Raw genomic sequence first — 115343 nt, 5'->3', positions numbered from 1 at the left:
ATACCGTCCCACCACACGACCATCGAGGCGAGATCGGTCAGCGGGTCACCGATCGTGGCCATTTCCCAGTCCAGGACACCGGCCACCCGGCCGCCGGCCGGATCGACCACCACATTGTCGAGGCGATAGTCACCGTGCACGATCGCCGGCGCCTGCCCGGTGGGCAGTATGCGACCCAGCCGCTCCCCCAGACTCGTGAGATCCGGCAGATCACGACTGTGCGACGCGTCCAACTGAGCCGCCCAGCGGCGCAGTTGGCGTTCGAGATACCCGGCCGGCCGCCCCAGGTCACCCAGGCCCACGGATTCGGGGGCGAGCCGGTGCAAGCGGCCCAGGGTGGTGACCAGTTCGGCGGCGAGTTGTTCGGCCGCGGCGCCGAACGCGTCCAGTTGCGCGCGGTCACGGAGCACGACCCCCGACGCGAACTCCATGACGTAGAAGGGCGCGCCGATGATCTCCGCTCCGGCGATCACCAGTGGCTTCGGGACGGGGACGTCGGTCGGATGCAGTGCCCGCAGCACCCGGTACTCGCGGTCCATATCGTGCGCGGTGGCGAGCACGTGCCCGAGCGGTGGCCGGCGCAGCACCCAGCGACCGGTTCCGTCCGTGAGCAGATAGGTCAGATTGGACCGGCCGCCGGCGAGCAATTCGACCCGCAACGGGCCGTTCAGCAATCCGGGCGCCGCGGTGCGCAGAAATTCCTCGAGCAGCGGCACCGAGATCCCCGGTAGAGCCGTATCCGACATGACCAATCTCCTGAACCGAGCGATCGAACGGTAGGTTTGAACAGAACTGGAAGCTAGCCCATGGCCCGCAGCGATGTCAACGGCGACTACGCTCATCCCACCGCGAAAGGAGCACGGAGTGGCCGGAGAGCAGAACGCGCACGACGGAGCCGCGGGCCGCGAAGCCCTCGGCCGGCGACTTCGCGCGGCCAGGCAGCGCAAAGGCCTCACGATCCGCGAGGTCGTCCCCGAAATCGGGGTCAGCATCGGCACCTGGAGCGCGATCGAGAACGGCCGCGCAAGGATCGGCGATGATCGGCTCGCCACCGCCGCCCGGCTGTTCGAGACCGATCCCGCGAGCCTGCGTACCGATGCGCCGGTGCAGGTCGAGACCGATGGGCAGTGGCGGGACTTCCCGCCACTGAACCTCGCCCCACCCGTCGCGGGCGCACTCAACGCCTTCGTCGAACTCGGCTACCACGGGTCGTCGATCCGCGATATCGCCGACCGGGCGGGTTTGTCGGTCGCGGGCGTCTACCACCACTGGCCGACCAAACAGCATCTACTGGTCGCGCTCCTGGATATGACCATGGACGATCTCCAGGGACGCTGCCGCGCGGCGCGGACAGAGGGCGACGGGCCGGTCGAACGCCTGGAGCGGCTGGTCGAATGCCTCGCCCTCTACCATGCCCACCGCCGGGAACTGGGGTTCATCGGCGCGAGCGAGATGCGCAGCCTGGAGGAACCGCATCGCGCCCGGATCGTAGCGGCCCGGCGGAACGTGCAGCATATGGTCGAAGACGAGGTCAACGAGGGATGCCGGCGCGGCGCGATGCGGACACCACTGCCCCGGGAAGCCGCCCGCGCGGTGGTGACGCTGTGCACCTCGTTGCCGCAGTGGTGGTCACCGACCGGAGGACTCACCCCCGAGGCGGTCGCCCGGCAGTACATCGACTTCGCGCTCGATCTCGTCCGCGTCCCCCGTTGACGGCCCCTCCGGAGCAGGAATACAGTTCATCACCGATCAATCGATCGGTGATGTTCAGAAGGTGTTCATGCCCGGGTACGAACTTCCTGCCCACCCACCGCAGGCGCTGGAACTGCACGAGCGCACGGCGCGTTCAGGGGTGAACGGGTGTTTCCGGCCGAGGCCGATCACCTCGCCCACCGCCGCGACGCCGGGCCCGGCGATCATGTCGTCCCGCCGATCGTGGAGGACCTGAAGCGGCAGGCCCGGGCCGCCGGGCTGTGGAACCTCAGCGATGCGTCTCTTCGACGACCCCGACGAGGTGCACATCCAGTCCATCGCCACGAGCGAACTCCGTCGCGTCCCGCTGTTCGATCACCGGCCGCGCTCCTCGGAGACCACCACACCGACCGCGGTTTCGGGTCGGAATCGACCAGCCGCCGCGGCCGACCGATCACGAATTCGACTGCCCCGCCCTATCATCGGTCACAGGTTACGATCGAACCCCTCCCCCACCTGCCTATTATTCAGGCAGCCGGAAGCAATCCGGCCCCTGTGTTACGCCCTCGCCTGTTCCGAGGGTCGGAGAGGCTGGCAAGACAATGATGCGAAATAGCCTGGCCAAGGCGATAGGCGTGGTGGCCTTCAGTGCGCTGCCGTTGGCCGCGACGGTTGCCGTCGCGGGCCCGTCCTCCGCTGACGCCGTAACCCGGCAGGCCACACCCGTGGCCGGTATTCCACTGCAGAAAAGCGAGGACATCGCCACCAACCCGCACGCCCTGATTCCCGATCCAGTCCTGAACGGCTCGTCCGCGGGCGGCTCGGTCGGTTCCGCCGTCGGGTCTGCCACCGGGTCCGGCGGCTCGCTCCTCGGCTCCGTGATCGGTGCCCTGGTCGGCTATTTCCACCCCGAGGTGATCCCGCAGGTTCTGCCCTGACCCTCCGCCGGGCCGGTGGCGTAGATCTGCGAATCGCTACAGCCCGGTCCGGGCGCCACAGGTGATGACCGCGGACCGCAACGCCGACAGTCCCGGCACTCGCCGGGACTGTCGGACGCTCTGACCCGCTCCGATATCCCTAGGAGATCTTGCGGCGATAGGTGGTCATGGCGAAGAGGTAAGCCACGATGAGGATGCCGACGCACCAGCCGAGGGCGATCCAGATATCGGTGCCGACCGGTTGCTGGGCGAACAGGTCACGGATGGCGTTGATGATGGATGTCACCGGCTGGTTTTCGGCGAAGGCGCGGAGCGGGCCGGGCATGGTGTCGGTCGGCACGAAGGCCGAGCTGATGAACGGCAGGAAGATCAGCGGATAGGAGAAGGCGCTCGCGCCGTCCGGGGTCTTCGCGGACAAGCCGGGGATGACCGCGATCCAGGTCAGCGCGAGGGTGAACAGGATCAGGATGCCGGCGACCGCGAACCAGGCGAGTATTCCGGCGCCGGACCGGAAGCCCATCAGCAGGGCGACCAGCACCACCACTACGAGCGAGATCAGGTTGGCGACCAGCGAGGTCAGGACATGGGCCCACAGGACCGACGACCGTGCGATGGGCATGGATTGGAACCGCTCGAAGATACCGCTTTTCATGTCCAGGAAGAGCCGGAACGCGGTGTAGGAGATGCCCGAGGCGATGGTGATCAGCAGGATGCCGGGCAGTAGGTACTGCACGTAGGAATCCGACCCCGAGTCGATCGCGCCGCCGAATACGTAGACGAACAGCAGCATGAACGCGATCGGCATGATCGTGGTCGTGATGATCGTGTCCACGCTGCGCGTGATGTGGCGCAGGGATCGTCCCAGCAGCAGGCCGGTGTCGGCGAAGAAATGCGTGGTCATCATGTTTCCTTATTTCGTCCGTACCGCGCTGCGGTCATCAGCGGAAATGCCCTCGCCGCCTTCGTCACCGACGAGGGCGAAGAAGACGTCTTCCAAACTCGGCTGCTTCTCGACGTATTCGACCTTCGCGGGCGGGAGCAGTTGTTTGAGCTCGGCGAGGGTGCCGTTGACGATGATGCGGCCCTTGTGCAGGATCGCGATCCGGTCCGCCAGGTGTTCCGCCTCGTCCAGGTATTGGGTCGTGAGCAGCACCGTGGTGCCGTGCTCGGCGAGGTCCTTGACCGCCTGCCACACCTCGATGCGCGCCTGGGGGTCGAGGCCGGTGGTCGGCTCGTCGAGGAAGATGACCGGCGGATTGCCGATGAGGCTCATGGCGATATCGAGGCGTCGACGCATACCCCCCGAATACGTCGAGACCTTCCGTGCGGCCGCGTCGGTGAGCGAGAATCGCTCGAGTAGGTCGTCGGCGATCGTGTCGGCGTCCTTCAGGTGCCGCAGCTTGGCGATCAACACGAGATTTTCCCGGCCGCTGAGGATTTCGTCGACGGCGGCGAACTGCCCGGTGAGGCTGATGGATTCCCGTACGTCGCCCGGCTGGGCGCCGACGTCGAAGCCGTTCACGCCGGCTGTGCCCGCGTCGGCTTTGAGCAGCGTCGACAGAATCCTGACGATCGTGGTTTTGCCGGCGCCGTTCGAGCCGAGCAGGGCGAAAATGCTGCCCCGCTCGACCTCGAAGTCCACGCCGCGCAGCACCTCGAGCTTGTTGTAGGACTTCTCCAGACCCTGCACTCGGATCGCCGGAGCTTGCTGTGTCGTCATCGAAAGGTCCTACTTTCCTTCTCCGGCGGCACGTTCGACGGCGCTGGTCAGCCGTGTTCGTTCCCGGTTGAGCCAGGACTCGTCCTGGTAGTTCCGCGCGAACGTCTCGATGAACTCCACGGGGTCATCTCCGACGATCTTGCGTATCGGGGTCTCGTCGGCCGCGCTCTGCTCGAACAGATCGACGAGGTCTTCGAACATCGCCACGCCGCCGCCGCCCGCGCCCCCGTACATCAGAAACCGCTCGAAAGCCTCGACCACGGTGCGATAAGCCGGGGGAAGCTGCTTCGCGCGCGCCTTGTACTGCCGCCACCGCTTCTTGTCCCCGAGGTCCCCGATCACCTTCGAGGTGAGATCCGATATATCCATGACTATCTGCCTCCTTTTTCACGGAGCTGTTCGAGCCGTTCAGCGAGGAAGCTCCAGGTCCTCCAGAACTCGTCGAGATTTTCCTGTCCCGCAGCGTTGAGGGAGTACACCTTGCGCGGGGGCCCCTTCTCCGAAGGAACCTTTTCCACGTCGACGAAACCGCGTTTCTCGATCCTGACCAGCAAGGCGTAGATGGTGCCCTCGGCAATATCGGAAAAGCCCTGCTCCCGCAGCCATGCGGTGATCTCGTAGCCGTACGCGGGGCGGCCGGACAGGATCGCCAGGACGATTCCCTCCAGCGTTCCCTTGAGCATCTCGGTCTCCTGCTTGCCCATGAACACTCCCTTCAGCTACTCAGTGAAACTGACTACTAGTAGATAGTAACACTGAGTAGTGGTACCGCAAGCCCGCCGATCACTCGATATCTAGCTAAATATGAGTAGATGTATACGTACAGGCCGTGAGCTAACTATAAGTAGACATATACGTACACGCAACCCCCGGGTGCGAGAGGGCCCGAACGCGACCCGCGGCCGCCCAGCGAGAGGAGGGACCCCGGCGCGCCGCGGAGGCGGAACACCGGAAGTCCGTCGGGAGTGGTGGTGCCGAAGGCCTCGCCCAGGGCTCCTACAGCCAACCGTTGCGGCGGAACATCACAACCAACCCGCTGCAGGTCAGCACCATCACCGCGAGAACTGTGGGGTATGCCCAAACCTGCTTCAGTTCGGGCATGTGCTCGAAATTCATGCCGTAGATCCCGGCGATCATGGTGGGGACCGCGGCCAGGGCTACCAGTGCGGATATCTTGCGCATATCGGTGTTCTGCCGCACGGCGATACGAGCCAGGGTCGCGTTGATCAGTGCCGAGAGCGCGTCGTCGAAGTCGTGGACGCGTTCGGCGGCGGTGGTGTGATGGTCGGTGACATCACGCAGGTAGCGACGCACTTCCTTACTCAGACCGGAATCGGGCCGGGTGAGCATCTGCAACGGCAGGGCCAGCGGGATCACCGAGCGACGCAGTTCCACGATTTCGCGTTTGAGCTGATAGATCGACTCGATGCCGAGCCGTGAGCGGGGGGTGAACACCTCCTGCTCCATCTCCTCGACGTCGGTTTCGATCTCCTGCACGACGTCGAGGTAGGCGTCGACGACGTGGTCGGCGATCGCGTGCAGCACCGCGCCGGGACCCAACCGCAACCGTTCGGGGTCGGCTTCCAATTCCGCACGAACCGCCCGCAGGCCGGAGTGCTCGCCGTGGCGGACCGCGAGCACGAAATCGGGGCCGAGGAAGATCAATATCTCGCCGGTCAGCACGATCTCGCTGACACTGTGCATATCGTGCTCGACATATGCCACGGTCCGCATCCCGAACACCACAGTGTGGTCGTAGCGTTCCAGCTTCGGGCGCTGGTTGCCGGCCACGGCGGCTTCCACGGCCAGCCGGTGCAGCCCGAACACTGCCGCAACCTCACTCATCTGGTCGATATCGGGCTCGTGCAGGCCCAGCCACACGAATCCGCCCGCATCGCTGTCGTTCTCGCGGACCCGAGCCAGAGCCTCGGCCACTCCGAACCGGCCGTCCAACCGCTTCCCGTCGCGGTAGATGCCGCAGTCCACAACCGCCCGCGCCACCGGCACCGGAATCCGCTTCGACGCCACCGTCGACCCGCTGCTGCCACGATTCGGTTCAACCAACACCCCGCAAGCCTAGAAGCTTGCCCCGCCCGCCAGCCACCGACGAATTCGATCCCCGGCCGACCGGTGCGAGGGTGGTGGTCGTCCACTGCGATCGGCGGGATGTCCCGCCGCACTCGGCGGGTGGTTCAGAGCAGGTCGGCCGGACCGCGTGCGGTGACAGCGAAGTCGACCATCGCCGCCACCAGCTCCGCACCCGTGCCGGCACCGGAGCTGGAGACCGAGCTCATGCCCCACATCATCGGAAACAGATTCGGATCGACCACCGCCGATACGATCCCGATCCCGAACGTCCGACGGCTTCCAGCTCGGCCGGCAGTTCCGGAGCGCCCTCGGATCGCCTGCACATCGACGGCCTCATCGCGAGCGGTAGTCGGCGACGAGCCATTCGTCGCCGGCACGCTGCACATTCACGGTGAGCAGCGTGGGGGCGCCGACCGGTTCCGGATGCCGGGCATTACGGGTCTGCTGGGTCGCGAAGACGGTGACGACGTAGTTGTCACCGTCGACGGCCTCGACCGCGGTGCTCACCACGTCGCCCCGAGCGACGGACCGGGCCTCGATCATGACCTCTGTGAGTTCGTCGCGGGCGGTGTCGTAGCGATGGGACAACCCCGCGGTGGTTCCGTCCCGGACACCGGCGAAGAAGGCGTCGAGGCTACGGAAGTCGTAGGTCAGCGAGCGTTTCGCGTAATCGGCCGCGACGGCGGCCACACGGTCTCGATCGGCGATGCGGTCGCGCAGGGTGTCCAGCTCGTGTTCGGCGGAGTACCAGCGCCAGGCGAGAAGTCCCGACAAGGCGACGAGCGCGAGCGCGGCGAGTCCCCACGCCAATACGCTGGTGGGCGACGCGGACGCACGCTGTTCGCCGCGGCCGCGCGGTCCGCCGGCCACCGCGGCGGAGTCGGCGGCGTGGTGATCGGGGTCGGTTTCGGAGGTGTCGCTCACAGTGGGTCCTCGCTCAGAACGGAAGAATGACGATGATGTGGGCGGATCCGCCCATGAGGAAGGCCGCGCAGACGAATTCGATTCGCCGCGGTCGGGTGTGCTCATCGACACACGGCCCGATACTGCGTACCGAGAATCGCTTCGGTGAGTTCTGGCGAAGCCGAGCAGGCGGAAGCGGGCGCCAGGCCCGCGGCGGGGTAGTTCGCGTTCGATCCGTTGATCAGTTCCGGCATCAGCGAGAGCATCTCCACCAGTCGCCCGGGGTGGGCAGCGAGGACTCCCGACAACTCGTGCAGAGAGGGGTCGGCGTCCTCGAAGACAGACTCCGGGTCGGCGAGGATTCTGCCCTCGGGCTCGGTTGCCGGTTCCTCCGTGAACAGCGAGTTCACCAGATCGACGGCGTCGTCGAACAACCCGACGAGCGCGGCGATCCCCTCGATCAGCACGCCGACCTGTTCGGCGATGCCGCCGAGTTCGGCGGCGATCGTCCCCAGATTGTGGATCAGCACAGCGACCACCGCGTGCTCGCTCGTAGCGTATTGCAGCAGGTCGACCAGACCCTCCAGCACCGGTTCGATACCCGCGCCGTCGCCCTGGAGAACACAGACCAGGTTCTCCGCCAAACGACCCAGCTGCTCGATGTCCAGCGCAGTGAACAATGGTTTGAATCCATCGAACAGCCGCGATACGTCGAAACTCGGCGCGGTCCGCTCGCGCGGGATCGTCGCGCCGGCCGCGAGCCGCACCCCTCCGGGCTCGGACTCGAACAGCTCCAGATAGCGCTGCCCGAGCAGGTTCTGATATCGGATCGCGGCGTGGGTGGTGTCCAGGACCGCCCCGTCGTGTTCGACGGTGAACCCCACCCGGGTCGTGGTGTCATCGGTGACCTCGACTGCCGTGACGGTTCCGATCCGGGCTCCGGCCAGCTGAACACCGGCTCCGGCGGTGAGCCCGGAGGCATCGGTGAAGACCGCGGTGTACTCGGCGTCGACCTCGGCGCCGGTAACCGGTCCACGCACGGTGGTCAGCACCAGGCCGAGGCAACAGACGACGAGGACACCGAAGACGGACAACCCGATCGCAGGGCCACGCACGGATGACATCGAACTCCTTCCGGGGCGTCGGCCGACCGCGCGAGGAGCGGCACGGTACCGGCGACGATTTCGAACTTCGACTGCACCCGTCCGTCCACGACCGGGACGCCACGAAGAGACGGTCCGTCACAGCCGGTGACAGGCAGGGCGACCGAACCGTACGGCATGCCCGGTGGGCGACCCAGGTCCAGAATCACGGCGAGTATTTTCGGCGAAGCGAGCCCGGTTGCGGCCGAGCCGTCTTCGACGCCCGGGGCGGTGGCAGCCAGCCGCTGAACGGTCGCGTATCCGGCGAGGTCGATGCAGCCACCACCGGCGGCGCCACGAGCAATCGTCAGCAAGACCGGCCCGGGTTCGTCTCGAATCAGCAGCAGGTCGTCTCAATCTTGTGACGTAACACAACGACCGAGCCCCGGTCACGTAATCTGAGCCCCTGGCCCCGTGTGACAGGGCATTTCGGTTCACGAGACCCGCACTCCGCGGTGCCAGCTGTATCGACATCGCACCCAGGGACGTGTGCCATGAGATGTTTGCGTGCCGGCATTCTCGCGTTGTTCGTCATCGTGCCGTTGCTCACCGGGCAGGCTGCGGCCCAACCGCCCGCCCTCCCGTTCCCCGGACTGCCGGTAATTCCGCTGCCCGCGGACGCGAGCGGCGCTATCCTGCCCGGTATCCAGCAGTGGATCGACCAGGTGATTCCGCCGCCGCCGATCGCGCCGGCGCCCCAACCAGCGCCGACGGATCAGACGAACGATTCGGCGCCGGGGCCGGCGGCGCTGCGGCAGGCGGTGTTGCCCGCACCGGTCGGCGACCCGATATTCGATGCGTGGCCGGCCGACCTCGCCGACTTCGCCCCGGGTGCGGTGCTCGAGGTCCGCGATATCACCGCCTCGGCCGCGCCGCTGGTCGTTGTGCCGATCCGGGAGGCGCTGCTGTTCAAATACCGGACCACCGACGCGCACGATCGCCCTTCGTACGCCACGGCCACACTGGTGATTCCGGCGACCCCCTCACCGGTTCCCGGAGCGCGGCCGGTGCTGGTCAACAACCTGCCGATCGATGCTCTCGGCCGTCGCTGCACTCCGAGTTACACACTGGCACACGGATTCTCGTCCGAGAGCGCGATCACCGACTTCGTGCCGCCCACCACCCACCTTGCCGCGCTGCGTGGCTATGCCGTGCTCATTCCGGATCACGAGGGCCCACTGATGGCCTACGCCGAGCCCTACGTCGCGGGTCACGCGGTATTGGACGCGGTGCGTGCGGTACGCGGCCGGCTGGCGAACGAGTTCGGTGCGAGCCGTTTCGCGATGGCGGGCTACTCCGGTGGCGCGATAGCCACGCACGGCGCGGTGAAACTGATCGAGAGTTATGCGCCCGAGCTCGCACCGTCACTCGCCGGTGCGGCACTCGGCGGGGTGCCCGCCGATTTCGAGATCCTGGCACGCAGCATGAACGGCAATCTGGCTTCCGCCGTGTTCATGGCCGCCGTCTTCGGTATCGCACGCGAGCGGCCCGAGATTCTGGCCCGGATGAACCACCTCGCCCAGTGGGTGACCACCTCGCCGATGAAAGACCAGTGCGTGAGCATTTTCGCGCTGCCCGGTGTGCTGCAGCTGCCGATCGACATCGCCGCGAATATCGCCGACCCACTGCACTCGACGCTGGCACGCGAGATCTACGAGGTGACCCGGATGGCAGGGGTCGCGTCGGCGACTCCGCTCTACATCTACAACGGTGAACAGGAGTTCTGGATCCCGGCCGAGGGCGCGCGCAACCTCTATCGCGAGCAATGCTCGCTCGGCGTCACCGCGGTCTACCGCAGTGTGCTCGGCGAGCACATCATCGCGGCGGGCCTCGGTTATCCAGAGGCCATGATCTGGCTGGACGAGCGCCTGCGCGGCATCCCGGCGGAGAATGAATGCTGAAGGCGCGCCACACCAGAAACACGCCGTGCCGATTGCCGCATAATTGCCGTGGCGGGAGCTCAGGCGACACTCGGCGTGTTCTTCGCCCCGCCGCGTACCTGGAACGCGCCGACGACCTCCACAATGCCCATGAAGATCAGCCACCAACCGGCCACCACCGTCAACACGGCGACGGAGTTGAACGGCCAGACGATCAACATACCGCCGCCGATCAGCAGCACGATGCCGAAAAAGACATTCCAGGCGCGCCCGGGGGTGCCCGAAGGCGCGTCTGCAGCAGCGACCAGAACCGCGACGCCGCGGAACATCCAGCCGATTCCGATCCACAGGGCCATCAGCAGAACAGCGTCGCCGAGATGACGCAAGGCGAAGAAGGCCAGGATGAACGACAGTACCGCGCTGACGATCAGCATGACCCGCCAGCCGCTCGAGACGTGACCGCCGAACGCCGCGACCAGCTGGAAGATGCCCGAAACCAGCAGATAGATACCGAACAGGACAGCCAGGACCACGATTGTCGGACCCGGCCAGATCAGCACCACGACACCGACGACCACCGACACCAGGCCGATGATCAACATCGCCTGCCACGCGCGCCGGGCCAGCTGATGCAACGGCCCCTCGTAGTGAACATCGCTGGATATCATGCAGGCATGATATGACGCTCCCGGCCAATTGCTGATGATTCGCCAGCCGAGAAACGCTGTCGGTATCGGTGACCATTCGTGGCGGCCGGACGCGCGAGCGATCGCGCACTGCACGCCGGCACTTCGTCCGGCCACCGCGACCACCGGCAGCGCGACCACCCGCTCACCGAGCGCCGTCTGCGACGCTAGGCCGGTTTCGACTCGCCCCGCGACGAGATCTGCTGCACACCCCAGCTGTTGCCGTCCGGATCCTCGAAGAAGATGAACCCGACGTTGTCGAGGGGATCCGGCGTGGGCGAGGGATTTCGGCCCAGCACCTGGACATCGGTGACCGCCACACCGCGCGTCATCAGTTCCTTGTGCGCCTGCCCGATATCGGGCACGACAAGTTGAAGGCCCTTCACCGAACCCGGTTCCATCTTCGGGACCGCGCCTTCGCCGATGACTATGGAGCACCCGGAGCCCGGCGGCGTCAGCTGCACGATGCGCATGCCGTCGCCGATCTTCGTATCGTGGTCGACCGTGAATCCCAATCGCTCGCTGTAGAAGTCCTTCGCCCGATCGATATCGGATACGGGGACGATGACGACTTCGAGGGTCCAGTTCACAGCACTTCCTCTCGGATGGGTACAGACCTCACCGGTAGAGACGGCCCTGGCACGGGGAATTCATCGTCCCTCGATGTGACCTCGTGACTTTCGTCGAAGGCGATGGACAGACCGGTGTCGAAGTCGGCCATGATCCCAAGAACGACGAACCTTTCACCGATGTGGTCGCCAGTCTTTGGTTCTGCACACGCGCAGGAATCCCCGGTAGTTGGACGAAGCTCGCGTGATCTCTCGATCCTGCCGACACGTCGATACCCACCGCGAACGCGATCAACACGTCCACCTCAACTCTCCGACGGCCGATCCGAACCGATCGCGGGCTTGACCTCAACAATGATCGAGCTTCTAGCGTCGATGGCATGACGACACAGCCCATGCAACCTCCTGCCCGCCAGCCGATCGGATTCTGGACAGTCCGCGCCGGTGCGGCCATCGGAGCCCGTACCCGCGCCGCGCTCGAAGCGATCGGTGTGACCCAGGCCGAATGGTGGGTCCTGCATCAGCTCTCGCTGCACCCGGAGGGTCTGTCACGAGCCGCGATCATCCGGACGATCGGTCCGAACGGCTCGGTTGCCGCGATAGACGCAGCCCTGGCCTCGGCGATCCGGAAAGGGTGGGTGCGGGAAGCCGGCGCGAGCCTCGAATCCACCGAGGTCGGGACCGAGCGATTCGAGCGCGCCGCGCACGTGCAGAAAGCCCTGCACGACGAACGGATGCAGGGCATCAGCGAGGAAGAGTACGTCACGACCATCACTGTCCTGCAGCGAACCATCGCGAACGTCGGTGGCGACGCCTGGCACTGGTAGAGGGCCCGTGGCGGCGACCTGATCAGCTGTTCCGGTTTCCCTCGGGCGAGCCGCGCGGTAGCGTTCGGATGGTGTCGAAGGTCAAGGTTCTGCTCTGGCTGGGACACGTCGCACTCCCTGCGCTCGGGTTGTGGCTGCTGGTATCCCGTCCCGAACTCGACACCGACTACGAGCACCACGGGACGCATTTCTGGTTGGTGCTCACCACCGCCGCCCTCGCGATGGCGCTGGGCGTGATGTTGTTCCGGGCCGCCCGGATGCGCCGGGACGCCCGGTTGATCCTGGTATCGCTGGTGTTCCAGTTCAGTGCGGGTTTCCTCGGGTTGCACGCCTTGGCGACTCCCGGCGTGATCCTGTTGACGCCGAACGCCGGCTTCGTCTATTCGGTACCCGTCGGGCTGGGACTCGGCGGTGCTGCCGCCCTGGCGTCGTCGGTGGAATTCGGTCCCGCGGCGGCCGCCCGATTGCATCGGTCGGCGTGGATGTTGTCCGCACTCCCCACGCTGCTGCTCGTGACGTGGGCCGTGGTATCGATGGCACAGTTACCGCCACTGCACCACGCGCCCGACCCGACGGAGGCCAGAGGACCGCTGGTCGGGGTGGCCTTCGTCGGGTCCGCGTGTTATCTCGCCGCGGCATTTCGCTATGGCCGCCAGTACGCGCGACGACGGGGCGTGGTGCTGCTGAGCGTGCTCACCGCCTTCGTGCTACTGGCCGAGGCACTTTTCGCCGTGGGTTTCAGTCGCAGTTGGCACACCTCGTGGTGGGAATGGCATGTGCTGATGCTGGCTGCCTTCGTGCTCATCTCCAGTAGCGCCCACCTGCAATTCCGGCGGGAGGGCTCGGCTCTCGGACTCTTCGACAGCGTCACCCTGCACCAGACCATGGCGGGGCTGGAGCGCGACTACACACGGGCCCTCAACGAGATGGTCGACGCGCTGCAGGCGCGCGCCGAGGGCGGCGTCGCCTCGACCGAGCCGCTGGGAGCGGTCGGGGCCCGGTTGTCCAAACGATTCGGGCTCACCGAACGTCAGGTCGCGGTACTGCAGCAGGGCGCCTACGCGCTGGGTAGCGAGCGGGAGCAGGTCCGCCGCCTGGGGCTGCTGGCGGTGATCGGTGAGCGGTCGAACGTCATTCGCGGCGAAAAGGATCTGCTCGACGACGTGCTGCACCTCGTTTCGCAGGCGTTCGAACGGGATCGATTCCGGTTGGGGTTGGTTCGAGGCCACGAACTGGTCTTCTCCGACGGTGGGCCTGCCGACCCGCGGTCGCTGGGGTTTCCGCTGGTCGTCAAGGGAAGCCGGGCCGGAATGCTCGAGGCGCACCGGGTGGGAGGCCGCTTCAGCGATACCGAGCTGGCGATGTTGCGATCGTTCGCCGATCGGACGTCGGTCATGGTGGAGAACGCCCGCCTGTATCAGCAGATCGACGGACTGTTCCGGTCCTATATGTCGCCTACGGTAGCGACCGCGCTGATCGCCGACCCGTCCCAGGCCGGACTCGGCGGCCGGATCGCCGAGGTCAGCGTGCTCATGGCCGACCTGTCGGGATTCACGCCGTTCTCCGAGTCCGCGACCCCGGAAGCGGTGGTGCACATGCTGAACACGTATTACGGCGTGATCGTGCCGGCGATTCTGGACTGCGGTGGGACGGTGGTCCAGTTCGTCGGCGACGCGGTGATGGCCCTGTTCAACGCGCCGACGCACCAGCCGGATCATGCGCTGCGGGCGGCCGCCGCGGGACTCGCGCTCCAGCGGGTGGTCGCCGAAACAGCGGTTCCGCACCCCGGTTGGCCGCGTTTCCGGGTCGGGGTCAATACCGGTCCGGCGCTGGTCGGCAATATCGGCGCGCAGCAGATGCGCAACTACACCGCGATCGGTGATACGACCAACCTCGCCGCCCGGCTGGAGAGTCTGGCGGAGCCGGGGACCGTGGTCATCGGCTCGCCGACCTACGCGCACCTCGGCTCGCGCGCACAGGTGCGCAGCCGTGGCACAGTCACTGTCCGAGGCCGGAGTGAACCGGTGACCTGCTATGTGCTGGATGGATTGCGGTGACCACCGATTTCGAGATACTCCGTGGATTGCGCGAATCGGAGCGGCGCGAAATCCTCGCCTCGTGCACACCGCGCCGGTACAAACGCCGGGAAATCCTCTGCCACGAAGGCGATCCCGGTGACTGTCTGCATCTGATCAAGTCCGGCCGGCTCATCGTCCGGGTCGCCACCCCGTTCGGGGACAGCGCGACGCTGACCATGCTCGGCCCCGGCTACTCGTTCGGCGAACTGGCGGTGCTCGACAGCAGCGCCCGCCGTACCGCGACTGTCGAGGCGGTCGAGAATGTCGAAACGTTGACGTTCAGCCGCGCACAGTTGACGGCGCTGCGGCAGAGTTACCCGGAGATCGACCGGGTCATGATCGCCACCTTGGCCGCTCAGGTGCGGCGGCTCTCTGCTCAGGTGCTCGAGGCGTTGTATCTACCGGTGGAAACCCGGGTCGTCCGGCGTCTGATCGATCTTGCCTCGATCTATGGCGGATCGAATTCCGTTGCCGAGATCCGGCTCAATCAGCAAGATCTGGCGTCCATGGCCGGAACGACCAGGGCCACGGCGAACAAGGTGCTGCGCGATCTGCAACAACGCAACATTCTCGCGCTGACCCGTGGTCGCATCACCGTGATCGACCGGGCGGCGCTGGTCGGCTCCGCCCGTTGAAGGTCTAGTGTGCGAGCGCCTTGCCGCCGGTGGGCGCGACCGCGAACCAGGTACCACCGACACCCTGACCCCGCAGGTCACCCGGCCGCTCGTCCTTCGCGAAGTGGTACACCGGCCAGCCACCGACGGTGATCTGGCACGTTCCGTCCGCGCGCTCGACGAATCCGACCCGCCCCGGGTCGATCCCCACGATGTAGAGCCCTTGTCCCCGGCTCACCAGCAGTGGCGGCCACGTGACGGCACAGTCGCCGTGGCAGTTCGACTGCGACGGGTTGGCGGTGTCCTTGTCGAACCGGTAGAGCGAGCGACCGTCGCCGTCGGTGACGCGCAGCCCGACCGCCGGGTCGGTGACCGCGGTGAGCTCGACAGCATCGGCGCCGAACGGCGCCTGCCCGGCGTAGATATTCAGCCATCCTTGCGTTTTCACCGGCACCTGCGCCGACGCGGCCGGAGCCGGCGCCGGGTCCGCCGTCGCGGCAGGGGCCGCGGACAGGCCCACCACAGCGGCAGCGGCAATCGCGGCGGCGGTCGTATTGATCATGGTTGTGAATCTCGACATGGGATCCTCCGAATGGCGTTCGTTTTCCAGTGACCGCAATTCTTCGGCCCCGGACCCGAACGGTCTGTTCGCGCACCGACATCCACTGTGTGTCCGAGCCGACACAAGAACTCGCCGAGACCCCTCGCGCGACCGCGGTCAGCGCCAATTTCTCCCGTCGGCCGACGGGTCGCTCTCGTTCGGTGGCAGATGGCGGGTCATCGGTGGGGACGGCTGCGCGGCACCTACCGACCGGCCCACCGGCCCGAGCCGAAATCCACGCGGACGATCGTTCCGCCGCAACGAGTTCCGATCTGGACAGGTGCGGCTGGAGTACTGGACAACGAATTCCCAGCGTTGGACACTAGAGCGAACGGCTATTGAAGGGGTGGATTCGAATGGTCAGAACACACACGGTGGCCGCCGGGGAAACGCTGCCGGCATTGGCACTTCGTTTCTACGGCGACGCGGACCTATCTCCACTGATCGCCACCGCCAGCGGAATCACCGGTCCCGACGCCATCGATATCGTCGAACCCGGTGCAGTCGGCGTGGGGCAACAGCTGATCATTCCCGATTTCACCGGACACGAGGTTCTCCCGGGGGACACGCTGCCGGAATTGGCATTGCGCTGCTACGGCGACGCGGGACTGTCTCCGCTGATCGCCACCGCCAGCGGAATCACCGAATCCGACGTCGATGTGGGGCGACGGCTGATCATTCCCGAGCTCGTGAGATACAAGGTTGTCGCAGGGGACACGCTGCCGGAATTGGCATTGCGCTACTACGGCGACGCCTCGTATTCTCCGCTGATCGCCACTGTCAATGGCATTGCCGAACCCGACGTCATCGATATCGGGCAGATACTGGTCCTATTCGCCGGTCGCAGTAACGGATTCGGACTGTCGATCGTGGACCGCAACGAGAACGACCCTCGGATGTGGTATTACCGGTTCCAGACCAGTGCGATCGGCTGGAACCCCGGAGTCAATGTCCTGCTTCCCGACGACTATCGCACCAGCGGACGCGCGTATCCCGTCCTCTACCTGTTCCACGGCGGCGACCAGGACTTCCGCGCATTCGACTTTCTGGGCATCCGCGAACTCACCGCCGGAAAGCCGATCATCGTCGTGATGCCCGACGGCGGACACGCGGGCTGGTACTCCAATCCGGTCAGCTCATTCGTCGGCCCCCGGAACTGGGAGACATTCCACATCGCCCAGCTGCTCCCCTGGATCGACGCTAATTTCCGGACGTACGCCGAATACGACGGCCGTGCGGTAGCCGGGTTTTCGATGGGCGGCTTCGGTGCGCTGAAATACATGGCCAAGTACTACGGCCACTTCGCCTCGGTCAGCAGCCATTCCGGCCCGGCGAGTCTGCGTCGCGACTTCGGACTGGTCGTGCATTGGGCGAACGTGTCCTCGGCCGCGGCGGACCTGGCCGGCGGCACGATCTACGGCGCGCCGTTCTGGAACCAGGCCAGAGTCACCGCAGACAACCCCGTCGAGCGTATCGACAGGTACCGGAACAAGCGGATCTTCTTCGTCGCCGGCACCAGTCCGGATCCGATCAACTGGTTCGACAGCGTGAACGAGACCCAGGTGCTCGCCGGCCAACGGGAGTTCCGTGAACGCCTCACGGCGGTCGGCATCCCACATGAAGGGCACGAGGCGCCCGGCGGTCACGTCTTCCGGCCCGACATGTTCGCCGTCGACCTCGACGGCATCATCGCCCGGCTGCGACCTGCGGCTCTCGTGTGATCGTCGAGTTCGGTTCAGCTCTGGCCGGACAGCCGACCCACGCAGTTCAGGCGGCGCCCCGCGTACTACGAGAACGTGATCATCGACCCGGAGACCACGCCCCTGCTGGCGCAGGCCGCCGCCAAGGGCTACCACTCGGGCGCGCCCGACGACCGGAACTTCGAGCACGGGCTCGATTCCATCCTCGACCACTCTTCCCGGCTGCTCCCGGGAGCGGGTTCGACGGATGCGAAGCCCACGCCGGCACGACGCGCGACCCGATCATCGGCCACGAAAGCCGGTAAGCCTCGTACGCGCGCTGCGGCGACATAGCGATCGGACGGACACACCGTCACGCGTTCCGGATCAGGCGTCCTCAACGCTTTCGGAGCACCGCGTCCGGATGGGGCGGCGTGTGCACTCGGGCAGCGAGGGAGGCGGCGGCCAGGCAGGCAGCCGCGCCGACGAGGAGAGCGGCACGAGGACCGGCGAGGTTGATGATCCACCCGGTGACCAGGCTGCCGATCGGGGTGGTGCCGAGAAAGACGAACACCCAGAGCGCCATGACCCGGCCTCGGTACGCGGGGTCCGAATGTAGTTGCAGTGCAGTAGATGCCAGCGTGACGAAGCAGAATGCCGCGCCGCCGGTAGCTGATAGCGCCGCGCACGCGGTGATCAGATTCGGTGCCACGGCGGTCGCGGCCAGAGCGATACCGAAGGAACACGGCACGGTGCCTACGGATGCGATCAGCAGGCCGGCCAGCACCGGACCGACGACACGAGCGCTGTTCATGACGACACCGTTGACGCTGGCCGCACTGGCCAGGTCCGCGGCCGGAACCAGCTGCGCGACGAAGGTCTGGCGCGCGGGCGCGTCGAGTATCTGCACCAGGCCGCCCGCCACTGAGATGGCGACGATCGACGGCACCCCCGCATGTCCGGTTACCGCCGTCAGCCAGAGCGCGGCTGCCAGCAGCCCGTTCCCGATCTGGGTGCCGATCAGGAGGCGGCGTAGATCCACCCGGTCGGCGATCATCCCGCCCCACGGGCCGAACAGCAATTGCGGGAGGCCGCCTGCGGCCAGGACCGTGCCCAGCGACGCCGGTGACCCGGTCAGCTGCAGTACCAGCCGGCCGATCGCTGTCGCCTGCAAGAATGTGCCGCTGGCGGAGGCGATCTGGCCCGCGAAGTACCAGCGGAACGGCCGCGACCGCAGCGCGCGGAAGGCGTTCGCCGACCCGGGCGCCCGACGGTGTCGCGGCCCAGCGGCTTCGGGGATCACCGGCACGCCGCGTGATCCATGGACAATTCTCGGTTGGTGCGCATCGTATTTCGCTCGGTGGCTCGCGAGTCGATCAGGGGCGCGCAATGTTGCACAGGTTCGATCGCGCGATATTCGCGACCTCGCCGACACCACCGGACATCATGACCTTCCCGAGGCCCAGGCCGAAACCTTTCGCCGCCGCGACCGTGAGATGTGAGGCAACCTCCAGCGCGTCCGGAGTCGTCACCACATCCACCAAGGCGGGGCCGGGGTAGGCGAGCGCCGCGCGCAGGGCTTCGCGCAGGCCATCGGGGTCTGTGTCACCGGGCAGCACCAGAACGGCGGCGCCTCTGTCGAGGATCGCGCTCTGTATCGCGCTGTGCGCCAGCCGCACCAGCTGATTCGGGTGCGCGACCGTCTCGCGAAGGCCGCCGCCGCCTCGTTGTGGACGTGGATCCATGTGATTCGGCCGTCGCCGCGGACCGCGTCACTGAACGCGTTCACACTGTCCCCGACCAGACCGTAGATCCTATTCACTCCGGCCCGGACCAGCACCTCGACCAGATCATCGGCCACCGTTCGACGCAGCATGCCGCCACCGCTGCTCGTCGGCAACGGTGCGCCGCAGCAGATAGCCGTGACGGCCCGACAGGACGAGCTCCCCACGCTGGTTGTGGACCGATACCGCGGTGGTGACCAGACCGTTGTCGCCGCTGGGTGTGAGCTCGATGATCTCCAGCTGCGAATACAGTGTGTCCCCGGCGTGCACCTCGACGTGGAATTCACAGGAGAGGCTGCTGAACGCGACGAATACCTCACCGATGACATGCGGGAACAGCGTCGCACCCGGCGCGGTGAAGGCCAGGACCTGCAGGCCGTGCACCACTGGTGCGGAGTGTCCGTGCGCACGCGCCCACTCCGCGTCGTAGTGGACAGGATGGTTGTCCGCCGACACCACCTGGAACGCGGAGGCATGGGCATCGGTGAGCGTGCGGCTCGGCGCCCGGAAAACCTCGCCGATCCGCAAGTCCTCGAACGTGCGAGGCGCAACGATCTCGAATCGGCTCCGATCGAACGCTGTTTCGGTCTCCATGCGGTCTGCTCCTTCAGAAGTGTTGTTGTGCAAAGCAATCCGCCGACGCCGAACGGAAGGCGGAACCGGGGAGCACGCGTTCCAGTCTGCCCCGAGCGGGCGGGCGCTCACCCCGCCGTACAGGCCGGGAACCCCTCGAAATCAGACACCGCCGATCATGTGCCGAATTCCGAGCGCCTACGCTCGCGCGTCGTCCATCCGACGCCCGGAATCGACGTGGCGGATGCCCCGGCCAACGACAGGGCACCATTCGCGATCTGTCACCGGCGGCGCACCCGCCAGGGCAGCGCCGTGGACCGAGCAGTGTGGTGTTCCGGTACCGCGCAGCCCGGCGGACGAGCACTGAGAAGCCCGGCGGAGGACCGGTGGGGGCGAGACAATGATCACCGCGCGGGACATCATCCACCGAAGATGATCTGCCGGTCCACCTCGATGTTTACCATGGCCGGATGAAAACCCTGCCGGTTGTCGCCCACCGGACCCTTGCGGTACTCGACGGTCTGGACGACGCACTCGTCACCGCCGTGGTAGGACCGGCCGGCAGCGGGAAAACCACCGCGGTGCGCCACTGGTTGCGGACGCGGGCACTGCCGCACCGCTGGCTGACGATCACCGACGACGACGCGGCAGCGGATTTCCTGCACGTTCTCAGCACGCCCGAGTCCGGTCCGATCGTCGTCGACGACAGTCATCGTCTTCCCCGCACCCCCGATTACCAGCGCGTACTCGACCGGGGGCTCGAACTGGGCCGGCGATTCGTCTTCCTCGGCCGGACCGAACCGCAGGCCAGTTTCTGGCGATCGGTCGGGCGCGGCGAGGGCGTGCTGATCGGCTTCGAAGATCTACTCCTCACCCCCGCCGACACCGCCGCGGCGGCCACCGCACGCGGCCTCGACCTCCCCGACGCCGTCCTCGACGAGCTGTACCGGGTCACCCGTGGCTGGCCCGCACCGGTCGAGATCATCCTCGATGTGCTGGCCCGCGCCGGCGACCCCGCCACGGCGGGACAGCTACCGCTCGCCGAAGCCGCGCAGTATGTGCGAGCCGAGGCCGTCGAACCCCTGCCCGATGAGCTGCGCACCGGTTGCGCGCACCTGGCTCACCTGGGCGTGTTCTCGGCGGATCTCGTCCAGGAAGCCCTGGGCACAGACGGCAGCGAAGCATTCGACCGGGCCCGGCGGGCACAGATGATGCTCGTCCGGGCCGAGGTGTCGCCGGGGCCCGGACGCCCGGCCGACGCCCCGGGCACCGATGCGCTGATGTTTCCACCGATCGTGGACCAGGTGCTCCGGCGCGATCGGACCGCGCCCGGCCCCGCCGAGGCTGTGCTGTTGCACCGGCGGGCGGCCCGCTGGCACGAAGCGCGCGGGGAATGGGATCGCGCACTGACCCATATGCTCCAGGCGAATCCCGCCGACGCCGTCCGTCAACTCGGTCGGCTGATCTCGGCGATGGAGCCGCTGGGCCGGACCGAAGAAGCACTGCAGCGCTTCCGGCAGCTACCACGGAAGCTGCGGATGCAACCGGATTCCGTCATCGGGCTGACGCTGGCCCTGGTACAGGCCGGTCTGGCGTCCGAGGCCCGGCAACTGCTCGACCAGACCGATACCGCGCAGTGGACCGGAGCAGATCAGATCGCCGAACTGGCCATGACCGAGGCCATGGTCGACCGGGTACTGGTCCGGCACGCTACCGCGACGGCCGCCGCCGAACGCGCCCTGGCTCTGCTCGACCAGATCCCCGACGGATCGCTGTCGGCCGGCCGGCTGGCGTATCTGCGGGTGATGACACTCGAACAGCTGCGCGAAATCCGGCTCTGGGAGGGTGATATCCCGGCGGTTCGCGACCTGATGTCGCGAATGCAGGGCGATGTGGTCCGGTCCGAACTCCAGCTTTCGCTGGTGCATTCGACGGCGGTGACCGCACTCGCCGCATTCGACGCGGGCGATCTGCCGTTGGCGGTGGAGAAAGCCCAGGTCGCGCTCCGGCTTGCCGAGCGACGACAATTCCACGACACCCATATCGTGGCCGAAGCCCATCTCGTGCTCGCGGGGGTGGCGGCCGAACACGACGACATCGAGGCGGCGGCGCAACTGCTGATCCGGACGCGGGCGCTGGCCGAGCAGGGCCTGTTCCCCACCACCGTCTACCGCGTCGAACTCCTGCTGGCTCCGCTGCTGGCCCGGCTGGGTCGCGCCGAGGAGGCGTGGCCGGTTCTCGAATCGCTCGGTGTCGCGGTCCGGCGGACCGAGGACTCGCACCTCCAGGCGCGGATACTCGCGGCGAGCGCCCTCGTCCAGCTGTATTCCGGCGATACGGCGGCCGCCCGGACCTCCTATCGGCGGCTGCATCGCACCACCACCCCTCCCGACGTCCTCCGGATCCGGCTGCAGCTGGCCGCCGCCCTGGGCGCCCCAGCCGATCGCACCGAGCTGGCCCGATGCCTTCCGGAAGCCGGTGAGCCGATCGACCGGGTACTCGCGCTCCTGCTCACCTGTCACGCCCGGGCCCACACCGATCCCGGACAGGCGGTGGCCGACCTCACCGCGGCCCTGCGTTCGGCGGAGCAACTCGACCTGTGGCGCACCGTGCTGGACCTCACCACCGGGGTCGGACCGCTCGTGGCCGGTGTGCGCGCCGCGGCGGATATCGTGCACGGCCCCAGTCCCGCCTATGTGCGCCGGATCGGCGCCGTTGTGCTGCGGTCCTCCCGCGAGGTGTCCGTACTCAGCGAGCGGGAGATCGAAATCGCCCAGTTCCTCCCCACCCGCAGGACCAATGTCCAGATCGCGGCGGAACTGTACATCTCCGAGAACACGGTCAAAACCCACGTGCGGCACATCTATCAGAAGCTGGGTGTCGAACAACGCGACGCCGCGGTGGACCGGTTGTCGGAACTGGGCCTGATCGCCGGAGACCGGCGCAACTGATCACGAGGCGATCCGGTGCGCCGGTCGGCGGGTCAGTCCCGGCCGCCGCCCCACTGCGGCGCCCGCTTCTCACCGAATGCGCGCAGCGCCTCACGATGGTCCGCGCCGTGGAAACTCAGACCCTCCATGGCGATCGAGGCCGTCAGCACCTGTTCGATCGATTGGCGCAGCAGCAGATTCACCGATGCCTTGGTCATCTCCACGGCCAGTCGCGGCCCGGCCGCCAGCCGCCGCGCCATGGCCTGCACCTCGTCCGCGAGGTCCGCCGCGCGGACTGCGTGGTTCACCAGGCCCATTTCCGCGGCGCGCCGACCGGTGAGCCGATCACCTGTCATCAGCATTTCCTTCGCCCGATGCGGGCCGATCAGCAACGGCCACAGGGCCGCGCCGCCGTCGCCCGCCACCACACCGATACCCACGTGCGGGTCGGCGAATACCGCGTCCTCGGCGACGTAGACGATGTCGGCGAGTAGCGCCAGCGTCGCACCGAGACCGATCGCGGACCCGTTGACCTGCGCGATCACGGGTTGCCGCACCGCGAGCATCGCCCGCACCAGTTCGATGCCGCCGCGCAGGATCACCTCGTAACCTTCGCCGGTGGGCGCCTGCTCCCGCAACCAGTCCAGATTGCCGCCGGCGCAGAACGCGCCACCTGCCGGATCGCCGGTGAGGATCACCGCGCGCACGACCGGCTCCCGATGGATCGCGGTGAACACATCCGCGATCTCGTCGTGCATGTACCCGTCGACGGCGTTGCGGTGATCCGGGCTGCTGAGCGCGACGGTGGCAACGGTACCGTCCAATCGGACCTGCAAGCGACGGTAGTGGCCCGGTTCGAGCCGCCGCGCGAACGCGTTGGTCAGGGCCGGGGTGCCGGTGGTCGCCGTAGTCATCTACGAGCTCCTTGTTGTCGAGGCGAGATGCCGGGCGCGTAGCTCCCGCTTGAGCACCTTGCCGCTGGGATTGCGGGGTAGTTCGTCGACGATCTCGACCGAGCGTGGACGTTTGAAGCCCGCGATCCGATCGCGGCACCACTGGAGGAAGTCGTCGGTATCGAAGCCGCCGGGTGTTCGCGGGACCACCACGGCGTGCACTCGTTCGCCCCACTGCTCGTCGGGTACGCCGATCACCGAGAGCTCCTGCACCTGCGGGTATCCGCTCAATACCCGTTCGACCTCGGCGGGATAGATGTTCTCGCCGCCGCTGATCACCATGTCCTTCACGCGATCGACCACGGTGAGATATCCGTCGGAGTCCAGGATCGCGACGTCACCGGTGCGGTACCAGCCCTCCGCGTCGATGCCGTTTCCCCCGGCCCCGGCCGGACTCCAGTATCCCGAGAACAGCGGCCGGCCACGCACCACGAGTTCACCGGGTTCTCCGGCCGGCACCTCGCTGCCGTCGGGGGCCTGGAAACGAACCTCCCATTCGGGCAGGATCCGGCCCGCGGTGCCGATGCCGCGCGATCCCGGCCGATGATCGTCGGCGCCGAGGAGCGCCACCGGACTCTGCGCCTCGGTCATCCCGTAGACCTGCCGCAGATCGCAGCCCAGGGCCGCCAGCGCCGCCGTCACCAGCTCCCGGCTCGCGGGAGCGGTCCCGTACCAGACCTCGCGAAGGGTCGACAGATCTGGTTTGCGTTCGCGGGCTTCGTATGCCGCCACCACCCGACGCATGGTCGCCGGGGGGAGATGCCCGTACGCGACTCCGTGCAGGGCCACCGCGTCCAGCCAGATATCCGGATCGAAGGCGGTCTGCAGATGGGTGGTGCCACCACTGAGCACACTCGATCCGATCTCCTGCAGACCGGCCAGGTGGAACAACGGCGTGAAGCGCAGATGTACCGCGCGCTCGGTCATCCCGGCCGCGGTCACCAGTCGCCGGCATCCCCAGAGATATGCCTGCTGGGTCAGCGCGATCACTTTCGGCAGACCGGTGGTTCCGCTGGTGTGCAGTAATGCCAGCACCGCACCGGCGGCGGGGCCGTCGGCAGCATCGGGGACCGCGCTCCGGCGCTCCACCGCCGTGGTGGGGGCGCCGCCGGCCGATCCGCCCAGCATGACCACCCGGTGTCCGGCCGGTAGAACCGCCGCGGCGCCCGCGGCGAAGTCGGCGTCGTAGGCGATGGCGCGGGGGGCGCACAGGCGCCCCAGCTCGGCGAGCTCACCGGGCGCCAGCCGCCAGTTCAACAGCACCGGGGCGGCGCCCAGCCAGGTCAGTCCGAGAACATTCACCACGAGTTCGACGCTGTTGCGCCCCAGAACGGCCACCCGATCTCCGGAGCCCACGCCGGCGGCCCGCCAATAGCCTGCCGCGCGACGCATCTCATCGGCCAACCCCCGATAGTCGAGCCGGCCACCGTGTTCGTCGGTGAGTGCGACAACGTCGGGGAACCGGCGTGCCTGCCCGAGCACGATCTCGCCCCAGCTGTGATCCCCGGGGTCGCCCGCTTCGGTGGACAACTCCGCGCTCATCGACCGAGCTCCGCTACGACGACGGACGCACTGTCGCTGCCCGCCCAGCCGTGCCGGTGCAACCAGTCCCCGATACAGTTCACGGCGTCGGCCAGGGGTGCCCGCTGCTCCGGGCCCGAGTAGTAGTGGGTGGCGCCCTGCACGTCGTAGCGCTCCGCGGTGGTGTTGACGAAGGCTTCGTGCAACCGACGGGTGTGGTCGGGTGTGCACGCGTCATCGGCGGTATTGCCGACGACCAGCACCGGCACACTGACCCCGGCCGCCGCCCGCACTCCGTCGGCGTGGGCGTCGTCGAGACTCCACTGCGACAACCAGCTCCGGAGCGTGGTGAACCGGGCCAGACCGACCGGACTCATGTTCACCACCCGCGGGTCACCGAGATAGCAGGTACCGGGTATCCGATCGTTGGAATCCAGGGCCGGATCGAGCCAGCGCGGATCCGCCATCGTGCCGTGCACGACGAAACCGTATTCGTCGGCGTCGCGGCCGGACCGGCGCAGCTGAGCGAGCCGAGCCTTGACCCAGGCGGTGATCCGCCGGTTCCGGGCGATCTGCGCGGACCGATACCGGCGCACGAATTCCTCGGTATACGGCGGCTGATTCGGATTGGCCGGATCGTAGAGGTCCAGTTCCGGGTCGCGCACCGTCGGGTCGTTCTCGTCCAGAATCGACGCGTCGAGCCATTCGGTGAGAGTGCCGTGCCGGGATACATGCGCCGCCAGCAGCATCAGCCCATCGGCCGGCGGCATGTCCAGCGCGGTGAGATCCGGACCGTCACCCGAGGGCGCGGAGGTGACAGTCGCCCGCTCGGCCTGCTCCTGATAGAAGACCGACAGCGAACCGCCGCCGCTCCAGCCTGCGAGAACGACGTTGCGGTAACCGAATTCCGTACGGGCGTGGCGCATACATGCCGCGAGGTCCTCGGCGACCTTCTCCATCAACAGCGCCGAATCGGTGCCCCGGTACCGGCTGTTGCAGTAGATGACGTGGTGACCGGCCCGCGCCAGCGCGTTGGTCATCGGCAGATAAGCACCGCCACCGATGGGGTGCATGAAGACCAGGACGGTATCGCGGTCTTCGGCGCCGCGGAGCAGATGCCCTTCCAGCGCCACGTTCTCCCCGGTTCCGCCGTAGGTGTCGCGGGCCGCCGACGTGTCCGGAAACACGACGAGAAAGGGAGTTCTGGTGTAGTTGCTCATTGCTGCTCCTCGCTGAGCCGGCGGACCTCGGAATTCACGACCAGCGGCCGGCGGGTGTCGATCGACATCATCGACCAGTTCACCCGGTCGTAATCGGCGAATTTGCGGCGCGCCCGGGCCCGCGCCTTTTCCGGTGGCCCGTGATGAATACCCTGCGGCGAGTGCATCAGCAGCCCGGGTGGCAACTGCACTCCGTAAAGATCACCGCTGTGGAATAAACCGACCTCGTCGTAGTCGGCATTGCGATGGAACCACGGCAATCGTTCGACGCCGGTGCGGCTTTCGGCCGGCCTGGGCAGAAAGTTCAGTACCACGACCCCCTCCGATTGCAGGAATATCTGCGCCGTCGGCGGCAGATGCACCGTTTCGGACAGAATCGGGTTGTAGTCGCGGATATTGAATTTGAACGGAAAGTAATCGCCCTTCCAGCCCGCGACATCGCAGGGGTTGTGCTCGTAGATCAGTTCGCCGTGTTCCTCCCGGCGAGTCAGTCGGACCCGCCACTCCGGGCCGCCGTCGGTGAACACCTCAGGTTCGGGAACCACCATCACTGTGGGGTCGAAAGGATGATGCCTGCCCAGGACACCGGGATCGGGAACACGGAACTCCTCCACGGATTCGATGATCAGCAAGGCCTGCTCCCCCGCATCCGGAACCTGCCGGTAGGTCACCGCCTTCGGGATCAGCACCCAATCGCCGGGCTCGTAGTCCAGCGTGCCGAATTCGGTCTGGAACCGACCGGTGCCGCGGTGCACGAAGAACAACTCGTCACCGCCGATATTGCGGGCGTGGAAGGGCATCGGCGCCTGCCGGCGACTCAGCAGAAAACGCACATCCGCATTGTGGAACAGTGGTAGCGGCCAGCCCTCCGGATAGCGCAGATCGCTGGGCTCGAGATCGTCGACCAGCACTTCGGTCAGTCCGATCGGACCCGAGGAGGTGTATTTGGTCGGGTCGTTGCGCCGATAGAGCTGCGCCTGGCGCCCGACGAATCCGGATCGGCCGAGTTCCTCGTCTTTGAGCCCGTTCAGGTCGCGATGGACGTGGTGCGGAGTCTCGCCTTTGCGGAACTGCACAAACGATTCCATAGGTGGTCCTTCTCCTAGTGGCCGGGGATCCGGGCTCGAAGAGGCTGTACCGCAAGGGCCCTCATCCGGTTCGGGATCATGGTGTCCCTCCATCGAACAGCCGCCGCGCGCCCAGCGGATCACCCTCTTCGGGCGACGCCTACGCCGGCATGCCGGTCTTCAATGGAGCGATCACATCCGCCTGAGGAGGTACCGATGCCGGTATTCGCGCCAGTGCTACCCGCCCGGGTCAGCATCCGCGAGGTAGGTCCGCGCGACGGATTGCAGATCGAGGAACCGATCGCGCTCGGGCACAAACTCGAGCTGATCGAGGCGATCGCGGCCACCGGTGTCCGACGGGTGGAGGCGACGAGTTTCGTCTCCCCGCGCGCAGTACCCGCACTCGCCGATGCCGCCGACGTGGCGGCCGTTCTGGGCCGATGGCCCGAGATCAGATGGTCTGCGCTGGTGGCGAGTGTGCGGGGGGCACAGCGGGCGCTGGCCGCGGGCGTGCGGCATCTGGAGTACGTCATCTCGGCCTCGGATCTGCACAGCCGCGCCAATGTGGGTCGCGGCACCGCGGATTCGTCCGGACTGGTCGCCGAGATCGCCCATCTCGTCCACGCGGCGGACGGGAGTCTGGAGGTCATCGTGGGTACGGCCTGGGACTGTCCGTTCGCCGGACCGACCCCGGAGGAGCGGGTGGTCGCTGTCACCGCCGCCGCGATCCGGCACGGCGCCGACGCGATCTGCCTCGGCGATACGATCGGCACCACCACTCCGCGGCGAGTCTGGGAGTTGGTGGACGCGGTGCGCCGAGCGAGTCCGGATATCGATGTCGGCGCCCATTTCCACAACACCCGGGGAACAGGTATCGCCAACGCGCTCGCAGCCGTCCAGGCCGGAGTCACCTCCCTGGACGCGTCGGTGGGTGGTCTGGGCGGCTGCCCCTTCGCGCCGGGAGCGAGCGGCAATATCGCCACCGAGGAGCTGGTCTATCTACTCGACGGGTGCGGTGTGGTCACCGATGTGGATCCGGATCGGGTCCTCGCGGCGGCCGCGGTCGCCGAACGGGTGATCGGCCATCCGCTGCCGAGTTCGCTGTATCGCGCCGGCGGCGCCGCCGTACCGCTCGATCCGGCCCGGCCTGTCGACAGCACACACAAGGAGATGTAATGGGACCGCTGGACGGAATCGTCGTTGTCGAGCTGGGCGGTTTCATCGCCGGCCCGTTCGCCGGCCAACTACTCGGTGATCTGGGCGCGCGGATCATCAAGATCGAGCCACCGGCCGGTGACCCGATGCGGCACTGGGGAGTGGAACAGAATGGGCGGAGTCTGTGGTGGCCCGCTATCGCCCGCAACAAGGAATCGGTGGTACTGGATTTCCATGATCCCGATCAGCGGACCGCCGCGGTGTCGATCATCGCGGGCGCCGATGTCGTGGTCGAGAATTTCGCACCCGGGCGGATCGCCTCCTGGGGTCTGGATTACGCGACGCTCAGCGCCGGCAATCCCGGCCTGGTCATGGCACATGTCTCGGGATTCGGCCAGGACGGCCCCCGGGCCGCCGCACGCGGTTTCGGCAGCGTCGCCGAGGCAATGGGTGGGTTGCGCGCGCTCGCCGGCTATCCGGATCGGCCGCCGGTGCGTTACGGCGTCAGTCTGGGCGACTCCACCGCGGCCCTGTTCGCGGTGAACGGGGTGCTGGCCGCGCTACACGAACGGCATCGCAGCGGTCGGGGCCAAGAGATCGATATCGCCCTCTACGAAAGTGTGTTCGCCCTGACCGAATCACTGCTGGCCGATTGGGAAGTAGGCGGGGTGACGCGTTCGCGGACCGGTAGCACCCTGCCGGGCGTGGCGCCGTCGAATGTCTACCCCGCCGCCGACGGCGTGGAGATCCTGATCGCGGCCAATGGGGACAGCCTCTTCACCCGGCTCTGCGCGGCGATGGGCTGTCCCGAATTGGCCGAGGACCCCCGATTCGCCGACCATCGGTCCCGCGGGAGCCATCTGGCCGAGCTGGACGACCTCATCGGTGCATGGACGGCCGGGCGGCCCGCCGCCGAGATCGAGGCGGCACTAGACGAACACGGAATTCCGCGGGGCCGCATCTACACTCCGGCCGATATCGTGGCCGACGAGCAATACCAGGCGCGCGAGATGGTGCAGCGCCTCCCGGCCGCCGACTATCCGGATCCCATCCCGATGCCGAATGTGGTTCCGAAGTTCTCCCGCACCCCGGGGAGTATCCGGCACACCGGGGTCCCGCTGGGCGCGGACACCGGGAAGATCCTCGCCGATTTCGGCGTACACCGCACCTGGTGACCTGCCCCGCGGATCCCCACTCGAACGCTAGGACGGATTCGGTGCGGTCCCCGGTGCCGAGGCGGCATAGGCGGCATAGGCGGCATAGGCGGCAGCCGACTCGCCGGCCGTCCGACCGAGCGTTCCGGCCGTGCCCAGGCCGGAACCGCTGCCGACGTACAGGTCACCGAGGACACCGCCGGTGACCTCGCCGGCCGCGAACAGCCCGGGCACCGGGCCGCCGAGTTCGTCCAGCAGGCAGGCATTTTCGTCGATCTGTGGGCCGTAGGCGGTGTATACCAGGGAGGCCGGGCGCACCTCGACGGCCAGGTACGGCGCAGTGTCGACGGCCCGGAGACAGTCGGCTCTCTTACCGAATCTGTCCCGGCCGGCCTGTGCCCCCTCGTTGTACTGCCCGATGGTGGCCACCAGCTGAGCGGCCGGCAACCCCACCGCGGCGGCCAGTTCGGTGAGCGTATCGGCCGTCGGGATACGACCCGCCGCGCAGTGCTCGCGTAGGACCGCCGGGGCGAAGTTGACGCTGCGCCGCTGCGCGATTCCGGGAATCTCCTGGAGATAATCGGTAGTGCGGTCGTCGACCGGCCGGTCCAGCGCGCGCGCGTCGAGTACTGCCCACGCCCGCTCGCCCACCGCGCCCGTACGGTGGGCGACCATGCCGTACTGGGAAGTTTCGTCCACGAAGCGGCGGCCGTCCCCGTCCACCAGCACCACCCATCCGGGGATGGTGGCCTCGAGGGTGCGGACGAAATCGGCGTGCAGCACTCGCAGCCCCCGGTCGTGTCCCACCGCGGGGGCCCCGATCTCGCGGGCCATGACCAGCCCGTCGCCGCGATTGTGCTCATGCCCGATATTCCACAGCCAGTCGCCCACGGCGTTCGAGGCCGGATAGTGCTCGGTGAGCAGTTCGGGGTTCGCGCCGAACCCGCCGGTGGCGAGTACCACTGCCCGAGCGTGCACCTGCTGTTCCCCGGCGGGGGTCTGCACCAGAGCGCCGACCACCCGATCACCGGCGCGCAGCAGGCGCAGGGCCCGGTGCCGTAACGCGATATCCACACCGGCCCGCCGCGCAGCCGTCCACAATGCCGACATCATGCCGGCGCCGAACCCCTCGGCCACCAGGGCCCGCGGTACTGTCGCATTGCCGCCGTGCACAGGCCGCGGATGGAAGCGCACACCGTGCTGTACGAGCCAGTCGACGGTGGCGCCGCTGTTGTCCACATAGCTGCGGACCGGGCCGGGCGCGACGCCCTGGCGGACCACATTGAGGTAGTCGCGCAGGAAGCTGTCCGGCGAATCTGTCACCCCGGCGGCGGTGTGCAGGGCCGAGCCGGACGCCATGACCAGGCCGGTGGAGAGCCGGGAATGTCCACCCGGTGTTTCCGCCGGCTCCACGACCAGGACCTGCGCCCCGGCTTCCCGTGCGGCGAGCGCCGCACATCCCCCGGCGATGCCGGAGCCCAGTACGAGCACATCGATGCTCATTTCACCATCCGGCATATCCGGCTCGGCGCCCGGGTTTTTCTCTTGTGCGGTCACCGTACATTCCTCCGTCGAAATTTCTGTGAATAAATATTTCTAATAATATTGCGGCTCAGCATATTCGGGATACATACTGTTCCGGCACGGCATTTCTGCCATGCGAGCCTCATCGACAGGTGGTCCACTAAATGTTGAATATCGAAGAGATCAGCGCACGGCTGGAGATCCACGAGGTCTTGATGCGCTACGTCCGTGGAATCGACCGGCGAGACGCGGAACTCCTGCAATCCGCCTATTTCCCCGATGCCGTGGATGTGCGAAGTTATTCGGACATCGATACTTCCCCGGCGGATTTCGCCGAACGCGCCATCGAAGGTTTCGGTGCGACTCCGGAATTCAGTCAGCATCATATGACCAACGTCCACTACGACATCGACTGCGCGCGGGGTATCGCGGATGTCGAATCCTATGTCCTCGTATTCCATCCGGTCGGCCCCCACACCTCGCGGACGCTCCGCCCGGCCGACGGTGAATCCTGTGTCCGGTTCGCCGGCGCCCGCTATTTCGACCGCTTCGAATGCCGGGACGGCGAATGGCGTATAGCCCGCCGGGCCTGTGTCGTCGACTGGTCCCGGACCGACCTGTACGGCCAGGAGGACCCGGTACTGTCGCAACGCCTGGGCGGCCTGGCCCCGGCGGTCGGTGCGGCGGATCCGTCCCGCCGACTGTCCCGCCACAGCTGATGAACACCGCCGGCACCGTCCACGAGTGGACGGTGCCGGCGGGGGGATCATGGCGACGGCGCCTTGCGCAACCGGTTCACCAGGACGGCGGTGCGTCCGCTGCCCGGCCCGTTCTTCGATCCGCCACGCCGGGACAGCGCCGACGCCAGTCCGCCGGGCAGGAAGAGAATCACCAGCACGAACACCGCTCCGAGGATGAACTGGGGTTGGGTGAGCGGAATCCGCAGCACCCCCGGCAGATCCTCGACACCGGAAAGCGTCGACAGGGCGGCGAGCCGCAGATCCAGGTAGGTGTACAACAGGCCGCCGAGCATGGCTCCCCACAGCAGTCCCCGGCCACCGAGCACCACCATCAGAATCAATCCCAGCGAATAGGTCAGGGCCACCACACCCGGATTCGCCCCGCTCATCACCACGGAATAGGCGATACCGCATACTCCGGCCAGAAAAGAACCGAAGGTGGCCGCGGCGAGACGGTAGCCGTACACCGGAACACCCAGCACCTGGGCGCGCAGCGGATTGTCCCGGATCGCCTGCCAGACACTCCCGGCCTCGGTGGCCACGGCCAGACGGGCGAGCACATAGATAAGCATGAGCGTGCCGGCCGCCAGCCAGTAGATGTTCCGGGAATTCGCCAGGCCCGTGAAATTGCCGGGCAGAACACCGGAATCGTAGGTGAGGCCGACCTCTCCGCCCGATCCCCAATAGCCGCGTTCCACGAAGATCGCCAGCAACTGCACCAATGCGAGACTGGCCATGGCGAAGCCGAATCCGGTCAGTTTCAACGCACAGGCATTGCCGACGAAGGCGATTACCAGGGTGGTCAGCATGGCCAGCAGCACCCCCGCGCCGAACCCGATCGAGGCGGTGTTCGCGAACAGCACCGCCGAATAGCAGCCCACCCCGAAGTGGACACCGTGGCCGAGTGACAGCAGTCCGGTATAGCCGAACACCAGGTCGAGGCTGATCGCGGTGGCCCCCGCCAGCAGCATCAATGCCAGCAGGTTGAGACTGCCCGGACTGTTCAACGGACCGGGTAGCAACCCGCCGAGGGTCAGGTTCAGGACCGGGACCAGCAGCGCCACCACCACGGCGACCGCCACCAGCAGCAAACCGATGAATCTACGAGAACCGCTCATACCAGCCGCCCTTTCTGCCCGAGGATGCCCTGGGGCCTGATGAGGAGGGTGAGCAGCATCAGCGCCACGATCACGATTTCACCGGCTCCCATGTCGACATAGAAATCGGTCAGCGACTGCGCCATCGCCAGACCCACCGCGGCGATCGCCGCGCCCCTGATCGACCCCAGGCCACCGACGATCAGGACGATGAAGGCGAAGATCAGCAGGTCGTCACCCAGATACGGGGTCACACCCCGGTAGAACACGGCCGTCAGCGCACCACCCAGACCTGCCAGCACCCCGCCGAGGGTGAACACCAGAGTGAACGAGCGCCGCACATCGATTCCGAGCGCCGTCACCATCTCCCGGTTCTCCACGCCGGCCCGGATTATGAGCCCGTAGCGAGTGCGCGAGAGCAAGAGTTCGATGGCGATCAGCACCAGGACGGCCGCCGCGATCAGCACCAGGCGCACATTCGGGATCTCGGCGCCCAGCACGGCGGTGGTGCTGCGCAACCATTCGGGTACCTCCAGCAAATGCTGGTCCGATCCCCATATCCCGGACAGCAATGCCACCGTGGCAATGCTTATTCCCACAGTGGCCAGCAGCTGCTCCAATTCCCGGCCTGCGAGGGGGCGGATGACCAGCAGTTCGGTGATCAACGCGATTACCGCACCGGTAGCCGTCGCCGCCACGGCGCCCACGAACAGACCGGCGGTCGACGCCGTGCCGATCGCCTGCATCACCACCCACGCCGCATACGCGCTGACGGTCAGGAAACAGCCGTGCGCGAAACTCAGCACCCGCATCAAACCGAAGATGAGAGACAGTCCCGACGCCAGGACGAAATACAGCGACGCCAGTCCCAGGGCCGACACGGAGATCAGGATCAGGTCGTTCACGTCCGGTTCTCCTCGGGTTGCGGGGCGGCGCCCACGCCGATCATGCGGCGGATCCGGGTGTCGTCGGCGAACATCTGCGCGGCCGGTCCGGCGGCGATCACCTTCCCTTGATCGATGACCACGACGTGGTCGGCGAGGCGGCGCGCGGCCGCCAGGTTCTGTTCCACCAGCAGCACGGCGGTGTCCCGGACCGCGGACTCCAGCGCGGTCACGAATTCGGTGACCAGCCGCGGGGACAGCCCTTTTGTGGGTTCATCGATGAGCAGCAGTTTGTTGTCGTTGAGCAGCGCACGCGATACCGACACCATCTGCTGCTGGCCGCCGGACAAGCTGCCGGCCAACTGCCGGGCCCGGGTCTTCATTTCCGGGAACAGCTCGTACACCCGGTCGTAATCGGGTGTCACGCCCGGGCGCTCGGCCAACCGCAGATTCTCGGCGACGGTCAGACCGTGGAACACATCGCGGTCCTCGGGGATGTAGCCGATACCGCAACGAGCGATCCGGTGCGTCGCCATGGCGCCGATATCGTGTCCCGCCAAACGGATATCGCCGGCCCGGTCGAGGAGCCCGAGGATCGCACGCAGGGTCGAAGTCTTCCCGACTCCGTTGCGCCCCAGCAGAACTGTGACCGCGTTCGCCGGCACCCGCAGGTCGATCCCCCGCAGGATCGAGGACTGGCCGATCCACGCGTGGACGTCGCGGAGTTCGAGAACGGGTTGTTGCCGGTCGGTCGTCACAACGGCTCCCCGACATAGGCGGCCTGCACGGTGTCGTCGGCGACGATGCGTTCCGGGGTGTCGATCGCCAGCAGGGCGCCCTCGTGCATCACGGCGATACGCTCGGCCAGTTCCAGCACCACATGCAGGTGGTGTTCGACCATCACAATGGTCACCTGTTGCTCCCGGTGGACCGTTCTGATCAATTCCACCAGGCCGGCGATATCCTCGGAATTGACACCGGCCATCGGCTCGTCGAGCAGGATCACCTCGGGCCGCTGGATGAGCACCATCGCCATCTCCAGTTTGCGCCGATCACCGTGCGACAGACTGCCGGCCGGATCCTCGGCGCGATCGGCCAATCCGACCAGTGCCAATTGCTCGGCGACGGCGCGGGCCAGCGCGGCCGAGGGCCGCGCCGGACGTAATACAGTCCGCCAGGTCAGCCGGCTCGCGACCGCCGCCAGCCGAAGATTCTCGTGCACCGTCCGATTCACGAACAGGCTCGAGGTCTGGAAGGTGCGCCCCAGCCCGGCCCGGGCTCGACGATGCGGTGCCCAGCCGGTGACATCGACCGACCCGATCCGCACCGTCCCCGAGGTCGGCGCCAACGCACCGCTGAGCACATTGATCACACTCGTCTTGCCGGCGCCGTTGGGTCCGATCACCGCCAGCAGTTCCCCGGGCGGTACCGCCAGCGTCACTCCGTCGAGGATGCGCACCCCATCGATCACCAGGCCCACCTCCGCGGCCTCCAGCGCCGCTGTCCCACTGCCGCTCACGGCAGGGCCTCGGCCACCGGGGGCGCGATCTCGGCGAAATCGAGCTCGTTCACCTTCGCCAGGCGATAACCGCCGTCTGCTTTCACCAGCCGATACTCGAACATCGGCGCCTCGACCAGATGATCTTCCCGGCGGATCGCCACCGGACCCTGTACGCCTTCGAATTCGGCGCCCGCCAGGGCTTCGTGCACTTTCTTCGGCTCCAATTGCGGCCCGGCGCCTTCGATGGCCCGCACCAGGGCCAGGGCACCCATGTACCCGTAGGCCTGCTGCGCCCCGACCGGGGCGCCCCCGTCCCGGCCGGCGGCATAGTCGGCGATGACCTGCTCGGCGGGTGTGCCGGTGGTCTTCTCGGCGTAGATCGAGACGAGCGCCAAGTTCGCCAGCGCCTCGTCCCCGACCGCGCCGGCCACCGTCGCGTATTCCTGCGGTTGCGGCGCGAGCGAGGACACCCGGACCGGCGAATTCGCGGCGAATGCGCCCTGCGCGGCCAGAGCCTGGAACAGCTGGGCCAGACCCTCGCCGGTCCACCCCACATAGATCGTGTCGACGCCCGACGACAGGATCTTGGCCACTCCGCCGGTGAAATCGTGGGTCGAGGTCGGGAACAGGAATCGTTGCACGCTCAGCCCGGCCGTCTCGGCCTGCGCGGTCAGCTCATCGGCCTGATTCCGGCCGTAGTCGTAATCCTGTCCCACATAGGCGATCCGATGTCCGCCGCTGCGCTCGACGGCCTTCAGCACCGCGTTGTTGACAGTGCGGACGTCCAGCGAGGTGCGGAATATGCCCGGTCCCATGGCATTCAGCGCGGGTGTGGACGCCGCCCCGGCAATGAACAAGACATCGTTGTCCACCGCGGTACGGGCGACCGAGATCGCCACCGACGAACTCGCGGTACCGACGATCGCGTCCGCGCCCGCGCCGATCAGTTCCCGCGCGGCGGTCTGGCCGGTGGCCGGATCTCCGGCGGTGTCTTTGACCTTTATCTCTATTTTGGCGCCGGCGACTTCGTAGGTTCCCCCGGTGAGGTGTTCCAGTCCCGCCCGGAAGCCGCTCTCCCACGCCGGGCCGTACAGTGCCAGCGGCCCGGTGTACTCGGACAGCAGCCCCACGTGGACGACCCCGTCGTCGGCCGCGGTTCCGTCGACGGCGCAGGAGGTGAGACTCCCCGCGAGCAATGCGGCGGCGGCCACGGCCGTCCCGCAATTCCTGATCATCCTCGACCGTATTCGCAGGCGTTTCATCGGTGCTTCTCCCTCATCCGTACCGAACGGTGTGCACCGACTGTGTCCCACGCCACTCTGCTCGACATCACCTCGAAGGGGTGATCAGCCTCACCCGCGGGTGCGCTATGTCGCCGGGCCCACGGCCTCCCCGAAACCGGCGCGGCCGTTTCCGGCGGGCTCGCGGCGCATCCGCTCCATCGCCGGTCCGTAATACCCTGAGATCCGGGCGATCACAGCATTGGCCGGGTGCGGCATCATCGCCCTGCGAAAGCTGCTGCCGGAACGGGTTATCGACGCCGATCCAGTGGCCGGACCCCATAGTCTTGCGCAAGGAACCGGATGGATCAGGTGCGGTGACCTGGGAGTTGCCGGTCGCTTCCCATGTCGTCAACCTCTCCGGCCGCCTACGAGGCGTTCAACCCGGCTCGGGACTCGATGTCGGCGATCAATGCCTGCAATTGGACCGCTGCCCTGACGTCTGCCAGGAGACCGAGGTCCGCAGCCAGGTTGCCGCTGGTGCTATCGAGAGCCTCGGCAACTGCCGCGTAGGCGAGATTCAGAGTGAATGCCGGGGCAGTCACAGCGAGACTGCTCTCATATTTCGCCGCGAGATCTTCAGCAGTGTGGAATTCGGCATTTCCTGAGCGCAGATCATGGAACTCCAAGTCCATGGCAGCCGACTCCGGCTGCCCAGTAGTCGACATACGTAGCGTCGCCTCCGTCCCCATCAGCTCGATCTCGCCGATCGAGCGAGCACTGGTCTGCGAGGCGTGCACGCTCACCACTGTTCCGCCGTAGTCGAGTTCGACGAGCACGTTGTCAGGGGCATCACGGGATACCCGCTCGCCGGTCTCGGCGATGGTGAACTCGGGGACCGCCGACCAGATGCGGGCGTGCAGGACAGTTGGCTGACCGATCAGCTGGCTCAACATGTCGATCGCATGTGCGGCCTGAATGGTCAGCACGTTCGCGCCGGTTCGCCGATGCCGTAGATGCGCCCGATGTTGCGGCCTCGGCAGCAGGCCCAGCGACACGAACACCCGAACCCGGGCGCCCACCAGAGTCCCCAGTCTGCGATCTGAGAGATAGGTCCGTGCCGCCGCCAGTGTCGGACTGAATCGTCCCTGTAGCCCCGCGATCAGCAATTGCCCGGGATGCGCAGCGGCGGCGGCGTGTAGGCGCTTCGCGTCGTCGAGACTCGGGGCAAGAGGCCACTCGCAGTACACACTCTTGCCGGCGGCGAGCGCGGCGAGTACCAGCTCGACATGTTTTGTCACGCGGACGGTGATGGCGACGAGATCGATGCCGGGGTCGGCAAGAACCTCGGTGAGGTCGGCGGTCGATCGAATCCCCCAGCGCTCCTGCGCTGCTGCGGCGCTCGCCGCGTTGGACGTGACCAGGACAGCGAGCTCCAGTCGATCGGAATGAGCGAGGGCAGGCAGGTGGGCAATGCTGCTCCAGTGTCCTTCGGACACACCGACCAGGGCGACTCGGTATGTTCTCTTATCGGAACGTGTTTCCACTGCGTATTACCTTTCGATGCTGTTCTCGGTCGTGCTGGATCCATACTGTTGCGCCGACTGCCACGGCGGCCTGCTCGACCCGCTGAATCGACCGGCTCTCGCTCCGATCGAGCCGGGGAACGACACAGTTCTCCAGCGACCGGGCAGCGACATCGCCCGAGAGCGACCCTGGCCCCGTTTCAGGCAGCCGGAGGAGTAATGCCTGTGATCCGTCAGCGGCAACGAGAATCCTTTGTGTTTGACAGTGTGCGCACTGCGCACGTAGTGTGCCGAATACAGCCTACAGGGGAGACAAATGGCCACGCACACCACAGATGATTCGACCCGCAGATCAACGGTCCAGGCCGTTGATCGTGCGATGATGCTGCTGCAGGCACTGCAGGGGCACCGCGGCACGCGGACAGTCCTGGATTTGAGTGAACAGACCGGTATCGACCGCACGGTCGCCCACCGACTCCTCAAGACCCTCAGCCGCTCGGCAATGGTCGTGGAAGAGTCCGGTGCGTACGGTCTCGGTCCCGAAGCCGTGTTACTGGCCAACAGTTACGTCGACTCGATGCGGGTTCGACGAATCGCGCTGCCCTACATGCTCGAAATGCAGTCCCATGACATCGCGGGCTCGCCCTGGACGGTATCGCTGTCCATACCCGTCGGCGCGGTATCTGCGGTGATCGAACGGATCTGGACTCCTACCACGCCACTGGACATCGTCCTCAGTTCAGGTGACAGCTTTCCACTCGCCGCAACAGCCACCGGGCGAAGTATTCTGGCGCACTACAGCGATCAGAAAGTCGTCGAGACAGTCGGACCGGATGCCGTCGACGAACTCCGCCCCATCCTCGACGAAGTACGCCGGTCGGGAGGCGTCGGCATTTCGCACGGCGAAGCCATTGTCGGCGTCGACGGCATCGCGGCGGCGATTCAGTCTGCCGATGGCACACCGGTCGCTTCGCTCGGCGTCTCCGGTGTCGATCTCGGTGACCAACTGACCCCGGATTCGCGACTGGCGCACAAACTCCGTCGAAATGCGCTCGCTATCGGGCGAATGCTGCGATAGCGGGCGCATCGGCTTCAGACCGCGCTTCTCACACTCATCGCCAGTCGTTCCCGATCGTCGGGATGGGCGATCGAAATCATTTGTTCTATGCGGCCGCGTATCCCGCGTCCGCGCAAGTGCGCGACGCCGAACTCGGTCACCACGACATCGGCGTCCGCACGTCCCACCGTGACGACACCGGATTCCACGAGAGGGACGATGCGGGAATACCCTTTGCCGAGTGTCCTCGACGGCAGTCCGATGACAGACCGCCCTCCTTTGCTCGCGAGTGCCCCACGAACGAAGTCCACCTGTCCCCCGATGGTTCCGACATAGCGCGTTCCAGCGACCTCCGACCCGACCTGGCCGGTCAGGTCCACTTCGATCGCGGAGTTGATCGCGATGAATCCGTCCAGGCCGGCCAGCGTCGACTGCGCATGCGTGTAGGTGACGGCGTCGACTCGGATACTCGGGTTGCGATGGGCGAAGCGATACAACGGTGCGGTGCCCACCAGTCCGCCGGTGACAGTGATGCCGCGATCGATCGTCTTCGTCGAATTGTCCACCGCGCCGGTCTCGATCAAGTCGACCACCGGATCACCGATGACTCCGGAGTGAATCCCCAGCCGTTGGTGCGAGCGTAAACACGCTGCGACAGCGGTGGGTACCGCACCGATTCCCAGTTGGAGGACGGATCCGTTCGGAATGAGCGAAACAATGTTCTCGGCGATCGCCATATCGAGGGCCGAGGGTTCCGCCGACCGTGACTCGACCAGCGCGCGATCCGAGTGCGTCACCACGTCGAACACCGATCGATCGATGTGTTCGCGCGCATGGGTCCAGGGCGCGTTGGCGTTCACCTCGGCGATCGCTACTCTGGCGCGGCCGAGGGCCTCGTGCACATAGCCGTTCACCGCGCCGAGACTCAGCGGCTCCCCGGCCGCTCCCTCGCTGACCTGAAGGAGCAACACATCGACCGGGATCGTTCCGTCGGAAAGGAACACCGGCACATCCGAGAGGTGGACCGGGATGACGTCCAGATCCGCGGACTGCACCAGTGACCTCGTGCTGCCCACCGCCCCGAAGCCGATGAAAGTACAGACGTCGGCATGCTCCGGCCGTACGACTCCGCTGTAGCTGGCGCCGATCAGGATCCGGAACGGTCCGATCTCGTGGCGCTGGCCGAGCAGCCTCTCGATCAGTGCGATCGGTTCGCCGGCACCCTGCGTCCACGCGACCGTATCCCCTGGTCGCACGTATCTGGTGAAATCGATGTCCGCCGCTCGAATTTCCTCACCTGTCATCGATCATCCCTTCGGGTTTTCGTCTGCGCCGCCAGTGCCCGGCCATGGCGGCGCAAGCCATCGAATATGGCTGCGATCTCGGACACCACGGTTGTTCTGGACCCCGCTGCGACGTGCGGGGTCATGACCGTCGATTCGAGTTTCGCGAACCGATCGGGCTGTGATCGAGGCTCCGTGGCGTGGACATCGAGCCCCGCGCCGGCGATCTGTCCGGACCGAAGCGCCGAATAGAGTGCATCCTCATCGATCAGCGATCCCCGGCTCGTATTGATGAGTAGCGCATTCGACCGCATCGACTTCAGAAACGCCGCGTCCACCAGACCACGATTCTCAGCTGTTCCCGGGACATGAAGGCTCACGATGTCGGATCTGGCCAGCAGCTCCGGCATCTCGACTTGTTGGAGCGCGTCACCTCCGCCGGTGGCGGAGGTGACGGGTGATCTGCTCGTATAGATGACCGTCATTCCGAACGCGCGGGCACGGTCCGCGACGCGGCGCCCGACCTCGCCCATACCCACGATTCCGAGGGTCTGGCCGGATAGCCCCGACAGACCGGCCATCCCCGCCCAGTTGTACGCCGCCTCGGTAGGCGCGGCGATATTGTCGCCGCGGCGAGCCGGCACGGTCGAACGCACACCGAGTTCGCCACGGCGCACTATCCGATCGCCGAGGATCAGATTCTTCCTCAGCGCCAGCATCAGCAGGATTGCGTGTTCGGCCGTCCAATCGAGGCTGGGACGCGGCACGAACACCACCTCGATACCTCTGGCTGCCGCGGCCTCGAGGTCGACGATGTCACGGCCGCTGCCCAGCCGCTGGATCAGTTTCAGGTGCGGCATCGCCGCGAGATCCGCGGTGGACAGTCGCCCGCGGCGCATCACGATGGCCGTCGTTTCTTCCGACCCGGTGCCGATCGACCCGTATCCGGACGGGGGACCGATGACGCGCGCCGGCCCCAGCCCGGACCCGAGCCGATACAGGTCGTCGACCTCGACCTGCTCCGGAGCGAAGAACGCACGCAGGGTCGATTCCGTCTCGGTTGCCGGTCCTTCGAGGATCGCGGCGACCAAATTCAACACGTGATCGTTGTCCAGTATCGACACGGTCATATGACCGCGGGCTCCGGTCGTCACGCCGAGAATTTCCGGAAGTCGGGCGTACGCCCCTCCCGCAAAGCGTTTCCGCCCTCCTTGGATTCCTCGGAGCCGAAGTAGAGGGCCAGGGCCTGGAACGCGAGGTTCCCGATGCCGCGGATCTGCTCGGAGTCCGCATTGAAGGATCTCTTGGCGATGGCGAGCGCGGTGGGGCTCTTCGCCAGGATTTCTTCGCACCAGGTGGCGACCACCTCGTCGAGCTGGGCGTCGGGGACCACAGCGTTGACCAACCCCATCGCGAGTGCCTCCTCGGCCGAATACTGGCGGCAGAGGTACCACATCTCCCTGGCCTTCTTCTCCCCTACGACTCTCGCCAGCAGGGCAGTGCCCCAGCCAGGGTCTACCGAACCCATTTTCGGTCCCGCTTGACCGAAGATCGCATTGTCGGACGCGATTGCAAGGTCGCAGAGCGTCACCAGTACGTTGCTGCTGCCGATCGAATAGCCCCGAACCTTGGCGATGACAGGTTTGGGAACGTCGCGAATGGCCGATTGCAGATCCTCGACCGCCACCCCGAGGATTCCGCGTCCCGATCCGACGCGATCGGACTTCTTCTCGTACTTGTCGCCGCCGACTCCGAAAGCCCTGTTGCCGGCCCCGGTCAACACGATGACACCGATATCGCGATTCCATCCCGCACGCAGCGTCGCATCGGCGACCTCGGCATACGTCTGCCCACGAAAAGCATTGAGCCGCTGCGGGCGATTGAACGTGATCGTGGCGACGTGATCGTCCTCGCTGTAGAGGATGTCCTCATAAATCATGACTGCTCCTTCGTGATAGTTGTGTCAAACGTCCGCGATGGCCGCTTGTACCGCAGAGCGGAAGATCTCCGGGAGCTCCAGGCGCGCGACCTTGCCGTAGGCGTTCTTCGGGAGGTCATCGACGAAGAGGTAGCGCCTGGGACGCTTGAATCGGGCGAGGCTGCCGACACAGTGGCTGTCGAGGTCGGCGGCATCGACGAGCGCACCGAGCTCGAGGACGACCAACGCTGCTACTCGCTCGCCCCATTCACGATCCTCGATGCCGATGACGGCCGCCTCGGCCACGCCCGGGTGAGCGACGAGTACGTCCTCCACCTCACGCGGGTAGATGTTGGTGCCACCGGAGACGATCACTTCTTTCGAGCGGCCCGCCAGTGTGAGGTAGCCGGCCCCATCGAAATAGCCCCGGTCTCCGGTCCGGAGCCAGCCGCCCCGCACCGCGTTCGTTGTGGCCTCGTCGTTTCGCCAGTACCCGCGCATCACTGTCGCTCCGGCTACGACGATCTCACCGACCGTGCCCGTCGGTTGCGGTGCGCCGAGTTCATCGACGACACGAACATCGACAGCGGAGCTCGCCGAACCCACAGTCGTCAGCTTGTCGCCACCGCTGTCGGCCAGGTGGTCCGCACGCGACAGTGTCGTGATCGTCATCGGCGATTCGCCCTGGCCGTAGATCTGTACGAACCGGTTGCCGAACACGGCCATCGCCGCCTCGATATCCGCCAGGTACATCGGGCCCCCGCCGTAGACGATGGTCTTGATTCCCGCCGCCGGGTCCCGGTCCGGATAGCGACGAGCTTCGGCGGTCAGCCGCCGCACCATTGTCGGAGCGGCGAAGAAGCTGACCGAACCCAGCTCGCGGGCGAGGTCGAGAATCTCACCCGCGTCGAATCCCCGCGAGGCGGGAACGCAGTGCCGGGCGCCCCGCCGGACGTGGACGGGGCAGTACAGCCCCGCCCCGTGGGACAGCGGGGCGGCGTACACGGCGGTGTCCGCACTGTCGACGTGATCGACGTCGGTCATGTAGTTCATCGACATCGCCACCAGATGGGAGTGATCGAGCATCACCCCCTTCGGGGTGCCCGTCGTCCCGGACGTGTAGAAGAGCCATGCCAGGTCGTCGTCGCGCCGGTCGGCCGGCCCCCCGGTCCCCGATGTCGGGTCGATATCCACGAATCCGCCGTACACATCGACGATCGGACAGCGCACCCGGCTGTCGCGGTGCGCCATCGAGCCGACAGCCTCCGTGAACAGCGATGCGCCCCGATCGTCGGTCAGGAGTGCGGCGGGCTCCGCGTCCTCCAGAACTGCCACGACCTCGCCGTAATGGAGCTTCGCGTTCAGCGGTACGACAGCGGCGCCCACCCACCACACACTCCACATGGCGATGACGTATTCGATGTCGTTGCGCAGGTACAGCGCGACTCTGTCGCCGGGTCCGACTCCGCGGTCCCGGAGTCGACCGGCGGCCGAGGCGACACGGAGCGCGAAATCCTCGTAGTCGGCGAAGAGCTGATCGCCCCGGTACAGCGCCGGAGCAGCGGGAGTCCGGGCGGCGCTGCTCGCGAGCCACCGCGCGATACTCACGACGGCCGCCGAATCACCGGTTGCGCGCCGATCACGAGAGAAGCACCTGAACGGTCTTCAGTTCGAGGAACTCCTCGAGTCCGGCCTCGCCGAACTCGCGGCCGAATCCGCTGTCCTTGTATCCGCCGTGCGGCATATCGTCCAGACCGGACGAGTTGTAGCAGTTCACGAACATCTTGCCGGTCCGGATCGCTTTGATCACCCGGAACGCACGGTTGATATCGGTCGTCCACACGCCGCCGGCGAGACCGTACCTGGTGTCGTTGGCGATGCGGATCGCATCGGCCTCGTCTTCGAACGGGATCACCGCGAGGACAGGGCCGAACACCTCCTCCTGGGCCAATCGAGTCGAGTTCGCTACTTCGAAGATCGTCGGCCGCAGCAGATTGTTCGCCGGGTTCGCGTCGCTCTCACCGGTCGCACGCCGGCCCTCTCGACTCCCGATCGCGATGTACTCGGTGACCCGAGCGAACTGCTCGGGACTGATGAGCGGGCCCATGGTGGTCGCGGGCTCGGACGGATCTCCGACCACTTGGTCGTCCACCCGGGACACGACCATGTCCAGGAACTCGGTGTAGATGCTTCGCTGCACGAGCAGGCGACTGCCCGCCGAACACTGCTGGCCGCTGTTGTAGCAGAAGGCCGCGACCGCTGTCGCGGCCGCTTTTTCGAGATCCGCATCGGCGAAGACGATGTTGGCCGACTTGCCGCCGAGCTCGAGTGAGACCCGTTTGGTGTTCTCGGCTGCCGCACGCATGACCGCTTGTCCGCTGCTGGTCGAGCCGGTGAAGGCGACCTTGTCCACCTTTGTCGACGCGGCGAGCACCTGCCCCACCACCGCTCCGCGATCACGGTCGGAGGTCACCACGTTGAAGACACCGGCCGGGAGCCCGGCATCGGCGAGGTACTTCGCCAGCAGGACGGTCGGACCAGAGCACATATGCGAGGGTTTGACGACAACGGTGCATCCCGCCGCCAGCGCGGGCGCCAGCTTGTTCACCACCCCGAGCAGGGGAAAGTTCCATGCCGGGATGAACGCCGCGACACCGACCGGCTCCCGGAGAACCAGACCCAGTGCATTCGGGCGACGTTCGGAGATCGCCGAGCCCTCACTGGCCAGTGCCGCGCCCGCGTAGTACTCGAAGGTATTAGCGGCGCCGCCGATTTCACCGAGCGCGGTCGAGAGCGGTTTCCCGGATTCGGACACCATTCGCTCAGCGAACTCGTCTTTGTTCTCCCTGATGAGGCGAGCGATCGCGGTCAGGACGTCATACCGGGTGCGTGCCGGGGTGGTCGGCCAAGCACCGCTGTCGAACGCGACTCGGGCGGCGTCGATCGCGCTCTCCGCGTCGACCGCGTCCGCATTGGCGTACTCCCCCACCACGGTGCCGTCGAAAGGACTGATCCGGGTGAAGGTTTCACCGGTGTGGGAGGGAACCCCATTGCCGGCGATCGTGAGTGTGAATCGAGGGGCCGCGATAGTGGTCACGGATATATCTCCAATCGTGGGTTCTTCTGGATGCTGGATCAGCCGTGTGTGAGGCCGCCGTCGCAGACGAGTGTCTGCCCGGTGATGAATTCGGCCGCGGGACTGCACAGGAAAAGAACAAGTCCGGACAGGTCGGCCGGGACCTCGCCGCGGCCGATGCATTGGGCCGCGATCTGGCGTGCCTTGGCTTCTTCGGACAGGGTCTTGCGTGGAACTTCATGGAAGGTGCCGCCGGGTTGCACCAGGTTGACGGTGATACCCGACGTTCCGAGCTCCTTGGCCAGCGAATAGGTCATGCCGACCATGGCAGACTTCGACGTGACGTAGTGCAGGTAGTTCGGCACGCCCAGCGGTACGGCCCCCGACCCGATATTGATGATCCGGCCCCAGCCCGCGCTGCGCATATGCTTGGACACCGCACGGGCACACAAGAAGGCCCCGGTGACGTTCACCTCGAGAACTCGCCGCCATTCGGCGAGCGGAATCTCTTCGAAGGGCTTCATATCGAGACTCGAGAAGATCGCCGCATTGTTGACGAGTCCGTCCACTCGCCCGAACTCCGCGACGGTGGTCTCGATCAGCCTCTCCACATCTCCGGGATCCGAGATGTCCACCTGGACAGCTTGTGCCCGTCCGCCGGCCGACTCGATTTCGGCGACGACACTCGGTCCCGATTCCGCATCGAGTTCGGCGATGATCGGTATCGCCCCCGCCGCGGCGAGTTGCCGGGCGTATTCGCGGCCGATGCCCTGTCCGCCGCCGGTGACGATTACCACCCTGTCCCGGACGCTGAAATCGCGTCCGCGGAGCGAGGGTTCGGCCACGTTGTTGGCAACGCTCTGATCGATTGTCATTACGTGTGCCCCTTTCTGTTCTGTGTTCATGGTTCGGTCTCTACGGAGGACGTCGGCCGCCACTGGAAAATGGTCCATTCGCGCCCGGCCGACGCGGTGGGCTCATAGGTGACGGTCATCGGCATTCCGTGGTACAGGTTCTGCTTCGGCGCGACCCCGATGATGTTGGCGTACAGAATCGGACCTTCGTCGATCTGCACCGCTCCGACGGTGTACGGCGTGGGGAACTCTGGAAAGTACTGCCGGTGAAAGACGGTCCAGGCGATCAGCTTCCCCGTTCCCTGAATGGGTATCCATTCGTATTCCGGGTCGAGAGTTTCGGGATCTACCGCCGCCGGCGGATAGCGGAGCCTGCCGGAGGCCGCTCGCTGCAAGCGCAGGTCCGATTTCTGGACGAAATTCCAGAACTCGTCCTCGTACATTCCCCGTGCAGGTTCCGGCCGACCGTGCTGTGGTGTCATCGTGGTTCTTTCCCATAGATAATGGTCATGACTTTCCCCGCGACATCCGATATGTACTGCACATTGCGGGTATTCGGGACCTGCCGGGTCCCGGCTTGTCCGCGGACCTGCCGAACAGCCTCGACCTGGTGATTCCAGCCCTGCATGTAGCTCTCCGATAGATGTCCCCCGGAGGTGTTGACCGGGAGCGAACCGCCCGGTGCGGTTGCTCCGGACTCGGCGAGCAGGCCGGCCGCGCCCTCGTCGCAGAAGCCGAAACCTTCGAGCGCCACCGGGATGTGGATGCTGAAAGAGTCGTAGATCTGCACGGAGTCGATATCGCCCGGACCCAGGTCGGCCATCGCGTACGCCTGTCGAGCGGCCTCGCGGTGCGCGGGGTGGTAGTAGTGCAGCAACCTGGGTTCCAGGGTCGTCGCGCCGGAGTTCATATCACTTCTTGCCAGCGCGTTGATGTACACCGGCGGGGCCGGGAAGTCCGACGCCCTCTCCGCGGAGGTGACGATCAGCGCGACACCACCGTCGTTGATCAGGCAGTAGTCGAACAGCCGCAACGGTGTGCAGATCTCGCGGCTCTGCAGGTAGTCGTCGACGGACAGGGGCTTGGTCATGATCGCGTTGGGGTTCATCTGCGCGAACGCGCGTTGCGACGCGACGAATGCTCCCAGTTGCTCACCTGTCAGTCCGGTCTCGGCCATATAGCGGTTGGCCATGAGTGCGTAGAGCGCGCCCTGCGACGTCAGGCCCCACGGTGCGAAATACGAATACGCGAGGTGGCGTTCTGTTCCCATAGCACCGGGGCCCCCGTATCGGGTTCCCACCGCCCGCTGGTCATTTCCGTACACCAGCGCCACCGTCTCGGCCAGACCGGCGTGGATCACCTGAGCTGCTTTGGCGACGGCATTCGCCGCGTCCGCCTGGTCGGCCCACCTGGGGTTGATCCCGAGTACCTCGCCGAGACGTTCACTTGCCAGCGCAGGTCCGGCGATGAGGCCGTCGATATCCGATGTTCGCAGCCCCGCGTCGTCGAGCGCGCCCCGAAGGGCAGCGGCCGCATATCCGTATGCGTCGGTGCGCGGAGTCCCGGCTCGCACCAGGGCGTAGTCGTCACGGTAGGCGGTCTCACCGATACCGACGATCGCCGCCGCGGACCGAAGGTCTTGTAGTCGCACTTCATTCGGCACAGCTATATCCCCAACTTGTTCGTATCGATCGAATCGAAAGTGTTCGCGGTATCGGCGATCGCCGATTTGATCTCCTCGTTTCGGTAGCCCAATGCGGGCATCGTCGATCTCACGGCGGCCGGCGTGTGAGAAAAGCGCATGGGAGTTTCGAGTACGGTCCAGGTGTTGCCGTCGCAGCTGTCACGGTCGATCAGCAGGCCTCGTGCTCGCGTGTGGTCGTGGACGATCACCTCGTCGAGGGTGAGCACGGGGGCCGCCGAGTCCGGGGGCAACATCTCGACGATTTGGTCGCGGGTGAGATCGGCGATGCCGTCGATCGACGCAACTACGGCACCGACTTCGTCCGATGCGCCGGTATCAATAGCGACATAACCGTCGGCGGCTCTGATCACCCGGGCCGCGAGCGCAGCGCCCGGCACCGAGTTCCACAGTGTGTACGTCGCCCACGCTGTGGCGTCCTGCATCGCGATATCGATCGCCCGCCCGCGCCCGGTTCGGTCACGTATCAGTAGCGCGGCGAGGACGGCCGCGAGGCCGAACTGCCCGCCGAGCTGATCCGAGAGCGAGACTCCCAGTTTGACCGGAGACGACCCGGCGACAGTGTTGGCGTCCAAGACGCCGGACATCGCCTGGACCACAGTGTCCAGTGCCGGCCTGCCGGGATATGCGGAATCGTGGCCGAATCCGTTCATCGAGCAGTAGATCAGTCGGGGAAACCTGGCCTCCAGTTGCGCGGAGCCGAATCCGAGCCGGTCCAGCGATCCCGGTTTGAGGTTCTCGATCAACACATCGGCCTCGGCGACCAGGGACATGAGATGTGCCCGGTCGTCGTCGTCACGCAAGTCGAGCACGACGCCTGTTTTGTCCGTATTGCTGATGGCAAAGATGTAGGACTGCCCGTGCGCGTCGAGAGGTGCGTTCGTCCGGTTGGAATCACCAGCCGGCGGTTCGACCTTGATGACCGTGGCGCCCAAGGCACCGAGTTGCCGGCCGGTGAGCGGGCCGACAGTGTTCATCCCGATCTCGACCACGCGGATTCCGCGCAGCGGTCCCCGGTTCCGGCACCGCGAATCGTGGGCGTCGTCCCTATCACTGCCGGTAGCGATAGCTGGACGCGACGATCCGGGCTGCCCCCACTCGGTATCACTGTCCGAACCCGGAACAGCAGCCCCCGGTTCGTCGCTCGCCCTGAGGCGGAAGACGTTTCCCGGCAGCAACGTGTCGGCACCGGTCTCGGGATCCGATGCCGAGATCACCATCCGGCGGTGGCACAGGTTCTGTTCTGCGCGCAGGTCGGCGAGCGCCACAATCGGGCCGCACGGTATCCCTAGTTCGCCGAGCCTCCTTTCACAGTCCTGTGTCAGCAGCGTGCCGGTCCAGCGGGAGACTTCCTCATCGATGCCTTCTGCATTGATCATCCGAGCCGTGGTGGTCGCGTACTCTTCGGTCGTCGCCAACGCCGGACGTCCCATCGCCCGACAGAGCTTCGACCACTGGGCATCGGTGGGCGCGCAGATCATGACCCATCCGTCCACAGTCTCGTAGGTGTTCCACGGCGACAGGGTGGCGTGACGATTCCCATTTCGAATTGCCGAACTTCCGGTCATCGGAAGCGGTAGGAACGCAGCGAGCGCATTGATCGCGACGTCGAAGACCGCGATCTCGATCTGCTGCCGGGTGCCGGTGATATTCCGATAGCGCAGCGCCGCCAGAATCGCTGACGCCGCGTACACCGCGGCCTCCATGTCCAGGGCTGCCACGGTCGAAATGACGGGGGCACCCGTCCGCTGGCCGGTCAGCCACGCGGTACTCGACCAGGCTTGTAAGAGTTGCTCCGAGCCGCCCGTGCCGGACAGCGGACCTGTCGATCCGAAGGCGGTCACATCGCAGATGATCGCGTGGTGACCGGTGAGTGCGCGGTGATCCGGCTCGTCCGAACTGACCACTACAACGTCCGCCCGGGCGATCAGGTCGTCGATGAGTGCGGCGTTATCCGGTGAGGCGGTGACCACCCGCTTACCCGCGACGGCGGTCACCCGGTCGATCCACTTGCCGCCCAATCGCTTTCGTCCCACCGCCGCCGGGGGCTCGATCACGACCACATCGGCACCGAGATTCGCGAGCAAGCTGCCGCAGGCGCCGACCGCGATTCGATTGCCCATCTCGACGACAAGCAGCGGTTCGGCCAACTGAAGATACAACAAGGACTGCACCTAACACGCCCTCCTGAGCGCTATGCGCACGATCTGTGCCCTACACACACTGACACAGAATGTCGCGCATGTCACCATCATGTTCCGATTCAGTCCACGCCCAAACCTCCATGAAGCCGTACTCGGGCCAACACACAGGTCAGTGAGCTCCGGGTGCTGCGGAAATCTGATGGTTGACAAAGCCGCGCAACCGAGGTGAGATGTACCTCACAACGCACCTATTGTGCGCAGTGCGCACGCCAGCAAAAAGTTCCCGGCCTTACAACTCGAATCCGGCCTGGTGTGCGCTTCGCCCGTTCTATAAAGACAGGCGTCAAAAGAAGAGGAATCCAAGTGACATCGACTGCCACTACCGATATCGAGCGGAGAACTATCCGCAAGATAACGATTCGCATGCTCCCGCTCGTCGGACTGTGCTACATCGTTCTGTATCTCGACCGGCTCAACATCTCGGTCGCCGCCCTCACGATGAACGAAGAACTCGGGATCACCGCGTCGGCGTTCGGACTGGCCGCAGGCATTTTCTTCTGGACATATACGGTCGTCGAGGTCCCGAGCAACTACATACTCGGCAAAGTCGGCACCCGAATATGGGTCACGCGAATCATGATCACGTGGGGACTCGTCACGATCGGAACCGCGTTCGTGCACAGCGCGACATCGCTGTCGGTGGCCCGGCTCCTACTGGGAATCGCCGAAGCCGGCTTCTCGCCCGCGATGCTGTTCTTCGCCGCGTGTTGGTTCCCGAAGAAACAACGCGGCACGGCAGTGGCGATGATGTTCAGCGCGATCTGCGTCTCCGCGGTCCTCACCCCACTGCTGACCCATATCCTCGAGTGGACCGACGGTCTCGCAGGAATCTCGGGATGGCGGTGGCTGTTCGTCATGACCGGGATCCCACCGGTCGTCCTCGGCTTCGTCTGGTATCGAGTGGTCCGCGACTCTCCCGCTCGGGCGACTTTCCTCGACGACGACGAGAAGTCGTGGTTGGCCGAGACCCTGAAGAGGGAGGCTCCGGACCAGGCCGGTGAGGGAAGCCCACGCCACATGTCGTTCGTCTCGGGGATCCTCAACTGGCGGGTCGCCGTTCTGACGGTGGTATTCCTCTGCTTCACATTCAGCCTGTACGGATACCAGTTCTGGATCCCTCAGATCGTCAAGAACTTCGGTGTCACGAACAACCAGGTCGGCTGGATCAGCGCCATTCCCCCACTGCTGGCGATCGGCCCGATGCTGTTGTGGGCGAGGCATTCCGACCGCACCCAGGAACGGGTCGGGCACTTCTGCGTCGCGGCGGTTACCGCGGCAGCCGGATTCACCATAGCCGCCGTCTTCTTATCCGAGCCGGTGATGGCGATGGTCGGATTCAGCATCGCCGGAATCGGGTTGTATTCCGCCATGGCCATGATCATGGTGATACCGTCCACATTCCTCACCGGCGCCGCCCTGGCCGCCGGACTGGCATTCATCAACGGCACCGGAAATTTCGGCGGCTATCTAGGACCCCATGTCACCGGCCTCATCAAGGAATCGACCGGCAGCTTCACCCTCGCCGCCGCGATATTCGCCGTCTCGATTCTTACGGCCGCGGTGATCGCCTTCATCTTCAAACAGGTCACCGAATCCGCCGCGAAAGGCGCCACAGGAATCCCGAAGGGGCCGCTACCGACTGCCACCGCACACTGACCGAAGTCCCTTGTTCCGCAGAGTCGGCGGTCTGATTCGAGGCCGAAATCGAGCACTTTCCATAGCAGACGGCCAGCACCTCGTCGGTGCTGGCCGTCCGGCTGAAACAGTGGGGGACCAGCGTGAACCGACCTGGCACGAGCTAGCGTCGTAGTCGGTGCCAGAAGCCTGGATCACACTTCCGGCATCGCATACCGTTGCCATTACAGTATCTTTTTTTGCGACCACGGATCCGCACCACAGATCCGCGAACGCGAGACAACACCGGCGCACATCGCCGGTACCAGGAGGCCCTGCCATGACGAGCGCGTCCGCCGGAGCAGAACCGGTCACCGCGGAGGATTTCCGGGAGATCCTGGCCCAGACCCGGAACTTCGTCCGCAGCGTCGTCATGAAGCGGGAACGCGATATCGCCGAGGAGAACCGGATGCCCGGCGATATCGTCGAGCAGGCCAAGGCCATGGGGCTGTTCGGCTACGCCATCCCGCAGGAATGGGGCGGGCTCGGCCTGGATCTCACCCAGGACGTCGAGCTGGCCATGGAGTTCGGCTACACCACCCTCGCCCTGCGGTCCATGTTCGGGACCAACAACGGAATCGCCGGCCAGGTGCTGGTGGGTTTCGGCACCGACGCACAGAAATCACGGTGGCTCGAACCCATCGCCTCGGGCGCGGTGGTCGCCTCGTTCGCGCTCACCGAATCGGGGGCCGGGTCCAACCCGGCATCGCTGCGGACGACGGCACGGCGCGACGGCGCCGGCTGGGTGATCGACGGTGAGAAACGGTTCATCACCAACGCCCCGGTCGCGAACCTTTTCGTGGTCTTCGCCCGCACCCGCCCGGCCGACGAGCAGGGCGCGGGGATCGCCGTCTTCCTCGTCCCGGCCGATTCGCCCGGCGTCGAGGTCGGGCCGAAGGACCGCAAGATGGGACAGGAGGGCGCCTGGACCGCGGAGGTGCGATTCCAGGATGTGCGGGTCGGGCCCGACGCGCTCGTCGGCGGGAGCGAGGACATCGGCTACCGCGCGGCCATGACCTCACTGGCCCGCGGCCGCGTCCATATCGCCGCGCTGGCCGTCGGCACCGCCCAGCGCGCGCTCGACGAATCGGTCGGCTACGCCGCCACCGCCACTCAGGGCGGGACAGCGATCGGCGAATTCCAGTTGGTGCAGGCCATGCTGGCCGATATGCAGACCGGTGTGATGGCGGGGCGGGCGCTGGTCCGCGACGCCGCCCAGCGCTGGGTTTCCGGCGAGGATCGGCGCACCGCGCCGTCGGTGGCGAAACTGTACTGCACCGAAATGGCCGGGAAGGTCGCCGATCTGGCGGTCCAGGTCCACGGCGGTACGGGCTATATGCGCGATGTACCGGTGGAGCGGATCTACCGCGATGTCCGGCTGCTGCGCCTGTACGAAGGCACCAGCGAAATCCAGCGGTTGATCATCGGCGGCGGTCTGGTCAAGAATGCCCGGCGGCAGGGCACCCCGCCGACCTGAGCATCGTCTCGGGCCGCCGCCGGGTCGACGCCCGGCCCGGCGGTCGTTCACCGGGACAGACCTCGAACACCAGCGCGGGTCGGCTCGAGCCGCTTCCCCGCCCCCCGATATCTGCGGCCCGGCACAAACCAGGGGAACGCACCGAGTCGTTGCGGGCCACGCCGCCGCTGCAGGTACCGGCGACGAAGGCGCGGAAGTCGGCCCGGTCCGGCCCGTACCAGCAGGCGACCAGTCGCCTGCGAGCCGCAACCGGCCTGCACGCCGATCTCCCCGGTCTTGGAGACTGAACCCCATGCGTGATGTAGTGATCTGCGAACCGGTCCGCACCCCGATCGGACGCTACGACGGCATGTTCGCCGGGATCAGTGCGGTCGAGCTCGGTGTCACCGCGCTGCGCGGCCTGCTCGAACGCACCGGAATCGATCCGGCACTCGTCGGGGACGTCATCATCGGCCGCGGCGCGGTTCGGGTGACCACGCGGGTGGTGGGCCGATGAGCGACTCTCGGATCACCGCGGTGACGCCGCTGGCCGGACTCCGGATCGTCGAGATCTCCAGTTTCGTCGCCGCGCCGCTGGCGGGGATGACCCTCGCCCAGCTCGGCGCCGACGTGATCCGGGTCGACCCGGTCGGCGGCGCCGCCGACCGGCACCGCTGGCCGCTCACCGCCGAGGGCGCGAGTATCTACTGGGCGGGCCTCAACAAGGGGAAGAGGTCCTTCGTCGCCGACCTGCGCTCCCCCGAAGGACAGCAGTTGGTGTCCCGGCTCATCACCGGCGGCGGACAGCAGGGTGGGATCCTGCTCACCAACACGACCGACCGGGAATGGCAGGGGTACGACGCACTCACCCAGACCCGCCCGGATCTCGTCCATCTGGAGATCACCGGTCGCGGCGACGGCTCCACCGGTGTCGACTACACCGTGAACGCGGCCACGGGATTCCCGTCGGTCACCGGCCCGATCGACCACGAGGGCCCGGTCAATCATGTGGTCCCGGTCTGGGATATCGCCTGCGGCCTCTATGCCGCGCTGGCGATCACCGCGGCCGTGCGCCGGCGTGAGATCACCGGAGCGGGCAGCCGCCTCGTGATCCCGCTGGAAAACGTCGCGCTGGCCACGGCGAGCAACCTCGGATTCCTCGGCGAGGCCCAGCTCAACGGCACTGGACGGCCCCGGGTCGGCAATGCGCTTTACGGCAGCTACGGACAGGATTTCGCCAGTGTCGACGGCGTGTCCTTCATGGTGGTCACCCTGACGCCCCGGCACTTCCGTGACCTGATGTCCGTGACCGGCACAACGGAGGTCGTCGAAGCGCTGGCCACCGCACTGGACGCGGATTTCTCCGACGAAGGCACCCGATACCGGCACCGCGACGTGCTCACCGCGTTGTTCGCCCGCTGGTTCCGGGCGCGATCCGCCGAGGAGATCAGCGGAGCACTGTCGGGCACCTCGATCCTGTGGGAGCGCTACCGCACGTTCGACGAACTCGTCTCCGATCCCCGGGTCACGGCCAACCCCCTCTTCACCGACCTTCGGCAACCCGGAATCGGCACTCATCTCGCTGCCGGGGCACCGATATCGGTGGACGGCGCCTACCAGCCCGCCCGCGTCGCCCCGCACCTCGGCGAACACACCGACGCCCTGCTCCGCGACGAACTCGGCGTGGCCGACGCCGATATCGCGCGGCTCCGCGATCCCGCGACCGACTCCACGAAACGGACGAACCCATGAAACTCGCACGCACACAGGGACTCACCGACGTACAGACCGAAATCCTGGCCACCGTGCGCACCTTCGTGGACAAGGAGATCATTCCCAACGCCCAGGAACTCGAGCACACCGACACCTACCCGCAGGAGATCGTCGACCGCATCGCCGAGATGGGGCTCTTCGGAATCATGATCCCCGAGGAGTACGGCGGGCTCGGCGAATCAGTACTGACCTACGCACTCTGCGTCGAGGAACTGGCCCGCGGCTGGATGAGCGTCTCGGGCGTGATCAACACCCATTTCATCCTGGCCTATCTGCTGCGGCACCACGGCACCGAGGAACAACAGCGGGCCTACCTGCCCAGGATGGCCACCGGCGAGGTCCGCGGCGCGTTCTCGATGTCGGAACCGGAACTCGGCTCCGATGTCGCCGCCATCCGCACCAAGGCTATCCGCGACGACAGCGGCGACTACACCCTCGACGGCCGCAAGATGTGGATCACCAACGGCTCCACCGCCAACCTGGTGGCGGTCCTCGTCCGCACCGAGGAGAGCAAGGACAAACCCCACGACAACCTCACCACGTTCCTCATCGAGAAACCCACCGGCTACGGCACGGTCGCACCGGGGCTGACCATTCCCGGCAAAATCCACAAAATGGGGTACAAGGGGATCGACACCACCGAACTGCTCTTCGACGGCTACCGCGCTCCCGCGGAGACCGTTCTCGGCGGGATCAGCGGCCGCGGTTTCCGGCAGATGATGGACGGTATCGAGGTCGGCCGGGTCAATGTCGCCGCCCGCGCCTGCGGAATCGCCCTGCGCGCTTTCGAACTCGGCGCCCGCTACGCCCAGCAGCGCTCCACCTTCGGCAAACCGATCGTCGAACACCAGGCCATCGAATTCTCCCTCGCCGAAATGGCCACCAAGGTCGAGGCGGCCCACCTCATGATGGTCAACGCGGCCCGGCTCAAGGACTCCGGCGAACGCAACGACGTCGCGGCCGGGATGGCGAAATACCTGGCCAGCGAATTCTGCAACGAGGTCACCCAGGCGAGCTTCCGCATCCACGGCGGCTACGGCTACTCCACCGAATACGAGATCGAACGCCTCATGCGCGAAGCCCCGTTCATGCTCATCGGCGAAGGCACCAGCGAAATCCAGAAACGCATCATCGGCAAAGGAGTCATGCGCGACTACCGCATTTGACCTCGGGTAGCTTCGATCTGTGCAGCGCTGGCTCCGGGTTCACGCTCGTGCGGAGGACGCGTGGTACCGGTTCGAGGTCGTACGCGCGAGATGGAAGGTGGATGGTAATGCTGCTGCAGAACCGCACGACGATCGTCCACGGGGCAAGCGGCGCCGTCGGCTCCGCGGTCGCGCGGGCGTATGCGCGAGAAGGCGCTGAGGTGCACCTCACCGGACGCACGCGAGCCACACTCGAGGAGGTCGCCCACCGCATCAGGGACGAGGGCGGGATCGCGCACATCGCGGTTCTCGACGCGGTGGACCGGGACGCGGTCGAACGACACGCCGCGGCGGTGGCGGACCGGAGCGGCGGCATCGACGTCTGCTTCAACGCCACCTTCAACGACGACATCCAAGGCACCTCACTCGTCGACATGCAGATCGGCGACGTCATGCAACCGGTCGCCAAGGCGGTCACGTCGAGCTTCACCGTGGCTACGGCCGCTGCCCGCCACATGGTGGAACGCGGCACCGGCGTCATCCTCGTCATGGCCGGCGGACGGGAAGCGATCCCGAACCTCGGTGGCTCCCACATCGCGTGGGCCGCACTCGCCGGCCTGTGCCGGCAGCTCGCCGCTGAGCTCGGTCCGCATGGTGTCCGTGTCGCCTGGCTGCTGTCGCCGGGCTCCCCGGAACCGGACGAGCCCGACCCGGACGCCGGACGCCTGCTGCTGCCACGCCGCCCGAGCTACGCCGATATCGCGAACGCCGCCGTCTTCGCCGCGTCCGACTGGGCCGCAACCATGACCGCGACCGAACTCAACCTCACCGGGGGCGCTGTCGTCGACTGACGCCCGGGCAAGCGATCTGCCGCCGTCGCCGGGTCGGGTCTCCGATCCGCGCTTCAGGTCGGGATACTGGCATATATGGAGTGCAGCAGCAGTCCGGGCAGCGGCTCGCGTACGCACTCGGGACATGAGTCGGCTGTCACCCGTTCGGAGTGATCGTCGGTGAACGAGAGTGAGACGCCGCAGGCTGTCCTGATGGCTCGCTGGCCGGGGAAGGTCGCTGCGGGATCTGTCGACCAGGGAACCGCCTGTTGCGCCGGGGCATCGAGAACTTCCTGGTAGTGCACGTGCTCGGACCTGTGTCCGTCCTGTCCGAGTCGTCCGAGAAGTTCGAAGGAGCAGTCACCGTCGCTGTCGAGGCCGAGTAGGACCAGCACGTCCTGGCTGAGCCCGACTTCGACGCTACCGAACTTGTCGAGGTCGCCGCAGACGGTGTCGCCCGGTGCGAGCAACGCCAATTTCCGCAACCCGCGAACCACCTCTTCGCGGCCCGATCCGCAATGCAGCGGCCCGATCTCACCCGTCCCAGCAAATGCCGCGATCAACGTCAGAAACGTCGCTGATGCCACGGGTGTCCTTCACTCGAATCAATATCGACAGTGTCCGAGCCTATCTACTTGTCACCGATAGAACCAGGTGGCGACCGGTTCGCGATCGCCTACTATCTTCAACTGCCGGCGCACGCCCCACCATCATGGGCCGTCCCGGACTCCCCGACCGCGGCGGCCGATAGCATTCAGTGAGCGAGTCCGGTCCGTCGCGCGGTTCGGGTGCGGTTGTGATCAGGTGTCGTGATCCTCGCCGTCGATCCGGAACTCGGGTGAGGTGCCGCTGATGGGGACGCGGTCGCCACCGAGATTCACGGCGTCGCCGAAGTACCGGATCCGGTAGCTGCCGGGTGTCGCGTCCAAGGGGCTGTGCCAGACGATGGTGACTCGCGAGCTCGAGGCGGGGCCAGGAGACCAGCTGAAGGTGGTCGCCCAGTCTCCGTCGCCGGCGATCGTTCGCCAGCGCTGCTCGTCGCGCCGCTGCACCATGAGATACGTGCTGCCGCGATGCAGATCGTGGTTGGGGTGCGCGCCGGCGAATTCGACGGCCACCCGCTCCCCGGCCCGATAGGCGGACGCCGGCTCGGTGAGCACATCGCCGAAGTGGTGTCCCACCGGCGGAAAGTCCGGCTGCGGTGCAGTCTCCGCGGGTCGCTGCAGCGCTGCCAGATCGGGCGCCGTGATATCGGACGGTACCGCGCTGCCGTCCTGCATCGCGGTCGCGAGCTTCGCCGCGATCTGCTGCAGGGCCGGCAGCTCCCATCGGCCGAACAGAGTGCTCGCGCCCTCGTAGTGCTGGGCGTCGTACTCCTCGGGAGTCGTGACGTAATGGATATAGGCATTGCTGTATCCAGCGACCAGGACGTTGGCCACCTCGGCGCCGAGGGCGGCCGCCACCGTGCGCCGCAACCGCAGGCCGGCGGTGATCGTCACCTCGCCCGGAATACCCAGCAGATACAGCTCGCCGACCTGGAACAGCTGGACCGGAACGATCTCCTGCACATAGGGCCCGAACCGATTGAGCAGGCCACCCGGAGCGACGATCGCTTTGGGCGCCTGCGCATCCCGCAGCGCCGGCGCGAACCGGTACGCCCACCGCGACAGCACATCCCAGCCCGGATTACGGCCCTCCCGAAAGGTCTTCCAGTGGGTGGGCCCGTCGTACCCCGCGCCGGCGAAGGCGGCCGCACCTCCGGCAGGTCTGCCGGTACGGTGCTCGCGCTCGTCTCCGGTGAACTCCGCGGACACGGTCACCGCGGACAGATCGACATGCACGAAGCGGTGATCGATACTGCCGGCCATTCGAGGCATGTACCCCGCGGCCAGTTTCGCCGCGGCCTCGTACTGGCGCAGGCCGAGGATCCGGGTGTTCTCGCATTCGTCGCCGGTAGGGCCGTGACCGGGCCTACCGTCCAGGTTGGGCGACATATCACCGGCGTTGGTCTGCGCGAAGGCCGCGACGAAGTCGGGATCCGGATCCGCCAGATAGTCCACGCCCTCGACCACGCGCTCCCAGTGATAGGCGGCGTATCCTTTGTTGTCCCCGCTGATCAGCGTGTTCCGGTTGGTCATCGACGTGCCGTGGGTGGCGAACCAGTTGATGGCGCCGACCGATTCGCCTTCGCGGTCGATGCGCAGCACGGTCGTCTGCGGGTCGATCGCGTCGGGAAAGAACTCCTTGTCCTCCTGCGGATTGCGGTCGAATGCCGCACGCGAGCGATTGACGCTGGCCTCACGTAGTTCGCCGTGTATCAGGCGCAGGGTGCCCGGTGCGAGATCCTCGTGCGCCTGCTCGGCCGCCTCGACGATCCCGTCGACGATTGCGGCGAAGGTCTTGGGGCGGAAACCGATCGAGCTGTTGTACAACCGGTGGTGCGAGTAGCCGCCGGGCCCGCAGTGGGTGTGGGTCGCGGTGAGCATCACGTTGGACTCGGTGTAGGTGTCGCCGAAGCGCTCGGCCAGGCGGCGCAGCACTTCCTGGGTGATGCTGGAGAAGATCAGCGGCAGGTCGGTCACGACCAGCAGCACCCGCCGATCGGTGAGCGGGTCCGCGAAGACGAAAGCACGAGCGCGCAACCGCAGATGTATTCCGGTGGTCGTCTGATCGGCTTTGCCGTAACCGAGCATGCCGACCTCGGCCGGTTCTCCGGTGATGTCGGCGATGGCCCGCCCGACCAAATGGCGCTCGGGCAAATAGTTCGTCTCCGACATCGACCTCTTCTTCCGTCCTGTTGGAATCGGTCCGGGGGCCGGTTCCCGATTCGTTGCACCGACAAACTAGCAAGGACGAACGACGGGATTTCGTTGCGTAGCCACGGTTTAGGGCTGCCGCACGATGCGGTGAAAGCTCACCGCAGGGGTAGCCGATGTCGCCACCCTGGTGGTGGCAGCAGACGATCTCCGGCCCCGGACCGGCCACGCACCCTCGCATGCGGCTGACGCGCCGGGATCAGGCCCTTCGTACCTGGTCCATCGCGCCATAGACTCGCCGCATGAATGCGACCCTGTTCGCGCTCAGCGACCTGCCGCTGCGACTCGTCAACGCGGTGCTCGATCTGCATGTCGGCGGTCGCCGCCGCGAGGTGTTCTTCGATATCGACAAGACCTACCCGGCCCTGCGGGAGATCGACCGCAACGCCGACGCCATCTCCGCTGAACTCGTGCCCCTGCTGTCGGACTGGGAGGGCCTGCCGGAATATCACGACGTCGACGCCGCACAGCGGCCCATTTCCTCCGCGACGCCGCATCGCTGGAAGGTGTTCCTGCTGTACGCGATGGGCGAGAAGCCGGCCGGTAACCGGCAGCGCTGCCCACAGACCTGTGCGGTGATCGACGGCATGCCCGACTTGTTCCAAGCCTTTTTCTCGTTCCTGGAAGGCGGCAAGTCGATCCCGGCCCATTGCGGACCGTATCGCGGCTACCTGCGCTACCACCTGCCGCTGGTCGTACCGGCCCGCAATCCGCCGAGCATCCGGGTCAAAGACGTCACGCATACCTGGCGCGAGCGGGAGAGCATCCTCTTCGACGACAGCTGGGAGCACGAGGTCCACAACGACGCCGACGAGCTGCGCGTGGTCCTCATCGTCGACGTGCTGCGACCGCTGCCGCTCCCCTTCCATGCCTTGAACCGGCTGGTCAGTGTGTTCATCCGTTACCTTTATGGCCGGGGTCTCGTGCAGAATCTCCGGTGACCGGCCGAGCCGGATCGCCGCCACCTTGCGAACGGTCCGCCCCGGCCGAGGTTCCCGGTCCGGGCACGGAATCCCCGCTCCAACGGTAGCCGTAACCGCGGATCGTGGCGATCAGTCCGGGCCGGTCGAGTTTGGACCTGAGGCAGGCCATGTGGACATCGAGCGACTTCGACACGGAAACGTGCGCGTCTCCCCACACCCGATCCATGAGGTGCTGTCGGCCGACCGGAACACCGGGACGCTCGACGAGGATGCTGAGCAGTTGGAATTCTTTGGGCGTCAACGTCACTCGCGTACGCGCCACCTGGACACAGCGGGCTCCGAGATCGACCACGACATCACCGGCGACCACGATTCCACCGGCCCCGTGGGTTGTTGTGGCTGTCCGGCGCAGCAGGGTTTCCAATCGGGCGATCAGCTCGCCGACGCGTGCGGGCTTCACGAGGTAATCGTCTGCACCACCCCGCAGCGCCCGTACCACATAGCGCTCATCTGCCCGCGCGCCGACGGCCAGCACCGGAATCCGCCCCGACGACCGCACCCGATGCAGGACACGCATACCGTCCATTCCGGGTGCGGCCAGATCGAGCACGACCGCGTCGTACTCGGACAACGACACGAACGGCTCCGCCGACCAATCGATCCGTTCGGCACGATGCCCGCGTGTCCGCAGTGTTTCCGTGAGGTCCGATCCGGGCCCACTGCCCTCCGCCACCGCCAGCCGCATGCCCCATCCATATCTCGAAATGCTCGTCTGACCCAACATATACTTACATTCTCCAATGTTTCCGGGTCCCCAATCTTGGGCATAATCGAAAATTACCGCGATGGCACCTGAACACGACATTCCATATTGGGGTGCAATCGTCGGCGCGAACTGGCCGGAGATATCGCCGGCGATGTTGTCCACGTTGGAATTCAGGGTGCGCGATACAACGGTCTCCGTTCCGATCGCCGACGTGCGACGGTCGCGAGCGCAACTCGACGAGGTCGTGCAATCCAGCACGGGGTTACAACCGGTCAAGGACGCCGTGCTGGCCATAGAACGCACGATGACGGCCCACCAGGAAGCACTGCGGGTCGTCGCTGAATTCCTGGGCGCGTGCTCGGATTCTGTCGACCACGCACGTCGCGCGATCAGCCGCATCGTCGAACAGGCCGTGGACCTGATCCACCATGATTCGGTCCGATATCACGGCACGAACATCGACGATATCGTCGCGGCCGCGCGTGCCGATGTGACCGACGTCGTCGCTTCCGCGGGATCGGACCTCGACCGGACGACCGCACCGATGCTGAGAAGGATCGCGGAACTGCTGCGGCAGCCCGCCCCTGAAGAGGTGGAGCCCCGGTCCGAGGGAGGGAAGCCGTCGCACGGTATCGGTGGTGTCCCCGATACCGACGCGGCACCAGAGATCCCGATCGACCCGCGTCGCGATATTCGATTCCCCTTGCTTCCGCCCGGCCTGACCGAACTGTTGGGCCGGCCCCCATCCACCGCGTCGGGGTCGCCGGCCACCGACCGCGGCTCCGGACCGGCGCGCTCGGCGGAGACCGAGGACGACCGTCCGGGCAGAGTCGGTCCGGAACCGGTAGCAGACCGGCGACCGACTATTCCACCCGGATCGCAGCCTCCGCCCGAGCCGGCGCTCGGCGCGTCCGCGCGATCCGTCGATACGCCGCCCACACATGTTCCCGATCCGCAGGGCGTGCCGGTGCCCGAACTGCCGCCCGAACCACCGGGATGGGCCTCGTCGGCGCCGGCTGCCCTTTCCGAGCCGGATCGGCCTGCAATGCAGCTCGACACCGTCTCGGCGCACCCCGACAGAACCCCCGACCACGAGCGGAACCTACCGCCGCACGAGTCCGCCCTCCCTTCCTTCGAGGCGACCGCGTCGAACACACAAATCCCCCTCACCCCGCATGATCCGCACCGGACGCCGCTGGAGTGGGACCCACGGCTCGACCCCGACGGGGCAAGGACCACACCCGCGCCACCGGACCGCGGAGCCGACATCGGATCGGAAGCGACGGCCACGACCACACCAACCGGAACCGGAATCGGCCGGGCCACCGGCGCCGGACGACGACCTGTCCGGCAGGACGGACCGGCGAGTCCACCGGGGACCTCGGCGCAAGCCCCGAGTGCCGGTCCGCCGCGTCCGGACCGGACCCCGGTGCCCACCCCGGTCTGGGCGCCGGCGGCGAACCCTCCTCCCCCGCTGCCTATTCCGTCTCCTCCGGTATCCACACCCACGCAACAGGCTGCGGTCCCCGTGCCAGGCGTCGCCCCGTCTTACGAGTCCGCCCCGGGAAACCTCGATGCCGACCTGGCGCGAGCACTACTCGGCGGTGTCCTGGCAGCGGTGGATCCGAAGATGGGGCTGGACTGGTCGGTCGCCGTATTGCGCGACGAGCGAGGCGCACATGTCTTTCTGACCTCCGGGGAGGGCCGCGGCTGGCTGCCCGCGGGCATCCGGTTACCGCCTTGGATATCGCTGCCCTGGTCGTCGAGCGAAACCTTCGGCAGCATCGGTGCGGCATGGGAGGCAGTGCGCGACCCGGCACGGATTCTGGTCGAATTCGCCGCGGTCCGGGAGACGAGAACCGGGTCGAAACTGTCCGCGATCGTCTCATCCGGGAACGTGGCCGGAATACAGCCGTGGTGCGCCGGAGCGGTGGTGGCGGGGCCGGTTCCGCCGTCCGGCGAAGCGATGGACCTGGCCGCACCGAACTCCGGTTTCGTCGACCGGCTCGATATCGCGGCCTCGTCGTACCGATCGGCAGAACTCGACACCGTCGCCGGGCACCGAGTGGGGCAGCGCTGCACGGAACTGGCGTGGGAGGTACACGCGCGATTCACGAGCACCGTCGCGGAGATGGACGACGAAGTGGCCGCGGTACGTGCGGTCCGCCACCGTATCCTCACAGCACAGCGAACCGGCCGGTTATCGGCCGGTGAATGGTGTGATGAGCTCGTGGCCCGGGACCTGGCCCTCGCGGCCTCGGCACGGATGCGGCGGACCGACCCCGCGGGGATGGAGCTGGGGCACATTCACGTCGACCCGATCGAGGCGGAGATCGTGCGCACGCTGACCTTCGAACGCCGCTGTAACGAACTGGCGCTGTTGTCCGCGAGTGCCGCACCCTCGCGCCAGGTGCTCCGCGACGCGATCTATGCGTACAGCCACATAGTCGACCACCCGCAATTCCCGTCGGCGCCGGACCCGCCGGCCGATATCCCCGGGCTCGATGCCGAATGACCGGACGAACACCGCTTTTCGCGGTGCTGGGCCCGCTTCGGATACACCACGCGAACGAGACGGTGGAGGTGTCCGGGGCCCTGCGCCGCAATCTGATGGCCACGCTGCTGTTGCACGCGAACGAACCGGTGTCGATCGATGCCCTGGTCGAGATCCTCTGGCGGGAGCCGCGCAGCCCCGAGACTCTGGGCCGCCTGCAAGTACTGATGCACCGGGTGCGCGCGCTCCTCGACGAACCGGACCGCCTCACCGCGGAAAGCGGCGGCTACCGGCTCCGGGTGGGCAACGACGAGCTGGATTCCCAGCTGTTCTGCGCGCTCCTCGACCGAGCGGGCGCGCACGCCCATGATCCGGGCCGCTGCATCGGACTCATCCGCGAGGCGATCCGACTCTGGCACGGCGCCCCTTTCGAGGGCATAGACCTGCCCGATCTGGCCGCGGAGATCCAGCGGTTGTCCGAGCGCCGACTGGCCGCCCTCGAACAACTCTTCGCCGCCGAGCTGCGCGCGGGCAGACCCCAGGTCGTCCTCGATGAACTGCCCGCGCTCCTGCACCGGAATCCGTTGCGTGAGCGGTTGCACGAATTGCTCATCACCGGGCTGTACCACGCGGGCAGGCGCGGAGACGCCTTGGGCGCCTATCGCGACGCCCGCACCGTTCTCGTCGACGAGCTCGGGTTGGATCCGGGCCCGGACCTGCGCCGGCTCGAAGCACAGATCCTGGCCGGAACTGAAATCGAACCGGTATCACCGGCCGACACGGCCGCGGTCCCGAGGCAGCTTCCTCATGATGTAAGAGCTTTTGTCGGGCGTGCCGACGAACTGAGCCGGCTCGATCGTTTCGCAGCCGCCACCGGCACGGCACGTATCTGCGCGGTGGTGGGCGGCGGTGGGGTCGGGAAGACCGCGTTGGTCGTTCGGTGGGCACACCGGATCCTGGAGTCGTTCCCCGACGGTCAGATATTCATCGACCTGCAGGGGTACGGAAACGACGAACCGGTCGCGGCCAGGGACGCCCTGGCCACCGTGCTCCGGGCGCTCGGGGTCGAGGGAAGCGCGGTGCCGGCCGCACCGGCCGAGCGAGCCGCCCTGTTCCGTACGCTCGTGGCCCGGAAACGGCTCATCATCATCCTCGACAATGCCGGCGGCAGCGAGCAGGTCCGTCCGTTGCTCCCCGGCGCACCCGGCGTCTTCGTGGCGATCACCAGCCGGGACGCCCTGGCCGGCCTGGCCGCCCGGGACGGCGCGCTGCGGATCGAACTGGCTCCGATGACAGCCGGTGAATCCGGGTCATTGCTCCGCGAACTTCTCAGCGATCATCCCGCCGAACCGGAGGCGGCGGCCGAACTCGCCCAGCGCTGCGCCCACCTGCCGCTTGCCCTGCGCATCGCGGCCGAGCGGATCAGAGCCCATCCGGGCCACCGCATCCGCGATCTGGTCGCCGAACTCACCGGCGAGCAGTCTCTCGATCTGCTCGATATCGAGGACGACCCGCGGATTTCGGTGCGCGCCGTCTTCGCGTCCTCGTACCGGCTGCTCGAGCCCGAGACCGCACAGCTCTTCCGGATGGTCGGCCGGCACCCCGGATTCGAGGTCGACGCGTACTCCGCCGCGGCGCTCATCGGTTCGGTCGATCCGCGAGCGACCGGGCGCCGCCTCGAGCGGCTCGCGCGGGCGAACCTGGTCGAGCAGACGGCGTTGCGCCGCTACCACATGCACGATCTGTTGCGTGCCTATGCCGTGGAGCTGTCCGAAACCGTAGACGACGTCGCGGACCGAGCCGCAGCCCTGGAGCGGCTGCTCGACTACTACCTGCAGACCGCGTCCTCGGCCGCCGTCCGCATCGATGCGCTCGACGAGGAGATACACACCGAAAAGACCGCGGTGGCCCGCGTGTTCGACACACACGCCGCGGCGCTGGAATGGCTCGATGTCGAGCGCGATTCCATGGTCCGCGCAGCACTGCTCGCCGGTGCGACCCACTTCCGGCGTGCCACCGCGCCCGGCCGGGGCGATCCGGGCTACTACGCCGTCGGCCTCTCCAGAGCGTTGGGCTGGTACCTCGATCTCGGTTGGTACCTCGACGACGCATGGGCCCTGCACACCACCGCGGTGGAAGTGGCCCGGGACCGCGGTGACCTGATCGGCCACGGCTTGGCATTGCGGCACCTGGCCATGCTGAAGGCACGCAGGGAAGACCGCACCGGGGCCTTCCACGATATGCGAACGGCCGCCGCCGTGATCGCCACCTGCGGCGACACGGTGACCGAGGCGGCGATCATCGGCAGTCTGGGAATGCTGCACGCACACGACGGCCGGACCGCAGAGGCCGTACGCCACCTGTGGCGATGCGTCGAAATGTACCGATCGGCCGGCTGTCGCTCCCGTACTCATTGGCCCCTGGCGCATCTGGGCCTGCTGCTCCTCGGACAGGGACGACCCGACCGGGCCGCGGATTGTCTGCACGAATCCCTCGCCCTGGCCGAGGAATACAACAGCCTCCCCTCACAAGCCCACGCTCTGTACGGCTTGGCGTCGCTGTACAGTGACCGCGCGCGCTACGACCAGGCGTTGCGACACGGGCACCGCGCGGTGGCCATGGCCCGTGCGTCGCGCATGCGACTTCTGGAGGGATTGGCCCTCTACCACCTCGGCACGGTGTATCAGGCCATGGGCGACACAGAGCAGGCCGGCCGCCGTCAGAACGACAGCCTGGCAATTCTGCGATTCATCCGGGCCGGCCGTTAGGCACGATCGCCTTTCACTCCCCCTTCGTCGACGCACCTCCGGGTCCTCACGCGCGCTCCGATGCAGGTGACGTCGATGTAAGCCTCGTGTAAGCCCTCCGGCGGACCGTGGGCGCATGTCGCCGGGGTCGCCACAGGGCAGACCCGGCGCATGGTCCACAGCTGTCCACGCGGACACCACCGGCGCGGTGGTGGGAGGTCGACGAGCCATGAACAACGACATCGCGCGGCCGACGCCGCAGCGGCCCGATACGACGTGCTCGCCGCGGTTCGCGGTGGTAGGCGGCGGCGCCGGACTGGTCACCGAGCTCCGGCTGCGCACTGTGCGCGCCGAACATCTGTCCCGGGGCGCCGAGCTGGTGCGCAGACACCACGACTACGACGCGGCGATCATCGATCTCAAACTCACGGATACGACAGGACTCGAAGCGCTGATCGAGCTCCGCCGACTCAGCCGCATGCCGGTGGTGATGGTCGGTTCACGCACCGACGAGCGGACTGTGGTGCGGTGCCTGCGCACCGGCGCCGACGCCTACCTGGTGCACCCGGTACGGGTGACCGAACTGATCGTCCGCCTGCAGACGATCGCCCGACGCGTCGCCCCCGAACGGCGGCAGGCCGCCGCACCGCAGATCATCGTCACCGGCGATATCCACATCGATCTGCGGAAACGGCATGTCGAGGTGACCGGCAGAGCTGTCACGCTGACACCGATGGAGTTCGCCCTGCTGTATGCCCTGGTGCGACAGCCCGGTCGCGCACTGAGCCGGCACGAGTTGATGGATCGGGTGTGGGGCAGCGTTTTCCTCGGCAAGTCGCGCACGCTGGACGTTCACATCGCGTCGCTACGCGCCAAACTCGGCCGCCCGGAGCTCATCACGACGCTGTACGGGTACGGCTACCTGTGGAACCACACCCCCTCGGCCGACGCGGCGGCGGCCGGCGAGCCGGGCGACCCAGGCGGTGCGGCCCACCTGCTCGAACCTGTCGGGAGCAACTGTCAGGGCTGAAGGCCCGCCGCCGGGACCGGCCGCTGTTCAGCGGGCACCGAACTCATCCGACCTCGTCGGTCCACGCGACCTGGATCAGTTCGGTGCCACCGCGGGTGACGAGAATGCCCCGCCCCGGGGGCAGTTTGGTCGGCCGGACATCACCGACGACCTTGCCTTCGTCACGTGAGCCGCTCATGAGCAGGGTGTCGACCGACAGTTCGCGCAGCCTGCCCAGGACATTGTCGTAGAGGGCGCGGGCGATACCCCCCATCCGCCGCGCGACGACAAGATGGAATCCGAGGTCGCGAGCCTGCGGCAGCAGTTCGACCAGCGGCAGCAGCGGATCTCCGGAGCCGCTCGCTACCAGGTCGTAGTCGTCGATCACGATGAAGATCTCGGGGCCGCTCCACCACGACCGGTCGCGCAGTTGCCGGGGGGTGACCGAATCGGGTGGCAGCCGGCGCCGCAGATATCGTGCGACTTCCTCGATCATGCCCGTCGCCGTTGCGGACGAGGTCGAATAGCCGGCGAGCTGCTCGCCTTCCAGGACACCGAGCAGTGTGCGCCGGTAATCGACGAGAACCACCCGGGCGCGTTCGGCATCCGATTCGGCGGTGACGGCCCGGACCAGCGTGCGCAGTAGTGCGGTCTTACCGCATTCGACATCCCCGAAGACCATGAAATGCGACTGCAGGTCGAAATCCAGGACAACAGGGGCGAGTTCGTTCTCACCGATCCCTAGGACGATCCGGGTGGGTGAGACCTCGACGCCACGCTCACGCGCGAGTGCGGCGACTCGGTCGAGGCCGACGCTGTGGTCGAGCATCCGGACCTCGGGCGCCCGCCGGTTACCGTAGAGCCCGGTCAATTCGTGCCGCGCCGCGGAGACACCGTCGGCGAGAGTATCGCGATCTGTCACCGAATCCAGCCGCGGCAAGGCTATGAGCATCTGGAGAGAAGTTCCGGTGAGACCGCGCCCCGGCCTGCCGACCGGCACCGACGGCGCGGCCCGGCGGTTCATCTCCGACTCGCTGGGGTCACCGAGACGGAGCTCGATCCGGGTGCCGATGAGGTCTTTGATATTCGGGCGTATCTCCGCCCAACGGGATGCGGACACAACGACGTGCACACCGTAGGAGAGTCCCTGGGCCAGGGCGAGAACCGCCGACTCCAGCGGTTCGAACTCGGCTCGGATCGTCGACCATCCGTCGATGACGAGGAATACATCGCCATAAGGGTCGGCGGCCACCGCCGCAGTCGGCCTCGTTCGATGTTTGCGGAATTCGTGGACGGATTCGATGCCCAGCGCACGGAAATCCTCTTCCCGCCGCCGCATCAGACCGGTGAGCTCGGCGATGGTACGGCGAACCCGCTCGACGTCACCGCGCCCGGCGACCGATCCGACATGCGGCAGCCCGCGCAGACCGGCCAGCGTGCCGCCGCCGAAATCCAGACAGTAGAACTGCACCTGTTCGGGGGTGTGGCATGCGGCCGCGGCCATCACGATCGTGCGCAAGGTCGTCGATTTCCCGGATTGCGGGCCACCGACCACAGCGATATTTCCGGCCGACCCCGACAGATCGATCGTGAGCACATCGCGGCGCTGCTCGTACGGTTTGTCGATGACGCCGATCGGCAGCCACAGCTGCCCGTGACAGTTGGCCGGCGTGCGCCAGTCCGGATGCGGCAGGAGCATATCCACCGAGGGCGATTCGTCCAGCGGCGGCAGCCACACGCCATGAGCCGGCCTCCCGTGTCCGACCAGTCGGCGCACGACCACCTGCAACAGGGTCTCCGGCACACCGCCGGAATGCTCGTCGGCCCGTTCGTCCGCGGTGACCTCCGCGGGAGCCGGAGGAAGTTCGGGAAGTCCCGTCCCGGCAGCCCGTGTCCCGGTGTCCGGCCTGCGCTCGGTCACCGACACCGGAGCCGCCGTGAACAGCATCGGCCGCAGCCGCTCGGCCGCGCGCCCGTCGACCCGCCGCGATACGTCGCGATGGCGGTAGGGACCCGAGACATAGGACGCTTTGAACCGGACCGGGTCCGAGGCGTCGGTTTTGAGATACCCCGCCCCGGGATCCGACGGCAGGTGATAGGCGTCGGTGATGCCGAGCACCGACCTGGACTCCGACGCGGAGAAGGTGCGCAGTCCGATGCGGTACGACAAGTGGCTCTCCAGACCCCGCAGCCGGTTCTCCTCCAACCGCTGCGACGCCAGCAGCAGATGCACCCGCAATGAGCGGCCGAGCCGGCCGATCATGACGAACAGCTCCGCGAAGTCCGGTTTCTGCGAGAGCAGTTCCGAGAACTCGTCGACGACGATGAACAATGCGGGCAGTGGATCCAGCGGGGCTCCCGCGGCGCGCGCCGCCTCGTACTGGGACACATTCGCGAAATTCCCGGCCGCGCGCAGTAATTCTTGACGACGATTCAGCTCACCGGACAACGCGTCCTTCATACGATCGACCAGGGCCAGTTCCTCTTCCAGGTTGGTGATCACCGCCGCCACATGCGGCAACTGCTCCAACCCGAGAAAGGTCGCGCCACCTTTGAAGTCGACCAGCACGAGGTTCAGCAGATCCGGCGAATGGGTGGTGACCAGGGCGAGCACCAGGGTTCGCAGGAACTCCGATTTTCCGGAGCCGGTCGCGCCGATGCACAGGCCGTGCGGACCCATGCCGTTCTCCGCCGACTCTTTGATATCCAACTCCACCGGAGACCCGTCGGGGGTCACGCCGATCCGTACCCGCAATCGTTCCCGGCCATTGCGCGGCCGCCACACCGCGCCCGGATCGATCCGTGCGGCGTCGGGAATCTTCAGCAGCTCCATGAGCCCGGGGTCGACCGGCTCGTCCCGTCCGAGGTCCAGGATCTGCGCGGCGGTGATGATTCGATAATGGGCCAGCGCCCGGGCGAAGGCCTCCGCGTCCGCCGGGCCCACCTGATCGAGTACAGCGAACTTCTCGACGCCGAGACCGCTTTTCGCGGCGACGGCGCCGTCGGCGACGACCAACTGCAATCCTCGCCGCACCGCCGATCCGTCCGCGGGGGCGGTCAGGTCCAGGACTGTCACGGATTCGAACCCCGCATCGCTGAGGACCTGTTCACCACCGTGCACATGACCGTCGTCGATCACGACCAGCACGTGCGGATGCTCCGCCGAAGGTGGGGCGCCGCGCATGAATCGCCCACGCCCGGCCAATTCCGCCGCGCATTCGGCTTCGAATTCCGCCAGCGAGGGATAGAGCATTCGAACCGCGCCCACCGCATCGCGTCGGCCCGGATGCCGGATATGCGGCAACCATTTGGTCCAGGACCACGCCGGGCTGTCCGATTCGGCGCAGACTATCGCCAGCACCGCGTGGTCGGGCCCGTGCAGGGCGGTGAACTCCATGATCACGGAGCGCACGAGCATCCGGCATTGGTCCGGATCACCCTCGATGTTGATCGCGGGAAACGCGCGCAGGGATACCGCGGTGGGCAACCCGTGCACCACACCGTGGGTCCGCACGAAGCGTCGCAGCGAGACCGTCGACACCGGCTCCAGATCCTCCAGCGGTCCGGTCTCCGGACGGGCCAGCCGAGTCGCTAGCCGATGGGTGCCGATACCTACTCGTACATGACCGAAATCGGGGTCGGTGGGCCGCCGCTCCCACATCCGGCGAGTTCCGGTCAGCGCGTGCAGATCGAGTGGTTCGGGATGGCTCCAACGCAGCGCCTCGAGCTGACTCTGCCCCGTACGCCGCACCTCCAGACGGGTCTGCGAGAGGTAACGGAAGTAGTCCTTGCGCTCCTCGTTCAACTCCGCGGCGGCCTTCGCGCCCCCACCCGAGCCGTAACCGGCCACCATCCCCACCATCGACATGAGCATCATCAGCGGGAACATCAGCATGAGCGGGTTGCTCAGCAGCGAACGCCCCATCATGGCCATCATCGCGATCACGCCGACGACCGCGATCACCATCACCACGGGCATCAGCTTCATCAGCAGATTGCCGGGCAGCTGCCGGGGCACCTCGGGCGGCGCGACAAGATCCAGGTCGCCGCCCGGTACGACCGGGGGCGCGATACGGGGGCGACGGACAAATCCTCTGGTCGTCACGGTCAGCTCCTGCGGAATTCGTCGATCACGTCGTCCTCTGGCGCCCGGCCGCGAACCCGGCGATACGGGATCGACAGCGCGGCCCCCAGCCCGAGTACCACCAGGGCCGCGACGGTGCCGGCGACCGCGATCCGCCGTGGGCGTGGGTCCGCGGGAGCCGGAGACCGGGGCGCCGCGATCGGGCGCGACACCACCGCCGCGGCCACGGCGTCGGCGGGCGGGAGTTGGGCGGTGAGCGCGGCGACGGGGTCGACGACGCCGTACCCGACGCGATCATCACGGCCCGACCCCGGCGCATGGGCCGTGCGCTGGATGCGATCGATGACCTCACCCGCCGTCCACGACGGATACCGGCTGCGGACCAAGGCCACCACACCGGAGACATATCCGGCGGCGAAACTGGTTCCGGTGAGGGGACCCAGCCCCGCCGCGCTCGGCACAGCGTCGACGAGACCGGCCGAGCCCGGTGCCGAATCGAGCGACACCACGCCGACGCCGGGTGCCGCGACACCGACCCAGGGGCCGTGCAGGGAGAAGTCGGCCGGGGCGCCGTGTTCGTCGGTGGCGGCCACGGTGAGCACATACGGCGCGAACCACGCCGGGCTGGCGAGAGTGCTCACCCCAGCCCAGTCACCGGCATTCTGCGTCCGGCAGGGGCCGTCGGGCGTGACGTTGCCGGCCGCGGCGACCACCACCACATTCCGTTCATAGGCGAATCGAACCGCGGCGCCCAACGCCTCGTCCCCCAGCGGCTCACCGACCGCGGCGCAGGCGACCTCGGAGATATTGACGACGGTGGCGCCCATCTGCACCGCATGCACCACCGCGGCCGCCAGCGTGCGCACGTCCCCGTACCCCGTGTCGGCTATCGCGCCCGGCGTCCGGTCGTGCCGGTTCTTGGGCGCGTACGCCAGGCTCACCTGGCGGATGGCCAGGATCGACGCGTCCGGGGCGACGCCCGCGAACCCGTCCGCGAGGCTCGGATGCCCGGCGATCACACCGGCCACCAATGTGCCGTGGCCGTCGCAGTCGTGGGTGCCGTCCGAGGTGTGGACGAAGTCGCCGCCCGCTTCGACCGTCAGCCGTGGGTGACGGTTGACACCGGTGTCGACAACCGCGACCCGCTGACCCGCACCGCGGCTGAACCGCCAGGCAGCCGCGGTGTTCAGCAGCACCTGCGGCACCGGAGGTTCCGCGGTCGGCGCGGCGGTAGCGACGGGTCGGGCGCATTCGGAGCGCTGTTCGGTTTCCTCCGGTGGCCGAGGCCGGGTATCGACCGGCACGGCCCGATCATCGATCCGCGGCGGCCCGACCGCCGCAGCCGGGGGCGCCGGAAAAGGTGTGGCCAGCACCAGTGCCGCCGCGAGCGCGATCACCGCCGCCTCAGATATCGCGCGCCAGCTCATACAGTTCCAAGGTCCACAGGGTGAGCGGCACGATCGAGCAGATCAACAGGTATTCGACGATCTCGCCGGCCCGCCGCGCGGTGGGCGTCAGCTCACGGGTCGGTCCGATCACGCCCAGGCCCAGCGCCACCGCCGCATACGCCGTGCACAGCCCCGCACCGGGCAGGCGAAGCGACTCCGCCGCGAGGCCCAGGGCCACCGGCACGGCCAGCAGCACGACCGCGCCGCCGCCGATCAACGCCGCCGCCTGCTTCGAATCGGCGAAGGCCCGGCCGCGCAGACACAGGACGATTCCGATGACGACCGCGAGTGAGACACTCGACCACCGAATCGAACCGGGCGACACCAGGGCGGCGAGCGCACCGAGCACCGCGACCACCGTGACACCCAGCAGCATCCCGGATTGGTATCTGGTCGCCGCTCCGGCACGTCGATGCAGCCCGGCCGCGGATGGGAGGACCGTCGCCCCGACGGCCCCGATGCCCTCGATGGTGGGCCGGGGATCGTCGTCGGCCGGGTCGACCGGCGCGCCGGCGGTGGGTACCGGCGGCACCGGTATGCGCGCCAGCGCGGCGGCCAGCCGTGGGATCGGCGTGATCAGGCACAGCGCCGCCACCGCCACCGCCGCACCGAGTTTCGCCGGGCCGGGATGCCAGATCATCGCCGCCGCGGCCGCGGCCGATCCGATCGCCGCAACCGTCACGACGGCCGCGAGCACCGTGGCGCCGGCCCCCGATATCCGGTGGCATCCCACCGCGACCACCACCGTCACCGCGCCGCCGAGCATGGCGTGCGGCGCCCCCGGCGCGCCCGGTACGAACAAGGCGGCCCCGGCGCAGATCAGGCCGCAACCGCATACCGACAGCGTGGCGGCGGGCGCGTCGGCACGATAGACCCGCGCCGCGACCACAGCGGCACCGAGCGCCACGAAGCCACCCCCGACAGCAACCCAGGCCTGCGCTGAGGTGTCCGTGCCGGCTCGGGCGCCCAAGAGCAGACCGATCTCGACACACACCGCCGCCACGGCCGCGATCATCCCGGTCCAGCCGGCCGCCGTAGCCGACCAGCCACGAAAGCCGGATTCGGTGAGCCGGGCCACGGCGTCGATGACATCGTCGAACAGCGCGGGCAGTTCCCGGCTGTCCACGGCGCGCAACACCAGCAGATCACCGTCGCAGATGTCGGCCTCGTTCAGGGATCGGGTCGTCGCAATGGCGTCGCGCCCCAACCGCGCGAGTGTCCAGTGCCCGCCGTCCAGTTCGCTTGCCTCGTCGTCGACCGGCGGAGGGTTCCGGGATAGGACGAGGTCGACGACATCGGCGATATAGGCGCCGATCGGCACCGCCGCGGGCAGGGCGATATCGACCTGCGTGTTCCCCCCGACCACGGAAACCCGGCACAGTTCCGGTTCCACATCGTCGTCCTCGGTGATCGCCGACTCGGTCACTGGCGAACCACTCCCGCTTCATCATTCGAATCACAGGTTCGCCCGTTCCCGGCCCGCACCTGCCTGAATACCGAAACCATCGCAACACGTGGCCGGAGGGAAGCAGGATCGCCGACGCCGAGTTTTTACATTTTCCGGTACGAACCCGCCCATCCGGCGAGCTACGCGCTACCGATCATGGGCAGTCAGCGCCGCTGCCTTCTCCAGGGCCGGACCGGCGATCAGCCCACCGACGATGGGCCAGGGCGCGAGACGCGGCTCATCGCCGAGACCCAGAATCCGCGCGGTGGCCATATCCGGTATCCCGTAGCGAACGCCGTTGTCGCCGATGTAGTAGAGGCTCTGCCGCCGAACGCTATCCGGCTCGATACCGGTGACCTGCACGAACTCACCTGTCATCGGGGGGACATACACGCCGTCGACCCGTTCCCCGATCCCGTCGGCCGATACCGGTTCGACAGGTTCGGCCGATTCACTCATCGGCAACGCGTCCCCGACCAGTGTCCCCACCCGCGCGAGCCGGTCGTGCTCCCCGCGCGACCAAGCCAGGCACGCGACGGGCATCTGCTCGGCCGCCACGATATCGGGCGCGACATCCGGAAAGCGGTCCACAGGAAGGGTATTCACCACCCGAACCCCGTTGAGAACGTCGGGCGGCACGGTCGGGATCTCGCCGGCCCCGAGCGAATTCGCATTGCGGAGGAGCTGCGCGGTGAACTCCGAGACACGCTGCACACCCTCCGCGACGATCACGTACAGCTCGCCGCCCCCGCGGATCACCTCGCCGATACGGTGATCCACCAAGGTAGCCGGACCCGGCGCCCCGGTCTGCGGGATGAGCGGTGCGGCGATGGGCGGCACCTCCAGCGCCGCATTGAGCAAACCCGGCCCCGCCGGACGCGGCCGGTGTTCCGGGGTCAGCTTCAGCGCCCGCGCCACCGCCGGATCGTTCGGATCCACCTCGGCACGCAGCCCCCGGTACAGCAGATGAATCCGGCCGCCGTACTCGACCAGCAGCGCCTGGTCGTCACGCATCGGCCGCGAACGGTCACCCGGCTCGGGCTCCGCCGAGGACACCGTGGTGATCACGCCCGGCGAGGAGACGGCGCTACCGGACTTCGACAGCACCGTCGTCTCGCACAGCGTCCAGGACGACCGCGCACCCCCGGCGGGTCCGGTAAGCCCTGCCGGGGCACCGGGAATCCCGAGCAGCGGACCACGCGGCATCGATGCCAGTTTCGATTCCTTCACCGAGGTCGGGCTCTCGTCGCTCCCGGCGACGAGACGCGCGGAGGCCAGATTCAGCACCGGATGCAGATGCCCCTCGACGATGACGTAAGTGACGCCACTGTCCTTGCCCACCACGATCTTCGCATCGTCCACGGCGCCGACGGGGCGCAGAAACCCCAGAATGGCGCAGCCGGCCAGGCCGAGCAGCCCCAGCACCACACCGACGACCATGGACCGTGCCTGTGAACGCATGGGGTCGTGCAGCATCCGGATATCTCGGCGGACCAGCGCGTGATCGAGTCGGCGCAGCAAGAACCGATACCCGTTGACCTGCGCTCGGGTCGTGAGTTGAGCCGGCATGTGATTCAACACCTTTCAGTGGAATAAGGAAGGTGAGACATTGGAGAATCGGCGACCGTGCTGTGGTTGCACGGATCAGATATCCGCTACATGTGCCACAGTTCCGTCGAACCAAAGAAGGCGTGGCCACCGGCCCGGATCGATCCTGACGAGAGGCTCCCCACCCGGACTGTGCCGGCGCAGGGCCCCGTGACTCCGCGATATCGAACGATTCGAAACCGCCACGATGCCAACCCGCACCGAACACCTCCGGCAACCATCCCGCGTAGTGGCCCCGCAGTTCGCCGGTCACCCGCCCGGTCAGCGCTGTCGCAACGATTCCGTCGGCCCCACGCAGTTCGATCGTGGACCGCACCATCACCGCCACACAATCGAGCTCCGGCTGCTCGACCGACGAATCGGAGACAATCCGCTCACCCTGGCTGGATTCGTTCAACCCCGAGACCGCCGACTCCGCGGTGCCCCGGGACTCGGCGGGCCTGTCCGGCGGACCCGGCCGGGCGGCGGGCGTAGCGGATCGCCAGATTCCGCGCGCAGAATGCGACCCCAGACATTGTGCTCTCGATAGAGATAGCTGCCGTCGTCTTGCGGGTAGATGAACCCGGTATCGCCGGTCGACCACGCCGGACCACGATCCGTGTCGACCAATTCCCAGTCCGGCCCTTGGAAATACTCGACCTCGACGGCATCGAGTCGGATCTGCATAGCGTCGTAGGCGATGGCCATCGGGTCCATCGCATAGTGCTTCGTCAGTGTTCGTAACCAGGGATCGATCAGGTCGCCGCCGCTACGACGAGTCCGGACGTAATCCTCAAAATCCGGTATGGGGCGACCCGCACGATGCGCGGCGGTCACGGCGGCACCGTATCCGTTCGGACGGAAGCACCCGATGATGTGCTCAATGCCGTGGCGATCGGCGAACTCGACGAGTTGCTCGATGAGCTCGGCGGTAAGGTTCCTGCCACGACCTTCGGGGGAGACGTTCATCGCCATCATGCACAACGTATTTCCCTCTGGATCGAAGGTCTCCCGGTAAGTTCCGTCCCGACCAGCAATCGCATCCCAGGTCCGAAGGCTGGCGGGATCGCAGTCCCAGTGGATGCGATTCAGCGACAGCGCCGCAACCAACCGTCCCCGTGGATCGACCAGGCACAGCTGTCCCTCGGGAAAGGTCTCCATCCGCCCCCGCATCGTGCCGTACGGCGTGAGCATGAACGAGGGCCAGCATTCGGCCTCGAGTCGATGAACCGCTACGGCACCGGGATCGTCCCGGCAGAACTCTGCCCATGTGGTCTGTATGAGTTCCGTCCTCGCAAGAGCACCCGGACCGTGCACGCGGCCGTGTCCACCGGCCGCACCGGCTGCCGACTCCCTGACCGCGACCTCGGTGGCGGCGGTTCGGTCGCCCTCACCGGAAGCGAATTGCGGAGCGCCGTCCGGCGGTTCGCGGTCGGCAACATCGCTGCCGGTGTCCCCTGCGCCGGGGTTCCTTTCCTCGGAATCCTGGCCGGGATGATCTTCGGTGTGCTGCGTGCCGGACTCCCCATCACCCGGCGGGAGGTAGCCCGGTTCCGCTATCACTGACTGCAGCCTGTCGCCTTCGGATGAAGCCGGCTCGGGTGGCGATAGTGCGGTGTCCCGGCGAATGAGTCGATGGACTCCGATAACGGTGCGCACTTCGTTGCCGTGCAGTGAGAAGCGTCCGGACATCGACAGCACATCCCAGCTGCCGTCGGCGACCCTCGCACGGAAAAGCTTCTCATGGGAATACATCGTGATCTCGATGTCCTGGTTGCCCAGATGGTGCCCGGTCATCTCCAGGTACGCCCGCCGGGCGCTCTCCTTCGCCGAGAGCACTATTCGGCCCCACTGCGCTCCGCCGCTGTCGCCGACGACGTCCAGCCACTCCCGCTCCGCGCGGGTCAGGACCAGTCGCCACTCGATCTCGGTCAGCGGCCGACGCGGCTCGACATTCTCGGCGATGAAATGAACTGGTCGGCCGCCTAGCCGGAGTACCTCCATAGATGCTAAATCGGCACCGAAGTCCAGGCTCGCCGTGGGGTGCCGAGCGACCCGTGAGGACGACGGGCCTCCCCCGGACGCGGAGCCGGGCTGCCCGACATCCAGTTCCCGCGGCGACTCGGCGATCTGCCACCGAGTGTCGGGCGGTACCATCCCCTTGCTGATCATTACCTCGCGGAGCTGGTCGGGACGGTTGGTGATGATCGCGTGTACCCCGCTCGTATCGAGGAAGCGGCGCATCGCGTCCGGATCGTCCACGGTCCTTACCGCCACCCGCCGTCCCGCATGGGCGGCCTGCCGAATCACCTCGGCTGCCAGCTCGGCGGTGTCCAGCATCGAGGCGTCGATCGCCAGCCAGTCCGCCCCCGCGGCGGCGGCGGCCGCGACAAAATGTTCGGACTCCGCTGGATCACCGCCACACCACACTGCCGCCGACGCCTCGCCGATCGCCGCGACGCGCAGGATCTCCGGCGCTACCTCACGGAATACGGCGAGCATGTCCGGATCATCGGTTTCGAGGCGATACGACACCCCGTACCTGTCCGCCAGCGAGACGACCGCTTCGACCAGCTCATGCGACCGATGCGGGTCGTCACCCCACGACGGGTCCGTGGCGATCCGCAGCGTGAGGGTGTGGGTTGCCCCCCGTCCCGCCGCCAGCCGGCACACCGTCTCGAAAATTGGGATGGGGGAACGGATTCCGCGATTCTCCGACTCAGCGGAGCCAGGGAGTTCCGTAGCGTCGCCGAAGTTCGGATCGATCACGTCCAGTGTGCAGATTTGTGCGAGTGTCAGCTCACTGATAGCCGTGCCCGCATAGGGTTCGTGTGGACCGTCCGAGTAGGTATCGCCAACCGTCGCCCTGTCGAGCACCGAGCTGTGATGGACAACCGGCACACCGTCTTTCGTCATCCCGCCGATGTCGACGCGAAGGCCATCGACGCCCAGCTGCATGGCGTCGTAGAAAGCCAGCAGGGTGTTCGGCGGTTCCGCCCCGGACCAACCCCGATTCGCCTGGATCTCAGGCCCGAATCGCCCGCCTCCGGTTTCACTCCATACACCCGAACCATTGGTCCTGGCCGCCGCATCGGGCGAGCCCGACTGCCGATGCCCGTCCTCTTCTGAGCCGGCGTGGTCATAGATCGCGTACGGGTATGGATTCGACCGATCAGGATCACCCGACGACGCCGCATCCCCGGAACCGACGGCCTCCGGCACCCCGGCCTCCGCTGCAGCCCACCAGAACGGGCGGGCCTCGGCGGATGGGATGACGAAATCGGAACCGGCAGGCCGGTGACGCCGCTCATGCAACCGTAAAACGGCCTCGTACTCCTGATCGGCGTGAACAAATTCGCGCGCGATATCCCGCAGTTCGGCGACTCGCTCCGAATCTCCGCCCTCCGATTCGGCCAAGCGGGAGACCGCCGACTCGATGCGATCCGGCGTGACGTCGTCCGGGGGCAGATCCCACCCGAGTTCGGCGGCAAGATCATCGATCCGCGCCGCCAGCACAACACACCGAGACGCCGCGCGATGCCGCCTCTCCGCAAGGATATGCGCGTCCTCACCGCCGCGCATGTCACCGTGACCACGACTGGCAACGGCTGATGCGGCGGCGGGCGGTGGCGCTTCTTCCGGAACGTGCGGGGGGTGGGAGATGCCGGGATCCTGGCCCTCCGGCGGACCAACATCACTCCGTGCCTCGCCGTCGGCGGGTTCGCTTTCGCGAGCCGGGCCGTGGTCATCCGAAGCACCAGGAGGCGCGGCAGATGCCGTAGCTGGAGGGGCAATGCCCCCCAGAACCACGTCCAATCCCTGGGCCAAACCCTGTCGTACGGCCCCGAACACCCCCTGCCCAGGCTCCCGACCCAACTCCGAATGGGCCGCGAAATCGGCTGCAGCAGAATCAGAATCGCCGCCCGAACTCCTCCGGCTCGAATCGGATGGATACGGCGACGCACTTGGCTGTGGAAGTCCCCGCGGATCAACACCCGGACCCGCCACATCATCCGGCACCACGAATCCACGGCGACCATCATCGACACCGCCGGACAATTCGCCGCCGACCTCCGCCGACCCGTGATCACCCGGGCCGGCCACAGCGCCCGGCCCCGGGTCGTCCGGTGGCTCCGGCGGATGATCAATGGTCGGCGCCCTTGTGTGTTCGAGCTCGACCAGCGCATCCCATACTCGGCGCGCCACATCTGGATGCACCGGCTCGACGCCGTCGAGCACCCAGGTGACCATCGGCTCAGTCAGGCCGGCCATGCGGGCCAGAGCTGCCCGCGGAACCGCCTTCTCGTCGCCGACAACATCGATCGAATCGATTCGGATGCGTAGCGCCAACCGATATACGGCACTTGACCGCAGGTGCGCGATCTGCTCCTCGGTCTGTTGCATCGCCTCGGCCGTCTCCGCCGTCGAAAACGTGCCGAACACCTGGCGCCGCAGGCACTCCCGCTCATTGTCGGACAGCGAAGCAGAACATCGAGAGAACCTGTTCGGATTCTCGGTCTGAGCGGCCGACACCGATTCGACCGCCGTGCGACCAGCCACATCCCCACCGGCCAACCACCCGGCAAACAGTCGAACGACCTTCTTCGCCTCCTTTTTGGATATGTTCGATTCGGCCGCCAGCTCGGCGTTGTTCGGCTGCCTCCCGACCCGCACTGTCGACCAGATCAGCCGCTGCTGTAGTGGCAGAAGTTCGGCAAACCAACCCCAGAACCTCTCCCTATCGTTAGCCCAGACTGTCCTGATCTCATCCGAGTAGTTCCGGTGCACGGCAGCCGCTTCGGAGGGCGGCTGTGGCCGCTCGGCCACTGGAGCGGCCGTTTCGGCCGCGGCGGCGCGAACGGCGGTGGACTTGATCAACTCCCGGACAGCCCGTACCTCCGCGTCTGCCGCAGGGGTCGAGGCGCGGTCCCGCAGCAACCACGGCCGAAGAGCGTTCTGGTCCTCGGGCCCCAATTCGGCCAGGCGGCGGAGCACCGTCTCGGGAGCGTTGAGATAGGCCCGCACAGCTATCGACCATTCCCGGCCGCCGGGCATCAAACCACCGGACAGCCATTGGGCCAACCGGTTCTCGGCGGCCCCTTCGGGGGCAACCGACAGACCCTGGAGGAATTGCTGCTCAACGTTTTCGCGTAACGCGGGCGGAAGTCGCCTGATGTAGCGCTCCGCGCGCTCACGGTCGGCGAGCAGTGCGTCGATGATGATCTCCGTCGACTTACGGCTCTGTGCGCCCGGCACCTGGGCCGTGCCGTCGGTCAGCAGCTCGAACAAGTGCCCCACGGCCCGCGAATCCAGCTGTCCGCTCGACTCCGCGCCACGCCTCGCCACGACGCCGGCCGTAGGCAGCTGCCCGGTCCGGCGCAGGATCCAGTCTGCTTCGTCAGGTGGCAAGCGGTACAGGCAGCGCAGCAACATCGGTCTGGTCGCCGACGCCAGCAACTGCTGCTCCCCCGACGCCGCCGCGCCATCCCCTCCTGCCGTGCGCATCCGCCACAGATCCCGTTTGAACCGGATGAACCTGCCATGTTCCGAGACCACCTCGCCGGCGACGCCGGCCAGCCAGGTCCCGACATCGGATATGTCCGCGTGAGGCGTGATGGCGCGTGTTGCCCGCAGGAAGGTCTCCCGCACCAAGCTCTGGATCGTCTCCGCGGTCCCGCGGTCACCGACAGCGGACGCCGCCTCGCGAGTTACGGTGTCGCCGTATCGTTTGCACAGCCGAACCAGTGCCTCCCAATCACCGTCCCGAGCCGCTGCCACCCATTCACCGCTCGCATCCGGCGGTGACGCTGGTGCGAACGGATCCCGTTGCGGATCGGCCGCGGCGGCAGCCGCCGATGTACTGGGCAGGAAGAAACCCAACCCTGCGTCCCACCACTGAGACACCCGCCACGCCAAGCCCCGCAGCGCCTCACCAACCAGACGGAGACCACTTCCGATCCAGGACGCACCAGGAGGCCCAGCCGCCAAAATCGACGGAACCACAACGCCGATCCAATTATCAATCAGACCGTTAAGCTCCTGCACCAGCCTGCTGAACCACGCCTCTCGATGGTCACTCGGCCCCTCAGCGGATGTCTGCGAATCGGCCCGACCCCCATCTCCGTCACCAGAAAATCCCGAAGCGTCGGTAGATGGCGCCCCCAGACCAGCAGGCCCCGCAGGTCCGACCGGCCCGCCATCGGAATAATCCGAATCATCAAGGGCCAGAATGCTGTTCGGCCGACCCGGCAGCGGGAGAGTCGGCGTGCCCGGCATACGCCGTGCGCACCGCTCCGCGTCCGCGAGTACCTCGACCGTGGCTACCAGGCGCCGCATCTCCCTGAAGTCGTCTGCGCCGAGTGCGCGGCGGAGTCTACGGCGCAGGACCGCGTCGTCGAATTCCTGGACCCGCACCGACGTGAGACTCAAAGGTTCCGAATCAGGCTCGGGTGTGACCGGCGACATGTCCGGCAACAGTGGAAACCGGTTCGTCACAGGCGGATTCGGATAGGTCGGATCGCTGTTGGGTGGATCGTGATCGACTCGGGGCTCACGAGCCACCGAATCGGCCGTATCAGATGCCACGCTATTGGCGTCGGCTGGCGACGATCCCGCATGTGCTGGCGTCCCGGCGAGAGGACCACAGACGGACGTGGTCGACGCCGCACGCTCCGGCCCGGCGGGATCTGCTGGTGACGGACCTGTTTCGACGAACTCACCCGCACCCCCGGAATCCCCCGGCGCACCGTAGCGGGAATAATGGGCTCGCGGCGGCAACCCGAAAAGGCCCGAGATGGCCGCCGAAGCAGGTGCACCCGCACCATGAGACCACGACGTCCGCCCATGCGCAGGCGGCGGATCGACATGTTCGTCGGGCCGCTGGGTTTCGCGCGGTTCAATTTCAGAGGGCACTGCCCTCTCCGGCGACGGCTCATCGACATAACCCAACCGACACGCCGAATCCAGCACCTTCCACTCCGTCACCGCCCCGTGCGACGACCCGGCCGAATCAACGGCAGCACCGCCCTCGAGCTGTCCGAGGTGCGTGAAGTCGACAGTCGTCAGTGCGTCGTCGACGCCGGAAAGCATTTCCACAATCCGGATAGCCACGTCGGGATCCAGTCGGCGAGGCTTACCATCGGATCCCAAAGCCGACGAGTGCCCGACGAGCAGGCTCCAGAATTCTGCCGAGAGCGCATCAGGAAGTGCACTCAGGATCCCCCGCACATCCGGCAAAGACGCCTTGAAAAGAATTCGATGCTCTCGACTCGTCTCGTCAAGTCCCGCAGCGACCCGCGCTGCATCCCATACGGCCGTTTGGAATGTCATCAGCCGACGGAACTCCGCCGCCACCCGCCCCGCGATGGCGGCCAACGCCCGCATGGGATCACCCTGGCCGGGTATGTGTTCCACTCCCTGGCGGACACGTCGGAATGTCTCCCCGACAACGCGATCGGCGAACTGCTCCGCCGATCGGCGGAGCTCCGCATCGTCCGCGTGCTGCCGGCGCCATTCGGCGGGCGGCCGCATGCGGAGATCGACCAGAACACGCCGCCTCAACGCTCCGAGATCGCCGGCCGGGTCGAGTCCGCGCTCGTTCGGGGTAATGCCGCCATCTGCGTGCCGGGGCCTATACCCGAGATCCTCGACAGCAGCCAGCACCCGGCGGCGGTCGGCGACGTTCACGTCTGGACAGTCGAGCACCCGCGAGACAGTGACAGGCCTGACACCGAGTGCACCGGCTAGTTTTCGCACCACTTCCGAGGGGTACCCGCCCCCTGCCGCCGGCGGCAGTTCGAGCCGCTCCGCCGCCCGTCGGATCTGTCGTGCGGTGTCGGGATGGACGCCGTACGCGCCGAATATCACCACGGACACGGTCTCGACATCCACATCACAGTGCTCGACCACATCCATCAAAGTGGGTTGCCACCGCACCCGGCCGACCCTCGCCGACAACAGCCGATATGCGGCTGACAACACGCGCCGCGCAGTGTCCGGCTCCACTCGTCCGGTTCTGTTCAACACCTTGTGGACCGTCCCACGACTCACACCAGCGTCACGCGCCACTACCGTCAGATCGACCCGCCACCCACGTTCGGCACCACGTACCGGTTCATAGCCGAGCTCTTCGGCCACGAACCGTAGCCAGTTCAGAACGTCTCGCGAGATCTTTTTTGCGTCCGATGTTCCCGCCAGTGCTCTGCTGATCGTCTGCACGCTCAGCCCCGTTATTGCAGCGAGATCTGCGGTCTTGATCCGTCTGAACAGACGGGGATCAATGGCCGTCGGCGGTTCTACACGGGTAGACGCAGCCGGGGTGGCAGTCGCCCGATCCAATTCCTGCGCCGCCTCGTCGAGAACTACCTCCAGCTGATCGGCCAACTCCTGCCACGACATATCGTTCGACACCGGATTCCGCGAGCTCGAATTATTCTCGGGTTCAGCGGATTCAACCTTCGAATTGCGCTGGGGTTCGGGACCGCCGGCAGGAGCCGCTGCGCGAGCCACCGCCGCGCCGCCCTGGTCCGGGTCGTCCGGACGACGGTTGCCACCGCGAGGCCCACTCGCTCCGCCATTGTCGCGCAGCGCGGTTCCTTCGTGGAGAGGGGCCGGTTCGTCCACCGAGTTCCGGCCGGTCGGTTCGAGCGGCGCGCCCGAATCCATCGCGGCGGACGCTGACGAGCCCGCATGTGTTGGCGTCCCGGCAAAGGGACCACGGTCGGACGTAGTCGACGCCGCATGCTCCGGCATGCCGGATCCCGGTTCGTTCACGACGCCGTAGATGTGCCGCTTCCCGTCGATCTCCGCCTTTCCTATGACCGTCCATGGAAGGTTTCTCGCCAGCAGAACCTCGCCGTCCGAACCATTCTTGATAAATGCGGCCGGAGTACCTCGAGCAACGATCAGGTGCAGCACGCCGACGCGGTGCTTGAAGTAGTCGAACCCCTCCGGACCAGGAATTGTGGAAATGAACGCCGGGTCGCAAACGACGTGACCGCGCCGGAGAGATTCGAGATCTCCCACACGACGTGGACTCAAGTAGCGTGTGACTGCGATCGTCTCCGGCAGAGGTTTCATGGCGGCGTCGAGCTGCGAGACGACTGCATCGACGTCACCAGCAGACCACCCCTTCTGCGTGTAGCGTTCCCACCCACTCGCGCCGCGCAGGTATTTATTGATGGCGCCACCTTCGGCCGCATAATCGCGGAACGCCTCCTCGTGCTCGTCGGCGTCTCCCCAATGCTCCTGGAAGTAGACACGAGCTTCACCAGCTGAACCGAAGGTTTTGACCTCGAAAGCCTCACCGACCGGATGAATGTGAATCACGTTGTGCTGCTGATCGATCGCAATGACCTCCACGAGGCCACGGATGGTCGGTGAGTAGCCCAATCTGGTGCCAAGTACCAGCGGGCTGAACAGACTGTCGGCAAGGTTGACCACGATCCGGTCGGCCTGCCCCTTAGCTATCTTCTTCGATAGCTGGACCACGATGCTGTCGAGCAGGCGCGTGTTGGGTGCATAGTGGTCGAAAATTCTGCCTTCGATGCGGTAGTCGGGATTGCGGTTGCCCTCGACCACCGGGTTCTGCTCGATCCGATAGCCCAACCGCGCCAGAATCTCTGCCGAAAGGTTCTCGAGCTCCAGGCGGCGCTTCTGGCCTTCGTCCACGTTCCCCCGGATGCGTGTCCGGCGGCCCTGCGGCTTCGCGGCAGGATCGGGCACCCTCGACGGCAAGGTGCGGTCCGCAGGGTCAGAACCGGCTCCATCAGATGCCGAGCCAGCCTGCGCATCACCGTGGGGAACAAGCAGGTTGAGCCAATTCGGCCAGCGCGAGTCGGATGCCGGGGGCGCGGCGTGGCGGTGGGTCCGGTCGCGGGCCGAAACCACTTCTGCCGACGCGGTTCCGGCGATAGTTGTGTAGCCGTTCGGAGCCTCGGCAGAGTGATCGGCGTCGCTGCCGCCCCTCGAGCTCGGTCCGCCCGGTGGATCGGCGGGCGCGCCAGTGTGTTCCGGGCGCATCCCTGCGCTCTTATCGGCAGGACTGTGGTCCGGATCGGGAAGGACGCCCCATCCGTCCAGGACCCCGAGAGCACGGTGTCCCATCCGGTGCCAGAACGAGTCGGGCGGATCGGCGTCACCTGGATGTTCCACCATCCGGGCGCCGGCAGACCGAACGTCAGCTTCGGACGGCGGCGAGGCCGCCGTAGCGGTGCCGTTCGGGACGGTGCCACCACCGAATACCCAGCCGATGAGACGTTCGCCGATCCCGGCCCACCATGATTTCGAAGGAAGCCCGTCATCAGGGGAAACGAATTGCGCCGCGCCATCCGGCGGATCCCCTCCGGCGACATCGGTGCCGGTATCCGGCGAGGTATCGCGCCTCCCCACATCGACATCCAGATCACCGCCGTCCCGGGTGCCGCCATCCGGTGAACCATCTCCCGAGCTGTCGGAGGCGTCAGCGGTGGTCCCGGCCGAATGCGGGTCGACCGTGGGCCCGGAGTCACCGCTGACCGGGTCGGGCCGGGACCGCCACTGGTCGAAATCTTCCACCTGTGTGTCACCCTTCGCGGCGATGCATTCGAGACCCAGGTAGTACGCGACCGCACCGGACAAGCAGGACACCTGCTCGTCCGGCATATTCTCCTCGCGCAGGCGTGCGTATACCGGATCGGGATCCGGTCTGCCATCTGCGTCTTTTCGCACCAGTTCCGCCGCGAGATCATCGGCTCGACCGGCTTCGACACCCACTCCGCGCAAAACGCCGACGATATGACCGTCGTAGATTTCGCGCATCTCCCGGCGCATCGCCTCGATACGGGACCGGAAGACGGTGACAGACGTATCCAGATAATCGGAGATCGCGTCCCGGATACCCGTGATCATTGCTTTGTCGACCCCGGTGCGGCGGAGAGAATCGACAACGCCCGGGCTGTTCTCCAGCAGTTGCGCGGTGAGTTCGCTGATCGCCGGATCGAGATCGTCGCGGAGCAGACCGGCTCGGTCGAGATCCCGGGTGCGCGCTTTACGAATCTGCCGCTGCTCCCGCGGTCCTCGTCCGTTTTCCGAACCGGTTGCGGCGACAACGAGGGTTCGCGCAGTTTCCGGAGACACTGCGCGGGATACCAGGTCCACCAAGTGTGCGCGCACGGATTCGACCTCGGCCTCCGCCGGGTCGGGTTCGTGGGGTCGCAGCACGGCGACGCCGACAGCCAATCCCTCGTCGCCCGGGGTGAAGCTGGCCACGGCGTGGTGCTCGTAGGACAGGAAGGAGACCACGCGAGGGTGCATGGCCATGAACCCCTGCCATTCCTTTCCGTCGAAGCGAGTGTTCTCGAACCACGCCGAACCAGCCCAGTACCCGTTGCCACGGTTGATGGTTCTACCTGTGATGAAAGCTCGATCGACGCCATGTAACTCGCAGAAAACCGTGGCATAGTACATCCCCAGGTGTTTGAAAACCGAGTCGCCCGTGTAGAAATCCGTTCCGATGTCGTGTTTGGTGGCAGTCATCAGTCCCAGCGCCGGCTCGAGAACCCCGAGCGGGGAGTATTCGAAGATATCGCCCGGAACCACTTCGGCATCGAGTGCGCCGCGCAACAAGCCCTCAGCGGATGCCTCCGAGAAGTACGGCTCCGCCACCTCAGCGATCACCGGCGGGAAACTGAGCCACGTATACAGGGTTTGATAGTCGAGTGGCTCCCCTATCGGCGTGATGTGGGAATAGATACCGGAATCGCTCTCCGAGAGCGATTCATTGTATTCGAGCTCCGGCGCGTTTCCACGGTACACCAGCCGAGTGATTCTACCGTCCGGTCCGACCAGTATGCGCTCCAACATCGCCGGATAGAGGTTCGAACCGGCGCCGAAGTCAATGGCGTGCCGCCCTTCGACATGCAGCTCTGCGCAGTATTCAAACGTTTTCCCCAATATCTGTACATCGTCGTTGTGGATCCGCGGCAGCCGATACGACGGATGCCACTGTTCGTGACGCCGGTCGAATGTTCCGGGGGCCCGGTCGCTCCCATAATTACGCTCGATGTATTCGACGACGGCCCAGAGCGAGAATTTATAAGAACCGGAACCGGGTTTCCAGTTCCGCATTTCCTCGAGGGTAACCGGCGCGAACCGACCATCCTCCGAACCTGCCTCGTGGAGCTTCGTGGCAAATACCTTCCAATACAGCTCCATCACCCCGAGCGGATCGGTGCACCCGAACTCGGCCGGCAGATTCCAGAGCCGCCCGGACCCAGTGTTCTCCGCGGCGTACAGCCGGGTCAGGTGCATCACCGCGCCCAGCTCGAACGCCTCCACCGCCCCGCTACCGCCCCGCCCGAGCACGCCGGAATGGTAAGCCTCCATGGCGGAATCGAGCATGCTCTCGACAGTTGCAGTGCCGCCTTCCACCTGGTGATTCCGGTCGTGTCCAGCAACCAGCATCGAGGCAACTCGTGCGATATCGGCCGCCTCGACCGGCATCCCGGCCTCGATGCCGTCCATTCTCCGAATCAGTTCCGCCAGGGGGCGCATCACCGGCCAGTAGAAACGGGCCCTGTTCTCGTCGATTCCGGCTGCGCGTGCGAACTCGCGGAACATCCTGTACCACTCCGGAACCAGCCGTTGCGCCATCGCGTCGGGCAACGTCTCCCGCATAGCGACTCCCGGGCCGTCGGCGTCCGGAATCGTCACCTGCGTCCGGAGCTCACCGCCGACTGTTCTCATTCGTACCCGCACAGCGGACGGCTGGTGTGCGCCGAACAATGGAACGAGCTGCTGTCTCAGCAATTCTCCCTGCTCGGGATCGATCGCCAGATCTGCGATGACATCGATCGCGGCACTATCGCCCGGGTCGTTCAACGGCAGGGTGAAGTCGATGGTCAGACCGGGGTCCGCCGCGCTGGGTCCGTGGACCGGGCTGGGGTGGTTCGGCGATCGGAACGCGAAATCGGCCCACCGGGCACCGGCGAGCACGAGCGTGCGTTCACCCATTACCTGTTCACCCGACACCATCCACTCTTCCGGCGAAACATCCCCTTGATACCCCACCACCAGCTCGACTACGCGCCACAGCGTCTGCAATGCGGGGTCGTCGGGTTCGAACCACCGATGCCGGTAAACGGTCTCGCGCAACCGGTCGAGATAGGCAGCCGCCACCTTTACCGAATCATTCCACGGTAGGTCGGCGTCTTCGGGCACGCCGTGCACCACCACATGGTCGGGGCTGGGTTCGCGCTCGGCCGGCAGCCCGAAGGGATCGGCACCGACCAGACCACTCACGCGCGCCGCCGCGCACAACGTCCTGTCCTGGACTCCCCGGCGCGTCTCCTGTCGAGCCTGTTCCTGCCGCACCGAATCGACGAGGACATCGACGGCTTGACCGAACTGATGGCGCGGCGTCGCTCCGGCGGAGACGAGATGCCCGATGTCCACCGCCGACGACCCGCCGTCGTCGTTCGTGAGGACCAGAACCGAACTGCCGGTGTCCGGGTCGGGGTCGTAGTGTCCCAGATAGCCCCTGTACTTGCCCTCGAGACCGGCCCGTTCCTCGCCCGCGGCGGCGCGGGCGTCAAGCGCTCCCAGCGCAGCAACCGTTTCCGCCACTCGCCGCAATTGCTTGCCCAACTCGGCGAGTTCGGCCTGCGCGGCTGCTTTCTCGTGCTCGTCGTCGGAGGCAACGTTGTGTTCGGGCCCGTTCAGAATCGTCGCGCGGTGCCGGGCCAGCAGCATCATCGACACCATATGCCGAACGGGCCAGGGCGCGTCGGTCTTCGATATGGTCTCGGGCCGGAAACGCACCAGCGCCTCGATCGCCTCGGGCGACAGATTCTCCCACGACACACCGCGCACCAGCGCGCCCGTGGCCCGTATCGCCTGTACTTCTTCCGCATCCGTGACCTCGCGTGGATCGGGCAGCGAGACGTCGGGTTCGTCGGGCCAGGGCATAGGCGGGTCCTGGCTCCCGATCCCGGAACCCGCAGTGGTGGGGACACGATGCGGTGTAGTAGCGGCACTGTGCGGACCCACCGGACGTCCGTCCGAGTTGTACCACGCCTGGTGGCCGGGTCGATCCGGATCGATCTCACCCGTGGCCTCGGCGCGGATGAACTCCATCAGCCAGGTTCCGAATTTCGGCTCTGCCGAGTACCTGTCCTCGCGCATCGCGGAGGACAGCAGTTCTTGTCCGTCCCCGAGGGCTACACCGGCAATCTCGTTCATCGTCGACGGGATATCGGCTACGCGTGCGGCGAACGCGTGGTCGGGCAGGCGAAGCAGCAGCCTCAGCAGTTGCACCCGCGTCGGCGATATGGACACCCTGGCGGCCAGCGCCCGCAGGACAGTAGTGGTGACCGGTCGAACACCCGGGTGCACGGGAACCGTGGGAACCCACTCGGCCAAGCAGACCTCGGACAGGTGATTCGCGAACCTCCTGACCTCGCGCTCCTCGAGGGTCAGCTCCGACCAGTCCCGATGCATTGCAGCAACCGTCGCGGGACCACCGGAAATGAGATCTTCGACGATCGGATCGAACTCGGCGATGACATCAGTGGACCGGACCATCAAAGCATTGCACCCGCGCCGGAGCAGATCTGGATCGACGGCCAGCGCGGCCGCCAGCAGGCGTGGCGCAATCTTCGCTCCCACCCTCCGTCGCAGAACCTCCTCCACCGGCTTCGTCCCCCGGGCTATCTCGACGTTCTGGCCGGACAAGCCCATGACCACGAGAGCCTCCTGTGGGGCGAGGCCCGTCAGGCGCAGCCGCAGGAAATGCGCACCGTCCTTGTCGTTGTCTCGCTCGAGGTCGCGCACCGCCGAGCGCAATGCGGACACCACCTCCACCGGCATACCGCCCGGGTGGTCGGCCGTTTCTCCACCCTCGAGGAACCAGCGGGGCAGCAACTCGTCCGGAACCTGCGCAACCGCCGGCCCCTCGCCGCGCAGACGCCGCTCAGCGGGCCCCAGCAGGAACTCATCGATGACCCGTGACAGCCCGGAATACCGGCCCGCGATCGCACGAGCCTTCTCGACCGCCGCTGCCAGTACACGGTGTTCCTGCTCGACGCGCACCCCCCACCGAGCCAATTGCTCCCGGCAGTCTTTCAGCGCTTCCGCCGAAGCCGCGGCCGAGTCCGATCGCAACCGTTTCACCCGATCCGACGCCGACTTCAAGGCGCCGTCGACAACAGCGATCTCCTCTGTGGACAACCACCTGCCTTGCTTCACCCCTTCGAGACCTGACTCCAGGACCTGCTGCTCACGCAGCCGATTCAATGACCGATCCACTGTGTCGATCAGGTCGGCGTGTGCCCGCTGCGGCGAATCCGGAACGGCAGCGGCCGATCTCTCGACGCCGGCGCTGTTCCGCCGCAGCCGCTCCAGCAGGCCCTCAACGACGCGTACAGTCTCGGCGGACGACCCACCCTCGCGCCACCGCTGCACCGACTCCACCCCAGCACGCACCGCACCCGTGTCACCGAACTCGCTGTCCCGCAACCGCTCCAGCAAGCCGACAAGTGTGCTCATCGACCGGGAGAACGAAGCGCTACGGCGCAGCGCCTCCAGTACGTTCGACAAGGAAGTCACCAGAGCCCGATCGTCGGCTTCGGTCGCCGATCCGCTCTCCCGTACCAATCGCAGCGCCTCGGACTCGCTCGAGTCCAGCGCACCGGAGTCCACCCGATCAGATCTGCCGGCCGCCAAAGCTTTATCGATGGTCTCGCGGACCATCCCACCCCATTCGACTTCACCAGCCAAGGCCAGGATCGAATCGACCACTACCGCGTCGTCGAACCCACTCAGCGACGACCTCGAACCGCCGCGCAACCGGTCGACAATCTCCCGGCGGCCCCCGTTCGAACCATCGACCGAACGCGCGAGCACCGCGGCGTCCGCGGTGGCCAGGATGCGCTCGATGTCCTCGCGCTGGGGCAGATCTGCGGGCAGCCCATCGAGTACCGCACTCACACCGCGACGGACCTCATCCGCCCAGCGCTTGGGATCGGCGGCGACCGCCGCCGCCAGTTCCCGCAACCAGGCGACCGGGTCGGTCGGCCGGCCCGCCGACCCGTCGAACAGGGCAAGACGGTGACGGGCCAGATCGCGGACCGCGTCACGTAAGGCACCCAGCAACTGCGGGTCCGAATACCAGCCTTTCAGCGATTCGTACACGTCATCGGCACGCTGTGTCCACAGCGCATCGAACCACTCATCCGTCCCGGCAGCATCGTCCAGGTTCGCGGACGGCTCACCGCGCTGTTCCTCCGAACCGAGTGGCCCACCGCCCTCGTCCTCCGCGTCCGCACCGCCGACCGGCGATCCGGCGGACTCGCCGATTTCGGTATCGGAGGCTGGCATATTAAGGACAAACCAGAGCTTGCGCGCCCATGAGCTTCCGTCGTCGGGGATCGAGCAGCCGTAGTCCAAACCCTCGACTGGGCGAATCGACGAATCCAGCCACGCCGAACCCGACAGCGTGGGCACCAGCCACTGCCACTCGCCGGCGTGCGCGGACGGCGTAACGGGGAACTCCATCAGCGTGCCGGTCGTGTCGTAGACTGCGATCCGCAGTCGCCGCTCCGGCGCTTCCACCCGGATCGTCAGCAACCCCCTCCCTTCACCGTGTACTGCCGCGTTCCACATCAGATGCGCGGCCAGTACCTCGGCAGCGGCCACCATTTCGGGCGGGCAGTCGAGTCCACCCAGCACATCGGCGAGCTCGTCCTTCACTCGTACGTATGCCCAGTAGCCTTCCGCCCAGGTTTCCTCTCTCTCGTCGCCCACCCAGCGCAGGATCTCATCGGCGTCCCTCACCTCCCACTCGGGTGGGCGATAATCCCGAGCAGGAACAGTGAATTGCCCGGTCCCATTCGACTGCTGGGATCGTTCGTCTGGCGAGGTGCCCGGCACACCGAACTCCCATGTGAACCCCCGCGTCTCTCGTTCGGCTGATGCTCCGGCACCGCCCGCGCTCGGCGCCTCTGCTGTCGCCTGCGCCTGCGGAAGCACCCGCACCGGGGATGGATCGCCCGTGGCGGCAGACCGCAACACCGTCACAGCAATTTCGTGGGCCGACTCCTGCCGTACCTGGTATCCGTCCGCCCGCATCGCTGCCAGCAACACCGACCAGGAGTCCTTCATGCCCGAAATACTCGACCTGGACAGTTTTTCGAACAGCTCCACTGTGACCGCGGCGACGTCGTCACGTGGGGACCCCAGTTCGTCGTCGGGAAGCCAGAGCAACCTCCGCAACCGAGTCACCTCTTCCGGCGACATCCGTATGGCGAGGTCTTGGAGAGCAGCGGCTGTATGCGGTCCCACACCTTCCGGGACTGCCACCACCGGTGCCGATCCGGCGAGCACCGACCCGGTCGGATCTGCTGGAATCCCGGCGGCGGCGAGCGCCGCGACAACAGAGCGCTCTGCCTGCTCTTCCCAGCGGCGATGATGGACCTCGTGCGAGCCCATAACCGCCAGCACTTCCCTCGGAGCGAGCCCGGAGAACCGCAGCAGCAGATAGTCCGCCTCGTCCTTGGTGCTCTGCTGCACAAGCTGCCGCACCGCGGATACGACGGCGTCCGGCGGATCGGCCGGGTCGGCCGGGTCGGCCGAGTCGGAACTCTCCCCGCGGAGCGGGCGCGGCAACCACTCCTTCGGAACCCGGACGGCAGCCGCATCGTCGCCGATCGAATAGTCCAAGGCGGGTGTCAACAGGTAGGTACGCGCGCGAGAGAGCAGCGCGTCGTGTCCGCGCAGGCGGTTGAGAACCTTCCGCGTCGCCATCCCGAATAGTCCCGAATCGCTGCGCCGGACGGAATCGTCGATCGGAAGACCAGCGCGGAATGCCGCCAAGACAGCGATCTCGCCGTCCTTCAGTACGAAACGCTCCACCGCACGTCGGTAGCTTTCGGACGCGAACGGCCAATAACGGAAGCCCCTGCGGAAGAGGTCGACTCTCTCCTCGTCGTAGGGATCCAGGCCGGTATCCTGCCGGAAACCGAACCTCGGCAGACCCTCGAGTTCGACACCGACCCCGGCGGCGACGGAACCCACCGCGGCGAGCACGACGTCATCGTCGAACCCTCTCAACGGAAGCGGCCGTGAGTCACGGCGAAGTCTGTCCACGATCTCGCGATAGGCCGGGCTCAGATCGCCGACCGTACGTGCGAGCTCCGCGTCGGTCATCCGGTTCAGCACCCGGCCGAGGTTCATTCGATCGGCTCTGGGAAGCACCGCCAGCAGACCGCGACGAACTTCTGCCGCCCAACTCTCCGATGCTCCGTCGCTGGATCCGGAGGCAGGCTGGTCGCTGCCGTCGCGGTTCGGCGCTCCCGATCGCACCCCGTCCCGCCGAAGCTTGTGATCGTCGACCGAACCGGAATCCGGGGGCGGCGTCACGCCGGTCGAGGAAGAGTCTTCCTGCTCTGGATCGAGTTCGCCTCGATTCGGCTCGTCCACGTTCGGCGGCTCCGGCGGCGCGGCAGCCTGTGCCTTGGTGTTGCCCGCCAGATGTCCGACAACCTTGCCCAACAACCGTGGCAGGCCGGGCACAGGTCGCGTATTACCAGGTGTATCCCCGGACACCGCCGTTTCCGGCACGGAGCCTCCGCTCGGCGCGTTGTCCACTTGCTCGCCGGGACTACCAACGATATTCGACATTCGATCGCCCGGTACAGATGAGCGCTCGGCGGAGTCGGCGATGGGCGGTATCGACGTCTCCGGGCTGGCATCCCGGGAGAGTCCGGCTCTTGCGGACGAAGCATGTTGCCGGTCCACTCCGGTACACCCGGTGCCGACCCCCGAACCGGCGCGAGACGAACCAGTAGGACCGCCCGCCGCGCGATCTACAGCACGTTCAGCAGGCGACCACTCCGGCGGCACACCGATATTCCGGGCTACGTCGGCGTAATAGCGCCGCCCCTCCGGCGGCTGAACCGGCGTCCCTTTGTCCGAGCTCTCGGGCTCTACCGGACTGGACGGCTCGGTAGCGGCAGTTCCAGTCGAGGCGACTGAATCGGACGGTTCTCGATCCTCATCCGGTGCGGCTTGATCGTCGCCGACCTTCTTGATATTCAGACGAGTGGTGCCAATGCCCAATGCTTGCAGGGTGTGCGCGGCCTCCTTCGCGGATCTTTGTTCCAGCGGCTCGGGGTCGACCATCTTGTACGAGGTAGCGGACACCGCATGCGGCGATACCTCGGCGTCTCGGCCGGTGTGGACGGTAGGGCCGTCGGCGCTTTCGGCGCTCGCGGCTGCCGCCTCCGTAGCGGCACTGTCCTGGTCGGACGGCGATGCGTCGACATCCACCGATACACCCATCGGCTGATCGGCTCGGCCGGTCTGCGGATCGGCCTCGACCTGCTCCAGAGTTGCGGCGGCGCCGGCGAGCACAGGTTCGGAGTCGGCCGACTGTTGGAACTCGGACGAGTTCTCGGCGGATACCGAAAGTTCCTCGTACACCGACGCTGGGCTCGGCGCAGGCCGGTCGGCGTAGCCGGCCACGACCGACCCCTGGGTTGCGGTCGTGCTCTCAGCCGCTACGGTCGCCGCCCGCGAGCCCGAGGCGGTGTCGCGAGTCTCATCGGGCGCATTCGGCTCGGGCAAGGCGGACGAATCCGTCTCCGCCCACGGCCGATTGTTCCACTCCTGCTGCAGTGCCCGGAGTTCGGACAAGTCCACTCGTCGGCCGCTGGTCTTGGCAGCGTTGATCGAGCTGAAAGCATCGTTGATCCGTTGCTGGATAGTCGCACAGAATTGCTGCTGCTCGAATGGCAGTCCGCTTATGCGGTCAGGGTGCACCTCTTTGGAAAGGGAGCGATAGATTTGTTTGGCTTCGTTGAAGCCGTCGCTTCCGGGCGGCGAATCGTCACCGCCGGCATACCCCTCTCCCCAGGACGAATCGTCGCGGCCGAGATTCTCGAATACTCCGTGCCACTTCGGATCTTCACGACCGAGACCAACGAACAGCGCTTCCCAGAACGATGATCTCCGTTCTCCATCCGAACCGGGCGGCCCATGTCCGGCCGCGTTGAATGCGGTCGCTCCTTCAGCGGCCCGATCCTCATCGAGACCCTGACCCGCTTGCGATGCCTCCGCGGATACTCCGACCACCGGCCGGCCGACCCGAGCGGAGTCCGCATCGGCGTCCGCCTTGTCCGCATCGGCCGGATCGGCGCCCTTTGCCGGTCGCGTCGCGACATCGGCGCGCGGCCCATCGGCCACGACCGCAGCGCCGCCACCACCGCGGCTTCCGTCCGGTCCGGCAGACGGAGCGCCCACAGGATCGGCGGGGCCGCCGCTTCCCGGACTTGCGCCTCCGCCGCTCGGGCTCGACGCACCGCCTGCTGCGGGTGCGCTGTCGAGTCCTCCGGCGAAACCGTCGTATTCATGAGCGCCACGGAAACCGTGGATCATCGACGGACCGATGCCCCCCGCGATACCGCTGGTGAACATGTACAGATCGATCTCGCTCCACTGGCCGGTCACCCACCTGCCGCCGAGCAGACCGCCCACCGCTCCAGCGAATCCTGCTGTGCCGCCCACCACCGCGCCTGCCCGGGCGCCGGCCCAACCCCCCTTCTGGAATGCCCTGCCGAATGGCACCGCGGCCGCGGTTCCTACCGGGCCCGCGAACCCGCCGGCAATCGCCGCAACCGCTTGGTTCTGCCAGAACCTTCCCCAGTCGAAGCCGGCCTGGCCCGGATTGTCGGCCTGGATCAATCCGACGATCGAACCCTGTACAGCCTCCTGCCCGAATTCCTCGAGGGCCTCATCGGGGATCTCGACGAGGCCCTTCGCGATCAGCTGGGCCAGCGGGTTCGCATTCGCCGCCGCCTGCTCGCGGGCTTCCTTCCGGATGAACCTCGACAGCAACTTGTCGTTATCATTTGCACCTCCGCGTGCCAGCTTCAGGAGATCGTTGGCCACTTTTCTCCCGAACGGGGTGCGCAGTGCCGGGATCAGCCGCTGGATACCGAGCACGATTTGGCTCTCGAGCCATTCCCCGCCGCGCACGAACCACCTCAGGGCTTTCAGGCGTTCGATCGCCTCGGCGTACGGAGCGCCCGGTCCCGCCGCCCTTGCCCCCAACACTCCGAAGATCAATTCGATCAACCCGAGAATGTCGTAGAGCTTGGTCTCCTGCACACCGTTGCCGAACTGGTTGGCAGCCGCTGCCAGCACCACCGCATCACTCGACAGGTCGGCCAGCGCCTTGTGTAGGTCATCGAAGAACTTGCCGATCACACCCGACGCTTCACCCTCCGGGTACGCAGCCGACACCTTGTCCATCAGCCTCTGTAGCGCGGCGCTCTGCTCCGCCCAATCGTCTCCGGCCGCAGACAGCACCCGGCCGAGCCCCCAGAGGAGGCTTTCGTCGGCTTTGGGCCATTCACCGACGAGGAACTCGAGCGGGCCGACGATAAGGCTGGCCTCCTCGGGGAACATGATTCCCATGGTCTACCGTGCCCAACTCACCACGAGTCGTCGCGAACGCCCCGGCCGGAGCCGCGTTGCTGTTCGACCTCGGTGAACTCGGTGGCCTGGTCAGGGTGGCTGTCGTCGGTCACTGCACTTGGCCGATCATCGATACTTTTCACCGTATTCTGAACCACCACACCATGTTTCACAGACAGCGGTGGCAACCTCGCGACCAGTTCCTCAGGCATCAGGGTCTCGAGATCCGGCAAGCGTTCGAGAATCATCGACGGGTCCGGCAGCGGCGACTTTCGCGTAATCAGTGGATCGAACAACTCCTGGCGTTTGCGCTCGAGATCGGCCGCGGCAGCGGCGGCAGCGGCCACGGCGGCCTTGGCGATCTCCCGGTAGCTGAGATCGTCGATCGTGGAGGAGAATCGGATGTCGGTCACTGTGCCCTTCGCGTCCACCGTCACACGAACTCGGCCGTCGCGGGCGGCTCCGGTGCCGGTCAGCCGGGTCCGCTCCTCCTCGGCCCGTGCCAGGTCGCGCCACTGCTCGGTCAACGCCGCCAGGGCTGCTCGTCTGGCACTCGGGCTGTCCACCATTGCCGTCACCTCGTATTCCTATGTCGCGGTATCCGGCGCAGCGGTCCGGCCGATCGGTGCCGCCTGTAGCGGGCTGTCGCGGCCGGATTCGTCCCGATCCGGCGTCTCCGCCTTCCGATCGGCGCGAGGGCTCGAATCAGCGGGGGTCGACCCAGCGGGTGCGGGCGACACGGCCTCTTCCGGCCGAGTGGCCGCCGACGAGAACATTTCCGATGCCGAGATATCCGTATTCGCCGCCGAATCCTCGCGTTTCGCCGGCCCCGACCGCTTGCGCTGCTTCGCCGGCTGCCGTGCGCCCCCGCCCGGCCCCCCGGATCCGCCCGCGGCACCGGCAGGCCCGGAACCGCTCGGTCCGGTCGCGGATGTCTCCGGGGCTCGGCTCTGCTCGGTCGCCGACGTACTTACCGACCCGCTCGGCGCCGAGTCGATCCATCCCGCGTTCGTGCTCACGGAGCCCGGCGTCACACCGCCGATATCGGTGGACTGCGGCGGGTTCTGCGCCGCGCCGATCGCCGGTTCGGCACCGGCATCCCGGTCTTGGACGCCGCCGTCTCCGGAGAACTGTCCCGCAGGCATTGCTCCCTCGCGGAACGGCGCCGCCCCATCCCCGGAACTCGGAGCCTCCCGCACTGGATCAGAGCCCGGCGGGTAGTCGGACGGCGACGGACTCCCGGCGGAACCGAACCCCCCACCGGTGGCGCCGTACCGTCCTGCGCCACCGGCCGAATACAACTCATCGGCAGAGATCTCCTCGTTCACGGTGTGCAACGCCGCCGTCTCTGCCAGCCCCTCCTCGATCGACAGCACGGCGTCCGCGACGGCTTGTACCCCGGCGACCACACTGTCGACCGCCGTGACGAATCCCTCCGGACCATAGGCGAACTCGCTGCCGAAACTGTCGTCGCCCCAGGCGGCCGGACCCACCGACATCCCGTCGGCGACCCGGCTCAGGGAGGCGAGCAACGACTCCCTGACTTCGGCGAGACCATCGACAACAGGCCGCAGCGCGGCTGGATCGACGGTTACCCGGTCGGCCATACCGTCACCTCGCTCCCCACATCATCGGTTGGCATATCGGCCATATACTCGTCTGAATTCTGTTCGCGGCGGGCCACCCGCACCACCGCCGAACTGCGGCTTCACCCCAGGGAACTGTAAAACCGCGCGCGACGTCGATCATCGGACCGGCTCGTCCTTCATCGTGCGCAGCACATCGGCAATGACCCGGTCGAGCGCTTCGACCATCCGCCGACGATCCACCGGCGTCGCCACGGCCGGCGGGCCCGGCGTGACGAGATAGCGACCATCACCCGCCAGGTCTCGCCACCCAGATCTGTACCGACTGATTCCACTCGGCCCGAACACCGATACTCCTTGACAGATGTCGATCATGCCGACGGAATCGGTGTCGACGCGACGGAATTCGCCGGCCGACCGCTGGACTTCGTCGTCAGCGGCCCGGTGAACCGGCCGAGAGTAGGTGTAGTCGTAATCTGCGGCGTGTTCGGCAATATCGGTCAGCACCACTTCACCCCGCTTTCCGGCCGGTGCGGTGGGCAGTCCCGACACGATCATCCGCGGCAGTTCCGAGGCATGCTGCTCGACAACGGTGAATCCCCCACTGTCTTCGAGGGTTTCACCGGGCTGCTGCGAGATCAGCAATCCGCGGTCCGCGCGACGAACCGCGAGCAGCCGTATTCGCAAACGCGGATTCTCCTCGTTCGTACCACGAACCGCAATACGGAGATCCGGGCGCGTCATGATCCCGAGAAGATCGTCGGCCGTGTATCCGAGACGATCCCGCAGGCGCTGCAGGGCATGCTGTTTCGCGGCCAGGAAGTCGCGGTACAGCGGGATGTCGCTAGTGAAGAAGAACGGCGACGGAAGCACGCCGTCCTGCGTTCCCTCCCACAGCGCGAAGAATTCGAGATCAGTGAACTCCCACCGCCGATTCATTGTTCGAGAACCGGTTTCGTCGCGAATGTCGAATCACCCAGCGCATCGTGCAAATATTCGCGGGACAGTACGTGGTCCGGACGTTCGTACCTGTTGTCCTGCCGGCCGGCCGCACCTGCTCCGGAGCCCATCGGCGGCGGGTACCCGCCGCCGAACGGCGTCGTTCCCATCGGTGTCGGTACCGCTGGCATCGCCGGAATCCCAGCCCGGGGAAACAGTTTCGACGCGTCGACGTTCCCCGGGGGAGACGGTCCAGCGCCGACGCCGAGACCACCCCCACCGGGGCCGCCGAGACCCGCCCCGCTCGCCTTACCCGCGAGCTCGGAGCGGCCGGGAAGCCCGGCCGGCAATGTCGGTCGCCCGCCGGGCGTCGCCCCCTTCGCGACGCCCGCGAGGTTCTGCAGTCCATTCGCAACCTCGCGACCGAGGCTGCTCAACTGGCCCAGGGCGTTGGCACCGGTTCCGACACCAGCTCCGGTTCCCGACTCGGACCGTGAAGGGGTGCCGGTTAGTCCGTTGTCCACAGATGCCGACATTGCTGAATATCCGCCGCTCCCCGGACCGATAGGGCTCAGCCCGCCGGGACCGCCTGGTGGAAAGGTGGTCCCGCCGCCTTCCGGCTCCTCCTCCTTCGGGTCCTCGTCCTCGGGCGGGTTCACCGGGTTGGTCGGCTCCGGTACAACCGGTAGTTTCGACATGGATGTCCGAATCCCCGGGACGTAGTAGTCCTGGAAATGGCGACAGGCCAGCATGAACGAGGTGTCCGCCAGTTCGTCCTCGGGCATCCACGACAGATCCACTTCGCCGGTATTGCTGAGCACTGTCGGTGAAGCCTCGGCGCTGAAGGGCATGCCCAACTGGGTATCGTTCAGCCACTCCGCGGCGAACGAGAGGTTGTCGGCGAGAAGCCGGGCACCGGCGGCGAACTTATGGGCTTCTGACATATAGGCATTCGTGGCCTTCCTGACCGCGAGTCCGGCGGAGCCGTACCAGCCGCCGTTCTCCGAACCACTATCGGCCACCTCGCTCAGTTCGGTCCCGAGAACGTTCATCGCGTAGTCCAGTTCGTCGGCCGTCCAGTTGCATCGGGCCGATAGGTCCAGCAGAGGTTGTAGGACCGCGCGGATTTGCTCTCCGAACTTATACAGCGTTGGCCGATCCAACCAGTACGGATTTTCTGTATCGATCAGCTCGTTACGCGCTACCTCGGCGAACTCGAACTCCCCTCCCAATTTTGTGAAGGTTCCGGACGCCGCCTCCGGAAACTCCGGACCCACCCTCGGCACAGCTGACGGATACGACTTCGTGCCCTTCTGGACCCAGTTGGGTATCGCACCGTTCGTGGTCATGACGTTGTAGGAATCCGGAACTTCCGCCTCCAATGCCCCGTTCGCGACAATATCGTCGAAGGCGGCAGCGCTGTTCTGCTCGGCGAGGGCATACGTCTTCCCCGCGGTGACCAACGTCGTGAACACATCGTTCAGAACACGCTCGTGCGCTTCGACGGCCGACGTGAGAGCGGCCAGCTTTTCGTGGTACCACCCCATCAGATCAGCGGCCGATTTCATTGTGAAACCGGTAGGGGCTTCCAACCCGATGATCGCCGACTTGATCTGCTCTACCCGACCGAACGCATTCTTGTACGCGACAGCGCACTTGAAGGCGACCCCTTCGCCCAGTACGAGCTTGCCCGAGCCCAGCGACTGCCAATCAGCGACCAAGGAGGGATCTGTCTCACCCATCAGTTCAGGCTTCCGTCCGCAATCTTCGCGACTTGACTTCGTCCACAATCACACCCGCCATATCGAGCTGCCGGAGCGCCGCATCGATATCGACCGTGTCGTCGTCACCGAACGCCGCGGCGAGCCCGGCCCGACCGACCGCTCCGAGTTCCACGGCGGCAACCAACTCCGTGATCGCCATCGGATTCACCTCCGATCTGCGACCGGCGCCGGACCCCACGGCCCGGGAGACCAGATCCACGACGGTGTCCGCGGTCCACACGCCCGGTATCGCCGTAGCGAGTTCGGCGGCCGCCGGCGAATCACCCCGGTACCAATGCCCGTCGTCCCACCAGTAACAGAAGGTCAGCAAGCCCATACCCGCTCGTGGATTCAGCACCTCATCGGTCACCCATTCCGGTGCCCCGGAGTAGAGGTCCGGCAGGGCACCCTCGACGTTGTATGCCTTGTCCAATTCCGGGGCATCCCACACCCCGCCGGACAGCACCGCGCGTCCGGGCAGCAGGCACAGTGTCGATCCGCCGCGCCGGGCACTCTCGAAAACGGCGACCGCGGGACGTATCCGAGGCCCGCGGCCGGAACCGATCGCGGCGAACACGGCGGACAGAACCGCCCACCGGGACCACATCGAGCCGAGATCCGGCAATTCGCCGACCGCGGGAACCGAACGGGCCCCGACAGTCCGCTCCGCGTGGACGGCCGCTTGCCGGGGCGGTCGCAGCTGACGACCGTCGTGCCCCAGATAGGCGGCCAGCCACACCGGCAGCCGCGCACGGGGGTGGGCGGCGAGATCGGCCTGGTACGCCTGGACCGGTAGGAGTTGTTCCGGCGGAAACGGCTCGACGCCGTAGTCGGTCTCCACCTCGGTGACCGGATCCCCATCGGCTCGGCGTCCTACCCGCACCACCAGCCGCCACCACGGACCCTCCGGAGAATCGGCCGCCGCCGATCGGTGCCGGCGAACCGCGGCCATGAGTTCCGCCGACGGACTCGTATCCGCGATCACCCGCTCCCCGCGCAGATAGGTCACCTGCGCGCGGTGCGCGGTGACGGTCACCGCGAATTGTCCGTGCGCCCACTCCCAGTTCTCAGGAGCGGAAGCCACGATCGCGGCGGTGACGGCGCCGAGATCCCTTTCCGCGATACTGCGGTCGGAAATCTCGGCGCCGAGGGTGAATTCGATATCTGGTTCGCTCATCGATCGTTCCTGTCCTACGGCGACGCGCACGACCGTCCGGCCGCGACCGGCACTCCGTTCCGAAATCGCGCGCACGGCACTCAGACGCCGAAGCTGTCGGATACCTTCCTGTCGGCGATGAAAGCGTTGTCGCGCGCGTCCACGACAGCCGTGCGAAGGTTTCCGAGTTTGGTGTTCGTATCGGAGAACGCATCGGCCCATCTGCTCTGGGCGCCCTGGAACGTCACCGCGGAGTCGTTGTTCTCCCACGCCACATTGATCAGTTTCTTCGCGACGTCGTCCAGGCGATGCACCTCGTTGGTGAGATTCATGCGGTGCGAGTCCAGCTGGTCGATCAGGGTGTCGAGAACTCCCCGGTCGTAGTTCATGTCATTTCCGTACACGGTTGTGCCTCTCTAGATCAGGTTGGTGAACCGGTCGACGTTCGACGCGTCGACGGAGGTGAGGGTCCGGTTTCCTTCGGATACGGTGTCGGTGAGCTCCGTCAGACGCCGGTTCAGCTCGCTCGCCTCGGCATCCCATGCGTCCAGGGCGTCGCGGCAAGCCTTCGAAGCGTCGCCGCGCCATCCCGGGCCGGACGCCGCGATATCGTCGGTGATCCGGGCGAGCGTGGTCTTGATCGATCCCACAGCGTCCATGAGATCGTCGACGACCGCGGCGGCCTCGGGTGCACTGAGATGGACCTGTCCTGCCATGGTTGTTCCTTTCGGTAGGCGCACCTGTTCGATGCGGTGGAACAGGCCGTGATCGGCCTGTTGTGTTCAGAGCGTGAAGCGCTTGTCCGGGGGGAAGGGGTCGGCCCGTTGCCGAATGGGGTCGCCGCCGCCCAGCACCGGGACGGCCCACCCGCCGGGATCGTCGACGACCTCCCGGCCGTTCGACTCGGTCACGAGCTGTGCCTTCACCTCGGCGGCGGTCACATCCGCGTCCCCCGTCCGTGGCGTGACCGCGCCGAGGGCGCCGGCGGGCACCGCGCCCGATCCCGGGGCCACCGCGGCGGATGCGCGCGACTGCGCAGGACCGCCGCCGAGCTCCGAGCCGGTGCCGGTCGGGGTACCGCTCGGGGCAGCCCACCGTGGTCCGAACTCACTCAGTCGAGGCGCCCGCGCTCCCGCTCCCGAGACTGCTGGAGCGGGGCCGGAGCCGACCCCGGACCGATGTCCTATGAGCCGACCTCCCGGCGAAACGTGCGGCCGCGGCTGCACCGGCGCGTGTGCCAACTGCGGCATGCCCGCGGCCGGAATCGCGCCCGGCGCCGCCCCGGTCAGCGACTGCGCGATATTCAGCAGCCGGCGTATCGCCTCCGGCGTGCCGAGACCGCTCGGCGCCCGCGTCACCGGGATCTTCGTGCCGCTACCCGCCATTTTCGCCGTATGCCCGGTCATGGCGGCGCGGGTTTTCGCGACCACCGCCGTGCCCTCGGCCATGGCTTCGATACCTTGGATCAGTGCGAAGGTCTGGCCGGGCGGAGTCGCCAGGAACGGCCCCACCGCTGTCATGGTGCTGACGAACTTCGCGATCACCGCAGACATCTCGGCCGCACCGACCGCCACGGTGGCGGACGCTTCGGTCACCCCCGCTGCCAGCACATCGCTCTGCGCCGCGACGGCCGCGCCGTCGGTCTGCGCCAGCCCCTGCTTGATCGCGGCCGAATCGGCGCCGGCGCCCTGCCACAGCGAAGTCAGGATCGACAGGCCGGTGGTGGCCACGGACATGGCCGAGGTGAGCACGCCCGACGCCTGCGATAACACCTGCGCCGGGTCGGCACCGCCGTTCGCGCCGAGCGCCCCGGTGCCGAACCCCCCGATGAGGTCTGTCAATGGCTTGGCCATCGCCGTCAGATCGAGGGGCGGCAGCGGTGGCAGGTCCGGAAGCGGCGGCGCCGGAGGCAGGTCCGGCAGGCGTGGCAACCCGAAATCGGACAGCACCTCGTTCACCGACCGCTCGGCCGGCGAGCTCGCGGCGACCTGACGCAGCAGCTCCGGAACCGTCCCCCCGACCACTTCGGTCACGACCGCACCGCGGATGCCGTCGCCGAGGCCGAATCCAGTTCCGTCGCTTCGTACAGACCCGCACTGTCATAGGCCGTGCGGGCGGTCCCCGCGTGGACTGCGCCCAGTTCGGCGACCGATCCGAGATTGTTGGCCTGCGCCGCGACGAAAGCAGCCAGGAAGTCCTGTCCGATCAACCCGAAAACGGGAACGGCCGCCGCGACGATCGCGGCCTGGTCCACCCCGGCTGCGGCGCAGATTTCGGCGGCGCAGGCGCCGTGCATATCGCCGAAGCGCCGAATCTCGTCGGGAACAACGGAAAGATCGCTCATCGAAACCCCTGGATGGCTGGAGTGTTACCTCGCCATCGTGCGGGTGTCCGCACTGCCCGGCGAAGCATCGGCGGCGATTAATAACACTTGCCTAAGGTTGGACCGCTGCTCGGTTGTTCCGGATCGCACTGTGCCGCCCATACGCTGGCGAGAGTGGAGCCCGATCAGTCACAGTTACTCACTTCGCCGGCAAGCTCGCGCAGCGGGGAAATCACAGTAAGTGCCACAGAGCAGGGATTACCGGTCGCCATCACCGTCGATGTCGCCGTACTGAAACAAGATCCCGGCGAACTCGCCGCACGGATCCTGCGATTGTGCCGCCGGGCCGCGGATCGGGCGGGGCTGGAACGGCGTAGACAATTATCGGAGGCGGGTGTGAGCGGCGAGGTCATATCCCTGCTCGGCTTGCCCACTGCCGATACGGTCGCCGAACGGGAGCTGGCGGACGAATACGCGTACGAGATGGCACCGCGCACCTGGTCGAGGCGTCGATGAACGACTCTGTGCGTATCGACGACACTGTGAACATCGTCGAGACCGGCGATGTCGGCCCGGCCCGGCGGTGGTCGCGCCGATTCCGACACCGGCCGGCGCCGGGCACGATGTTGCCGCGCGCGACCGCGGTGCCGCACTCACCTCACTGGCGGTAGGTCGCCAAGAAGCGGCCGATGCGTTCGATGATCGCCTCGAGATCGTCGGCGTGCGGGAGGGTCACGATGCGGAAGTGGTCGGGGCGGGACCAGTTGAAGCCGGTGCCCTGCACGATGTGCAGCTTCTCCTGGAGCAGGAGATCCAGGACGAATCGTTCGTCGTCGTGGATCGGATAGACATCGAGGTCGATCTTCGGGAAGGCGTAGATCGCTCCCTTGGGCTTTACACAGGACACACCGGGGATGGCGTTGAGGGCTTCCCAGGCGCGGTCGCGTTGCTCACGGAGCCGGCCACCGGGCAACGTGAGGTCGTAGATGCTCTGATGCCCGCCGAGGGCGGCCTGAATCGCCTGCTGTGCAGGTACGTTCGCGCACAGACGCAGGCCCGCGAGCATGGTCAGGCCCTCCAGATAGCTCCGCGCATGCTGTGTCGGACCCGACACCACCAGCCAGCCTCCCCGCAACCCGGCACATCGATAGGACTTCGACAATCCGGAGAAGGTCAGGCACAACAGGTCCGGAGCGAGTGGGGCGGTCGCGGTGTGGGTGAGGCCGTCGTAGTGGATCTTGTCGTAGATCTCGTCGGAGAACACCACGAGGTCGTGGCGGCGCGCGATCTCCAGGATCTCGCGCAGGACCTGCGGCGGATAGACCGCGCCGGTGGGGTTGTTCGGGTTGATGATCACGATCGCGCGAGTGCGATCGGTGACCTTTGCCGCGATATCGGCCGTATCGGGGTACCAGTCGGCGGATTCGTCGCACCGGTAGTGCACGGCCCGGCCGCCGTTGAGCGTGGTCGCCGCGGTCCACAGCGGGAAGTCCGGCGCCGGGACGAGCACTTCGTCGCCGTTCTCCAGCAGTGCCGTCATCGCCATCATGATCAGTTCGGATACACCGTTGCCGAGGAACACCTCCTCGACATCGACATCGGCGACGCCGAGGTCCTGGTAGTACTGCACGACGGCGCGGCGCGCCGACAGCAACCCTTTGGACGAGGAGTAGCCGCTGGATACCGGCAACGTACGGACGATGTCCTGCAGGATCTCCGGTGGCGCCTCGAAACCGAACAACTGCGGATTGCCGGTATTCAGCTTCACCACATGATGCCCCTCGACCTCCAGTCGCGCGGCATGTTCGGCGACCGGGCCGCGGATCTCGTAGGACACGCCCGACAACTTGCTCGACTGCTCGACCTGCATCAACATCCTCTTCTCGGCACGGCTGCCGCCTACTCTACTTGGAAATTCCAAGTATGCCCTTGGAATTTCCAAGCACTGAGCTAGAGTGAGGGTATGTCCCGCCGAACCTACGGTCACTTCTGTGCCGTCAGCCGCGCACTCGACGTCGTGGGAGATCGGTGGAATCTACTCGTGGTCCGCGAACTGTCCTCGGGTCCGCGCCGCTACAGCGACCTGTTCGCCGACTTGCCCGGCATCAGCACCGATGTGCTGGCGGCCCGGCTCAAAGATCTCGAGCGCGAGGGCGTGCTCACGCGTCGCCGCGTCGGCCCACGCGCGACGACCACTGTCTACGAACTCACCGCGGCGGGCGTCGGCCTGCGGCCCGTGCTCGATGCGCTGTCCGCCTGGGGCACGCCACTACTCGGCGAACGCGGCAGCACCGATGCCGTCCGCGCGCACTGGTTCGCCCTGCCGCTGGGCCGCGCGGTCGCAGACCTGGTCGCCGCGGGGACGGTCACCGTCCATATCGGCGAGAGCACCATCCACTACGTGGTGACCGAAACGGGCGTCAGCCATCACGACGGCCCCGCGACCGAACCCGACCTCGAACTCCACCTCGATCTCTCCGGCGCAATCGAGGTGGCACGAGGCAGCCGCACCTTGGCCGACATCATCGCCGCCTGACCGTCGACGGCAAGCCGCAAGGACCTCGGTCCCACTGGAAATGGCAGCCCGGCCCGGGCAGGAAATTCCGGATGCTCGACCTGTCGAGTATGGTCCCGAGGCGACGAATTCTCGGGTCCGCCTTCGGGCGTGGGACTTTCGGGCTCAACGGAGCAGTCGGCGCGGGGCATCATAGGAGGAGTTGGCGGTGACCGTCACTGCTCGACAACTCGGCAACCGATCATGGAGGTCTTATCGTGCGCAACCGTGCTCGACTGTTCGCGGTCCCGACGATCGCACTACTCTCCCCCGGAGCTGTGGCGCTGGCCGCCGGACCCGCAACGGCCGACGATCTCGACGAATGGACGCCAGTCGACAACGCCGAGTATCTGGTCCGGACTCCGGATCATGACGCGACGGTTTTCTTCCGCACCCCCGATGGGCGCAACTGCGCGATCTACCTCGACGGGCTGTCGGGATGCGATGCCGTGCCGATCGACGCTCCGGCGGGGACGAACCAAGTTCGCGTTTCCGGCACCGAACCTGCCCACTACGTAGCCTCCGAGACGCCGACATTCACCTACTCCGGCGAAGCGAAGGTTCTACCGGAAGGGCACAAAGTCGCCCTGGAATACACCACCTGCGGCGTCGGGTTCCAGGGGACGGTCACGTGCGAGATCCTCGAACACGGGTTCACCATCGCCGCCACCTACGGCGTCCTGCACTGAGACAGCGGGTCCGGCAAGCCGCGGGAAAGGTAATTCAGCCCACCAGCAGGATCGCCGGCGTGCCGGTGGCGCGTGCCTCAGGCCCGCTCCGCGGGGTTGTGAGCCCTCGGCGACCCGGGTCGACGCGATGGCTCGTAAGGCATCACGGCCGTGGTGCGGCCGATCCGCCGGCCGATCCGGGTCAGCAGCTGACGGGTCAGTTCGGGGTCACCGGCGGTATCCCTGTCGGTGTAGTCGCCGAGGGAATGAATGCCGGTGAATCCTGCCTGTCTCCATCGGTCCGGGGACAGTGTGCTCCGACCGGCGACGGCGACGACCGGAACGGGGTGGGACCGGCGGGCCAGCACCGCGGGCAGTTTGCCGTTCGCTGTCTGCTCATCGATACTTCCCTCCCCGGTGACCACCAAGCCGAAACCGGGCAGGTGCCGATCGAATTCGAACAAGTCGAGAAAGTACTCGGCGCCCGACACGATTGTGGCGCCGAGCAGTAACGCGGCGAAGCCGATTCCGCCCGCGCTGCCCGCTCCGGCGGCGGCCGCACAGGCCGCCGCGTCCGGGTAACCGCTGCGGGCGAACGCTCGGACGAGGTTGTGCAGGCCGGCGTCGAGAAACCGCACCTCGGCGTCGGTAGCACCCTTCTGCGGCCCGTACACCGCCGCCGCACCGTCCGGCCCGAGCAAGGGGTTGGTGACATCACCGGCGACCACGATCTCGACCCCGGCCGGTCTCGCCGCCCGTGCCGAATCGACGGTGTGGACTCGCTCCAAGCTCCGTCCGCACGCGCGCAGTGGGACTCCGTTCGCATCGGCGAAGGTGAACCCGAGCGCGGCGAGCAGTCCCATCCCGCCGTCGGTGCTGGCACTGCCACCGAGGGCGAGGACCAATCGGCGCGGCCGATATCGCAACGCTTGCGAGATGGCCTGTCCCATACCGTGACTGCTCGCATCCAGCGGCAGCGTGCGGCCGTTCGGCAGGGTGGTGAGGCCGCAGGTATTCGCGACCTCGACCACAGCGGTACCGTCGCCGACGGCGATCCGCCCCTGCCTCGGGGTTCCCGCCGCCCCGGCCACCGTCACCGGATGCGGAGTGAAACCGGCCGCTACCGCGGCGTCGACGCTCCCGTCACCGCCGTCGGCCAGCGGCATCCTGTCACTGTCGACCCCCGCCGCCGCCAAGCCCTCCGCCAGCCGGTCGGCCACCTCGGCCGCGGAGAGGCTTCCTTTGAACTTGTCCGGGGCAACCAGAACCCTCACGCGGTCGACTCCTGTCGGCGAGTATGCGGATCGACTATCAGTCCGCCTGCGCCACCGCGCCGAGGAGATCCCGAACCCGGTTGGCGACCGTGATGAATTCCGGTGCCTCCATCGTCGTGGCGTAGTTCCGGTGCGCGGGCAGATCGACGTCGAGCAATTCGATGATCCGGCCCGGCCGTGGGCTCATCACGACCACCCGGTTGGCGAGGTATACGGCCTCGGCCACCGAATGGGTGACCAGCAGTACCGTGGTGCCGGTTTCCCGCCAGATCCGGTGCAGCTCGACATTCATCCGTTCTCTGGTGAGCGCGTCGAGTGCGCCGAACGGCTCGTCCATCAGCAGCACTTCCGGTTCGTGCAGCAGGGCCCGGCACAGCGAAACCCGCTGCTGCATACCGCCGGAGAGTTCGTGTGGCAGGGCGTCCTCGAATCCGCCGAGTCCGGTCATCTCGATGAGACGCGCGCATTCGGCCGCGGCCGCCCGTTTGTTCAGACCGCGCATCTCGGCTTGCAGCAGGATGTTCTTGCGTACGGTCCGCCATTCCAGCAGTGCGGCGCGCTGGAATACGTAGCCGATATTGCGCTGCGGCCCCCGCACGGGGGCGCCGCCGAGTTCGACGCTGCCCCCGCTCGGATCGGTGAGACCGGCGACGACTTTCAGTAGCGTCGATTTGCCGCAGCCGGACGGGCCGACGATCGAAACGAATTCGCCTCGACGGACCTGCAGGTCGACATCGTGCAGTGCGGTGACCTCACCGCGGGCGGAGGAGAACCGTACGGTCAGGTCAGTGACCGCGACCGCACTGTCGGTGCGGGCGATGGTGGTGGTGGGCGTGCTCATATCGTCACTGCTCCGGTCACGGCTTAGTGGTGGGTGTGAACTCAGCGGCCCAGTACTTGGCCGGGTCCTCGGCCTTGTCGAGGAGCTTCGCACTGCTCAGGACATCGATGGTGGCGCGCCAATTCGCTTCGGAATTGGTTCCCGGCGCCTTACCCGCGGTCTCCGGTGTGCTGAGCAGCGGGATGGTCTGCTGCCACTGCTGGAGCAGTACCTGCTGCGGCGGCAGCTGCGGATCCTTACCTTCCATCGCGGCGACCGCCGCCTGCGGGTTCGCGACCGCGGCGGCGAAGGCCTCGCTCGTCGCGTCCACCATGGCCTGTACCAGCTCGGGCGAGGATTCGATGGTGGCCTGATTCGCGATCAGCCCGTTACTGAAGAAGTTCAGGCCCTGGTCCGAATACCGCAGGTAACGGACCTCTTTGCCGCTCTTGTCGGCGATCGTGGGGCCCTGGTCGTGTGCGAATCCGATGAGCCCGTCGACGCGACCCGAGAGCATCGCCGACATCTTGCCCGCCGAATCGAGGCTCTGCTGGGTGACCTGATCCGCCGGAACGCCCGCCTTGTCGAGATAGACCGGGAAAGTCGTGGTCGGGGCGTCTCCCGCGGAGACGGCGATGGTCTTACCTGCCAGATCGGCCGGTGTCCGGATATCCGAATCGGCGAATACCTGCACTGCCGACGGCGTGGTCTGGAGGTAGACGCCGACGCTCTTGATCTTGACGCCCTTATCGATATTGCTGAGGACCGCCGGGGTATCGGCCCAGCCGAAGTCGGTCTGCTTCGAACCGGTGGCCTGCGCGGTTTTGGTCGAGCCCTGACCGGCCGAGATCTTCAGATCGATACCGTGCGCGGCGAATATGCCCTCTTGCACCCCGTAATAGAACGGGGCGTGCTCGCCGTAGGGATACCAGTTGAGCATCAGCGATACCGCGGTGGTCTTCCCGTCGGTGCCGGGACCCTTCGCGTCGTTGCCGCCGCCCCCGCAGCCGGTCAATACCAGGACCGAGGCCACCGCGGCGGCGCCGATCGTCGTGAGTGTGCGAAATCCTAATTTCATGCGAGTTCTCCAGCGGTAACGCGAAAACAGTGGTTCGACATGCTCATGCCGCGCCGACGGCCGAAGCCGTGGATCGGCGGGAGGCGTGCCATGGAATGAGGAACTGCTCGGCGATCTCGATGATCGCGAACAGGATGATGCCCAGCAGGGACATGATGATCAGGGCGGCGAACAGCATCGCTGTATCGATATTTCCGTTGGCCTGCAGAATCACGTAGCCGAGCCCCTCGTTCGCGCCGACGAATTCGCCGACGACGGCGCCGGTGACCGCGAGCGTGGCGGCGATCTTGAGGCCGGACATCAACTGCGGCAGCGAGGCCGGAAAACGTACCTTGACGAACGTTTTCCAATTGCTCGCCCCCATGGTGGAGGTGAGCTCGAGGATCTCGGGATCCACCGAGCGCAGCCCGGCCATACCGGAGATGACGATCGGGAAGAATGCCATCAGTACGGCGACGAGGATCTTGGGGCTGGTGCCGAACCCGAGCCAGACGATGAACAGCGGGGCGATCGCGATTTTCGGGATGACCTGCGCGAAGAGGATGAGCGGGTACATCGTGCGCTCGACACCGCGGGAGTAGATCATCACCAGGGCGACGGCTTCGCCGATCAGCGCCGCGATGACGAAGCCGACCACCGTTTCGTAGGTGGTCACCCAGGTGTTCTCGAACAGGTACGCCGAGTTGTCGGCGGCGGTGCGCCAGGTATCCGCCGGCGACGGCAGGATGTAGGGCTCGACGAGTTCGAACTCGGTGACGGCCCACCATGCGGCGACGAGCACCGCCACCAGGGCGAGGGGCCGCCATACGGTCGACCACACTGTGGATAGGGATGGGAGCTTCCGGCGCCGAGTGCGGACGGGTTGCGTCGCTTTCGGTGCGGAGGAACCGGCCTCGACGGACATGACTACCGCCATCTGGAGTCCTAGAGCTAGTAGTGGAGCGGGGTTCGCACTGCGCCCGCTGGGAATGCGCTTTCCGAAGCTGGAACCGAGGCTAGTGTGACCGGACCCACAGTGTCAAGGGTCTGGAATTGTCGCAGGTCAGACCTGTCGCGGAACACTGCTGTCGCGCAGGATCACGCGGCCGGGCACGAATTCGTGGATACGCGAAGCCGTGGCGGAGTCGTCGAGCGCGAGCCCCACGGCGCGCTCGCCGATATCGACCAGCGCCAACGCGACCGTCGACAGACCGGGCACGTGGTCACGCAGCGTGGGAATATCGTCGAACCCGGCGACGCAGACATCACCGGGGACCGCGAGGCCGAGCTCACGCCACGCCGCGATCGCCCCGATCGCCATCACATCGCTCACGGCGAATACGCAGGGCGCGACATCGCCGACCTGCCCGGGACGCAGATCCAGTGCGGCGGAAAGGCGACGCGCGGCGCTGAAACCGCCGTCACGGGAGAAATCCCCCGCGATCTCCACCAGCGGTGTCACGCCCCGCGTCGCGAGCGCTTCGACGAAGCCGTTGCGCCGGTCCACAGCGGTCCGGATATTGCCCGGCCCGCCGATGACAGCGAAATCTCGGTGCCCCTGCTCGAGCAAGGCATATGCCAATTGTGCTGCTGCAGCATTATTTTCGGGCTCTACGGCGGCACCGAACGACAGCGGCTGTCCGATCACGACCACCTTGCCGCTGTTGTCCAGATACCGCGCGCATTCCTTCTCGAGGTCGCGGTCGAGATCCCCGCTCTGACGTGAACCCGCCAGGATGATGGCATCGGCGCGGTGCGAGATGAAGGTGCTCACGGATTCGCGTTCGATATCGAAATCACGTTGCGTGCTGGCCAGCAGGACGAGTTTGCCCGCCCGGCGCGCCGCCGCCTGGACGCCCTGCACGATCGAGGAGAAGTAGGGGTCGGCGATATCGTGCACGACGAGTCCGATGAGTCCGGTCGACGACCGTGCGAGGGCCTGGGCCTGGGCGTTCGCCACATATCCCAGCTCGGCGGCGGCGGCGCGAACCCGGTCGGCGACACCTTCGCCGGGAACCCGCGACGAGCCGTTGAGCACACGGGATGCGGTCGCCTGGGAAACGCCCGCCCGGGTCGCGACGTCTTGCAATCTCACAGCCGCCATGGCTTCGTGCCTCGATCTCTCGGTACGGGTGGGGGGTTGACCGGACTTCGTGACTAGCATAGCTTGGAAAGCGCATTCCGAGCTGACTCGTCCACTCGACGCGTGCGGTTCCATCCGCACCGTCCACGACCCATTCTGCGGTCGTCGGCTACGCAAATCAGAAGAGGCACATACCAATGCCCGATTCCACTCCCCCGCGCACGCTCCGCATCGCCATGAACGGCGTCACCGGTCGCATGGGCTACCGCCAGCATCTGATGCGATCGATCCTGCCGATCCGCGACAGCGGTGGCCTGCTGCTCCCGGACGGCACCCGCGTCCAGGTCGAGCCCATCCTGGTCGGCCGCAATGCCGCCAAGCTCGCCGAACTCGCCGGACAACACGGCATCGCCGAATGGAGCACCGACGCCGCCGCCGTCATCGCCGATCCGTCGATCGATATCTACTTCGACGCGCAGGTCACCTCACGTCGCGCGGCGGCGCTGGCGGCGGCGATGAAGGCAGGTAAACATGTCTTCACCGAGAAGCCGACCGCCGAGACACTGGCGGAGGCCGTCGAACTCGCCAGGGTGGCCGCGAATGCCGGCGTCACCGCGGGCGTCGTGCACGACAAGCTCTACCTGCCCGGCCTGGTGAAATTGCGCAGGCTCGTCGACGAAGGCTTCTTCGGCCGGATCCTCTCGCTGCGCGGCGAATTCGGCTACTGGGTCTTCGAGGGCGACGGCCAACCCGCCCAGCGACCCAGCTGGAACTACCGCGCCGAGGACGGCGGCGGCATCGTCGTCGATATGTTCTGTCACTGGAACTACGTGCTCGAGGGACTGCTCGGCAAGGTCGAGGCGGTCACCGCGAAGGCGACGACCCATATCCCCACCCGATGGGACGAACAGGGGAATCCCTATCCGGCCACCGCCGACGATGCCGCCTACGGGATCTTCGAGATGGAGAACGGCGTCATCGCACAGATCAACTCGTCGTGGGCGGTGCGCGTGTACCGCGATGAGCTCGTCGAGTTCCAGATCGACGGAACGCACGGCTCGGCCGTCGCCGGTTTGCGCACCTGCGTCGCGCAGCATCGTTCGCATACGCC

Annotated in this window: 82 protein-coding genes and 3 pseudogenes (2 of these 85 cut by a window edge); 27 read left to right on the top strand and 58 right to left on the bottom strand. The window is 66.7% G+C overall.

The genetic code is table 11. The annotated features are described in order from the left end of the window. Nucleotides 1-746, bottom strand: the 5' portion of a protein-coding gene (locus OG804_RS04420) for a phosphotransferase family protein (protein ID WP_328394128.1). 280 nt of this gene lie to the left of the window's left edge; the window shows 746 of its 1026 coding nt (coding positions 1-746); it begins with the start codon at nt 744-746; its stop codon lies beyond the left edge, outside the window. Nucleotides 747-864: 118 nt separating this feature from the next. Here OG804_RS04420 and OG804_RS04415 point away from each other — a divergent pair, with 118 nt between their 5' ends. Continuing rightward, entirely contained in the window at nt 865-1713 is an 849-nt protein-coding gene (locus OG804_RS04415; RefSeq protein WP_328394126.1) for a TetR family transcriptional regulator, read from the top strand. Nucleotides 1714-2294: 581 nt separating this feature from the next. Beyond that, nucleotides 2295-2630 (top strand): glycine zipper domain-containing protein, encoded by a 336-nt coding sequence (locus OG804_RS04410; RefSeq protein WP_328394124.1) that lies wholly within the window; start codon nt 2295-2297, stop codon nt 2628-2630. A 139-nt stretch (nt 2631-2769) separates the two neighbouring features. Here OG804_RS04410 and OG804_RS04405 read toward each other — a convergent pair whose 3' ends face one another. The 7 genes from OG804_RS04405 to OG804_RS04375 all read right to left on the bottom strand — a co-directional run bounded on the left by OG804_RS04405 (nt 2770) and on the right by OG804_RS04375 (nt 8465). Beyond that, complete coding sequence (locus tag OG804_RS04405) at nt 2770-3531, bottom strand: ABC transporter permease (RefSeq protein ID WP_328398223.1); 762 nt, start codon at nt 3529-3531, stop codon at nt 2770-2772. A gap of 9 nt (nt 3532-3540) precedes the next feature. Continuing rightward, the gene (locus tag OG804_RS04400) at nt 3541-4350 is read right to left on the bottom strand and encodes an ABC transporter ATP-binding protein (RefSeq protein WP_328394122.1); all 810 of its coding nucleotides are present in this window, start codon (nt 4348-4350) and stop codon (nt 3541-3543) included. A 9-nt stretch (nt 4351-4359) separates the two neighbouring features. Then, nucleotides 4360-4719 carry a DUF1048 domain-containing protein gene (locus tag OG804_RS04395; protein WP_328394120.1) on the bottom strand — a complete coding sequence of 120 codons (360 nt, stop codon included), beginning with the start codon at nt 4717-4719 and terminating at the stop codon, nt 4360-4362. 2 nt (nt 4720-4721) lie between these two features. After that, nucleotides 4722-5054: a PadR family transcriptional regulator gene (locus tag OG804_RS04390; RefSeq protein ID WP_328394118.1), complete on the bottom strand. Its 333-nt coding sequence runs from the start codon at nt 5052-5054 to the stop codon at nt 4722-4724. A gap of 292 nt (nt 5055-5346) precedes the next feature. Continuing rightward, nucleotides 5347-6417, bottom strand: coding sequence for a magnesium and cobalt transport protein CorA (locus tag OG804_RS04385; protein WP_328394116.1), 1071 nt, complete (start codon nt 6415-6417; stop codon nt 5347-5349). A 354-nt stretch (nt 6418-6771) separates the two neighbouring features. Beyond that, nucleotides 6772-7362, bottom strand: a complete 591-nt coding sequence (locus OG804_RS04380; RefSeq protein WP_328394114.1) for a hypothetical protein — start codon at nt 7360-7362, stop codon at nt 6772-6774. A gap of 101 nt (nt 7363-7463) precedes the next feature. Further along, entirely contained in the window at nt 7464-8465 is a 1002-nt protein-coding gene (locus tag OG804_RS04375) for an MlaD family protein (RefSeq protein ID WP_328394112.1), read from the bottom strand. A gap of 512 nt (nt 8466-8977) precedes the next feature. Between OG804_RS04375 and OG804_RS04370 the strand changes: the two genes are divergently transcribed. Beyond that, nucleotides 8978-10384, top strand: a complete 1407-nt coding sequence (locus OG804_RS04370) for a lipase family protein (RefSeq protein ID WP_328394110.1) — start codon at nt 8978-8980, stop codon at nt 10382-10384. A 59-nt stretch (nt 10385-10443) separates the two neighbouring features. Here the strand turns inward: OG804_RS04370 and OG804_RS04365 are convergent, their stop codons facing one another. Beyond that, the gene (locus tag OG804_RS04365; protein ID WP_328394108.1) at nt 10444-11031 is read right to left on the bottom strand and encodes an HdeD family acid-resistance protein; all 588 of its coding nucleotides are present in this window, start codon (nt 11029-11031) and stop codon (nt 10444-10446) included. A gap of 185 nt (nt 11032-11216) precedes the next feature. Next, on the bottom strand, nt 11217-11639 hold the full coding sequence (locus tag OG804_RS04360) for a VOC family protein (RefSeq protein WP_328394106.1): 423 nt from the start codon (nt 11637-11639) through the stop codon (nt 11217-11219). 83 nt (nt 11640-11722) lie between these two features. On the opposite strand from OG804_RS04360, the gene OG804_RS04355 reads away from it, so the two are divergent. The 4 genes from OG804_RS04355 to OG804_RS04340 all read left to right on the top strand — a co-directional run bounded on the left by OG804_RS04355 (nt 11723) and on the right by OG804_RS04340 (nt 15158). Next, the gene (locus tag OG804_RS04355; RefSeq protein ID WP_328394104.1) at nt 11723-11866 is read left to right on the top strand and encodes a hypothetical protein; all 144 of its coding nucleotides are present in this window, start codon (nt 11723-11725) and stop codon (nt 11864-11866) included. Nucleotides 11867-11998: 132 nt separating this feature from the next. Next, nucleotides 11999-12445: a MarR family winged helix-turn-helix transcriptional regulator gene (locus tag OG804_RS04350; protein WP_328394102.1), complete on the top strand. Its 447-nt coding sequence runs from the start codon at nt 11999-12001 to the stop codon at nt 12443-12445. 68 nt (nt 12446-12513) lie between these two features. After that, complete coding sequence (locus tag OG804_RS04345; RefSeq protein ID WP_328394100.1) at nt 12514-14502, top strand: adenylate/guanylate cyclase domain-containing protein; 1989 nt, start codon at nt 12514-12516, stop codon at nt 14500-14502. Then, complete coding sequence (locus OG804_RS04340) at nt 14499-15158, top strand: Crp/Fnr family transcriptional regulator (RefSeq protein WP_328394098.1); 660 nt, start codon at nt 14499-14501, stop codon at nt 15156-15158. Before OG804_RS04345 ends, OG804_RS04340 begins: the two co-directional genes overlap by 4 nt. Nucleotides 15159-15162: 4 nt before the next feature. On the opposite strand, the gene OG804_RS04335 is transcribed toward OG804_RS04340, so the two are convergent. Next, on the bottom strand, nt 15163-15717 hold the full coding sequence (locus OG804_RS04335) for a hypothetical protein (RefSeq protein WP_328394096.1): 555 nt from the start codon (nt 15715-15717) through the stop codon (nt 15163-15165). Nucleotides 15718-16094: 377 nt separating this feature from the next. On the opposite strand from OG804_RS04335, the gene OG804_RS04330 reads away from it, so the two are divergent. Together OG804_RS04330 and OG804_RS04325 are read left to right on the top strand one after the other, a co-directional pair. Further along, on the top strand, nt 16095-17459 hold the full coding sequence (locus tag OG804_RS04330; protein ID WP_328394094.1) for an alpha/beta hydrolase-fold protein: 1365 nt from the start codon (nt 16095-16097) through the stop codon (nt 17457-17459). Nucleotides 17460-17534: 75 nt separating this feature from the next. Beyond that, nucleotides 17535-17771, top strand: a complete 237-nt coding sequence (locus tag OG804_RS04325) for a hypothetical protein (protein ID WP_328394092.1) — start codon at nt 17535-17537, stop codon at nt 17769-17771. Between the two features lie 43 nt (nt 17772-17814). Here OG804_RS04325 and OG804_RS04320 read toward each other — a convergent pair whose 3' ends face one another. From OG804_RS04320 to OG804_RS04305, 4 genes and pseudogenes are all read right to left on the bottom strand, one after another. Next, the gene (locus OG804_RS04320; RefSeq protein ID WP_328394090.1) at nt 17815-18726 is read right to left on the bottom strand and encodes an MFS transporter; all 912 of its coding nucleotides are present in this window, start codon (nt 18724-18726) and stop codon (nt 17815-17817) included. A gap of 67 nt (nt 18727-18793) precedes the next feature. Continuing rightward, nucleotides 18794-19162: a hypothetical protein gene (locus OG804_RS04315; protein WP_328398909.1), complete on the bottom strand. Its 369-nt coding sequence runs from the start codon at nt 19160-19162 to the stop codon at nt 18794-18796. A 20-nt stretch (nt 19163-19182) separates the two neighbouring features. Next, nucleotides 19183-19293: pseudogene (locus OG804_RS04310) on the bottom strand (hypothetical protein); the annotation flags it as partial. After that, nucleotides 19268-19795 (bottom strand): MaoC family dehydratase, encoded by a 528-nt coding sequence (locus OG804_RS04305; protein ID WP_328394088.1) that lies wholly within the window; start codon nt 19793-19795, stop codon nt 19268-19270. The pseudogene OG804_RS04310 and the gene OG804_RS04305, both read right to left, overlap by 26 nt. 449 nt (nt 19796-20244) lie before the next feature. On the opposite strand from OG804_RS04305, the gene OG804_RS04300 reads away from it, so the two are divergent. Next, nucleotides 20245-22725: a LuxR C-terminal-related transcriptional regulator gene (locus OG804_RS04300; protein ID WP_328394086.1), complete on the top strand. Its 2481-nt coding sequence runs from the start codon at nt 20245-20247 to the stop codon at nt 22723-22725. A 32-nt stretch (nt 22726-22757) separates the two neighbouring features. Here OG804_RS04300 and OG804_RS04295 read toward each other — a convergent pair whose 3' ends face one another. Genes OG804_RS04295 through OG804_RS04280 form a run of 4 tightly spaced genes read right to left on the bottom strand, consistent with a single transcriptional unit; the run spans nt 22758 to nt 27486 of the window. Continuing rightward, nucleotides 22758-23618 (bottom strand): enoyl-CoA hydratase/isomerase family protein, encoded by an 861-nt coding sequence (locus OG804_RS04295; protein ID WP_328394084.1) that lies wholly within the window; start codon nt 23616-23618, stop codon nt 22758-22760. Beyond that, a complete protein-coding gene (locus OG804_RS04290; RefSeq protein WP_328394082.1) occupies nt 23619-25199 on the bottom strand; it encodes a class I adenylate-forming enzyme family protein in 1581 nt (526 codons plus the stop codon). It abuts the gene before it with no gap. Further along, on the bottom strand, nt 25196-26398 hold the full coding sequence (locus OG804_RS04285) for an alpha/beta hydrolase (protein ID WP_328394080.1): 1203 nt from the start codon (nt 26396-26398) through the stop codon (nt 25196-25198). Before OG804_RS04285 ends, OG804_RS04290 begins: the two co-directional genes overlap by 4 nt. Next, nucleotides 26395-27486: a homogentisate 1,2-dioxygenase gene (locus tag OG804_RS04280; protein WP_328394078.1), complete on the bottom strand. Its 1092-nt coding sequence runs from the start codon at nt 27484-27486 to the stop codon at nt 26395-26397. Before OG804_RS04280 ends, OG804_RS04285 begins: the two co-directional genes overlap by 4 nt. A gap of 195 nt (nt 27487-27681) precedes the next feature. Between OG804_RS04280 and OG804_RS04275 the strand changes: the two genes are divergently transcribed. After that, nucleotides 27682-28641: a hydroxymethylglutaryl-CoA lyase gene (locus tag OG804_RS04275; RefSeq protein WP_328394076.1), complete on the top strand. Its 960-nt coding sequence runs from the start codon at nt 27682-27684 to the stop codon at nt 28639-28641. Next, nucleotides 28641-29795 (top strand): CaiB/BaiF CoA transferase family protein, encoded by a 1155-nt coding sequence (locus OG804_RS04270; protein ID WP_328394074.1) that lies wholly within the window; start codon nt 28641-28643, stop codon nt 29793-29795. The genes OG804_RS04275 and OG804_RS04270 overlap by 1 nt, the downstream gene beginning before the upstream one ends. Before the next feature lie 27 nt (nt 29796-29822). Here OG804_RS04270 and OG804_RS04265 read toward each other — a convergent pair whose 3' ends face one another. Next, nucleotides 29823-31331 (bottom strand): FAD-dependent oxidoreductase, encoded by a 1509-nt coding sequence (locus OG804_RS04265; RefSeq protein WP_328394072.1) that lies wholly within the window; start codon nt 31329-31331, stop codon nt 29823-29825. 131 nt (nt 31332-31462) lie between these two features. Here OG804_RS04265 and OG804_RS04260 point away from each other — a divergent pair, with 131 nt between their 5' ends. Continuing rightward, complete coding sequence (locus tag OG804_RS04260) at nt 31463-32017, top strand: nuclear transport factor 2 family protein (protein ID WP_328394070.1); 555 nt, start codon at nt 31463-31465, stop codon at nt 32015-32017. A gap of 47 nt (nt 32018-32064) precedes the next feature. Here OG804_RS04260 and OG804_RS04255 read toward each other — a convergent pair whose 3' ends face one another. The 6 genes from OG804_RS04255 to OG804_RS04230 form a co-directional block, all read right to left on the bottom strand. Further along, nucleotides 32065-33156, bottom strand: a complete 1092-nt coding sequence (locus OG804_RS04255) for a branched-chain amino acid ABC transporter permease (RefSeq protein ID WP_328394068.1) — start codon at nt 33154-33156, stop codon at nt 32065-32067. Then, complete coding sequence (locus OG804_RS04250) at nt 33153-34040, bottom strand: branched-chain amino acid ABC transporter permease (protein ID WP_328394066.1); 888 nt, start codon at nt 34038-34040, stop codon at nt 33153-33155. Before OG804_RS04250 ends, OG804_RS04255 begins: the two co-directional genes overlap by 4 nt. Beyond that, the gene (locus OG804_RS04245) at nt 34037-34777 is read right to left on the bottom strand and encodes an ABC transporter ATP-binding protein (RefSeq protein WP_328394065.1); all 741 of its coding nucleotides are present in this window, start codon (nt 34775-34777) and stop codon (nt 34037-34039) included. The genes OG804_RS04250 and OG804_RS04245 overlap by 4 nt, the downstream gene beginning before the upstream one ends. Further along, a complete protein-coding gene (locus OG804_RS04240; RefSeq protein ID WP_328394063.1) occupies nt 34774-35538 on the bottom strand; it encodes an ABC transporter ATP-binding protein in 765 nt (254 codons plus the stop codon). The genes OG804_RS04245 and OG804_RS04240 overlap by 4 nt, the downstream gene beginning before the upstream one ends. Further along, on the bottom strand, nt 35535-36782 hold the full coding sequence (locus OG804_RS04235) for an ABC transporter substrate-binding protein (protein WP_328394061.1): 1248 nt from the start codon (nt 36780-36782) through the stop codon (nt 35535-35537). Before OG804_RS04235 ends, OG804_RS04240 begins: the two co-directional genes overlap by 4 nt. 386 nt (nt 36783-37168) lie before the next feature. Further along, nucleotides 37169-38287, bottom strand: a complete 1119-nt coding sequence (locus tag OG804_RS04230; RefSeq protein ID WP_328394059.1) for a Gfo/Idh/MocA family protein — start codon at nt 38285-38287, stop codon at nt 37169-37171. 295 nt (nt 38288-38582) lie between these two features. Between OG804_RS04230 and OG804_RS04225 the strand changes: the two genes are divergently transcribed. Then, nucleotides 38583-39344 (top strand): IclR family transcriptional regulator, encoded by a 762-nt coding sequence (locus OG804_RS04225; RefSeq protein WP_328394057.1) that lies wholly within the window; start codon nt 38583-38585, stop codon nt 39342-39344. 14 nt (nt 39345-39358) lie between these two features. Here the strand turns inward: OG804_RS04225 and OG804_RS04220 are convergent, their stop codons facing one another. From OG804_RS04220 to OG804_RS04180, 9 genes are read right to left on the bottom strand one after another with little or no spacing between them, the layout of a single operon-like run. Beyond that, nucleotides 39359-40627, bottom strand: a complete 1269-nt coding sequence (locus OG804_RS04220; protein ID WP_328394055.1) for an acetyl-CoA hydrolase/transferase family protein — start codon at nt 40625-40627, stop codon at nt 39359-39361. After that, a complete protein-coding gene (locus OG804_RS04215) occupies nt 40624-41760 on the bottom strand; it encodes a 2-hydroxyacid dehydrogenase (RefSeq protein ID WP_328394053.1) in 1137 nt (378 codons plus the stop codon). The genes OG804_RS04220 and OG804_RS04215 overlap by 4 nt, the downstream gene beginning before the upstream one ends. Further along, nucleotides 41757-42545 (bottom strand): enoyl-CoA hydratase-related protein, encoded by a 789-nt coding sequence (locus OG804_RS04210; protein WP_328394051.1) that lies wholly within the window; start codon nt 42543-42545, stop codon nt 41757-41759. Before OG804_RS04210 ends, OG804_RS04215 begins: the two co-directional genes overlap by 4 nt. Before the next feature lie 24 nt (nt 42546-42569). Further along, nucleotides 42570-44132, bottom strand: a complete 1563-nt coding sequence (locus tag OG804_RS04205) for a class I adenylate-forming enzyme family protein (protein ID WP_328394049.1) — start codon at nt 44130-44132, stop codon at nt 42570-42572. 31 nt (nt 44133-44163) lie between these two features. Then, entirely contained in the window at nt 44164-45621 is a 1458-nt protein-coding gene (locus OG804_RS04200; protein ID WP_328394048.1) for an aldehyde dehydrogenase family protein, read from the bottom strand. 38 nt (nt 45622-45659) lie between these two features. Next, nucleotides 45660-46475 carry an SDR family NAD(P)-dependent oxidoreductase gene (locus OG804_RS04195; protein ID WP_328394047.1) on the bottom strand — a complete coding sequence of 272 codons (816 nt, stop codon included), beginning with the start codon at nt 46473-46475 and terminating at the stop codon, nt 45660-45662. A 26-nt stretch (nt 46476-46501) separates the two neighbouring features. Further along, nucleotides 46502-46936, bottom strand: a complete 435-nt coding sequence (locus OG804_RS04190) for a Zn-ribbon domain-containing OB-fold protein (RefSeq protein ID WP_328394046.1) — start codon at nt 46934-46936, stop codon at nt 46502-46504. Continuing rightward, complete coding sequence (locus tag OG804_RS04185) at nt 46933-48117, bottom strand: thiolase family protein (RefSeq protein WP_328394044.1); 1185 nt, start codon at nt 48115-48117, stop codon at nt 46933-46935. Before OG804_RS04185 ends, OG804_RS04190 begins: the two co-directional genes overlap by 4 nt. A gap of 2 nt (nt 48118-48119) precedes the next feature. Next, nucleotides 48120-50330: a CaiB/BaiF CoA-transferase family protein gene (locus OG804_RS04180; protein ID WP_328394042.1), complete on the bottom strand. Its 2211-nt coding sequence runs from the start codon at nt 50328-50330 to the stop codon at nt 48120-48122. Between the two features lie 282 nt (nt 50331-50612). On the opposite strand from OG804_RS04180, the gene OG804_RS04175 reads away from it, so the two are divergent. The 6 genes and pseudogenes from OG804_RS04175 (at nt 50613) to OG804_RS04150 (ending at nt 57259) form a co-directional block, all read left to right on the top strand. After that, nucleotides 50613-52016 carry an MFS transporter gene (locus tag OG804_RS04175; RefSeq protein ID WP_328394040.1) on the top strand — a complete coding sequence of 468 codons (1404 nt, stop codon included), beginning with the start codon at nt 50613-50615 and terminating at the stop codon, nt 52014-52016. Nucleotides 52017-52314: 298 nt separating this feature from the next. After that, on the top strand, nt 52315-53511 hold the full coding sequence (locus tag OG804_RS04170) for an acyl-CoA dehydrogenase family protein (RefSeq protein ID WP_328394038.1): 1197 nt from the start codon (nt 52315-52317) through the stop codon (nt 53509-53511). 292 nt (nt 53512-53803) lie between these two features. Next, nucleotides 53804-54004, top strand: a pseudogene (locus OG804_RS04165) (acetyl-CoA C-acyltransferase); the annotation flags it as partial. Then, a complete protein-coding gene (locus tag OG804_RS04160) occupies nt 54004-55242 on the top strand; it encodes a CoA transferase (RefSeq protein ID WP_328394036.1) in 1239 nt (412 codons plus the stop codon). The pseudogene OG804_RS04165 and the gene OG804_RS04160, both read left to right, overlap by 1 nt. Beyond that, a complete protein-coding gene (locus OG804_RS04155) occupies nt 55239-56429 on the top strand; it encodes an acyl-CoA dehydrogenase family protein (RefSeq protein WP_328394034.1) in 1191 nt (396 codons plus the stop codon). Before OG804_RS04160 ends, OG804_RS04155 begins: the two co-directional genes overlap by 4 nt. Nucleotides 56430-56536: 107 nt before the next feature. Beyond that, nucleotides 56537-57259, top strand: a complete 723-nt coding sequence (locus OG804_RS04150) for an SDR family NAD(P)-dependent oxidoreductase (protein WP_328394032.1) — start codon at nt 56537-56539, stop codon at nt 57257-57259. A 53-nt stretch (nt 57260-57312) separates the two neighbouring features. On the opposite strand, the gene OG804_RS04145 is transcribed toward OG804_RS04150, so the two are convergent. Both OG804_RS04145 and OG804_RS04140 read right to left on the bottom strand, forming a co-directional pair. Continuing rightward, on the bottom strand, nt 57313-57825 hold the full coding sequence (locus OG804_RS04145) for a hypothetical protein (RefSeq protein ID WP_328394030.1): 513 nt from the start codon (nt 57823-57825) through the stop codon (nt 57313-57315). Between the two features lie 213 nt (nt 57826-58038). Continuing rightward, on the bottom strand, nt 58039-60015 hold the full coding sequence (locus OG804_RS04140; protein WP_328394028.1) for a neutral/alkaline ceramidase: 1977 nt from the start codon (nt 60013-60015) through the stop codon (nt 58039-58041). A 281-nt stretch (nt 60016-60296) separates the two neighbouring features. Between OG804_RS04140 and OG804_RS04135 the strand changes: the two genes are divergently transcribed. Further along, nucleotides 60297-60995: an aspartyl/asparaginyl beta-hydroxylase domain-containing protein gene (locus OG804_RS04135; protein ID WP_328394026.1), complete on the top strand. Its 699-nt coding sequence runs from the start codon at nt 60297-60299 to the stop codon at nt 60993-60995. A 79-nt stretch (nt 60996-61074) separates the two neighbouring features. On the opposite strand, the pseudogene OG804_RS04130 reads toward OG804_RS04135, so the two are convergent. Next, a pseudogene (locus OG804_RS04130) lies at nt 61075-61722 on the bottom strand (response regulator transcription factor); the annotation flags it as partial. Nucleotides 61723-61822: 100 nt separating this feature from the next. Here OG804_RS04130 and OG804_RS04125 point away from each other — a divergent pair. The 3 genes from OG804_RS04125 (at nt 61823) to OG804_RS04115 (ending at nt 68014) form a co-directional block, all read left to right on the top strand. Next, nucleotides 61823-64258 carry a hypothetical protein gene (locus tag OG804_RS04125; RefSeq protein WP_328394022.1) on the top strand — a complete coding sequence of 812 codons (2436 nt, stop codon included), beginning with the start codon at nt 61823-61825 and terminating at the stop codon, nt 64256-64258. Then, entirely contained in the window at nt 64255-67005 is a 2751-nt protein-coding gene (locus OG804_RS04120) for an AfsR/SARP family transcriptional regulator (RefSeq protein ID WP_328394020.1), read from the top strand. The genes OG804_RS04125 and OG804_RS04120 overlap by 4 nt, the downstream gene beginning before the upstream one ends. Nucleotides 67006-67213: 208 nt before the next feature. Beyond that, nucleotides 67214-68014 (top strand): response regulator transcription factor, encoded by an 801-nt coding sequence (locus OG804_RS04115; RefSeq protein WP_328394018.1) that lies wholly within the window; start codon nt 67214-67216, stop codon nt 68012-68014. 43 nt (nt 68015-68057) lie between these two features. Here OG804_RS04115 and eccCa read toward each other — a convergent pair whose 3' ends face one another. From eccCa to OG804_RS04040, 15 genes are all read right to left on the bottom strand, one after another. Continuing rightward, nucleotides 68058-72098: a type VII secretion protein EccCa gene (gene eccCa / locus OG804_RS04110; RefSeq protein WP_328394016.1), complete on the bottom strand. Its 4041-nt coding sequence runs from the start codon at nt 72096-72098 to the stop codon at nt 68058-68060. A 2-nt stretch (nt 72099-72100) separates the two neighbouring features. Further along, a complete protein-coding gene (gene mycP, locus OG804_RS04105; RefSeq protein WP_328394014.1) occupies nt 72101-73504 on the bottom strand; it encodes a type VII secretion-associated serine protease mycosin in 1404 nt (467 codons plus the stop codon). Continuing rightward, a complete protein-coding gene (eccD, locus tag OG804_RS04100) occupies nt 73482-74951 on the bottom strand; it encodes a type VII secretion integral membrane protein EccD (protein ID WP_328394012.1) in 1470 nt (489 codons plus the stop codon). Before eccD ends, mycP begins: the two co-directional genes overlap by 23 nt. A 168-nt stretch (nt 74952-75119) precedes the next feature. Next, nucleotides 75120-76541, bottom strand: coding sequence for a type VII secretion protein EccB (eccB, locus tag OG804_RS04095; RefSeq protein WP_328394010.1), 1422 nt, complete (start codon nt 76539-76541; stop codon nt 75120-75122). Between the two features lie 432 nt (nt 76542-76973). Continuing rightward, nucleotides 76974-98000, bottom strand: coding sequence for a glycerophosphodiester phosphodiesterase family protein (locus tag OG804_RS04090; RefSeq protein ID WP_328394008.1), 21027 nt, complete (start codon nt 97998-98000; stop codon nt 76974-76976). A 26-nt stretch (nt 98001-98026) separates the two neighbouring features. After that, nucleotides 98027-98578, bottom strand: a complete 552-nt coding sequence (locus OG804_RS04085; RefSeq protein ID WP_328398221.1) for a YbaB/EbfC family nucleoid-associated protein — start codon at nt 98576-98578, stop codon at nt 98027-98029. Between the two features lie 18 nt (nt 98579-98596). Continuing rightward, a complete protein-coding gene (locus OG804_RS04080) occupies nt 98597-99616 on the bottom strand; it encodes a hypothetical protein (RefSeq protein ID WP_328394006.1) in 1020 nt (339 codons plus the stop codon). A 138-nt stretch (nt 99617-99754) separates the two neighbouring features. Beyond that, nucleotides 99755-100534 (bottom strand): ESX secretion-associated protein EspG, encoded by a 780-nt coding sequence (locus OG804_RS04075; RefSeq protein ID WP_328394004.1) that lies wholly within the window; start codon nt 100532-100534, stop codon nt 99755-99757. Then, nucleotides 100531-102276, bottom strand: a complete 1746-nt coding sequence (locus tag OG804_RS04070) for a hypothetical protein (RefSeq protein WP_328394002.1) — start codon at nt 102274-102276, stop codon at nt 100531-100533. The genes OG804_RS04075 and OG804_RS04070 overlap by 4 nt, the downstream gene beginning before the upstream one ends. 4 nt (nt 102277-102280) lie before the next feature. After that, entirely contained in the window at nt 102281-103474 is a 1194-nt protein-coding gene (locus tag OG804_RS04065) for a hypothetical protein (protein ID WP_328394000.1), read from the bottom strand. Nucleotides 103475-103554: 80 nt separating this feature from the next. Next, a complete protein-coding gene (locus tag OG804_RS04060; protein WP_328393998.1) occupies nt 103555-103842 on the bottom strand; it encodes a WXG100 family type VII secretion target in 288 nt (95 codons plus the stop codon). A 27-nt stretch (nt 103843-103869) separates the two neighbouring features. Next, a complete protein-coding gene (locus OG804_RS04055; protein WP_328393996.1) occupies nt 103870-104169 on the bottom strand; it encodes a WXG100 family type VII secretion target in 300 nt (99 codons plus the stop codon). 66 nt (nt 104170-104235) lie between these two features. Next, a complete protein-coding gene (locus OG804_RS04050; protein WP_328393994.1) occupies nt 104236-105486 on the bottom strand; it encodes a hypothetical protein in 1251 nt (416 codons plus the stop codon). Continuing rightward, a complete protein-coding gene (locus tag OG804_RS04045) occupies nt 105483-105797 on the bottom strand; it encodes a type VII secretion target (RefSeq protein WP_328393992.1) in 315 nt (104 codons plus the stop codon). The genes OG804_RS04050 and OG804_RS04045 overlap by 4 nt, the downstream gene beginning before the upstream one ends. A 637-nt stretch (nt 105798-106434) precedes the next feature. Next, nucleotides 106435-107646, bottom strand: coding sequence for a pyridoxal phosphate-dependent aminotransferase (locus OG804_RS04040; protein WP_328393990.1), 1212 nt, complete (start codon nt 107644-107646; stop codon nt 106435-106437). Nucleotides 107647-107739: 93 nt separating this feature from the next. Between OG804_RS04040 and OG804_RS04035 the strand changes: the two genes are divergently transcribed. Continuing rightward, the gene (locus OG804_RS04035) at nt 107740-108312 is read left to right on the top strand and encodes a winged helix-turn-helix transcriptional regulator (RefSeq protein WP_328393988.1); all 573 of its coding nucleotides are present in this window, start codon (nt 107740-107742) and stop codon (nt 108310-108312) included. 236 nt (nt 108313-108548) lie between these two features. Beyond that, nucleotides 108549-109019, top strand: coding sequence for a hypothetical protein (locus OG804_RS04030; protein WP_328393986.1), 471 nt, complete (start codon nt 108549-108551; stop codon nt 109017-109019). A 77-nt stretch (nt 109020-109096) separates the two neighbouring features. Here the strand turns inward: OG804_RS04030 and OG804_RS04025 are convergent, their stop codons facing one another. The 5 genes from OG804_RS04025 to OG804_RS04005 form a co-directional block, all read right to left on the bottom strand. After that, nucleotides 109097-110272, bottom strand: a complete 1176-nt coding sequence (locus tag OG804_RS04025; protein ID WP_328393984.1) for a glycerate kinase — start codon at nt 110270-110272, stop codon at nt 109097-109099. A gap of 37 nt (nt 110273-110309) precedes the next feature. Beyond that, nucleotides 110310-111113, bottom strand: coding sequence for an ABC transporter ATP-binding protein (locus OG804_RS04020; protein WP_328393982.1), 804 nt, complete (start codon nt 111111-111113; stop codon nt 110310-110312). 16 nt (nt 111114-111129) lie between these two features. After that, nucleotides 111130-112170: an ABC transporter substrate-binding protein gene (locus OG804_RS04015; protein ID WP_328393980.1), complete on the bottom strand. Its 1041-nt coding sequence runs from the start codon at nt 112168-112170 to the stop codon at nt 111130-111132. Nucleotides 112171-112213: 43 nt separating this feature from the next. Next, nucleotides 112214-112990 carry an ABC transporter permease gene (locus OG804_RS04010; protein ID WP_328393978.1) on the bottom strand — a complete coding sequence of 259 codons (777 nt, stop codon included), beginning with the start codon at nt 112988-112990 and terminating at the stop codon, nt 112214-112216. A gap of 222 nt (nt 112991-113212) precedes the next feature. Then, entirely contained in the window at nt 113213-114253 is a 1041-nt protein-coding gene (locus tag OG804_RS04005) for a LacI family DNA-binding transcriptional regulator (RefSeq protein ID WP_328393976.1), read from the bottom strand. Between the two features lie 176 nt (nt 114254-114429). Here OG804_RS04005 and OG804_RS04000 point away from each other — a divergent pair, with 176 nt between their 5' ends. Then, a protein-coding gene (locus OG804_RS04000; protein WP_328393974.1) for a Gfo/Idh/MocA family protein crosses the window boundary here: on the top strand, nt 114430-115343 show its 5' portion. It continues 250 nt past the right edge of the window; the window shows 914 of its 1164 coding nt (coding positions 1-914); its start codon is at nt 114430-114432; its stop codon lies beyond the right edge, outside the window.

This window comes from Nocardia sp. NBC_00416 (assembly GCF_036032445.1).
In the GTDB taxonomy this organism is placed as follows: domain Bacteria; phylum Actinomycetota; class Actinomycetes; order Mycobacteriales; family Mycobacteriaceae; genus Nocardia.
The sequence above is the reverse complement of the archived record's forward strand: the minus strand, read 5'-3'. Positions and strand labels throughout refer to the sequence as shown.

Coding starts and splice junctions, on each gene's coding strand:
- OG804_RS04410 (WP_328394124.1), top strand. CDS start 2,295: ATGATGCGAAATAGCCTGGCCAAGGCGATAGGCGTGGTGGCCTTCAGT.
- OG804_RS04405 (WP_328398223.1), bottom strand. CDS start 3,531: ATGACCACGCATTTCTTCGCCGACACCGGCCTGCTGCTGGGACGATCC.
- OG804_RS04400 (WP_328394122.1), bottom strand. CDS start 4,350: ATGACGACACAGCAAGCTCCGGCGATCCGAGTGCAGGGTCTGGAGAAG.
- OG804_RS04395 (WP_328394120.1), bottom strand. CDS start 4,719: ATGGATATATCGGATCTCACCTCGAAGGTGATCGGGGACCTCGGGGAC.
- OG804_RS04390 (WP_328394118.1), bottom strand. CDS start 5,054: ATGGGCAAGCAGGAGACCGAGATGCTCAAGGGAACGCTGGAGGGAATC.
- OG804_RS04375 (WP_328394112.1), bottom strand. CDS start 8,465: ATGTCATCCGTGCGTGGCCCTGCGATCGGGTTGTCCGTCTTCGGTGTC.
- OG804_RS04370 (WP_328394110.1), top strand. CDS start 8,978: ATGAGATGTTTGCGTGCCGGCATTCTCGCGTTGTTCGTCATCGTGCCG.
- OG804_RS04365 (WP_328394108.1), bottom strand. CDS start 11,031: ATGATATCCAGCGATGTTCACTACGAGGGGCCGTTGCATCAGCTGGCC.
- OG804_RS04350 (WP_328394102.1), top strand. CDS start 11,999: ATGACGACACAGCCCATGCAACCTCCTGCCCGCCAGCCGATCGGATTC.
- OG804_RS04345 (WP_328394100.1), top strand. CDS start 12,514: ATGGTGTCGAAGGTCAAGGTTCTGCTCTGGCTGGGACACGTCGCACTC.
- OG804_RS04335 (WP_328394096.1), bottom strand. CDS start 15,717: ATGTCGAGATTCACAACCATGATCAATACGACCGCCGCCGCGATTGCC.
- OG804_RS04330 (WP_328394094.1), top strand. CDS start 16,095: ATGGTCAGAACACACACGGTGGCCGCCGGGGAAACGCTGCCGGCATTG.
- OG804_RS04315 (WP_328398909.1), bottom strand. CDS start 19,162: ATGGATCCACGTCCACAACGAGGCGGCGGCGGCCTTCGCGAGACGGTC.
- OG804_RS04305 (WP_328394088.1), bottom strand. CDS start 19,795: ATGGAGACCGAAACAGCGTTCGATCGGAGCCGATTCGAGATCGTTGCG.
- OG804_RS04300 (WP_328394086.1), top strand. CDS start 20,245: ATGAAAACCCTGCCGGTTGTCGCCCACCGGACCCTTGCGGTACTCGAC.
- OG804_RS04295 (WP_328394084.1), bottom strand. CDS start 23,618: ATGACTACGGCGACCACCGGCACCCCGGCCCTGACCAACGCGTTCGCG.
- OG804_RS04290 (WP_328394082.1), bottom strand. CDS start 25,199: ATGAGCGCGGAGTTGTCCACCGAAGCGGGCGACCCCGGGGATCACAGC.
- OG804_RS04285 (WP_328394080.1), bottom strand. CDS start 26,398: ATGAGCAACTACACCAGAACTCCCTTTCTCGTCGTGTTTCCGGACACG.
- OG804_RS04280 (WP_328394078.1), bottom strand. CDS start 27,486: ATGGAATCGTTTGTGCAGTTCCGCAAAGGCGAGACTCCGCACCACGTC.
- OG804_RS04275 (WP_328394076.1), top strand. CDS start 27,682: ATGCCGGTATTCGCGCCAGTGCTACCCGCCCGGGTCAGCATCCGCGAG.
- OG804_RS04270 (WP_328394074.1), top strand. CDS start 28,641: ATGGGACCGCTGGACGGAATCGTCGTTGTCGAGCTGGGCGGTTTCATC.
- OG804_RS04260 (WP_328394070.1), top strand. CDS start 31,463: ATGTTGAATATCGAAGAGATCAGCGCACGGCTGGAGATCCACGAGGTC.
- OG804_RS04255 (WP_328394068.1), bottom strand. CDS start 33,156: ATGAGCGGTTCTCGTAGATTCATCGGTTTGCTGCTGGTGGCGGTCGCC.
- OG804_RS04235 (WP_328394061.1), bottom strand. CDS start 36,782: ATGAAACGCCTGCGAATACGGTCGAGGATGATCAGGAATTGCGGGACG.
- OG804_RS04225 (WP_328394057.1), top strand. CDS start 38,583: ATGGCCACGCACACCACAGATGATTCGACCCGCAGATCAACGGTCCAG.
- OG804_RS04220 (WP_328394055.1), bottom strand. CDS start 40,627: ATGACAGGTGAGGAAATTCGAGCGGCGGACATCGATTTCACCAGATAC.
- OG804_RS04210 (WP_328394051.1), bottom strand. CDS start 42,545: ATGATTTATGAGGACATCCTCTACAGCGAGGACGATCACGTCGCCACG.
- OG804_RS04195 (WP_328394047.1), bottom strand. CDS start 46,475: ATGACAATCGATCAGAGCGTTGCCAACAACGTGGCCGAACCCTCGCTC.
- OG804_RS04190 (WP_328394046.1), bottom strand. CDS start 46,936: ATGACACCACAGCACGGTCGGCCGGAACCTGCACGGGGAATGTACGAG.
- OG804_RS04170 (WP_328394038.1), top strand. CDS start 52,315: ATGACGAGCGCGTCCGCCGGAGCAGAACCGGTCACCGCGGAGGATTTC.
- OG804_RS04160 (WP_328394036.1), top strand. CDS start 54,004: ATGAGCGACTCTCGGATCACCGCGGTGACGCCGCTGGCCGGACTCCGG.
- OG804_RS04155 (WP_328394034.1), top strand. CDS start 55,239: ATGAAACTCGCACGCACACAGGGACTCACCGACGTACAGACCGAAATC.
- OG804_RS04150 (WP_328394032.1), top strand. CDS start 56,537: ATGCTGCTGCAGAACCGCACGACGATCGTCCACGGGGCAAGCGGCGCC.
- OG804_RS04140 (WP_328394028.1), bottom strand. CDS start 60,015: ATGTCGGAGACGAACTATTTGCCCGAGCGCCATTTGGTCGGGCGGGCC.
- OG804_RS04135 (WP_328394026.1), top strand. CDS start 60,297: ATGAATGCGACCCTGTTCGCGCTCAGCGACCTGCCGCTGCGACTCGTC.
- OG804_RS04125 (WP_328394022.1), top strand. CDS start 61,823: ATGGCACCTGAACACGACATTCCATATTGGGGTGCAATCGTCGGCGCG.
- OG804_RS04120 (WP_328394020.1), top strand. CDS start 64,255: ATGACCGGACGAACACCGCTTTTCGCGGTGCTGGGCCCGCTTCGGATA.
- OG804_RS04115 (WP_328394018.1), top strand. CDS start 67,214: ATGAACAACGACATCGCGCGGCCGACGCCGCAGCGGCCCGATACGACG.
- mycP (WP_328394014.1), bottom strand. CDS start 73,504: ATGAGCTGGCGCGCGATATCTGAGGCGGCGGTGATCGCGCTCGCGGCG.
- eccB (WP_328394010.1), bottom strand. CDS start 76,541: ATGCCGGCTCAACTCACGACCCGAGCGCAGGTCAACGGGTATCGGTTC.
- OG804_RS04090 (WP_328394008.1), bottom strand. CDS start 98,000: ATGTTCCCCGAGGAGGCCAGCCTTATCGTCGGCCCGCTCGAGTTCCTC.
- OG804_RS04085 (WP_328398221.1), bottom strand. CDS start 98,578: ATGGTGGACAGCCCGAGTGCCAGACGAGCAGCCCTGGCGGCGTTGACC.
- OG804_RS04080 (WP_328394006.1), bottom strand. CDS start 99,616: ATGGCCGACCGGGTAACCGTCGATCCAGCCGCGCTGCGGCCTGTTGTC.
- OG804_RS04075 (WP_328394004.1), bottom strand. CDS start 100,534: ATGAATCGGCGGTGGGAGTTCACTGATCTCGAATTCTTCGCGCTGTGG.
- OG804_RS04070 (WP_328394002.1), bottom strand. CDS start 102,276: ATGGGTGAGACAGATCCCTCCTTGGTCGCTGATTGGCAGTCGCTGGGC.
- OG804_RS04065 (WP_328394000.1), bottom strand. CDS start 103,474: ATGAGCGAACCAGATATCGAATTCACCCTCGGCGCCGAGATTTCCGAC.
- OG804_RS04060 (WP_328393998.1), bottom strand. CDS start 103,842: ATGAACTACGACCGGGGAGTTCTCGACACCCTGATCGACCAGCTGGAC.
- OG804_RS04055 (WP_328393996.1), bottom strand. CDS start 104,169: ATGGCAGGACAGGTCCATCTCAGTGCACCCGAGGCCGCCGCGGTCGTC.
- OG804_RS04045 (WP_328393992.1), bottom strand. CDS start 105,797: ATGAGCGATCTTTCCGTTGTTCCCGACGAGATTCGGCGCTTCGGCGAT.
- OG804_RS04040 (WP_328393990.1), bottom strand. CDS start 107,646: ATGCAGGTCGAGCAGTCGAGCAAGTTGTCGGGCGTGTCCTACGAGATC.
- OG804_RS04035 (WP_328393988.1), top strand. CDS start 107,740: ATGTCCCGCCGAACCTACGGTCACTTCTGTGCCGTCAGCCGCGCACTC.
- OG804_RS04020 (WP_328393982.1), bottom strand. CDS start 111,113: ATGAGCACGCCCACCACCACCATCGCCCGCACCGACAGTGCGGTCGCG.
- OG804_RS04015 (WP_328393980.1), bottom strand. CDS start 112,170: ATGAAATTAGGATTTCGCACACTCACGACGATCGGCGCCGCCGCGGTG.
- OG804_RS04005 (WP_328393976.1), bottom strand. CDS start 114,253: ATGGCGGCTGTGAGATTGCAAGACGTCGCGACCCGGGCGGGCGTTTCC.